Annotated in this window: 102 protein-coding genes and 2 pseudogenes (2 of these 104 running past the window's edge); 57 read left to right on the forward strand and 47 right to left on the reverse strand. The window is 74.7% G+C overall.

Features of this window, described 5'->3' with window-relative positions; translation table 11 throughout:
• From OG989_RS19965 to OG989_RS19985, 5 genes and pseudogenes are all read left to right on the forward strand, one after another.
• Nucleotides 1–226, forward strand: partial view of a type I polyketide synthase gene (locus OG989_RS19965; protein WP_327028052.1) — the end only. Its footprint begins 9,281 nt before the window's first position; 226 of the gene's 9,507 nt are visible here — the last part of the coding sequence; the start codon falls outside the window, past its left edge; its stop codon occupies nt 224–226.
• A gap of 25 nt (nt 227–251) precedes the next feature.
• Nucleotides 252–5,729: pseudogene (locus OG989_RS19970) on the forward strand (type I polyketide synthase); the annotation flags it as partial.
• Nucleotides 5,730–5,816: 87 nt separating this feature from the next.
• Nucleotides 5,817–6,869: an ABC transporter ATP-binding protein gene (locus OG989_RS19975; protein WP_327028054.1), complete on the forward strand. Its 1,053-nt coding sequence runs from the start codon at nt 5,817–5,819 to the stop codon at nt 6,867–6,869.
• Nucleotides 6,866–7,705, forward strand: a complete 840-nt coding sequence (locus OG989_RS19980) for an ABC transporter permease (protein WP_151452404.1) — start codon at nt 6,866–6,868, stop codon at nt 7,703–7,705. Before OG989_RS19975 ends, OG989_RS19980 begins: the two co-directional genes overlap by 4 nt.
• Nucleotides 7,706–8,188: 483 nt before the next feature.
• Nucleotides 8,189–9,595 carry a glycosyltransferase gene (locus OG989_RS19985; RefSeq protein ID WP_327028055.1) on the forward strand — a complete coding sequence of 469 codons (1,407 nt, stop codon included), beginning with the start codon at nt 8,189–8,191 and terminating at the stop codon, nt 9,593–9,595.
• Between the two features lie 67 nt (nt 9,596–9,662).
• Here OG989_RS19985 and OG989_RS19990 read toward each other — a convergent pair whose 3' ends face one another.
• Both OG989_RS19990 and OG989_RS19995 read right to left on the reverse strand, forming a co-directional pair.
• A complete protein-coding gene (locus OG989_RS19990) occupies nt 9,663–12,479 on the reverse strand; it encodes a helix-turn-helix transcriptional regulator (protein ID WP_327028056.1) in 2,817 nt (938 codons plus the stop codon).
• Nucleotides 12,480–13,260: 781 nt separating this feature from the next.
• Nucleotides 13,261–16,113: an AAA family ATPase gene (locus tag OG989_RS19995; protein ID WP_327028057.1), complete on the reverse strand. Its 2,853-nt coding sequence runs from the start codon at nt 16,111–16,113 to the stop codon at nt 13,261–13,263.
• Between the two features lie 1,394 nt (nt 16,114–17,507).
• On the opposite strand from OG989_RS19995, the gene OG989_RS20000 reads away from it, so the two are divergent.
• Nucleotides 17,508–18,887, forward strand: a complete 1,380-nt coding sequence (locus tag OG989_RS20000; protein WP_151452400.1) for an AMP-binding protein — start codon at nt 17,508–17,510, stop codon at nt 18,885–18,887.
• A gap of 45 nt (nt 18,888–18,932) precedes the next feature.
• Here OG989_RS20000 and OG989_RS20005 read toward each other — a convergent pair whose 3' ends face one another.
• Nucleotides 18,933–19,412, reverse strand: a complete 480-nt coding sequence (locus OG989_RS20005) for a cold-shock protein (protein ID WP_327028058.1) — start codon at nt 19,410–19,412, stop codon at nt 18,933–18,935.
• Nucleotides 19,413–19,585: 173 nt separating this feature from the next.
• On the opposite strand from OG989_RS20005, the gene OG989_RS20010 reads away from it, so the two are divergent.
• Entirely contained in the window at nt 19,586–20,248 is a 663-nt protein-coding gene (locus OG989_RS20010; protein ID WP_151452398.1) for a 4'-phosphopantetheinyl transferase family protein, read from the forward strand.
• Here the strand turns inward: OG989_RS20010 and OG989_RS20015 are convergent.
• A complete protein-coding gene (locus OG989_RS20015; RefSeq protein WP_327028059.1) occupies nt 20,245–21,654 on the reverse strand; it encodes an acyl-CoA synthetase in 1,410 nt (469 codons plus the stop codon). The genes OG989_RS20010 and OG989_RS20015 overlap by 4 nt on opposite strands.
• Nucleotides 21,655–21,890: 236 nt before the next feature.
• On the opposite strand from OG989_RS20015, the gene OG989_RS20020 reads away from it, so the two are divergent.
• The 5 genes from OG989_RS20020 (at nt 21,891) to OG989_RS20040 (ending at nt 25,419) form a co-directional block, all read left to right on the forward strand.
• The gene (locus tag OG989_RS20020) at nt 21,891–22,565 is read left to right on the forward strand and encodes an HAD-IA family hydrolase (RefSeq protein WP_327028060.1); all 675 of its coding nucleotides are present in this window, start codon (nt 21,891–21,893) and stop codon (nt 22,563–22,565) included.
• Between the two features lie 276 nt (nt 22,566–22,841).
• Entirely contained in the window at nt 22,842–23,783 is a 942-nt protein-coding gene (locus tag OG989_RS20025) for an ABC transporter ATP-binding protein (protein WP_151452395.1), read from the forward strand.
• On the forward strand, nt 23,780–24,517 hold the full coding sequence (locus tag OG989_RS20030; RefSeq protein WP_151452394.1) for an ABC transporter permease: 738 nt from the start codon (nt 23,780–23,782) through the stop codon (nt 24,515–24,517). Before OG989_RS20025 ends, OG989_RS20030 begins: the two co-directional genes overlap by 4 nt.
• A 254-nt stretch (nt 24,518–24,771) precedes the next feature.
• Nucleotides 24,772–25,017, forward strand: a complete 246-nt coding sequence (locus OG989_RS20035) for a DUF5988 family protein (protein WP_327028061.1) — start codon at nt 24,772–24,774, stop codon at nt 25,015–25,017.
• A 21-nt stretch (nt 25,018–25,038) separates the two neighbouring features.
• Nucleotides 25,039–25,419, forward strand: coding sequence for a VOC family protein (locus OG989_RS20040; protein ID WP_151452392.1), 381 nt, complete (start codon nt 25,039–25,041; stop codon nt 25,417–25,419).
• A gap of 32 nt (nt 25,420–25,451) precedes the next feature.
• On the opposite strand, the gene OG989_RS20045 is transcribed toward OG989_RS20040, so the two are convergent.
• From OG989_RS20045 to OG989_RS20075, 7 genes are all read right to left on the reverse strand, one after another.
• Nucleotides 25,452–27,176, reverse strand: coding sequence for a hypothetical protein (locus tag OG989_RS20045; protein ID WP_327028062.1), 1,725 nt, complete (start codon nt 27,174–27,176; stop codon nt 25,452–25,454).
• Nucleotides 27,177–27,182: 6 nt separating this feature from the next.
• On the reverse strand, nt 27,183–28,634 hold the full coding sequence (locus OG989_RS20050) for a VWA domain-containing protein (protein WP_327028063.1): 1,452 nt from the start codon (nt 28,632–28,634) through the stop codon (nt 27,183–27,185).
• 35 nt (nt 28,635–28,669) lie between these two features.
• Nucleotides 28,670–30,847, reverse strand: a complete 2,178-nt coding sequence (locus OG989_RS20055) for a serine/threonine-protein kinase (protein WP_327028064.1) — start codon at nt 30,845–30,847, stop codon at nt 28,670–28,672.
• Nucleotides 30,844–31,713 carry a hypothetical protein gene (locus OG989_RS20060; RefSeq protein WP_327028065.1) on the reverse strand — a complete coding sequence of 290 codons (870 nt, stop codon included), beginning with the start codon at nt 31,711–31,713 and terminating at the stop codon, nt 30,844–30,846. Before OG989_RS20060 ends, OG989_RS20055 begins: the two co-directional genes overlap by 4 nt.
• Nucleotides 31,714–31,727: 14 nt before the next feature.
• Complete coding sequence (locus OG989_RS20065; protein WP_151452387.1) at nt 31,728–32,810, reverse strand: transporter substrate-binding domain-containing protein; 1,083 nt, start codon at nt 32,808–32,810, stop codon at nt 31,728–31,730.
• A complete protein-coding gene (locus tag OG989_RS20070; protein WP_327028066.1) occupies nt 32,807–34,201 on the reverse strand; it encodes a hypothetical protein in 1,395 nt (464 codons plus the stop codon). Before OG989_RS20070 ends, OG989_RS20065 begins: the two co-directional genes overlap by 4 nt.
• Nucleotides 34,202–34,446: 245 nt before the next feature.
• The gene (locus OG989_RS20075) at nt 34,447–35,685 is read right to left on the reverse strand and encodes a PucR family transcriptional regulator (RefSeq protein ID WP_327028067.1); all 1,239 of its coding nucleotides are present in this window, start codon (nt 35,683–35,685) and stop codon (nt 34,447–34,449) included.
• Between the two features lie 84 nt (nt 35,686–35,769).
• Between OG989_RS20075 and OG989_RS20080 the strand changes: the two genes are divergently transcribed.
• From OG989_RS20080 to OG989_RS20090, 3 genes are all read left to right on the forward strand, one after another.
• Nucleotides 35,770–36,861 (forward strand): ferredoxin reductase, encoded by a 1,092-nt coding sequence (locus OG989_RS20080; protein WP_327028068.1) that lies wholly within the window; start codon nt 35,770–35,772, stop codon nt 36,859–36,861.
• Between the two features lie 14 nt (nt 36,862–36,875).
• Nucleotides 36,876–38,018, forward strand: a complete 1,143-nt coding sequence (locus OG989_RS20085) for a fatty acid desaturase family protein (protein ID WP_327028069.1) — start codon at nt 36,876–36,878, stop codon at nt 38,016–38,018.
• A 256-nt stretch (nt 38,019–38,274) separates the two neighbouring features.
• Nucleotides 38,275–39,447, forward strand: a complete 1,173-nt coding sequence (locus OG989_RS20090) for an alanine--tRNA ligase-related protein (protein ID WP_327028070.1) — start codon at nt 38,275–38,277, stop codon at nt 39,445–39,447.
• 271 nt (nt 39,448–39,718) lie between these two features.
• Here OG989_RS20090 and OG989_RS20095 read toward each other — a convergent pair whose 3' ends face one another.
• A complete protein-coding gene (locus OG989_RS20095; protein ID WP_327028071.1) occupies nt 39,719–41,299 on the reverse strand; it encodes a pectate lyase family protein in 1,581 nt (526 codons plus the stop codon).
• 494 nt (nt 41,300–41,793) lie between these two features.
• Here OG989_RS20095 and OG989_RS20100 point away from each other — a divergent pair, with 494 nt between their 5' ends.
• Both OG989_RS20100 and OG989_RS20105 read left to right on the forward strand, forming a co-directional pair.
• Nucleotides 41,794–43,608 carry an acyl-CoA dehydrogenase gene (locus OG989_RS20100; RefSeq protein ID WP_327028072.1) on the forward strand — a complete coding sequence of 605 codons (1,815 nt, stop codon included), beginning with the start codon at nt 41,794–41,796 and terminating at the stop codon, nt 43,606–43,608.
• A 140-nt stretch (nt 43,609–43,748) separates the two neighbouring features.
• Complete coding sequence (locus OG989_RS20105) at nt 43,749–44,114, forward strand: hypothetical protein (protein ID WP_151457840.1); 366 nt, start codon at nt 43,749–43,751, stop codon at nt 44,112–44,114.
• 148 nt (nt 44,115–44,262) lie between these two features.
• Here the strand turns inward: OG989_RS20105 and OG989_RS20110 are convergent, their stop codons facing one another.
• The 7 genes and pseudogenes from OG989_RS20110 to OG989_RS20140 all read right to left on the reverse strand — a co-directional run bounded on the left by OG989_RS20110 (nt 44,263) and on the right by OG989_RS20140 (nt 51,385).
• Nucleotides 44,263–45,957: a long-chain-fatty-acid--CoA ligase gene (locus OG989_RS20110; RefSeq protein ID WP_327028073.1), complete on the reverse strand. Its 1,695-nt coding sequence runs from the start codon at nt 45,955–45,957 to the stop codon at nt 44,263–44,265.
• Between the two features lie 130 nt (nt 45,958–46,087).
• Entirely contained in the window at nt 46,088–46,264 is a 177-nt protein-coding gene (locus OG989_RS20115) for a hypothetical protein (protein WP_327028074.1), read from the reverse strand.
• Nucleotides 46,265–46,871: 607 nt separating this feature from the next.
• A complete protein-coding gene (locus OG989_RS20120; protein ID WP_311410157.1) occupies nt 46,872–47,585 on the reverse strand; it encodes a spermidine synthase in 714 nt (237 codons plus the stop codon).
• Between the two features lie 392 nt (nt 47,586–47,977).
• Nucleotides 47,978–48,841: pseudogene (locus OG989_RS20125) on the reverse strand (sulfite exporter TauE/SafE family protein); the annotation flags it as partial.
• Nucleotides 48,838–49,440, reverse strand: a complete 603-nt coding sequence (locus tag OG989_RS20130) for a rhodanese-like domain-containing protein (protein ID WP_151454696.1) — start codon at nt 49,438–49,440, stop codon at nt 48,838–48,840. The gene OG989_RS20130 and the pseudogene OG989_RS20125, both read right to left, overlap by 4 nt.
• 135 nt (nt 49,441–49,575) lie before the next feature.
• Nucleotides 49,576–50,979 carry an MBL fold metallo-hydrolase gene (locus tag OG989_RS20135; protein WP_327028075.1) on the reverse strand — a complete coding sequence of 468 codons (1,404 nt, stop codon included), beginning with the start codon at nt 50,977–50,979 and terminating at the stop codon, nt 49,576–49,578.
• A 136-nt stretch (nt 50,980–51,115) separates the two neighbouring features.
• Nucleotides 51,116–51,385 carry a metal-sensitive transcriptional regulator gene (locus tag OG989_RS20140; RefSeq protein WP_151454694.1) on the reverse strand — a complete coding sequence of 90 codons (270 nt, stop codon included), beginning with the start codon at nt 51,383–51,385 and terminating at the stop codon, nt 51,116–51,118.
• Between the two features lie 216 nt (nt 51,386–51,601).
• Here OG989_RS20140 and eccB point away from each other — a divergent pair, with 216 nt between their 5' ends.
• Nucleotides 51,602–52,987, forward strand: a complete 1,386-nt coding sequence (eccB, locus tag OG989_RS20145; protein ID WP_327028076.1) for a type VII secretion protein EccB — start codon at nt 51,602–51,604, stop codon at nt 52,985–52,987.
• 179 nt (nt 52,988–53,166) lie between these two features.
• On the opposite strand, the gene OG989_RS20150 is transcribed toward eccB, so the two are convergent.
• The 5 genes from OG989_RS20150 to OG989_RS20170 form a co-directional block, all read right to left on the reverse strand.
• On the reverse strand, nt 53,167–53,772 hold the full coding sequence (locus OG989_RS20150) for a class I SAM-dependent methyltransferase (RefSeq protein WP_151454692.1): 606 nt from the start codon (nt 53,770–53,772) through the stop codon (nt 53,167–53,169).
• Between the two features lie 95 nt (nt 53,773–53,867).
• Nucleotides 53,868–54,467, reverse strand: a complete 600-nt coding sequence (locus OG989_RS20155; RefSeq protein ID WP_225852194.1) for a GNAT family N-acetyltransferase — start codon at nt 54,465–54,467, stop codon at nt 53,868–53,870.
• Between the two features lie 50 nt (nt 54,468–54,517).
• Nucleotides 54,518–55,384: a carbohydrate ABC transporter permease gene (locus OG989_RS20160; protein ID WP_327028077.1), complete on the reverse strand. Its 867-nt coding sequence runs from the start codon at nt 55,382–55,384 to the stop codon at nt 54,518–54,520.
• Nucleotides 55,384–56,346 carry a carbohydrate ABC transporter permease gene (locus OG989_RS20165; protein ID WP_151454691.1) on the reverse strand — a complete coding sequence of 321 codons (963 nt, stop codon included), beginning with the start codon at nt 56,344–56,346 and terminating at the stop codon, nt 55,384–55,386. The genes OG989_RS20160 and OG989_RS20165 overlap by 1 nt, the downstream gene beginning before the upstream one ends.
• Nucleotides 56,343–57,737, reverse strand: a complete 1,395-nt coding sequence (locus tag OG989_RS20170; RefSeq protein WP_327028078.1) for an ABC transporter substrate-binding protein — start codon at nt 57,735–57,737, stop codon at nt 56,343–56,345. Before OG989_RS20170 ends, OG989_RS20165 begins: the two co-directional genes overlap by 4 nt.
• Before the next feature lie 116 nt (nt 57,738–57,853).
• On the opposite strand from OG989_RS20170, the gene OG989_RS20175 reads away from it, so the two are divergent.
• From OG989_RS20175 to OG989_RS20200, 6 genes are all read left to right on the forward strand, one after another.
• On the forward strand, nt 57,854–58,894 hold the full coding sequence (locus OG989_RS20175) for a zinc-dependent alcohol dehydrogenase (protein ID WP_151454689.1): 1,041 nt from the start codon (nt 57,854–57,856) through the stop codon (nt 58,892–58,894).
• The gene (locus OG989_RS20180; RefSeq protein ID WP_151454688.1) at nt 58,891–59,709 is read left to right on the forward strand and encodes a sugar phosphate isomerase/epimerase family protein; all 819 of its coding nucleotides are present in this window, start codon (nt 58,891–58,893) and stop codon (nt 59,707–59,709) included. The genes OG989_RS20175 and OG989_RS20180 overlap by 4 nt, the downstream gene beginning before the upstream one ends.
• The gene (locus OG989_RS20185) at nt 59,706–61,070 is read left to right on the forward strand and encodes an MGH1-like glycoside hydrolase domain-containing protein (RefSeq protein ID WP_442791877.1); all 1,365 of its coding nucleotides are present in this window, start codon (nt 59,706–59,708) and stop codon (nt 61,068–61,070) included. The genes OG989_RS20180 and OG989_RS20185 overlap by 4 nt, the downstream gene beginning before the upstream one ends.
• Nucleotides 61,071–61,208: 138 nt before the next feature.
• On the forward strand, nt 61,209–61,598 hold the full coding sequence (locus OG989_RS20190) for a DUF2267 domain-containing protein (protein WP_151454687.1): 390 nt from the start codon (nt 61,209–61,211) through the stop codon (nt 61,596–61,598).
• Nucleotides 61,599–61,867: 269 nt separating this feature from the next.
• The gene (locus OG989_RS20195; protein WP_151454686.1) at nt 61,868–62,626 is read left to right on the forward strand and encodes a thioesterase II family protein; all 759 of its coding nucleotides are present in this window, start codon (nt 61,868–61,870) and stop codon (nt 62,624–62,626) included.
• 87 nt (nt 62,627–62,713) lie between these two features.
• The gene (locus OG989_RS20200; RefSeq protein WP_327028079.1) at nt 62,714–63,667 is read left to right on the forward strand and encodes a TauD/TfdA family dioxygenase; all 954 of its coding nucleotides are present in this window, start codon (nt 62,714–62,716) and stop codon (nt 63,665–63,667) included.
• Nucleotides 63,668–63,670: 3 nt separating this feature from the next.
• Here the strand turns inward: OG989_RS20200 and OG989_RS20205 are convergent, their stop codons facing one another.
• Together OG989_RS20205 and OG989_RS20210 are read right to left on the reverse strand one after the other, a co-directional pair.
• The gene (locus OG989_RS20205) at nt 63,671–64,927 is read right to left on the reverse strand and encodes a hypothetical protein (protein WP_327028080.1); all 1,257 of its coding nucleotides are present in this window, start codon (nt 64,925–64,927) and stop codon (nt 63,671–63,673) included.
• A 31-nt stretch (nt 64,928–64,958) separates the two neighbouring features.
• The gene (locus OG989_RS20210) at nt 64,959–65,549 is read right to left on the reverse strand and encodes a D-alanyl-D-alanine carboxypeptidase family protein (protein ID WP_327028081.1); all 591 of its coding nucleotides are present in this window, start codon (nt 65,547–65,549) and stop codon (nt 64,959–64,961) included.
• Nucleotides 65,550–66,022: 473 nt separating this feature from the next.
• On the opposite strand from OG989_RS20210, the gene OG989_RS20215 reads away from it, so the two are divergent.
• On the forward strand, nt 66,023–67,660 hold the full coding sequence (locus OG989_RS20215) for a BCCT family transporter (protein ID WP_327028082.1): 1,638 nt from the start codon (nt 66,023–66,025) through the stop codon (nt 67,658–67,660).
• Nucleotides 67,661–67,793: 133 nt separating this feature from the next.
• Nucleotides 67,794–68,372 (forward strand): AAA family ATPase, encoded by a 579-nt coding sequence (locus tag OG989_RS20220; RefSeq protein ID WP_327028083.1) that lies wholly within the window; start codon nt 67,794–67,796, stop codon nt 68,370–68,372.
• A gap of 10 nt (nt 68,373–68,382) precedes the next feature.
• Here the strand turns inward: OG989_RS20220 and OG989_RS20225 are convergent, their stop codons facing one another.
• Nucleotides 68,383–69,999: an ADP-ribosyltransferase domain-containing protein gene (locus OG989_RS20225; protein WP_327028084.1), complete on the reverse strand. Its 1,617-nt coding sequence runs from the start codon at nt 69,997–69,999 to the stop codon at nt 68,383–68,385.
• Nucleotides 70,000–70,226: 227 nt separating this feature from the next.
• Here OG989_RS20225 and OG989_RS20230 point away from each other — a divergent pair, with 227 nt between their 5' ends.
• On the forward strand, nt 70,227–70,913 hold the full coding sequence (locus tag OG989_RS20230; RefSeq protein WP_327028085.1) for a macro domain-containing protein: 687 nt from the start codon (nt 70,227–70,229) through the stop codon (nt 70,911–70,913).
• On the opposite strand, the gene prfH is transcribed toward OG989_RS20230, so the two are convergent.
• From prfH to OG989_RS20255, 5 genes are all read right to left on the reverse strand, one after another.
• A complete protein-coding gene (gene prfH / locus OG989_RS20235) occupies nt 70,902–71,591 on the reverse strand; it encodes a peptide chain release factor H (RefSeq protein WP_327028086.1) in 690 nt (229 codons plus the stop codon). The two genes, OG989_RS20230 and prfH, sit on opposite strands and share 12 nt — an antisense overlap.
• The gene (locus OG989_RS20240) at nt 71,588–72,763 is read right to left on the reverse strand and encodes an RNA ligase RtcB family protein (RefSeq protein ID WP_327028087.1); all 1,176 of its coding nucleotides are present in this window, start codon (nt 72,761–72,763) and stop codon (nt 71,588–71,590) included. The genes prfH and OG989_RS20240 overlap by 4 nt, the downstream gene beginning before the upstream one ends.
• Nucleotides 72,764–73,041: 278 nt before the next feature.
• Complete coding sequence (locus OG989_RS20245; protein ID WP_327028088.1) at nt 73,042–73,431, reverse strand: bleomycin resistance protein; 390 nt, start codon at nt 73,429–73,431, stop codon at nt 73,042–73,044.
• A gap of 25 nt (nt 73,432–73,456) precedes the next feature.
• Nucleotides 73,457–74,404 carry a class D beta-lactamase gene (gene blaOXA, locus OG989_RS20250; protein ID WP_327028089.1) on the reverse strand — a complete coding sequence of 316 codons (948 nt, stop codon included), beginning with the start codon at nt 74,402–74,404 and terminating at the stop codon, nt 73,457–73,459.
• An 80-nt stretch (nt 74,405–74,484) separates the two neighbouring features.
• Complete coding sequence (locus OG989_RS20255) at nt 74,485–75,090, reverse strand: DUF4291 domain-containing protein (RefSeq protein WP_327028090.1); 606 nt, start codon at nt 75,088–75,090, stop codon at nt 74,485–74,487.
• Between the two features lie 88 nt (nt 75,091–75,178).
• Here OG989_RS20255 and OG989_RS20260 point away from each other — a divergent pair, with 88 nt between their 5' ends.
• Nucleotides 75,179–75,661 (forward strand): type II toxin-antitoxin system PemK/MazF family toxin, encoded by a 483-nt coding sequence (locus tag OG989_RS20260; protein WP_151456394.1) that lies wholly within the window; start codon nt 75,179–75,181, stop codon nt 75,659–75,661.
• 4 nt (nt 75,662–75,665) lie between these two features.
• Here OG989_RS20260 and OG989_RS20265 read toward each other — a convergent pair whose 3' ends face one another.
• Entirely contained in the window at nt 75,666–76,316 is a 651-nt protein-coding gene (locus OG989_RS20265) for a flavodoxin family protein (protein WP_151456395.1), read from the reverse strand.
• 117 nt (nt 76,317–76,433) lie between these two features.
• Entirely contained in the window at nt 76,434–77,084 is a 651-nt protein-coding gene (locus OG989_RS20270; RefSeq protein WP_151456396.1) for a GGDEF domain-containing protein, read from the reverse strand.
• Nucleotides 77,085–77,344: 260 nt separating this feature from the next.
• Between OG989_RS20270 and OG989_RS20275 the strand changes: the two genes are divergently transcribed.
• From OG989_RS20275 to OG989_RS20300, 6 genes are all read left to right on the forward strand, one after another.
• The gene (locus OG989_RS20275; RefSeq protein ID WP_132240226.1) at nt 77,345–77,584 is read left to right on the forward strand and encodes a DUF397 domain-containing protein; all 240 of its coding nucleotides are present in this window, start codon (nt 77,345–77,347) and stop codon (nt 77,582–77,584) included.
• A gap of 135 nt (nt 77,585–77,719) precedes the next feature.
• Complete coding sequence (locus OG989_RS20280) at nt 77,720–78,601, forward strand: helix-turn-helix domain-containing protein (RefSeq protein ID WP_151456401.1); 882 nt, start codon at nt 77,720–77,722, stop codon at nt 78,599–78,601.
• 107 nt (nt 78,602–78,708) lie between these two features.
• Nucleotides 78,709–79,557, forward strand: a complete 849-nt coding sequence (locus tag OG989_RS20285) for an SAM-dependent methyltransferase (RefSeq protein ID WP_151456398.1) — start codon at nt 78,709–78,711, stop codon at nt 79,555–79,557.
• A gap of 280 nt (nt 79,558–79,837) precedes the next feature.
• Nucleotides 79,838–80,893, forward strand: coding sequence for a LacI family DNA-binding transcriptional regulator (locus OG989_RS20290; RefSeq protein ID WP_151456399.1), 1,056 nt, complete (start codon nt 79,838–79,840; stop codon nt 80,891–80,893).
• Nucleotides 80,894–80,895: 2 nt separating this feature from the next.
• Nucleotides 80,896–81,099: a hypothetical protein gene (locus OG989_RS20295; protein ID WP_327028091.1), complete on the forward strand. Its 204-nt coding sequence runs from the start codon at nt 80,896–80,898 to the stop codon at nt 81,097–81,099.
• A gap of 146 nt (nt 81,100–81,245) precedes the next feature.
• Nucleotides 81,246–82,799, forward strand: coding sequence for a protein kinase domain-containing protein (locus tag OG989_RS20300; RefSeq protein WP_327028092.1), 1,554 nt, complete (start codon nt 81,246–81,248; stop codon nt 82,797–82,799).
• 6 nt (nt 82,800–82,805) lie between these two features.
• Here OG989_RS20300 and OG989_RS20305 read toward each other — a convergent pair whose 3' ends face one another.
• Nucleotides 82,806–83,633 carry an MOSC domain-containing protein gene (locus OG989_RS20305; RefSeq protein WP_327028093.1) on the reverse strand — a complete coding sequence of 276 codons (828 nt, stop codon included), beginning with the start codon at nt 83,631–83,633 and terminating at the stop codon, nt 82,806–82,808.
• 175 nt (nt 83,634–83,808) lie between these two features.
• Here OG989_RS20305 and OG989_RS20310 point away from each other — a divergent pair, with 175 nt between their 5' ends.
• From OG989_RS20310 to OG989_RS20325, 4 genes are all read left to right on the forward strand, one after another.
• On the forward strand, nt 83,809–84,612 hold the full coding sequence (locus OG989_RS20310; protein WP_327028094.1) for a DedA family protein: 804 nt from the start codon (nt 83,809–83,811) through the stop codon (nt 84,610–84,612).
• A gap of 909 nt (nt 84,613–85,521) precedes the next feature.
• Nucleotides 85,522–86,115 carry a hypothetical protein gene (locus OG989_RS20315; protein WP_327028095.1) on the forward strand — a complete coding sequence of 198 codons (594 nt, stop codon included), beginning with the start codon at nt 85,522–85,524 and terminating at the stop codon, nt 86,113–86,115.
• Nucleotides 86,116–86,525: 410 nt separating this feature from the next.
• The gene (locus tag OG989_RS20320) at nt 86,526–87,497 is read left to right on the forward strand and encodes a pirin family protein (protein WP_327028096.1); all 972 of its coding nucleotides are present in this window, start codon (nt 86,526–86,528) and stop codon (nt 87,495–87,497) included.
• 42 nt (nt 87,498–87,539) lie between these two features.
• Complete coding sequence (locus tag OG989_RS20325) at nt 87,540–88,205, forward strand: hypothetical protein (RefSeq protein WP_327028097.1); 666 nt, start codon at nt 87,540–87,542, stop codon at nt 88,203–88,205.
• A 257-nt stretch (nt 88,206–88,462) separates the two neighbouring features.
• On the opposite strand, the gene OG989_RS20330 is transcribed toward OG989_RS20325, so the two are convergent.
• Nucleotides 88,463–89,116 carry a DUF1345 domain-containing protein gene (locus OG989_RS20330; protein ID WP_225852208.1) on the reverse strand — a complete coding sequence of 218 codons (654 nt, stop codon included), beginning with the start codon at nt 89,114–89,116 and terminating at the stop codon, nt 88,463–88,465.
• A 200-nt stretch (nt 89,117–89,316) separates the two neighbouring features.
• A complete protein-coding gene (locus OG989_RS20335; protein WP_151454787.1) occupies nt 89,317–89,589 on the reverse strand; it encodes a DUF2795 domain-containing protein in 273 nt (90 codons plus the stop codon).
• Between the two features lie 153 nt (nt 89,590–89,742).
• Here OG989_RS20335 and OG989_RS20340 point away from each other — a divergent pair, with 153 nt between their 5' ends.
• Complete coding sequence (locus tag OG989_RS20340) at nt 89,743–90,153, forward strand: DUF2267 domain-containing protein (RefSeq protein ID WP_151454788.1); 411 nt, start codon at nt 89,743–89,745, stop codon at nt 90,151–90,153.
• 85 nt (nt 90,154–90,238) lie between these two features.
• Here the strand turns inward: OG989_RS20340 and OG989_RS20345 are convergent, their stop codons facing one another.
• Nucleotides 90,239–91,405 carry a CaiB/BaiF CoA transferase family protein gene (locus tag OG989_RS20345; RefSeq protein ID WP_151454789.1) on the reverse strand — a complete coding sequence of 389 codons (1,167 nt, stop codon included), beginning with the start codon at nt 91,403–91,405 and terminating at the stop codon, nt 90,239–90,241.
• Between the two features lie 73 nt (nt 91,406–91,478).
• On the opposite strand from OG989_RS20345, the gene OG989_RS20350 reads away from it, so the two are divergent.
• From OG989_RS20350 to OG989_RS20385, 8 genes are all read left to right on the forward strand, one after another.
• Complete coding sequence (locus OG989_RS20350) at nt 91,479–92,657, forward strand: glycosyltransferase (protein ID WP_151454790.1); 1,179 nt, start codon at nt 91,479–91,481, stop codon at nt 92,655–92,657.
• Entirely contained in the window at nt 92,650–93,639 is a 990-nt protein-coding gene (locus OG989_RS20355; RefSeq protein WP_327028098.1) for a glycosyltransferase family 9 protein, read from the forward strand. Before OG989_RS20350 ends, OG989_RS20355 begins: the two co-directional genes overlap by 8 nt.
• 225 nt (nt 93,640–93,864) lie before the next feature.
• On the forward strand, nt 93,865–94,884 hold the full coding sequence (locus tag OG989_RS20360; protein WP_151454792.1) for a TerC/Alx family metal homeostasis membrane protein: 1,020 nt from the start codon (nt 93,865–93,867) through the stop codon (nt 94,882–94,884).
• A 79-nt stretch (nt 94,885–94,963) separates the two neighbouring features.
• Complete coding sequence (locus tag OG989_RS20365; protein WP_225852209.1) at nt 94,964–95,554, forward strand: sulfite oxidase-like oxidoreductase; 591 nt, start codon at nt 94,964–94,966, stop codon at nt 95,552–95,554.
• The gene (locus tag OG989_RS20370) at nt 95,551–96,285 is read left to right on the forward strand and encodes a ferredoxin reductase (protein ID WP_151454794.1); all 735 of its coding nucleotides are present in this window, start codon (nt 95,551–95,553) and stop codon (nt 96,283–96,285) included. The genes OG989_RS20365 and OG989_RS20370 overlap by 4 nt, the downstream gene beginning before the upstream one ends.
• 20 nt (nt 96,286–96,305) lie before the next feature.
• Nucleotides 96,306–96,599 carry a DUF6510 family protein gene (locus OG989_RS20375; protein WP_151454795.1) on the forward strand — a complete coding sequence of 98 codons (294 nt, stop codon included), beginning with the start codon at nt 96,306–96,308 and terminating at the stop codon, nt 96,597–96,599.
• A gap of 53 nt (nt 96,600–96,652) precedes the next feature.
• A complete protein-coding gene (locus tag OG989_RS20380; RefSeq protein ID WP_151454796.1) occupies nt 96,653–97,045 on the forward strand; it encodes a nuclear transport factor 2 family protein in 393 nt (130 codons plus the stop codon).
• A gap of 60 nt (nt 97,046–97,105) precedes the next feature.
• Entirely contained in the window at nt 97,106–97,639 is a 534-nt protein-coding gene (locus OG989_RS20385; RefSeq protein ID WP_151454797.1) for a GNAT family N-acetyltransferase, read from the forward strand.
• Between the two features lie 40 nt (nt 97,640–97,679).
• On the opposite strand, the gene OG989_RS20390 is transcribed toward OG989_RS20385, so the two are convergent.
• Entirely contained in the window at nt 97,680–97,841 is a 162-nt protein-coding gene (locus OG989_RS20390; protein ID WP_165947859.1) for a hypothetical protein, read from the reverse strand.
• Nucleotides 97,842–98,036: 195 nt separating this feature from the next.
• On the reverse strand, nt 98,037–99,122 hold the full coding sequence (locus OG989_RS20395; protein ID WP_151454798.1) for a hypothetical protein: 1,086 nt from the start codon (nt 99,120–99,122) through the stop codon (nt 98,037–98,039).
• 232 nt (nt 99,123–99,354) lie between these two features.
• On the opposite strand from OG989_RS20395, the gene OG989_RS20400 reads away from it, so the two are divergent.
• Nucleotides 99,355–101,508: an amylo-alpha-1,6-glucosidase gene (locus tag OG989_RS20400; RefSeq protein WP_151454799.1), complete on the forward strand. Its 2,154-nt coding sequence runs from the start codon at nt 99,355–99,357 to the stop codon at nt 101,506–101,508.
• Nucleotides 101,509–101,559: 51 nt separating this feature from the next.
• Nucleotides 101,560–102,861 (forward strand): NAD(P)/FAD-dependent oxidoreductase, encoded by a 1,302-nt coding sequence (locus OG989_RS20405; protein ID WP_151454800.1) that lies wholly within the window; start codon nt 101,560–101,562, stop codon nt 102,859–102,861.
• Between the two features lie 60 nt (nt 102,862–102,921).
• Here OG989_RS20405 and OG989_RS20410 read toward each other — a convergent pair whose 3' ends face one another.
• Nucleotides 102,922–103,716 (reverse strand): spermidine synthase, encoded by a 795-nt coding sequence (locus OG989_RS20410; RefSeq protein ID WP_327028099.1) that lies wholly within the window; start codon nt 103,714–103,716, stop codon nt 102,922–102,924.
• Between the two features lie 62 nt (nt 103,717–103,778).
• Nucleotides 103,779–104,759, reverse strand: coding sequence for a DUF2267 domain-containing protein (locus OG989_RS20415; RefSeq protein ID WP_327028100.1), 981 nt, complete (start codon nt 104,757–104,759; stop codon nt 103,779–103,781).
• Nucleotides 104,760–104,972: 213 nt separating this feature from the next.
• On the opposite strand from OG989_RS20415, the gene OG989_RS20420 reads away from it, so the two are divergent.
• Complete coding sequence (locus OG989_RS20420) at nt 104,973–105,287, forward strand: hypothetical protein (protein ID WP_151454803.1); 315 nt, start codon at nt 104,973–104,975, stop codon at nt 105,285–105,287.
• Nucleotides 105,288–105,361: 74 nt separating this feature from the next.
• Here the strand turns inward: OG989_RS20420 and OG989_RS20425 are convergent, their stop codons facing one another.
• Nucleotides 105,362–105,706 carry an STAS domain-containing protein gene (locus tag OG989_RS20425; protein ID WP_151454804.1) on the reverse strand — a complete coding sequence of 115 codons (345 nt, stop codon included), beginning with the start codon at nt 105,704–105,706 and terminating at the stop codon, nt 105,362–105,364.
• Between the two features lie 57 nt (nt 105,707–105,763).
• Entirely contained in the window at nt 105,764–106,108 is a 345-nt protein-coding gene (locus tag OG989_RS20430) for an STAS domain-containing protein (RefSeq protein WP_327031210.1), read from the reverse strand.
• 248 nt (nt 106,109–106,356) lie between these two features.
• On the opposite strand from OG989_RS20430, the gene OG989_RS20435 reads away from it, so the two are divergent.
• The 5 genes from OG989_RS20435 to OG989_RS20455 all read left to right on the forward strand — a co-directional run bounded on the left by OG989_RS20435 (nt 106,357) and on the right by OG989_RS20455 (nt 110,824).
• On the forward strand, nt 106,357–108,117 hold the full coding sequence (locus tag OG989_RS20435; RefSeq protein ID WP_327028101.1) for a PP2C family protein-serine/threonine phosphatase: 1,761 nt from the start codon (nt 106,357–106,359) through the stop codon (nt 108,115–108,117).
• The gene (locus tag OG989_RS20440) at nt 108,114–109,166 is read left to right on the forward strand and encodes a cobalamin B12-binding domain-containing protein (RefSeq protein ID WP_151454806.1); all 1,053 of its coding nucleotides are present in this window, start codon (nt 108,114–108,116) and stop codon (nt 109,164–109,166) included. The genes OG989_RS20435 and OG989_RS20440 overlap by 4 nt, the downstream gene beginning before the upstream one ends.
• Nucleotides 109,167–109,251: 85 nt before the next feature.
• Nucleotides 109,252–109,599, forward strand: a complete 348-nt coding sequence (locus OG989_RS20445) for an STAS domain-containing protein (protein ID WP_327028102.1) — start codon at nt 109,252–109,254, stop codon at nt 109,597–109,599.
• Between the two features lie 70 nt (nt 109,600–109,669).
• On the forward strand, nt 109,670–110,116 hold the full coding sequence (locus tag OG989_RS20450) for a response regulator (protein ID WP_151454808.1): 447 nt from the start codon (nt 109,670–109,672) through the stop codon (nt 110,114–110,116).
• A gap of 159 nt (nt 110,117–110,275) precedes the next feature.
• Nucleotides 110,276–110,824 carry an ATPase gene (locus OG989_RS20455; RefSeq protein ID WP_151454809.1) on the forward strand — a complete coding sequence of 183 codons (549 nt, stop codon included), beginning with the start codon at nt 110,276–110,278 and terminating at the stop codon, nt 110,822–110,824.
• 40 nt (nt 110,825–110,864) lie between these two features.
• Here OG989_RS20455 and OG989_RS20460 read toward each other — a convergent pair whose 3' ends face one another.
• The 3 genes from OG989_RS20460 to OG989_RS20470 form a co-directional block, all read right to left on the reverse strand.
• Nucleotides 110,865–111,713, reverse strand: a complete 849-nt coding sequence (locus tag OG989_RS20460; RefSeq protein WP_327028103.1) for a hypothetical protein — start codon at nt 111,711–111,713, stop codon at nt 110,865–110,867.
• A 365-nt stretch (nt 111,714–112,078) separates the two neighbouring features.
• Complete coding sequence (locus OG989_RS20465; RefSeq protein WP_089000686.1) at nt 112,079–112,507, reverse strand: OsmC family protein; 429 nt, start codon at nt 112,505–112,507, stop codon at nt 112,079–112,081.
• Nucleotides 112,508–112,644: 137 nt separating this feature from the next.
• Complete coding sequence (locus tag OG989_RS20470; protein ID WP_327028104.1) at nt 112,645–113,598, reverse strand: serine/threonine-protein kinase; 954 nt, start codon at nt 113,596–113,598, stop codon at nt 112,645–112,647.
• A gap of 172 nt (nt 113,599–113,770) precedes the next feature.
• Between OG989_RS20470 and OG989_RS20475 the strand changes: the two genes are divergently transcribed.
• On the forward strand, nt 113,771–114,004 hold the full coding sequence (locus OG989_RS20475; protein ID WP_327028105.1) for a hypothetical protein: 234 nt from the start codon (nt 113,771–113,773) through the stop codon (nt 114,002–114,004).
• 187 nt (nt 114,005–114,191) lie between these two features.
• Nucleotides 114,192–114,323: the start of a response regulator transcription factor gene (locus OG989_RS20480; protein WP_327028106.1), read on the forward strand. The gene runs 615 nt beyond the window's last position; the window shows 132 of its 747 coding nt (coding positions 1–132); the start codon lies at nt 114,192–114,194; its stop codon lies off the right edge, out of view.

Below are 114,323 nucleotides of genomic sequence, written 5' to 3' on the forward strand. Positions count from 1 at the left end.
GTTCGGCGACGACGGCGACGAGGAGTCGGTCCGCCGGGCCCTCGCCGCGATCCCGCTGGACGAGCTGCGGCGGACGGGTCTGCTCGACCAGCTGCTCCAGCTGGCCCGCACGAGCGCCGCTCCGCCGGCCGTGGCGCCCGCCGCCCCGGCCGCGCCCGAGGCGCAGATCCACGAACTCGACGTCGCGGGCCTGGTCCGGATGGCCCTGGAAGGCTCCGACTCGTGACCCGGCCGGCCCTGAGGAGCCCCCGATGAGTGTTTCACTGGACGAGGTCGTCGGCGCGCTGCGCGCGTCCCTGCTCGACAACCAGAAGCTCAAGCAGCAGAACCAGCAGCTCACCGCCGCGCTCAGCGAGCCGGTGGCGATCATCGGCATGAGCTGCCGGTTCCCCGGCGGCGTCGGGTCGCCGGAGCAGTTGTGGGACCTGGTGGCCGACGGCACCGACGCGATGTCGGCGTTCCCCGACGACCGGGGCTGGGACCTGGGGGCGCTCTACGACCCCGATCCCGACCCGGACAGCCGGGGCACGTCGTACGTGCGGGAGGGCGGGTTCCTCTACTCCGCCGGGAACTTCGACCCCGCCTTCTTCGGCATCAGTCCCCGCGAGGCCCTCGCGATGGACCCGCAGCAGCGGCTGCTGCTGGAGACCGCCTGGGAGGCGTTCGAGCGGGCCGGCATCGACCCGACCACGCTGCGCGGCGCACCCACCGGCGTGTACGCGGCGACCAGCAGCCAGGGCGACTACGCCGCGCTGCTCACCGGGGTCAGCGGCGGCGTCGAGGGCTACCTCGGCACCGGTAGCGCCGCCGCCGTGGCCAGCGGCCGGATCTCGTACGCCCTGGGACTGGAGGGGCCGGCGGTCACCGTGGACACCGCCTGCAGTTCGTCCCTGGTCGCGCTGCACCTCGCCTGCCAGGCGCTGCGGCTGGGCGAGTGCACCATGGCGCTGGTCGGCGGCGTGTCGGTGATGGCCACCCCGACCGTCTTCGTGGAGTTCTCCCGCCAGCGCGGCCTGTCCACCGACGGCCGGTGCAAGTCGTTCGCCGCCGCCGCCGACGGCACCGGCTGGTCCGAGGGGGCCGGCATGCTGCTGGTCGAGCGGCTCTCCGACGCCCGCCGCAACGGCCACCCGGTCCTCGCCGTGGTGCGCGGCAGCGCGGTCAACCAGGACGGGGCGAGCAGCGGGCTGACCGCCCCGAACGGCCCGTCCCAGCGGCGGGTGATCCGGCAGGCCCTGACCAACGCGGGGCTGACCGCCGACCAGGTGGACGTCGTCGAGGCGCACGGCACCGGCACGACGCTCGGCGACCCCATCGAGGCGCAGGCGTTGCTGGCCACGTACGGGAAGGACCGCCGCGCCGACCGGCCGTTGTGGCTGGGGTCGGTGAAGTCGAACATCGGGCACACCCAGGCCGCCGCCGGTGTGGCCGGGGTGATGAAGATGGTCCTGGCGATGCGGCACGGGGTGCTGCCGCCCACCCTGCACGTGGACGAGCCCACCCCGCACGTCGACTGGTCGGCGGGGGCGGTGTCCCTGCTGACCGGGGCGGAGCCCTGGCCGGAGACCGGGCAGCCGCGCCGGGCCGGGGTCTCCGCGTTCGGGATCAGCGGCACCAACGCGCACGTCATCATCGAGCAGGCCGCCGAAGCGGACACCGACGACACCCGGCCGGCCGGTACGCCCGCCCCGCCGACCCCCTGGATCGTCTCCGCCCGCTCCGCGCCGGCCCTGGCCGGGCAGGCCCGGCGGCTGCTGGACCACCTGGCCGACCACCCCGACCTGGCCCCGGCCGACGTGGCGTACTCGCTGGTCACCACCCGCGCGGCCCTGCCGCACCGGGCAGCGGTGATCGGCGAGGACCGCGACGCGCTGCTGGCCGGCCTGCGCGCGGTCGCCGAGGAGCGCAACACGTCCGGCGTGGTACGCGGCGTGGCCCGCCCGGCCGGCAAGGTCGCCTTCCTCTTCACCGGCCAGGGCGCCCAGCGCCTGGGCATGGGCGCCGAGCTGTGCCGCCGGTTCCCGGTGTTCGCCGCCGCCTTCGACGAGGTCGCTGGGGAACTGGACCGGCACCTGAGCCGGCCGCTGCGGGAGGTGGTCTTCGCCGATCCCGACTCGCCCGAGGCGGCGCTGCTGGACCGTACCGAGTTCACCCAGCCGGCACTGTTCGCCTACGAGGTCGCCGCCTACCGGCTGGTCACGGCGTGGGGGCTGCGCCCGCAGCACCTGCTCGGCCACTCGGTCGGCGAGCTGGCCGCGGCGCACGTCGCCGGCGTGCTGTCGCTGGTCGACGCCGCGGCCCTGGTGGTCGCCCGGGGTCGGCTGATGCAGCAGCTGCCGCCCGGCGGGGCGATGCTGGCGGTGCGGGCGTCGGAGGCCGACGTGACGCCGCTGCTCGACGAGCGGGTGTCGCTGGCCGCCGTGAACGGCCCCCGGTCGGTGGTGCTCTCCGGCGACGAGGAGGCCGTGCTCGCAGCCGGTGCGCGGCTGGCCGCCGAGGGCCGACGGTCCCGCCGGCTGCGGGTCAGCCACGCCTTCCACTCGGCCCGGATGGACGGCATGCTGGCCGACTTCCGGGTCGTCGCGGAGAAGGTCACCTGGCATCCGCCGACGCTGCCGGTCGTCTCCGACCGCACCGGCGAGCCGCTCACCGCCGCCCAGGCCACCGACCCGGGCTACTGGGTCGACCACGTCCGGGACACCGTCCGCTTCCACGAGGGCGTCGCCACCCTGGCCGCCGCCGGCGTGGGGACCTTCCTGGAGCTCGGCCCCGACGGCGCCCTGACCGCGCTGGCCCGCGAGTGCCTGCCCGACGTCGAGCCGGCGGCCTTCGTGCCGCTCGGCCGCCGGGACCAGCCCGAGCCGGCCAGCCTGCTCGCCGCGCTCGCCGCCGTCGACCTGCGCGGCGCCGGGGTGGACTGGCCGGCCCTCTTCGCCGGCAGCGACGCCATGCGCGTCGAGCTGCCCACCTACGCCTTCCACCACGAGCGGTACTGGCCGGATCCGCCCGCCGTCGACCTCCGTCAGCCCGCCGCGCCGAGCGACGACGAGGAGTTCTGGGCCGCCGTGACCCAGGACCGGCCGGCCGCGCTGGCCGCCGCGCTCGGCCTGGACGCCGACCGGCAGGAGGCGCTCGCCGAACTGCTGCCCGCCCTGGCGTCGTACCGGGACCGGCGGCGCCGCGGCTCCGCCCTGGACGGCCTGCGGTACCGCGCCGACTGGGTCCGCGTCGCCGCGCCCTCCGGCACCGCGACGACCGGCGGATGCCTGGTGGTGGCCGGGACGCGGACCGACGCCACGGGCGTGCTGGCCGCACTGCGCGCCGAGGGACTGGACCCGGTGCTCGTGACCGTGGGCGACGACCCGGACGAGATCGCCCGGGCCGTCGAGCACACCGGGGGCATCCCGTCGGTCGTGGTCTCGCTGCTGGCGGCGGGGGCCACGGGGACGGTCGCGCTGGCCGGGACGGCCGCGCTCGTCCGGGCCCTCGCCGGCGCCGGGGGCAGCGCGCCGGTGTGGACCGTGACCCGGGGCGCGGTGGCCGTCGACGCCGACGATGCCGCGCCCGGCGTCGCCGGCGCGTACCTCTGGGGCCTGGGTCGGGTGCTGGCGTTGGAACAGCCGCGCCTCTGGGGCGGGCTGGTCGACCTGCCCGCGGAGCCGGACGACGCCGCGCTCGCCGCGCTCGCCCGGCTCGTCGCGGCCGGCGGCGACGAGGACCAGCTGGCGGTGCGTTCCGGCGGGGTGTACGCGCGGCGGCTGTCGCGCGCCCCGGCCGGCACCGCCGCCGACGCGGACTGGCGGCCCCGGGGTGCGGTCCTGGTGCACGGGGCCGCGGCGGTGCGCACCCCGCACCTGCTGCGGTGGCTCGCCGACCGTGGCGCCACCCATCTCGTCCTCGCCGGTCCCGGGGCGCCCGCCGGGACGATCGGCCGGGACGTCGCGGTCACCGTCGTCGACGATCTCGACGGGCTGCCCGAGGCGCTGGACCGGCTGGCCGACGCCGGGACCGTGGTCCGCACCGTCCTGCACGTCGCCGACTCCGACGGGGCCGGCGAACCGGTCGCGGCGCTGGACCCGCGCGACCTGGCCGACGCCGTGGCCGCCCGTACCGCCGGGGTGGAGCTGCTCGACCGGGCCTGCGCCGGCCGGCCGATCGACGAGTTCGTGGTCTTCACCTCCACGGCCGCCGTCTGGGGCAGCGGGGGAGCGGCAGTCGCCGCCGCCGCCGGCGCCGGGCTGGAGGCGCTGGCCGCCGGCCGGCGCGCCGCCGGCCGCCCGGCCACCGTCGTCGCGTGGGTGCCCTGGGCCGACGAGGTCACCGACCCGGCACAGCTGCGCCGCCGGGGGGTCCGTCCGCTCCCCGCCGAACTGGCCGTGTCCGCGTTGCAGCAGGCCGTGGGCCGCGGCGACGACCAGCTCGCGGTCGCCGACCTCGACTGGCCGGCGTTCGTGCCGGCCTTCACCGCCGTACGGCCCGCACCGCTGCTGCGCGGCGTGCCCGAGGCGGCGGCAGCCGCGGACCGGGACGCCGGCCCCGGTGGCGAGGTGACCGATCCGGCCCGGGCCTTCCGGGACCGGCTGGCCGGCACCCCGGCCGGCGATCGGCACGGGATCCTGCTGGATCTGGTCCGCGCGCGCGTGGCCACGGTGCTCGGGCACGCTTCGCCCGGGGCGGTCGAGGCCGACCGGGACTTCCTGGAGCTCGGCTTCGACTCGCTGACCGCACTGGAGCTGCGCGACGCGCTGTGCCAGGAGACCGGGGCGGAGCTGTCGGCCACCCTGCTCTTCGACCATCCGACCCCTACGGCGCTCGCCCGCCACCTGCTCGGTCAGCTCGGCGGCGCGGACGCGGCCGGGGACGGCGCGGACGACGCCGGGGGACCCGCTGCGGAGAGTTCCGGCGGCGGACTGCTCGGCGGGCTGTTCAACCAGCCGAAGGCGCGCGAGGATCCCGCCGGGTACGCCGAGCTCCTGGTCAAGCTCGCGCAGTTCCGGCCCAGCTTCAGCGAGCCGGCGCAGCTCACCCGCCCGGCCGGCATCCTGCGGCTGGCCGAGGGCAGCGCCGCGGCGCAGCTGGTGTGCTGCTGCACCATGTCCCTGCTCTCCGGCGCACACGAGTACGCCCGGCTCGCCGCCGGCTTCCGGGGGGTGCGCAACGTCTGGGCCCTGCCCAACCCCGGGTTCGGCGTGGGCGAGGAGCTGCCCGCCGACCTCGACGCCCTGCTGCGGGTGCACGCCGACACGGTGCTGCGCGCCGTCGGCGCCGGCCCGTTCGTGCTGGCCGGTCACTCGGGTGGCGCGATGGTGGCCAACCTGCTCGCCGGCGAGCTGGAACGCCAGGGCCGCTCGCCGGACGCGGTGGTGCTGATGGACACCTACCCGGCGAACAGCGAGGTGCTCGGCGGGTGGGTGCCGCAGCTGCTCGACGGGATGATCGACCGGGAGACCGCGTACACGCCGATGGACGACTGGCGGACGACCGCGTGGGCCGGCTACCTGCCCCTGTTCCTGGACTGGCAGCCGTCCGAGATGGCGGCGCCGACCCTGCTGGTCCGGGCCAGCGAGCCGTTGGGGGAGTGGACGGGCGAGGAGGGCGGCTGGCGGTCCCGCTGGCCCTACCCGCACGAGGTGGCGGACGCGGCCGGTGACCACTTCAGCATGGTCGCCGACCGGGGGCCGGAACTCGCCGGCACGCTCCAGCGGTGGCTGGCCGCGCGGGGCCTGTGACCGTTCCCGCCCCTGGCGTGCCCCTAGCGCCCCCTATCGGCGCACACACATCTATCGAACCGACGTTGCAGGACGGAGCATGACGACGTGGACGAGGCAGTGGTGGTCACGGAGCTGGTCAAGCGGTACCAGCCCAACATGCCACCGGCGGTGGACGGGCTGAGTTTCTCCGTCGCCGCCGGTGAGGTCTTCGGCCTGCTCGGGCCGAACGGGGCGGGCAAGACGACGACGATCGGGGTGCTGACCACTCGGGTGCGGGCCACCTCGGGCCGGGCCCGGGTGTGTGGCGCGGACGTGATCGGCGCGCCCGCTGTCGCGCGGCAGTTGCTGGCGGTCGTACCGCAGCGGGTGAACCTGGACCGGGCGCTGACCGTCCGGCAGAACCTGCTGTTCCACGCGGCGTACCACCGCGTGCCCCGGGCGGAGCGCATCCGGCGGGCGGACGAGCTGCTGGACCAGATGGGGCTCAAGGACTTCGCGAACCACCGTACCGACTTTCTGTCCGGCGGCCTCGCCCAGCGCACGATGATCGCCCGCGCGCTGATGCACTCGCCCCGGGTGCTCTTCCTCGACGAGCCGTCCGCGGGCCTCGACCCGCAGTCCCGGCTCTTCGTGCACGACCGGATCGCCGAGCTGAAGCGGGCCGGAGTGACCGTGGTGGTCACCACGCACGACATGGACGAGGCGGAGAAGCTCTGCGACCGCGTCGGCATCGTCGACCACGGCAAGCTGCTCACCATGGACACCCCGTCCGCGCTGACCCGTACGCTGCCGGGCAGCAGCACCCTGACCCTCGTGGTGACCCCCGGCGCCCCCGCCGAGGAGGTGCGGGCCGCGCTCGACGCGATCCCGGACGTGGAGCAGGTGGAACACTTCAAGGTGGCCGCCCCGGCGCCCGTCGCCGCGCCGGCGTTCCCCGGCATGCCGGCGATGCCGGTGCCCGCGCCGGCCCCCGACGCGCCCGTCGACCCGGACGCCCCGCTCTCCTTCCGGGTCTACACCAGCGGCCAGCCGGCCAACGCCATCCCGATGGCGATGAAGATCCTCGCCGACCTGGGCTGCGAGGTTCGTGACCTGAACATCGGCCAGCCCAGCCTGGAAGATGTCTTCATCCACCTGACCGGAAGGGAACTTCGGTGAGCGTCGCCGCCCCCGCCCCCCCGTCCGCGCCCTCGACGGCCGCGGCGCCGCCGCCGGTGAGCGCGCTGGACCAGTTCGCCACGTTCCGCGCGGTGCTCTCGCGGGACCTGTTCGTCACCGGCCGGGAGCTGGTCGGCTTCCTGCTCCAGGTCTTCATCCAGCCGCTGTTCATGCTGCTGATCTTCGGCAAGGTGCTCAGCGACCTGGGCTACGCCAGCGACGACTTCTCCAACGTGCTGCTGCCCGGCGTCATCGCGCTGAACGCCTTCCTGATCGGGCTGGAGAACACCGCGCTGCCGATGATGATGGACTTCTCCTTCACCCGGGAGATCGAGGACCGCCTCCTGTCGCCCATGGCGATCCCGCTGGTGGCCCTGGAGAAGATCGTCTTCGGCGGCATCCGCGGCCTGATCGCCGGCGTGGTGCTGATCCCGGTCGGCATGCTCATGCTCGGTGTCACCTGGCCCTGGGCTGTCGTGCTCAAGGTGATCGGGGTGTTGGCGATCGGCGCGCTGGTCGGCGCGGCGGTCGGCCTCGCCTTCGGCACGCTGGTGCCGACGCAGCACATCCAGATCATGTTCACCGTGGTGATGACCCCGATCATGTTCACCGGCGCGACCCAGTTCCCGCTGCTCGGCCTGGACTCGCTGCGCTGGTACCAGGTGATCTGCTCGCTGAACCCGCTCACCTACATCAGCGAGGGGACCCGGTCGCTCGTCGGTCCGCCGGGGGTCGAGTCGCTGCCGCTCTGGCTGTGCATGTGCGTCCTCGCCGGGGTCTTCGTGGTGTTCTCGATGATCGGCATGCGTGGCTTCATGCGCCGCGCCATGGACTAGCTCGACAGGATCCGAACCGCCGATGGCCCGAGCCGCTCCTGCGGCCCGGGCCATCGGCGTCGGTGTCGCCGGTGACACCTCGGCCCGTCCCGCCCGCCGGATCGCGCGAGTCGAACCCAGCCGGCCGGGACGGGGCGTCCCGGTCGCCCCATTCCGTAGTCACCCGAATACACGCCATTTACCAGCGCAAATGCAGATCAGGTCACTCCATCGGGGAGGATGGAGAAAACAATTCACCTCTCCGCTGGGCGTCGCCAGGTCAGCCGTGGCAGGCTGTACGGACGGCGGCAGTTCACCCTTTCGGCTGTCTTGGAGTGGCAACCATCCCATCCGGGCTCCGCCGAACGTCGCCACACCGACGAACGTCGGTGCCGGCCCGGCCGCAGACCGAACGGCTCCACGAACAGCCACCGGTGCGGCGTACTCCAAGGGTCGGACGGCGCGGGTCGCCGCACAGGCGGGAAGGAGTGACGGACTGTGGACATGACCGGAAACGACCGTGGCCGGGCGGTACTCGTCGTCGCCTACAACAGCGCGGGGATGTTCAACCCGCTGCTCAGCATCGTGGGCGAGTTGAAGGCCCGGGGCGTCGGGAACGTCTGGTTCGCATCGACCGAGGATCGCCGGGGGGACGTCGAGGGACTGCGCGGGCCGGGCGAGGTCTCGTTCGTCTCGCTCGGCCCGGCCCGGCCGCAGTCGTCACCGGACACCTGGGACGACGCGACGTACCGGCTGCTGACCACCGGCGACCGGGCGACCAGCTTCGCCCGGTACCTCGACGTCAGCACCGACTACGACCACGTGCGGCAGCTCCACCGGCGCTGCCTCCAGGTCATCGACGAGGTCGGGCCGGTGGTGGCCGTGATCGACAGCCTCGCCAGCTGGGCGATGGACGCGGCGCAGACCCGGCAGCTGCCCTACGTGGTCAGCATCTCGCTGCCGCCGTCCAACTTCTTCCAGGAGCAGCTGCCGACGCGCTACCCCGCCCCGTTCTCGGGGCTGCCGGAGCGGATGACGCCCCGGCAGCAGGCGGCCAACGTCGGCTTCCGCAACCGGCTGGTGCGGGCACTGATGGAGCCGGAGCGGCTGCGGCGCAGCCTCGCGGCCGTGGCCGCCCGGAAGGCGGCCGGCATCCACAACCCGGAGATGCGCCCGGCCGGCTACGTCGAGGCCGCCGAGGCGCTCATGGCGTACACGGTCTTCGGCTTCGAGTACCCGTTCGCGACCGCCCCGGAGAAGCTGCGGATGCTCGGTCCCGTCGTGCCCCGGGAACTGCCGCCGGCCGACGGCGACGACGAGCTGACCCGATGGCTCGACGCGCACCCCTCGGTGGTCTACGTCGGCTTCGGCACCATCATGCGTCTGTCGCGCGGCCAGGTGGACGCGATCGTCGAGATCGCCGACCGGCTCGGGCCCGAGCACGCCGTGCTGTGGAAGGTGCCCGCGCGCCAGCAGCACCTCCTCCCGCCAGCGCAGCGGCTGCCGGGCAACCTGCGGGTGGAGGCGTGGGTGCCGTCGCAGCACCGGGTGCTGGCCCACCCGCACGTGCGGGTCTTCTTCAACCACGGCGCCGCCAACGCCATCCACGAGGCGGTCCACTTCGCCGTGCCGCAGCTGGTGATGCCGTTCTGGCTGGACTGCCCCGACGGGGCGGTACGCGCGGTCGACAGCGGGGTGGCCCTGGCCGTCGAGCGCGCCGACTCGCCGAACGTCGAGGACGTCCTCGCCAAGCTCGCGCGGCTGCTGGGCGAGGAGACGTTCCGGGCGCGGGCGCAGCTGTGGAGCCGGCGGATGCGGCAGGCCGGCGGGGTCACCGCCGCCGCCGACCTCGTGCTGGAACACCGCGACGAGGCGGCGGCCCGTCGTACCGTCGGGCTGGCCGTCGGCTGACCCTCCGGTCGCCGTACGCGTCGCAGGGGCGCGGTGGGACACCCCCACCGTGCCCCTGCGACGCCCGTCAGGACGCGGCGCCCTGGGTCTCGTCGGCCAGCGCCTCCGCGTACGCGACGAGCCGGGACGGCAGGTCCGTGCGCCGCTTGACGTCGAGCTTGCGGTAGACCCGGGTCAGGTGCTGCTCCACCGTGCTCACGGTGATGAAGAGCTTGCTGGAGATCTGCCGGTTGGTGTGCCCCTGGGCGGCCAGCGCGGCGACCCTGCGCTCGGCGTCGCTCAGCCCGTCGTCCGGCTCCTGCAACTCGGCGGCGGCCGGGTACGCCGGCAGCCCGCTGCCCGGCTCCCGGCGGATCAGCCGCTGGGCCAGCACCGATGCGCCGCAGTCCTGGGCGAGCTGGTAGGCCCGGCGGACGAGCAGTCGGGCGCGGGCGGAGTCCCCGGCACGTTGGAGCGTCTGGCCGGTGTCGCCGAGGGCCCGGACGAGTTCCAGCCGGTCGCCGCTGGACTGGAGCAGGTTGACCGCTTCGGAGAGCAGCTTGCGCCGGTGGTCCTGGGCGGCGGTGGTGGCGAGCAGCCGGAGCGTCCGGCCCCGGGTGCGGTCGTCGACCCCGTGCGGCACCCGCAGCTGCTCCTGGAGAAGCTGCGTGGCCTGCGTCTTGTTGCCGACGCTGAGCTGCACCCGGGCCAGCTCCAGCCGCCACGGCACCAGCCCGGCCGCGTCGATGCCCCAGGCGCGCATCAGCTCGCCGCACCGGCGCAGGTCGGTGGTGGCGGCGTGCGGCCGGCGTACGGCCAGGTGGTGCCGGGCCCGGGCGGCCAGGTAGTGCAGGCCCAGCGGGGTGCGGAACATGCCGGGCGGGACGGGGTGGGCGAGCCACCGTTCGGCCTCGGAGAACCGGCCCGACTCGGTCGCGCAGGCGACCAACGTGGCCAGGGGACCGGCGATGGCCACCCCCCAGGCCGCGGCGGGCATGTCCTCCAGGGCCGCCCGCGCGTGGTGCTCCGCGCCGGGCAGGTCGCCGACGCGCAACGCCGCCTCCGCCCGGACCGCCCGGATGACGGCCCGCCACACCGGGGCGTGCTGGGTCACCGGCCGGCCGAGCAGCACGTCCCCCCAGACCGTGGCCCGGTCGGACCGACCCGCCCAGAGCAGCGCCAGCAGGGGAGCGGTCAGCAGACCCAGCGCGCCGTCGTCCGTGTGGTGGCGCTGGAGAAGCTGCTCGGCGGTTGCCACGGTGTCGTTGTCCGCGGCCGGCGTCAGCGCGGTGCCGAGCACCGTGACCGCCTGGAGCAGCGGGCTGATCGTGGTCGGCGCGCTCGCCGCCCGGCTCCAGGTGCTCGGGGTCTCCCGCACGGTGGCCAGGTGCTCCGGGTGGGAGAGGGAGACCAGCAGCTGCATCATCCGCAGGCGACCGGCCGTGCCGGCCGAGCCGTGCTCCTCGTCCGTCGGGAAGGCGCTGACCGCCTCGGTGGCCTCGTCCACCCGGCCCTGCCAGAGCAGGTAGGGCACGGCGGACAGGCCCGCGTCGGTGGACCAACCGGCGGCCCGCGCCGTCTCCACCAGCTCGGTCAGCTGCCCGTTCACGGTCAACGGGTTGATCTGCCAGCGGGCGTTCACCAGCATCTCGGTGGTGGCGGTCCGCTGCTGCGCGTCCACCGGGGCGCGGGAGACCAGGCGCAGGCACGCGGCGGCCACGTCGGGCCGGCCCGACGCCAGCGCGTGGCCGGCGGCGTCCTGGAGCACCGGCACCACCCAGGGCGCGCTCGCCGAGCCGGCGGCCACCAGGTGCTCGGCGACCACGCTCGGCTCGGCGCCGTGGTCGTGCAGCACCTCGGCGGCACGCTGGTGCAGGCTCCGCCGTTCGTCGGCCGACATGTCGCCCAGGATCGACCGCAGGATGCGCGGGTGGCGCAGCTGGTCGCCCTCCATCAGGCCCGAGGTGCGCAGCACCCGTACCGCCGGGGCCGTCGACTCGGGCACCACGTCGAGGAGGTGGCCGAGCAGGTCGGTCGTCGCGGGCCGGTTGAGCACCGCCAGCGCCTGCGCCACCCGGCGCACGCCCGGCTCGTGCCGGTAGAGGCAACCGAGCACCGCCTGGTCGAACGCGTCGCCGACCGGCGGACCGTACTCGTCGTTCGTCTCCGCGCTGGCCCGTTCCTCGAGCAGCGCCCGGGTGAGCAGCGGATTGCCGCCGGTCATGCGGACGCAGCGTTCCGCCGTCCGTCGGGCGTCGGCGTTGTCGGCCTCGCCGCCGACCAGCCGGGCGACGGCGTCCACGGTCAGCGGCGGCAGGCCGATCCGGGAGAAGTGCGGCTGGCTGAGCAGCTCGGCGCGGAACAGCGGGTGCGGCGGGCGCAGCGTCGAGGCCTCCGCGAGCACGACCATGATCCGGGCGTGGCGCAGCCGGCGGGTCACGTAGAGCAGGCAGTGCAGCGAGGCCGGGTCCGCGTGGTGCACGTCGTCGACGGCGAGGACCAGGGGGCCGGCGGCGGTCAGGTCGAGCAGGGCGGCGAAGAGACCGTGCAGCAGGGGGGCCCAGGCCCGGTCACCGTCGGCCGCCTCAGCGCCGGGCTCGGGCAGCGGTACGGCGAAGGTGGCGTCCCGCATCAGCTTCTCGACCCGGGCCGCGGCCTCCGGCGTGAGCCGTGCACTGTGGAACAGCTGCCCGACCACTCCCAGGTGGAGCCCGCGCTCGGCCCGGGAGCCGGCGGCGCTCATCACCTGCCCGCCGGTGCCCGCCGCCCACTCGCTGAACGACTCCAGCAGGCTCGTCTTGCCGCTGCCCACGGCGCCGGTGACCAGCGCGACGTGTCCGCGCTGCTGGTCCTCACAAGCCCGGAACGCGTGCCGGAGACGGGTCGTCTGCTCCTCTTGCTGCACCAACACCAACGTGTCAGCCCTTCTCCTACGCGGCGCGGGACCGGGAACCCCGGTGTTGCCGACGCCGCCTCCCCCTTGCCGGACAGCCGCCCCTCCACCCGCGTCTTCCGGGTAGGGGTGGAGCGCACCGGGCCGCCGTGCCGGGTGGACCTGGAAATCTTTCGCCGGACCGGGGTTCTCGCCGTACGGTCCGGGTGCTCAGGGGAGTCTGGCACCGGCGTGGGTGTGCGACAACGGGCGCGAGACCCCATCGTTTCGCGCACAAACCTGCGGCCCTGAAACGCATTTAGGGGTTGCGCGAAGTGCCACGAAGGGGTGTCGGACTCGACCCGGCGGGGGAGATGGCGACACGGTGAGGGGCTGGTGTCGGGTGTGCGGCTTGATGGTGTCACATCGGGCTTCGCCACGCACGCCCGATAGCACGCTCAGTGCTGGGGTGTGGACACCCGGCGACGGTCGGCGCAGGTGGCGGCCCGAGCCCATCCTCCACAGTCGACCCCCAACGACCGGCGCGAGCCGGAGCGGACGGCGGCGAACGATGGCGGGCGGCGGAAGCCGGAGCGAACGGCGGCGGACGGCCGGCGACGGTCCACGCCGAAGGTGGCCGCGGGTGCCGCTCGACGTGGTCGTGCGGACCTCGCGCGACGGCAGTCGACGAACCGGTCCGTGGACAGGCCCAGGAGGCCACGGCCGGCGGTGAGCTGCGGCCGGGACGGTCGGCGGTGCAGGAATGGCGGCCGGGACGGTCGGCGGTGCAGGAGCGGCGGTCGGCCGGCGAAGGTCAGCGCGGCCGGGGCCCGGCGGGCCGGTGGCCCGGGTCGTCCCTGCCTCGCGGCGGTGGGTCCAGGACCGTCGCGCCGGGTCGGTTCATGCGCAGCCGGGCGGCCAGCTCGCTGCGCGAGTTGACGTCCAGCTTCCGGTAGATCCGGGTCAGCCGCTGCTCGATGGCGCTGACGGTCAGGAAGAGCTTTTCGGCGATCTCGCGGTTGGTGTGGCCCTGGGCGGCCAGGGTGGCCACATTGCACTCCGCGTCGGTCAGTCCCCGGACGACGGCCGTCGCGCCGGCGCCCTCGGCGCCGCCGCTCCTGGCGGAGAGGCCGGGCCGCAGCATCGGGATCCCGCACTCCTCGGCGAGGACCCGGGCCGACCGCGCCGCGACGCGGGCCTGCCGCCGGTCGCCGACCTGCTGGTAGGCCTGACCGAGGTCGGCCAGGTTGTGCGCGAGCTCCATCCGGTCACCGCACTGCCGCAGCAGTCGGACGGCGCTTCGCAGGTGCGGGATCCGGTCCGGCCCGTCCTCCGTGGCGGCCAGGACCCGCAGGGCGGCGGCCCGGTGCCGCACGTGCACGGGCCGCAGCCGGGCCAGCTCTTCGCGGACCAACCTGCCGGCCTGCTGGCGGCGGCCCATCCGGAGCAACGCCCGCGCCGACTCGGTCCGCCACGGGACGAGGCCCGAGAAGTCCAGCCGCCAGCGGTTCATCAGCTGCCCGCAGAGCTGGAAGTCGGCCAGGGCGGCCTCCGGGCTTCCCGCGGCGAGGGCGTGCATCCCGCGGGCCTGCAGGTAGTGCAGCCCGATCGGGGTCTCGAACATCGCCGGGGGCACCGGGACCTGGAGGGAGGCTGCCGCCGCGTCGAGCTGGTCCATGAAGGTGAGGGCCCGTACCCGGACGGCGAGCGGTATCCCGATCACCACTCCCCAGCCCTTCTGCGAGAGCTGACCGAGCGCCTCGTCGGCCAGCTTCTCGGCTCGGGGCAGGTCGCCGAGCCGTCCGGCGACGGCTGCCCGGAGGGCCGCGAGCGTCGCCGACGGGGTGGGGTAGCGCGGGGTGGCGGGGTTGCGGCCCAGCCGGTCGCACCAGTCGCCGGCCAGGTCCAGCCGGTCGGCGTAGATCATGGCGATGAGTGCGCAGACGGCGGTCCACATGTTCGGTTCGTCGTCCAGCCCGGTGGTCGACAGCGCCCGCTCGGCCTGCTCGACCGCGCTGGCGTCACCGCGGTGGAGCACGGCGGACAGCAGGGTGGCACCCTCGATCCCGCGCTTGACCTTGGCCAGCGTGAGCGGGTCCCGGGCGGCCACGGCGGGTGCGGGGCGGTCGACCATCACGCCGGGGTAGAGGGTCGACATCCAGCCCGTGGTGACGAGCAGTTCGGCGGCGGACCTCGGGTCGACGCTGTCCGCCCGTTCGCTCAGGTGGTTGACGAGATCGACGGCCTTGTCGATCTCGCCGTGCCAGAGCAGGTAGTGGATGGCGCCGGCGGCCTGCTGGCTGCCGAGGTGCCCGGCGCGGATGGCGCTGACGACGCCGACCAGGTGGGGGATCGCGGCCTGCGGGTCGAGACGCCACTCGGCGCGGGCCAGCGCGGAACGGATCCGCGCCCGCAGGCACTCGCCTGCGCAGCTCCGGTGCGCGCGGCGCAGGTAACGCAGCGCGGTCTCCATCTCGCCGTCGCGCAACGCCTGCTCGCCCGCGTCGAGCAGGGTCTGCGCCATCCAGGGCTCGGCCAGCTCGTCGATCCCGACCAGATGCGGCGCGATCCGAGCCGGGTCCGCGCCGTCGTCGTGCAGTAGGCAGGCCGCCTCCAGATGCAGCCGTGCGCGTTCCTCGGCGGTCATGCCGTCGATGACGGCCTGCCTCACCGCCGGATGGCGCAGCCCCTGCTCGGTGATCAGTCCCGCGCTGGTCGAGTCGTCGATCGCACCGAGCGCGGCCCGTGACCGTGCGTCGACGAGGTGGGGCAGCAGGTTGCCGTGCAGCGGCTCGCCGGTCACGGCCAGCACCCGGGCGGCGTTGAGCACCAGCTGGTCGCAGCGGTACAGGCAGCTCAGCACGGCCTCCCGGAACGACTCCCCGGCCACGGGACGGTCGGCGGGCCGGGGCGCGGCCGCCTGGTCCTCGGCGAGCGCCTGCACCAGCAGCGGGTTGCCGCCGCTGATCCGATGGCTCTCCTCGGCGATGGTCCGGGCGACCGGAACGCCGAGTCGCCGGGCGAGTAGTTGGAACGTCCCCTCGGCGGTGAGCAGCGGGAGCCGGATGCGCTGCAGCCGCGCGGGTTGCAGCAGCTCGGCGTGCACGTCGGGCCGCCACGGCCGGGTGCGCGGCGCCTCCGTCAGGATGATCAGCACGGGTAGCCCGGAGATCCGTCGGGCCACGTAGTCGAGGCAACGCAGCGACGGCACGTCGGCGTGGTGGATGTCGTCGACCGCGATGACCAGCGGCCCCTGCGCGGTCATCTCCAGCAGGGCCCCACCGATCGCGGCGGTGGCCAGGGCGGTGTCCTCGTGGTCCGTGTTCTCGGCGTCGGCCCAGGTGAGGGCGCCCGCGTCCAGCAGCCGCCCGAGGCGGGCCCAGAGGTCGGGGTTGCCGGCTCCACTCAACGGCGCCGCCCGCACGAGCTGCCGGACGACCTCCAGCGGGACGGAGCGTTCGGCGCGGGAGGCACTCGCGCCGAGGACACGTGCCCCGGAGTCGCAGGCCCGCCGGGCGAAGGTCTGCAACAGCGTGGTCTTGCCGGAGCCGACCGGGCCGGTCAGCACGGCGACGGTCCGGTTGGTCGGGGAGGCCTCGCTGCGGGACAGGTCCGTCAGCCGGCGTTCCAGCATGCTGAGCAGGCACGACCGCTCGGTCAGCTCCATCGACGCGGCCCCCGGAGGAGCGTGCGGTCCGCGGTCACCGGAGGGGCCGCCCGCCCTGCGCGCCCCTGGAGCTCGACGAAATCGGAGACCGGCAATTCTTGACCCATTCCATTATTAGCAAATATAGACGACCGTCGAGTATGGCCGGCGAACCATCGACCGACTTGACCGGCTGGCGACTCCGGGTCGCGCCCCCGCCAGCGTCGGTGATAATTCCCCAGCCTCTCCGGGTCGGCCTTCCCCCTATCGACCACCGTGATGGTGGGAGTATGGCAGTTCGGCAATTGGGCGGCAAGCCGAGGTTTGTAAAGGATGGGCAAACATCGGTTCTGTGTCGCGTCGGCCCGAGCGGGCCTTCGTGCGTACGTCGACAGCGGAAAGTCGCCGGGTGATCCCGTAACGTGACAGCATGCCGCCGTGGCCCATTGGGCGCGCCTTTTCCGGCCCACTCGGCGATTGGCGGACGCGTTCTTGCGTGCTAGGCGTCCGGTGCGTGTCCGGGTGGTCACCGCGACGGCGCTCCCGTCGTCGACCCGTCGGCGGCTGAAGCCGCCCTCCCGTCGGCGGCGGTTCCGCACCGGGTGGGCCGGAAACCCTCGACGTCATCCCGGGTAAGCGCAGCTCAACTCAGTGTCAACATGGCCGGCGGGCGGCCCGGTGGCAATGGTCGCGGTGCGGCCCGGCGTGGGAGCGCTGACGGTCGGAAGGGGGCTGGGGGTGCCTGCCGGCCCGCCGGCCCGGACCGGCGACGAGCCGCTCCCGGGTGCGGGCGGGCGGCTCGACAATTGTTAAAGGTTCCCGATTGTTGCGGCGTGCGACATCGCCTGCCCGAAGTGCGACTGCGGGCCGCCGGGTCGCCCGGGGATCGGGACTCGACGCGCGCCGCCGATGCGCCACCAGATTCGGACCTTTGGGAAATTCACCGATTATGTTGTTAAAAAAGAATTATGCGCCCAGGGGCCTGCCGGAGGGCGCCGGTGTCGCTGCGTGGCCGACGGAATGCGGTCGGACAAGTGTAACCGACATCAATGTCCCGGCGACTCATTACTGCTGATCGACAATTTTCCGTCAAAAGCCGACTCCAATGTCCGCCCCTGTCGGCGAGTGGCCGTCCATCCATAGTGTCGGCCGCAGGAAAGGGCGGTCCGGCCCGCCGCTGTCGAAAACCGGACGAGATCCTGTCCTACCTGGCCTGTCGCCCCCGCAGGGGACCCGGTCCGGGCAGCTAGGGGTTGTGCCGGGCCGATAGCCCGGCCTAATTTCGGGGCACCCGTTTCCACCATCGGGATAGTCGGATATGGGGCCCTGCCCCGTGACCTGAAGGGTTCTGTGGCCGTCGTGATGTTCCACCTGCTGCCGCGACTCGTTGCCGCCCTCCGCAGGGGATAGCGCAGATGACACTGCTGCCGGCGCTGCGGGGATTCGGCGCGGACCGGGCCGATGCGGTCACGGTGGCCGGCGGCACGCTCTCCAGCGAGGCCCTGCTCGGCTGCGTCACCGCGGTCGCCGACCGGATCAGGGGCGCGGGCGCGGTCGCCGTCGACGGCACACCGACCCTGGAGACGGTGGTGGGAATGCTCGGCGCCGTCCACGCGGGCGTACCGCTCGTACCACTGCCCCCCGACGCGGACGAGTGCGAACGGGGCCGCATCCTGCGTCAGTCCGGGGCGACGGTGCTCCTCGGCCGCAACCGGTCCGACACCCACCGGCTGCCCACCGTCCCGGTCGACCTGCGGGAGCGCTCCTCGACACCGCACCCCGAGCCGACGCCGGGCACCGACGCGGTCATCCTCTACACCGGTGGCGCCGGCGGGCCATCACGCGGGGTACGCATCTCGCGTCGCGCCATCGCCGCCGACCTCGACCTGCTGGCCGACGCGTGGCGGTGGAGCGAGGAGGACGTCGTGGTCCAGGGCGCGCCGCTGTTCCGGGCGTACGGCCTGGTCGTCGGCCTGCTCGGCGCGTTGCGGGTCGGCAGCCGCTTCGTCCACCTCGACCGCAACGCCGCCGCCGGACCGGTCGGCACCATGTACCTGGGGTTGCCCGAGCAGTGGGCGAAGATCGCGCTGAACGCCCGGTGGGCCCGGTCACTGTCGGCGGCGCGGATCCTGATCTCCGCGGACGCCCCACTGGCCTGCGCCGTGGCCGAACGCCTCCGGCTGCTCACCTCGCACACGCCGGTCCAGGCGTACGGCACCACCGAGACGCTGATCGCGCTGACCGGGCGGGCCGACGACCACCCGGTCGCCGGTGCCGTCGGCACCCCCCTGCCCGGGGTGGAGACCCGGGTGCTGGACCGCGAGGCCCGACCGGTGCCGGCCGACGGCGAGTCGGTCGGCGAGTTGAGCATCTGCGGGCCGACGCTGTTCAGCGGCTACGTCGAGGGCGGGCGGGGCCATGCCGCCGGTCACTGGCACGCCACCGGCGACCTGGCCACCGTGGCCGCCGACGGCTCGTACCGGATCATCGGTCGGCGCGGGCTCGACGTGCTGCACTGCCGGGGCCGGCGAATGCACGCCGGGCAGATCGAGGAGGCGTTGCTGAGCCATCCCGGCGTCCGGGAGGCCGCCGTCGTCGGCACGCCGCACGACGCGCTCGGCGAGCAGGTCACCGCGTACGTCGTCGCCGAGGGGTTGACCGCGCAGGTGCTCATCGACCACGTCGGCCGGTACCTCTCCGCGGGTCAACGGCCCCGGCGGGTGCACTTCGTGGACGAGCTGCCGCGCAGCGCGCTCGGCCGGATCAGGAAGTCCCTGCTGATCGCCGCCGGTTGAGCCGACCGGGCCGGGGGCGGCGGTCCACCGACGTCCGCCCCGCCGTCAGCCCTCCACCCAGCCGTGCCGTCGCGCCAGGTCGAGCATCCGGGCACGCACCGCCACGATCTGCGCCCCGGTCAGGTCCGACACGGAGGTGACCAGCGCCTCGGTGGTCTCCGTGCAGAAGGCCCGCTCGGAGAGCACGTCGCACAGGCCCTCGTCGTCCTCCGCACCGCCCGTGGCCGGCCCGCCGTCCCTGCTGCGCCCGCCGGTGAACGCCACGCCGGCCCGGGAGGGCGCCGCGGTGCCGGCCGCCGCGTTGCGCTCCGCGCCCACGGCAGCGCCCACCACCCGCACCAGCACGGCCTTGGGGCCGCGGTCGGTCCCCACCGCCTCGTACTCCACCGGGACACCGGGCGTCAGCGCCCACTTGTCGCCGTCCAGCATGTTCGCGTGCACGAACACGTCGTCGCTGCCGTCGTCCGGGGCGATGAACCCGTAGCCCCGCACCTCGTCGAACCGCACCACCTTGCCAGTGAGCATCGCTTTCCCGCATCCATCCGACCAAAATCCGCGTGCCCCGCCCATGGAACCGGGGCCCGCCCCCAGACTGGCAGCCGCCCGCGCGGCCCGGCACCCGTACCCGACCCCTATGGTGCACCGTACCGTCGGTGCCGGCGCGGCGCGGCTCGCCGCAGCGCCTAGCATCGGCGGACGTGATCGAGCAGATCCTGCCCCCCGCCGTGGCGGTGGCCGAGGCCTTCACGGACCCCGCCGACCTGACCCTGTTCCCCGAGGAAGAGGCGCTGGTGGCCCGGTCGGTGGAGAAGCGTCGCCGGGAGTTCACCACCGTGCGGCACTGCGCCCGCACGGCCCTCGGCGAGCTGGGCCTCGCGCCGGTGCCGATCGTCTCCGGCGCCCGCGGCGCCCCGGTCTGGCCGGCCGGCGTGGTCGGCAGCATGACGCACTGCGACGGCTACCGGGCGGCGGTCCTCGGCCGTACGACCGCGTTCGCCACCCTCGGCGTGGACGCCGAGCCGCACGCGCCGCTGCCCGACGGGGTGCTCGACGCGATCGCGCTGCCGGCCGAGCTGGCGCGCACCGCCACGCTGGGCGCGGCCCGCCCCGCCGTCTGCTGGGACCGCCTGCTGTTCAGCGCGAAGGAGTCGGTGTACAAGGCGTGGTTCCCGCTCACCGGCCGGTGGCTGGACTTCTCGGAGGCGGACATCGTGATCGATCCGGCCGGCACCTTCGAGGCCCGGCTGCTGGTGCCCGGCCCGGTCCTCGGCGGGATCCCGGTGACGACCTTCGCCGGCAGGTTCCTGGTCGAGCGGGGACTGGTCGCCACCGCGATCAGCATCCCGGCCGTCCGCTCCTAGTCCGCCGTCAGCCTGGTCTTCTGCACCTTGCCGAGGGCGTTGCGGGGCAGCGCGTCGACCAGGCGTACCTCGCGTGGCCGTTTGTGCGCCGACAGGTGCCGGGCCACGAATTCGATCAGTTCGGCCCCATCCACCCCGTCGCCCACCACGTACGCGGTGACCTGCTGGCCGAGGTCGGGGTGCGGGGTGCCCACCACGGCGGCCTCGCGGACCCCCGGGTGCGCCAGCAGGGCGTCCTCCACCTCGCCGGCGCCGATCCGGTAGCCGCCGCTCTTGATCAGGTCGGTGGACGCCCGCCCGACGATCCGGTGCCAGCCGTCCGGGTCGACGGTGGCGACGTCCCCGGTGCGGAACCAGCCGTCCGGGGTGCGGCTCGCCGCGTCGGCGTCCGGACGGTTCAGGTAGCCGTCGAACAGGGTGGGGCCGTCGACCTGGAGCTCGCCCATCGCCACCCCGTCGGCGGGGAGCGTGGCGCCGTTCTCGTCGACCAGCCGCGTACGCACCCCGGGCAGCGGCAGCCCGACGGTGCCCGGCCGGCGCGGACCGTCCGCCCGGGCGCTCACCGTGATCAGGGTCTCGGTCATCCCGTACCGCTCGACGGGCCGGTGCCCGGTGAGGGTGGCGAGGTCCGCGAAGACCGCCGCCGGCAGCGCCGCGCTGCCCGAGACGAGCAGGCGCGCCGGACGCAGTGCCCGTGCCGCGTCCGGGTCGGCGGCGATCCGGGACCACACGGTCGGCACGCCGAAGTACACCGAGCCCTTGGCGGCGGCGTACCGTTCGGGTCGCGGCCGGCCCACGTGGTGCAGCCGGCCACCCAGCCGCAGCGGCCCGAGCACGCCGAGCACCAGCCCGTGCACGTGGAACAGCGGCAGGCCGTGCACCAGCAGGTCGTCCGGCGTCCACGCCCAGGCGTCGGCCAGCCCGTCCAGGCAGGCGGCGATGGCACGGCGGGAGATCACGGCGCCCTTCGGGGCGCCGGTGGTGCCGCTGGTGTAGAGGATCACCGCGGTGCTGGCCGGGTCCGGCTCGGGGTGGACGGTGTCCGAGCGCCGGCTCAGGTCGACGGGCACGACGGCCCGGCCCGCGCCCTCGGCGGTGCGCTCCGCGCCGGTCGGGACCAGCAGCGCCGTCGCCTGCGAGTCGCGCAGGATGTGGTCGCGCTCCATCGGCCCGGCGTCCGGCGGGACCGGCACGACCGCCGCTCCGGCGGTGAGGGCGCCGACCACCCCGACCACTGTCTCCAGGGTCGCGGTGGCCTCGATGGCGACCCGGTCGACGCCGTGCAGCTCGTCGGCCACCGCCGCGGCCAGGCGACGCAGCTCCACCCAGGACACCGCGCGGTCGTCGACGCGGATGGCGTCCGGACGCTCGTCGGTGCCTCCCGCGAGCCAGCTCAGCAGCGGCATGGTGCGACCCCTCTCCAGCGGCTCGGGCCCGGGCCGGTCCGGCCGGGCGTGCCGCGGCGGCCGGACGGCGGCACCCGGGACGCCGGTAGGGTCGGTGGGGCGCCGGCGGATCCAGGTGGGCGCGGTGCGCCGCGCCGGCGGGCCCGGAACGACGGTCCTGACCGTAGTCGGGGGCACCCCGGCCTGCCACCCCTACCGGGCGGCGCGCCGGGTCGGACGGGCGGGAGGTGACGTCGGTGGTCGCGGACGCGACGGCGTGGACGGCGGTGCCGGGCGGTGTCCGGGCCGTGGTGCTCGACCTCGACGGGGTGCTGGTCGACAGCCTCGCCGTGGCCAGGGAGGCGTTCGCCCTGGCGTACGCCGAGGTGGTCGGCGACGGCGTCGCCCCGGTCGAGGAGTACTGCCGCCACCCGGGCCGATATCTGCCGGAGGTGCTGGAGCTGATGGGCCTGCCGGCGACGCTGGCCGGACCGTTCGTGCGGGAGAGCAACCGCCTCGCGCACCGGGTCGCCCCCGTCGACGGGGCGCCGGAGCTGCTCCGCACCCTGCGCCGGCGGGGGATCGGGCTGGCCGTGGCCACCGGCCGCAGCGGGGTCCGCGCCCGCGATCTGCTCGGCCGGCTCGGTCTGCTCCCGCTGGTCGACCACGTGGTGGGCTCGGACGAGGTGCCCCGGCCGAAGCCCGCTCCGGACATCGTGCGGCGGGCGCTGCGCCTGCTCGGGGCCCGCCCCGGGGAGGCGCTGATGGTCGGCGACGCCCCCAGCGACCTGGCCAGCGCGCGGGCGGCCGGGGTGCTGGCGGTGGCCGCGCTGTGGGGCGAGTCCGACGCGGAGACCCTGCGCGCCGCCGGCCCGGACGTCGTCCTGACCCGACTCGACGAGCTGCTGCCGTTCTGCCCGGCCCGCCGGTGACCGACCCGCGTGGACGGACACCTGCGGTGACCGGCCGGCACCCCTGCCCCCGCGCCACGTTCGCGGTCGGCACCCCTGTCCCGGGCCGATTCCCGGTTCGATACCCCCGATTTGTCAGCCGATCAGTTGATCGGCGCATCGGTTGGCCGGATGATGTCGGGCGTCGGTCGGCCGGCTCCGGCCGACCCGGCCCGTTCCCGCAAGCCGACGCCGCGATCAGCCGAGGGGTCCCGCCCTTCTCGACGGCAACCCGCACGTGAAGGAGGACCACCCCCAATGCCGGTCATCGAAGTCGATCATCTGCAGAAACGGTACGGCGAGAAGATCGCGGTCGACGACGTCTCCTTCACCGTGGAACAGGGCGAGATCTTCGGCGTGCTCGGCCCGAACGGGGCCGGCAAGACCACCACGGTCGAGTGCGTGCAGGGGTTGCGTCGTCCCGACGGCGGCACCATCCGGGTGCTCGGGCTCGACCCGATCCGCGACCGCACCGAGGTGCGGCAGCGCGTCGGCGCCCAGCTCCAGGAGAGCCAGCTGCCGGACAAGGTGCGGGTGTGGGAGGCGCTGGACCTGTACCGGTCCTTCTACCGCAACCGGGCCGACATCGACGAGCTGTTGACCGACCTCGGCCTGGCCGAGCAGCGCAACACCTACTTCCAGAAGCTCTCCGGCGGGCAGAAGCAGCGGTTGTCGGTGGCTCTGGCACTGGTCGGCAGGCCGGAGGTCGCCATCCTCGACGAGCTGACCACCGGCCTCGACCCGCAGGGCCGCCGGGACACCTGGGACCTGGTCGAGCGGATTCGCGACCGGGGCGTCACCGTCGTGCTGGTCACCCACTTCATGGAGGAGGCGCAACGCCTCTGCGACCGGCTCGCGATCATCGACAAGGGGCGGGTGGTGGCCATCGACAGCCCCGCCGGCCTGCTGACCCGGGTCGGCAGCGAGCACCGGGTGCACTTCCGTCCCGCCGAGCCGGTCGAGGACGCCCTGCTGCTCGCGGCGCCCGACGTGACGGGGGTGTCCCGTTACCGCGACGAGGTGACGGTGACCGGCACGAAGGACGTGCTCCAGTCGGTCATGTCCGTGCTCAACGGGCGCGGGATCCGCTACGACGGGCTGCGGGTCGAGCAGCCCACCCTCGACGACGCGTTCGTCTCCCTCACCGGCCGTTCGGGCCGGACCGCCGCGCAGTCCCCGACCGACGGGAGGTCGTCGTGAGCGCCCTGTCCAAGCTGATCGCCGTCGAGACGAAGCTGTTCCTGCGGGAACCGGTGTCGTTGTTCTTCGTGTTCGCCCTGCCGATCGGCCTGATGCTCGTCTTCGGGTTGCCGCAGCGCGCCGGCACGGCCGCCGACACCGGCCAGCACGCCGAGCAGACCTTCCTGCCGTCCCTGGCGCTTGCCCTCACCATCGGCATGCTCGCGCTCTTCACCCTGCCGATGGCGCTCGGCATCTACCGGGAACGCCGGGTGCTGCGCCGCCTGGCGACCACTCCGGTGCAGCCCGCCCTCCTGCTGGTGGCGCAGGTGGTGGTCAACCTCGTGATGGGCGTCCTCGGCGCGGTGGTCACCGCGATCGCCGTACGGTTCCTGCTGGACCAGCCGGCGCCGGCCAACGTTCCCGGGTTCGTGCTGGCCTTCCTGCTCGGGGTGGCGTGCCTCTTCGCCGTCGGTCTGCTGATCGCGGCGCTGGCGCCGTCCGCCCGGGCGGCGCAGTCGATCGGCCCCGCGCTGTTCTTCCCGCTGCTCTTCCTGGCGGGCGCCTGGCTGCCCCGCGACCGGATGCCGAGCGCGCTGGCCGCCATCGCCGACTACTCGCCGCTGGGCGCCACGGTGGACACCCTCGGTGCGGCGTGGGCGGGCGCCAACCCGGAGCTGCCGCAGCTGATCGCCCTGGCGGTGACGGCCGTGGTCGGCTCCGCGGCGGCCACCCGGTTCTTCCGCTGGGAGTGATCCTCCGCACCCGCGTGGCCGGTGCGGGGGACGTCGTCGCTGCCCAGGGCCGTTCCTAGGGGTGACCTAAGGGTGTCCGCCGAATGTGATCTGGATTACGTTCGGAGCAGAACGGGCGCCCGGTCACCGGACAAGGACGTTCGACCGCGAAGCGTCCGTTCACCCGGCAACGGGTGTCGTCAGGCCTGTGTGGACGTGTCTGCCGCCGTGCGGCGGCTCGTCCGAGGTGTGCGGAATGCGACGGAGGTCGTGCCATGAAGGACGTTTCGCAAGCTGATCCGGTCACCCGGGACGCAGTCGGCGTCATCGACGTCGTCCTGGAGGGCGGTCCGGTCGATCTGCCGACCGACCTGCGCAGCCGCCAGGTGGCGCGGGTGGAGGAGAAGATCAAGGTCCTGCACTACGGCGGGTACGAGCACTTCGAACGGGGCGCCACCCCGCCGGCGGTCGACCTTCCGGTGGTCTTCCGCTGGACCGGTCGGACCCGGATCGCCGAGTAGGGGAAGGGCGGCACCAGTCACATGAGGGCACAGAACCACCGGCCGGGTCCCCACCTGACGGTCAGCGACACGAACGAGGCCATCGCCTTCTACACGGATGTCTTCGACGCCGTCGCGATCGTACGGGAGTGTCTGCTCGACGGGCACGTCCTGCACGCGGAACTGGCCGTCGGCGGCCACCGCCTGACCGTCAGCGAGTGGTACGAGGCGGGCGCGCCGTCGGCGGTGGAGAGCCGCGACGACGTGCTGACCATCGAGCGGACCGACCCCGAGTCGGTGCTGCGGCGGGCGGTGGCCGCCGGTGCCCGCGTCGAGACGCCGGCGGATCCGTCGCGCCAGGTGACGCTGCGCGATCCCGCCGGCCTGTGCTGGACCGTCGTCGGCCCGCAGCGGGCGGCGTAGGCGAACACCCGCGACGCCCACCGCTGCGTCGGTCATCGCACCGCGCGGGAGCGGTGGGCGTTGCGGGTGCGCAGGGCGAAGAAGAGCGCCGCCGCCCGGCGGACCTCACCCGACCGCCGGGGATCCGCGGCGATCTCGTGCAGCAGGTCCCGGTCGGCGCGGTCCGCCGCCAGCGTCGTCAGCAGCGAGAAGCACTCCCGGGCGGCGTCCCGGCCGCCGGGACCGTCCGCGCCGCCGGACCAGTGGGTGAGCAGAGCCGCCAGCACGTCCGCCCGGAACGCCGGCGCGCCAGCGGCGGCCGTGCCCCGGCCGGCGAGCAGGTGACCCGCGGCGATCGCCCCGACCGGCTCGGTCAGCCGGGCGCGCAGGAAGGCCGGCGTGACGGCGGCCCGGCTGATCGCCTGCAACGCGACGAACCGCGCCGAGCCGGTGTTCATCAGCGTCACCCACTCGTCCGGCCGCCAGTCGCGGGCGAGCGGCCCGGCCGCCAGGTACTCCACCAGGCTGGGCCAGACCGAGGCCAGGGCGTGGCGGTCGGCCCGGAAGAGGTCGGTGGCGAGCAGGATCTGCCGTACCCGCGCGGGCCAGTCGGGCAGCACCGTCGCCGGGACAGCCGGGGCGTGGGCCGCCGACCAGTCGACGACCGCCGCCACCGGGTCGGCGCCAGCGACGGCGGCGGTCGCCGCCACCTCGACGAGGTCGGTGTGCCGGGTGTCCAGCCAGGCGGCGACCGCCTCGCCGTCGGGCGGGCGGTGCCGCAGCGCCGCGCAGGCGGCGTCGAGGCTGGCCCGGCCGCCGCGCAGCAGGGCGCGGACGAACTCGTCGAGCAGGGCGGCCGGGCCCGCCGGTGTGGCCGCCTCCGCCTGCCCGCCCTCCCAGACCAGCACCGCGACGGTGGCGGTGAGCGGGTTGTGCACCGGCCCGGTGATGCGCTGGGCGTGGGTCCAGTCCAGGAACCTGCGGGCCGTGCCGGCGTCGGGGAACCAGCGGGCCGCCAGCAGCGCCACGTCCGCGTCGGTGAAGTGCGCCAGGTGGTACGCCGGATAACCGTCGCCCAGCACGGCCAGCTCGTCCTCCGCCAGGTGCCGCGTGGTCACCATGACCCGCCAGGGCCTCGACAGGCCGGCCGGGCCGGGGGAGCGGGCCAGCTCCGCGAGGCGGTTCAGGACGACGGCCCGTTCGTCCGGGTCGGCCACTGCGTCGAGCGCGTCGACGCAGACCAGCCACCGCCGGCCGGGGGCGGGGGCCTGTTCGACGTCGAGCGGGGCGCCGTCGCGCGGGTACGCCTCGGCGAGCGCCGCGGACAGCGGCTGGCGCACCAGGGCGGCGGCCGGCAGGCTCACCAGCACCGGCCCGGGCGGGCAGCGCCGTCGCCGCCCGCGCCCGGCGAGCCACCGCTGCGCCGAGCGGGCGCTCTCGTAGCGCACGAGCGCCGTCTTCCCGCTGCCCGGCTCCCCGATCAGCAGCACGTTGCCGGCGCCGGTGAGCAGGTCCGCCACGTCGACGCCGTCGCCGGACGCGGCGAGCCGTGGCACCGCGCGGCGCGGCACGTACACCTCGGACAGCGGCTTGACGTAGCCGCCGAAGCGGTGCGGGTGGACGATGCCGGCGTCGGCCTCGCCGCGCCAGACCGGGCGCAGCGCGGCCCACCAGCCGCGCCGGCCCCGGGAGTGGCGGCGGACGGCGACGACCGCGGTGACGAGCGCCAGCGTGCCGCTGACGACGCTGGCGACCTTGTCCGAGACGTCCAGGTCCATCGGCGGTCAGGACCGGCCCGCGCCCGGCCGGTCCGCCGACAGGTGGTGGGTGCCGCATCCCTGGCAGTACGCGCCGGTCTGCTCCTCGCGGCAGTGCCGCCACGGCGCGGGCGGTCCGGCCGGCGCGACCCGCTGCGCCGGCGGCTCCTGCGGTCCCCACCGGGACGTGTGGTGCGCCACGACCAGGGAGGACTGCGTGAGTCGGACGTCGACGTCGGGCTTGAGGCGGACCCGGCCGTCGGCGGCGTCCAGGACGTCCACGACGCGGGCGAGCAGGGCGACGTCGTCGTCGCGGCCCGTGGCGTGGGCGAGCGCCACCGCGCGCCCGAGCTGCTCCTCCGCCTCGACGACCCGGCCCGCCCGGGCGGCGGCCAGCCCCCGCTGGACCGCCGCCGCGTAGTCCTGCTGGCGGGTGTAGTACGCGACGCTCTCGTTGATCTCCGAGTACCGCAGTGCGTCCTCGGTCCACTCCACGTCGAGTGGCACCTCGACCGGCGTGGTGGCCGCGCCCGCGTGGACGCTCAACCAGCCGATGCGCCGGCTCACCCCGGGCGCCATCGCGTCGACCTCCAGGGCGACGTGGTAGTCCCGCTGGTCGTGCGGGCTCCACGCGCCGACCGGGTAGTCGGTGCCCAGCTCGCCGGCCGGCTCGCCGCGCCCGCTCAGGTCGGCCAGCGCCGGGTGCACCTGCTTGACGAAGCGGACCCGGGCCAGTCCGGTGGTGCGCACCCGGAGCCGGACGTCGGGGACCCGCCGGGACATCGCGCGGGTCAGCACCGCCCGGAAGTCGTCGGCGAGCCCCGTGAGGTCCTCGACCGGCACGACGGGGTTGGCGCCCAACGCCTCCGCGATGCCAAGCAGTTCCGCCGCGTCCCAGTCGTGCACGCCGTCGGCGGAGCCGATGGCGCGGCAGTCGACGGTGAACCGGCCGACGCAGTCGTCCACCGCTGCCCGCAGGTCGGCGGGGAGCTGGGACTCGTTGCGTCCGTCGGTGAGCAGGATGACGTGCCCGATCGCGTCCGGTCGTGTGGCCAGCAGGTGGCGGGCCAGCAGCAGCCACGTGCCGATGGCGGTGCCGCCGTGCGGCGTCACGTGCCGCAACGCGTTGCGGGCGGCGGCCCGGGTGGTCTCGTCGGCGACCGCCAGCCGCCGGTCGCCCGGGTAGACCATCGTGGCGCGGGCGGTGCCGGCCACCACAGCGAACGCGACCCCGTCGGGCAGGGCGTCGATGGCCGCGGCGGTGGCCCGCCGGGCGGCGCGCATCTTGGCCTGGGGCGCGCCCATCGAGCCTGAGGAGTCGAGCAGGATCACCTCCGCGAGGTCGTCGTGCCGGACGTCGGCATGGACGGGTTCCTCGCCCCGGACGGTGGCGACCACGTCGAGGACCGCCCCGTCGGCGGAGACGCACTCGGTGTGGTGCGCGCGCAGCCGCAGCGGCAGATCGTTGGCGGGGGACACGGGTGACCTCTTTCCGTCGGGGCCGGCGGCCGGGATCACCACCACGTCACCGGCCGGTACGCGTTGGCCAGCTCGACGAGCGCGATTCGCTCGCGCCGGTCGGCGGTGCGCCGGGCGCGGGAGCGGCAGCGGCGCTCGAAGGCGCGACGGAGGGCGTCCTCGTCGAGCCGGTGACCGAACAGCCGCCGGCCGCCGTGGCGCTCCTCGGTCAGGTCGCAGTGCAGCGCGATCCGCAGGATGTGCGCCTCCACCTCCTCGCGTTCGCCGAACGGGGGCAGCTTGTCGACGATCGCGGCGGCGTCGAGCGCCGTGTCGAGCCGGTGCCCGTCGTCCGGCGCGTCGAGCAGGATGCGCACCGCACAGGTCACCGCCGCCGTCGAGGCGCGGGAGGACTCCGGCACCCGCAGCAGGGCGTCCGCCGCGCTGCGCGCGTCCGCCGTCGCCAGCAGGCAGCGGGCCAGCCCGAACGCCGCGCCCACCACGCCCGGGTCGGCGCCCCACACCCCCTGGTAGTGGTCGGCCGCCGTGCGCGGGTCACCGTCGAGTTCGCAGGCCACCGCGTACGCGAGCCGCGTGGACACCTCGCCGGGCAGCCAGCCGTAGACCTGCGCGAACCAGCGCCGGGCGGTGCCGGCGTCCCGCCCCACCAGGGCCACCAGGGCGCGGTGCCACCACAGCGCCCAGTCCCGCGACTCCTCGGGGAAGTCGGCGAGCAGCGGGCCGGCCTCGTCCACCCGCCCGGTGGCGAGGTGGGCCCGGACGGCGCGGTAGGTCACCTGCGCGGTCTGCTCCGGGGCGGTCCGCAACAGCTCGATGAGCTCGGCCGGGTCGGCGGCGCCGAGCGAGGCGAGGAACCCGGCGGCCGGGTCGGCGCCGTCGACCAGGGGTACGGGCAGGCCGAGCATGATCTCCACGACGTCCAGGGCGTCGCGGTCGGTGTGCAGGGCGAAGGCGCACGCGGACGGGCTGAACAGGGTGGACCGGGTCGGCCGGGGCACGCCGTCGGCCGCCGAGCTGACCTGCCGTCGTACGCCCCGGACCTGTTCGCGCATCTCGGCGGCGGCGGCGAACCGGTCCTCCGGCGCGGCGGCGGTGGCCCGGGCGAGCAGCCGCAGGAACGGGTCGAGCCGCGCGGGCACGGGCAGCCGCAGCACGTCCTGCCCTGGCGGGATCCGGGTCACCTCGGTGGACCGGGGCACCAGGGTCAGCGCGGCGAGGGTCCGGCCGACGGTGTAGAGGTCCGACCGCACGCTCGGGCCGGCGGGCCCCAGCCGCTCCACCTCCGGAGCGGTGTAGCCCGCGGTGCCCCACGCCGGGCTCACCGTGTTGTCGATGCGGCGGGCCGCGCCGAAGTCGACCAGCTTGATCGGGTCGTTGGTGCCCTGGCCGCCGACCCGCATCACGTTCTCGGGCTTCAGGTCGCAGTAGAGCCAACCCTGGTCGTGCAGGTACTCGAAGGCGTCGAGGATCTGCACGGCGTATCCCAGCGCCTGCGCCACGTCCACGGCGGTGGAACCGCCGCCCGGGCCGGCCGCGCTGCGGGCCTCCTCCAGGGTGCCGCCGTTGACGTACTCCATCACCAGGTAGCCGGCGTCCCGGTCGGACTCGGGCCGCAGCGCGTGGGTGATGGTGACGATCCTCGGGTGGTTCAGCGCGATCAGCGCCTGCCGCTCGGCGACGAACGCCGCGATGGCCTCCCGGTCCTCCGGGTTGCGTTGCCCCTTCAGCACCCGCCAGGCGCCGTCCATGTCCTCGTCCCGGGCGAGGAACACCCAGCCGACGCCGCCGTTGCCGAGACAGCCCTCGATCCGGTACCGCCCGGCGCGCAGGTCGCCGTCGGCCAGGGGCGGGGTGAAGGAGTACCGGGTGCCGCAGTCGGGGCAGAAGCCGGCTACCCGGGGCAGCCGGGGACCGCGGTGGCGGGGGCAGCTCGTGTTGCCGCAGTAGCGGGAGTGCTCGGGCACGACCGCCTGCGACACCACCGCCGTCAGGGGGTCGTGCGGCCGGGCGGTCGGCAGCACGGCCGGTCGCTCCCAGGGCCGGGACGTCGTACGCAGCGGCCGTGGGCCGACCTCCGCAGCCGGTACCGGCCCGCCGGCGGCTGCGGACCCGGCGCCGGCCCCGACGCACTCGTGCCCCCAGAGCCGGCAGAACCCGTCCTGGTCGACGGTGCCGGGGCAGTTGCGTTCCGCGCAGCCGCGGCTCGCCGTCATCGCGTACCCCCGTTCACGGCCTGCTGGTAGGCCCGCACCGCGCGGCTCGCGGCGGTCACGGTGAAGGCGTCGGGGCGCAGCGCGGCCAGCGCCTCCCGGTAGGCCAGCTCGACCCGCGGGTGCTCGGCCCGGCCCTCGTCGGCGGCCTTCTGCCGGTACGCCTCCAGCCGGCCGGTCAGCTCCACGTGGCAGCCCCGGCGCAGCCGGCGCCGCGCGGTGTCGGTCCGCTCGACCGCGCGGTCGACGGCGGCCCGCAGCGAGCCGTCGTCGCGTTCCGGCTGGACGTCCCCCCGCCACCACTGGCCACGGCCCGCCGCCTCGGCGGCGGTGAGCCGGTCCAGCAGCCCGTCGAGCGCGAGCGCCGCCAGGGGATCCGTCCCGTCGCCCAGCCCCTCGCCGGCGGCCTCCGTCGCGAGCTGCCGGAGCCGCTCGACCGAGGAGCGCAGCCGCTGCGCCCGGACCGCCAGTCGGTCCCGGCCGTACGCGTCGACGATCCGGCGGATCCGGGCCACGTGCTCGCGGGCCGCGACCAGGATCTCCTGGACGTCCATCGCCTGCACCTGCACCGGCTCGCCGGTGGCGGCGGTGAACCGGACCTCGCACGGGCCGGTCAGCAGCCGGGCCAGGGCCTCCTCGCCCGCGTCCGTCGACCGGTCGATCCCGTCGAGGTCGTCGACCAGCCGGTCGAGGGCCAGCGACAGGCAGCCGAGCCGGTGCAGTAGGTCCCGGGCCTTCTGCGCGGGCGCGGCGGCCGGGCCGTCGGGCTGCCGGAAGGCGTCCGTGACCAGCTGCTGCACGTCGAGCAGGTGCTCGCAGACCCAGGCGTGCGCGGCCAGGGTGGCGTCGAGGCGTTCCCGCACGGCCATCCGCCCACCGTCCATCAGTCGGCCGGCCGGGGGGTGGCCGGCGCGGGGTCGGGGGGCGGCCACCCGGTGGTGACCGGCCCGGGCGAGGGCATGCCCCGGTCCCGGTGGCCGGCGAGCCACCGGTCGTGGGCCTGCTGCCACACCACCGCCGTACGCGGCTGCGCCAGCACGTGGTTGACGAACGCGACCAGCTCCCGGCCGTCGGTCAGGCGGAACGCGAAGGCGTGCGGCTCGTCGGTGAACCAGGTGCATTCCTCGTCCCGGTGCTGGTCACAGGACCGCCTCTCCGGCCGGGGCGCCTCGGTCACCAACGTCGTGTCCGGGGCCATCCGGGCGAAGCCCAGCAGGATGTTGTCGTCGGTGCTGACCCCGTCGACCTGCTTCTGACGCAGCATGACCAGGCAGTCGACCGGGTGCGGGGCGTGCACCGGGACCGGCCGCAGGCCGCCCGCGGTGCGGTAGCCGGCGATCATCGCCAGCGAGGTGGTGTCCGTGGCGGCGCAGACCCGCCGGCCGCCGAGCTGTTCCATGCCCGCGAACTCGGGCGTGCCGTCGGCGTTCCTGCGGACCAGCACCGTCTGCCCGGAGTCGAGGTAGTCGTTGGAGAACAGCACCCGCCGGGCCCGCTCGCAGGACGCGGTCAGCGACGTGGCGACGACGTCGATCTCCCCCTTGTCGAGCATGGCGAAGGCGCCCTGGCCGGGCGGCACGGCCTTGAAGGTCAGCCGGTTGCGCGGGTCGTCGGCCGGCCAGAGGGCGCGGGCCACCGCCAGCATCAGCTCGATGTTGAAACCCTCGAACCGCTGGGTGCTGGCGTCCCAGTGGCTCATGGTGGCGTCGGACGGGTCCACGCCGGCGACCAGTTCGCCCCTGTCGAGGATCTGGCGCGGGGGCGTCGGGTCGGGCGGGAGGCTGCGGCGTACCGGGCAGACCCCGCCGGTCGCGTCGGTGGTCGGCGTCGTGGCCACCCCCGGTGGCCGCGCGGGGGGCGCGGGTGCGGGTGCCGCCGGCGCGGCGCACCCGGCCAGCGCCGCCAGGAGCGCGAGCGACGCGGCCCGGCGCCGGGGCCGCGTCGGGGTCCGCCGGGGTGTGGTCACTGGTACTCCAGGTGGCGCTGGCGCAGCCCGGCCACCACACCGGCGGCGGCGAGCAGGGTGACCCAGGCGGCTGGGCCGCCCAGGTGGTGGCGTGCCTCGGGCAGCCCGTCGACCATCCGGGTGACCTCCTCGTTGCGGGTGGTCAGTTCGGTCAGCAGGTGGCCCTCCGCCGCGACGAACGCCCGGCCCGCCGATCCCTCGGCGAGCACGGTGTCGACCGCGTCGCGGAACGCGTCGGGCGTCTTGATCTGCCGGGCCGGCCAGACGTCCCGCGCCAGGGCGGTGCAGTCGATCCGGTCCTTCGGTGGTTCCCGCCCCCCGGCGGGCTCGAGGCAGAGGTCCCGGCTGTCGAAGTCCGCCTTGTGCCCGGCCGGATCGACGCTCGCGCCGAGCCCCAGGTAGACATCGGCCCGGCCGGCCAGCAGGGCGCCGAGCCGCTGCTGGGTGGCGCTCTGCGCGTCGATCGCCCGTTCCAGTTCCGGAAACCCCCGGTCGGCGTCCGGCCAGTGCCACCACGAGGAGACCAGCATGGCCAGCACGGCCGTGGTGGCCACCGAGGCCAGCAGCAGACCAGCGTTCAGCCGGCGCCGGGTCCGCCGGCGCAGCCACACCTGCACCACCACCAGGGCGGCGAGGGCGCCCAGCGGCACCAGCACGGACGCGGCCAGCCAGGGCCGGGCGTCGGCGCGGGCGTCGAGCAGGAGCCTGGTGTCGTAGTTCCACAGGCCCTGGGCCGCGGTGAGCAGCTCGGTGGACATGTAGTGCGACGCCTCCCGCGCGTAGGCCGAGGCGAGCACCGCGCGGGCCGCCGGGCTGCCCGTCCCGGCCTGCTCCGCCGTCCCGGCCGGCGGGCAGGGCTGCCGGTTGCCCGTGGCCGTCGCGGAGAGCGGACCGGCGACCCGCAGGGCGGCGCACACCACGTCGCGGTAGACCTTCAACCGGGCGGCGATGGTCGCCAGCCGGGTGAGGCGGTCCGGGTCGCCGACGGCGTTGCCCATCGAGTCGGTCAGCGTGCGCTCCACCTCGTGGACGGACGCGTCGTAGGCGGCCACCAGCGGGGCCCGTCGGTCCTCGGCCGGCGGCAGCAGGAAGACGGCGCTGGCGGCGACGTCCGCGTCGGCGAGGCCCTGGTAGATCTGCCGGGCGGTCGTGCTGGTGCCCACGGCGGTCGCCGCGGACCGCTCGCCCAGCGTGGTGGCCGACGCCCGGGACTGCAGGGCGACGGCGGCGGTGGCGGCCAGCGCGGCGACCAGTACGGCGCCGCTGAGCACGATCAGCGCCGGGGTCGTCCGGAGCGCGTCGCGGAGCCGGCCGGTGCCGACGGAGCGGGTCGGCCCGCTGGCCGGGGCGGGCCGGTCGGCCCCGGGCTCGTCCCCCGTGTGCGACGCCATGCCCGTCCTCCCGCTCGCCGGGGCCTCCGGCGGCCTCCTGGCGGAAGGCGTCGCGGTACCGGAGGCGGCCCCGTCCGCCCCGCCGGGCGGTCACCCGGGTGGCCTGCGGCGGAGTCCGATAGCAGGTGGGTGATCGCGGGCGGGGGAGGACCAGGGTGGCACCGCGGCTGCACGGGTGGCACGCGTTTGTCCGGTATCTGACCTGAGCGTCACCGGTCAGCCGCGCAGGGGAGCGGCCGGTCCGGTCAGGGGGCTGGGTCGTCGGCCTCGGCCCGGGGTGGGAAGGCCAGGGCGAGGGTGAGGTCGAGGACGGTCGCCGGGTCGGTCAGGCGCTCGCCGTACAGCTCGCGGAGCTTGCCCATCCGGTAGCGGACGGTCTGCGCGTGCACGAAGAGGTCGGCGGCCACGTCGTCGCGCCGGCCCTGGTGCAGCAGCCAGGAGCGCAGGGTCTCGGCGAGCCGGTCGGCGGTGCCGGGCGGCAGCGACGCGAGCGGCGCCAGGACCCGGGCGCGCAGGTCGGCGAGCCCTTCCGGGTCGGTGCTCAGCACCAGCTCGGCCAGGTGCTCCTCGGTGTCCAGCGCCGGCCCGTCGTCGGCCGGGCGCAGGCCGAGCGACAGGGCCCGGACCGCCCGCTGGTAGGAGGAGGCGACCAGGGCCCAGGGCCGGGCGGGGCCGAGCAGGGCGCGGCGGCCGTGCAGCACCCGGGCGAGCTGCCGCCGCCGCTCCCCGTGCGTGTCGGGCACCAGCAGCACCGCCAGGTCCTCGCCCGCCCCGCCCGCCGGGAGGTCGTCGCCGCTCTCCAGGGTGTGCGGGTGCAGCCGGGCGAGCGCCGCGCGGAGGTTGGCCCGGGGCAGCAGGACGACGGTGAGGGTCTGCGGCGGCGGCCAGTCGGCCCGCTCGGCGCTGCGCAGCAGCGCCTCCTCGGGCTCCCCGGCGAGCAGCCGCTGGGTGAGCCGCTCCAGGTTGCGTCGCCGGGCCCGGCCGGCGCTGGCCAGCTCGTCGGCGTGCCCGGCCACACTGGCGGCGGAGAGCTCGTCGATGTACGCGAACATCAGCTCGGCGAACTCGGCGACGGTGGCGGCGGACGACCCGCCCTGCACGGTGGTGGTGGACATCTCCCGCCAGGAGACGCGGGCGCCGACGCGGTACGCGGCGAGCAGGGCGTCCATGCTCCGGCCGGAGCGCGCCTCGCCGCTGCCGAGGGCGTACGCGGCCTCCAGCGCGCCGACCAGCGGGGTGCTCGGGTCGCCGCCGTGGGAACGGCCGATGAGCTGGAGGAACGTGCCGAGCGCGATCTGCACCGCAGTCTCGATCTTCTCGCGCATCTGACCGGTCAGGGCGCCGGAGTAGCTGGGCACCTCGGCGGTGATGGCGGTCACCGTGCGCTCGGCGAGCAGGGGCAGCCGGTCGTGCAGCGCGCCGGCCACCCGGACGTCCAACTCGAGGCGGGCCGCGCGCCGCGTGGCCTCCGAGCGTTCGGACACGTTTGTTCCCTCCGCACAAAAAGCCTCGTCCGGTTCACCTTCGCAGGTCAAGATTTTATGCCATTCTGCCGCGACCATCGAATCATGACCACCACCGTCCCGAACCCCTCCGGGAAGGCGGCCCTGCGGGGCCGGATCCTTCGGCTGGCCGCGTCGGTCACCACCCCGCTGCTGCCCGACGACTACCTCGACCTGGTCGCCCCGCTGCGCTCCGGCGCCGACCTGCGCGGCCGGATCCTCGCCGTGCGTCCCGAGACCGCCGACGCGGCGACGCTGGTGATCCGGCCCGGCCGCGACTGGCGCGGGCACACCCCCGGGCAGTACGTCCGCCTCGGCGTCGACGTCGACGGCGTACGCCAGTGGCGGGCCTACTCGGTCACCTCGCCCCCCGCGCGCCGGGGCGGGCCGATCTCGGTCACCGTGAAGGCCATCCCCGACGGGGTCGTCAGCAACCATCTCGTCCGGCGGACCCGGCCCGGGACGCTGGTCCAGCTCGACCAGGCCCAGGGCGACTTCGTGCTGCCGGGCCGGCCGCCGGCCCGGGTGCTCTTCGTGACCGCGGGCAGCGGCGTCACCCCCGTGATGGGGATGCTGCGCGCCGGCGTGGCGGGCGACGCCGACGTCGTCGTGGTGCACTCGGCGCCGACCCCCGCCGACGTGATCTTCGGCGCCGAGCTGCGGGACCTGGCCGCGCGGGGCGCGATCCGGCTGGTGGAGCGGCACACCGACACCGACGGGCTGCTCACCGTGGCCGACCTCGACCGCCTCGTGCCCGACCACCTCGACCGGGAGACCTGGGCCTGCGGCCCGCTCGGCCTGCTCGACGCCCTCGAGGAGCACTGGACGGCCGGGGGGCGCGGCGACCGGCTGCACACCGAGCGGTTCCGGCCGACCGTCATCTCGCCCGGCGAGGGCGGCACCGTCACCTTCGCCCGCTCGGGCGTCACCGTCGACGCCGACGGCGCCACCCCGCTGCTCGACGCCGGCGAGAACGCCGGGGTGCTGATGCCCTCGGGCTGCCGGATGGGCATCTGCTTCGGCTGCGTCCTGCCGCTGCGCCAGGGCGCGGTCCGGGACCTGCGCAACGGGGAACTGACCACGGCGGTGCCCGGCGACGGCGTCCGCATCCAGACCTGCGTGTCGGCGGCGGCCGGCCCCTGCGACATCGACCACTGACCGGAGTACCTGACGTGACCGTGATCCAGAACAAGCCCGACAACCCGATCGCCCACCTCACCGCCGAGGACATCGAGACCATCGGCAGGGAACTCGACGCGATCCGCGCCCGGGTGGTCGCCGACCGGGGCGAGCGGGACGCCGCGTACATCCGCCGGGTCATCTCGACGCAGCGCAAGCTGGAACTGGGCAGCCGGGTCGTGCTGCTGTTCTCCCTCTTCCCGCCCGCCTGGATCGTGGGCACGGCCGGCCTGACCGCGGCCAAGATCCTGGAGAACATGGAGGTCGGCCACAACGTCCTGCACGGCCAGTGGGACTGGATGCGCGACCCGAAGATCCACTCCACCACCTGGGAGTGGGACCACGTCTCGCCCGCCGACCAGTGGAAGCACTCGCACAACGAGCTGCACCACACGTACACGAACGTCCTCGGCAAGGACAACGACCTCGGCTACGGCATCATGCGCGTCGACGAGGACCAGCGGTGGCACCCGTTCCACCTGGGGCAGCCGCTGTGGAACTTCATCAACGCCTGCTTCTTCGAGTACGGCATCGCCGCGTACGACCTGGAGCTGGGGCGCAACCTGCGCAAGGGCCGGCACAAGAAGCCGGAGTTCCGGGCCCGGGCCCGCGCGGTGGGCCGCAAGATCCGCCGGCAGGTGCTCAAGGACTACGTGCTGCACCCGCTGCTGTCCGGGCCCTCGTTCCTGCACACGCTGGCCGCCACCTTCACCGCCAACCTCCTGCGCAACCTGTGGAGCCACTCGGTGATCATGTGCGGGCACTTCCCGGAGGGCGTGGAGACCTTCTCCCGGCGCTCGATCGAGGGCGAGACCCGCGGCGAGTGGTACCTGCGCCAGATGCTCGGCTCGGCCAACATCAGCGGCAGCCGGCTGATGCACATCATGACCGGCAACCTGTCGTTCCAGATCGAGCACCACCTCTTCCCGGACCTGCCCAGCAACCGCTACCAGGAGATCGCCCCCGAGGTGCGGGCCCTGTTCGACCGCTACGGGCTGAAGTACACCACCGGCTCGCTGCCCCGGCAGGTCTTCTCCGCGTGGAAGAAGGTCGTCCGGCTGTCGCTGCCGAACCGGAAGGCGCCCCGCCGGGTCGACGACCGCCCCGCGCCGGCGCTCGCCACGTCCGGCGTCTGACCCGCCCCCGACGCCGCCGCCCGCCGCGAAACGCGCTGGGCGGCGGCGCGGCGTCCCCGTACAGTCGGGGCATGGAGATCAGGCATTTCTTCGCCGCCGCGGCCGCGCGAGCTTCGCGCTCGTCGGTCGCCGCCGCCTGACCTCACCATCACCCGCCGGCGACCGGAAACGGTCCGCCGGCTTTCTCGTTCCCGTCGGCCCGCCGGTCCCCGGCGGCGGACCCTTTCCGGTCGTCCCACCCGGAAAGGCCACCACCATGACGTACGACCCGATCAGCCGCACCTTCCTCGACTTCTTCCGCGAGCGCGGCCACGAACTCGTGCCCGACGGCTCCCTGATCCCGCCGCCGGGCGACCCGGTGCTCTTCACCACCTCCGGGATGCACCCCCTGACCCCCTACCTGGAGGGTCGGCCCCACCCGCTGGGCCGGCGGCTGGTGAACGTGCAGCGCTGCCTGCGCACCACCGACCTGGACGAGGTGGGCGACTCCACCCACCTGACCCTGTTCCGGATGCTGGGCTCCTGGTCGCTCGGCGACTACGACCTGCCCCGCAGCGTGCGGTGGGGCTACGAGCTGCTGCGCGACGGCTTCGGCGTGCCGCACGACCGGATGCACGTGACGGTCTTCGGCGGCGACGACCGGGTCGGCCCGGACGAGCCCTCGCTGCGCACGTGGGGTGAGCTGGGTGTGCCCGTGGAGCTGACCGGGGAGGAGAACTGGTGGTCCAACGGCCCGACCGGGCCGTGCGGGCCCGACACCGAGATCTTCGTCTGGACCGGCGACGGCCCGCCCCACGGCACCCCCGGCACCGACGAGCGGTGGATGGAGGTCTGGAACCACGTGGGGATGCGCTACCACCGGCACCCCGACGGCCGACTGACGCCGCTGCGCCAGCCCAACGTGGACACCGGGATGGGCCTCGAACGGCTGGAGATGGTGCTGCGCGGGCACCGCTCGGTCCACGAGGGCGAGGGCCTCGTGCCGTGGGTGCGCGACGTGTCCGACGTGTGGGGCCTGCGCGACACGTCGCTGCGCCTCGTCGGCGACCACCTGCGCACGGGCGTGGCGATGGTCGGCGACGGCGTACGGCCCTCGAACACCGGCCGCGGCTACGTGCTGCGCCGGCTGTTGCGCCGGACGCTCACCACGCTGTGGCGCGACGACGCGTCCAGGACCCTGTCCGACCTGCCGACCGGGCCGGTACGGCACACCCTCGACGGGTTCCGCCAGTCCGTCGGCGTGGCCGAGGTGCGGGACGTGTTCTCCGTCGAGGAACGGCGGTTCCGGGAGCTGCTGCGACGCGGGCGGCCGGTGGTCTCCCGGCGCCGGTCCCGGGGACCGCTGACCGGGGCGGACTACCGCGATCTGCACGACACCCACGGGCTGCCGCGCGACCTCGTCGACAATCTGCTCGCCGAGGTGGCCTGACCTCCTCGCCCGTTGCCCGTCGCCCGTTGCCCGTCGCCCGTTGCCCGGGGGACAGGTGGCGGCGGCGCTCGCCGCGCCGACGCCGGAGGGGTCGCCGCTGCCGTCCGGGCCCGGACCGCCGCTGCCACCCGGGGAACCGGGCCGCCGCTGCCGTCCGTGCCCGGGCCGCCGCTGCCGTCCGTGCCCGGGCCGCCGCTGCCGTCCGGGGACTGGGTCGCCGCTGCCGTCCGGGCCCGGGTCGCCGGTCCCGGACGGCAGCGGGAGCTGGCAACTAGCTGGCGTAGGTCTCGAACTCGGCGACCTTCGGCGCGCCGCTCGAACCGGTGATCCTGAAGGTGATCTTGGTCAGGGACGTCGCGGTGAAGGTGATGACGCCCGCCCCGCTGCCGGAGGCCAGGACGGCGCCGGTGCCGTTGTTGACGAGCTGCCAGGACCCGATGCTGCCCTGGGTGCCCGACGGCTCACGGATGACGACCCGGGCGACCCTGGTGGCGGAACCCCACTTGATCGAGATGTCGCCGGTCGCGCCCGACGGCGACCAGTGGGTGCTCAGGCTGCCGTCGCGCACGTTGCCGTAGCTCGTGCCGTCGGCCTTGCTGGAGCCGTCGGAGCCGGCGCCGATGCTGAGGTTGCTCCCGCTGGGCGGGTTCGTCGGCCCAGGGGTGGGGCTGCTGGTCGGCCCGGGCGTCGGGCTGGTGGTCGGCCCCGGGGTGGGGGTGGTCGGCGTCGGTGCCGGCGTCTGCGGCGAGCAGCTGCCGTTCGACTCCCGCAGGCCGGTGTTGGCGCCCGCCGTCTGGCGGACGACGTCCGGCACGCAGGCGGCCCCGTCCAGGCTGTAGGAGTACGGGATGCTGACGCTGGTGTTGGACACCGGGTTCGGGCCGGCCGGGTTGTGGTCGCCGCTGCGGCTGGACCAGGTCACGTTGTCGAAGACGTTGCCGGCGACCTGCCAGTAGCCGGCCTCGCTGGTGTAGAAGGTGCCCAGGACGTCCTTGGAGTTCCGGAAGTAGTTGTTCTCCACCTTGGCCCTGGCCCCGGCCCGCGAGTTGATGCCGGACTCGTGGAGGCTCACGTAGTGGTTGTTGTAGATGTGCGCGATGCCGCCGCGCAGCAGGGGCGTACGGGAGTCGATGTTCTCGTACAGGTTGTGGTGGAACGTGACGAAGCCGTTCGAGCGGTCGCTCTCGCTGGACCCGATGAGGCCGCCACGGCCGGAGTTGCGCAGGATGCTGTACGACAGCGTCACGTACTGGACGTTGTCCTTCATGTCGAAGAGGCCGTCGTACCCCTCCGACTCCCCGCCCGAGGCCTCCAGGGTGGCGTGGTCGACCCAGACGTTGCGGACGGTGCTCTCCATGCCGATGGCGTCACCGCCGTTGGACGTGGGCGAGCCCGACTTCTTGACGTTCCGGACCGTCACGTTCCGGATGATGATGTTGCTGGAGTCGCGGATGTGGATGCCCAACTGGTCGAAGACGGCTCCGCTGCCGACCCCGATGATCGTCACGTTGCTGATCTGCTTGAGCTCGATCACGCCGGCGGCGGTGTTGCAGCTGTCGCCCGACACCTTGGCGGTGTTGCCGTGGTTGATGGTCCCCTGCACCTCGATGATGATCGGGGTGCTGCTGCTGGCCCGGGTGCACAGGGCCGTGTGGATCCCGGTGCCCGTGCTGACCCGTACCGTCTGCCCGCCCGCGCCGCCGGTCGTGCCGCCGTTCTGGGTCGCATAGCCGGTGGCGGCACCGGCGGCTGCCGACGCCTGCTGCATCGGCAGGACCGCCACGCCGAGCGCGGCCCCGACGGCTGTCGTGGCCAGTGCCACCTGGAGTCGCAGTGCGACTGGTCGTCTCATCCTTGCCTCACCTTCGTATGAAATGCCGGGTGTTGCTGCCACATGCCGTGGTCCGGCCGGCGGGGCCGTCGAGGCTGCCGCCGTGCCGCCGGCCGCCGGACGGGTCGCTCGTCGACCCGGCTGTGGGGGTGTTTCTTCTCGATGTGGAGCGGGTCGGCGGTTCCGCCCGGCCTCGACCGTCGAGGTCGTCGGCCGCGAGGCCGCCGTGATCGTGCTCCGCCCGTTCCGCCTGTCGTGATGCCGTCGCCCGTGCCCGGAAAGCGCTTTCCAGCGAGGATAGGGACCTGTCTATCGATATGGCAAGAACCTGTCCGGATTGCGGTGTTATGCCCTGCTCCGCCCATCACGACAGCCGCCGTCCGCGCCGCCGCCGGTAGCGAGGGCATGGGCGTCGGGTGATGCGGTGGCCGGCCGGATCAGACAGGATGACCTGCGCGAGGGCATCGCCGGGCCGCGCCGCGGCCGACGGCCCGCCCGTCGACGGAAGGAGACCCGTGTCCACCCTGCTCTCCCGTCGCGACCTGCGCTTCCTGCTGCACGACTGGCTGGACGTGACCCGGCTGACCGAGCGGCACCGCTACGCCGAGCACTCCAGGGAGACCTTCGACGCCGTGCTGGAGCTCGCCGAGCGGGTCGCGGTCGAGCGGTTCGCCCCGCACAACCGGGCAGCCGACCTCGCCGAGCCCACCTTCGACGGCCGCCGGGTGCACACCATCGCGCAGGTCAAGGAGGCTCTCGACGTCTTCGCCGAGACCGGGCTGCTGGGCGCCGGCATGGACGCGTCCGTCGGCGGCATGCAACTGCCGCACGTCGTACGGGCCGCCTGCTTCGCCTGGCTCCAGGCCGCCAACGCCGGCACCTCGGCGTACCCGTTACTGACCCTCGGCAACGCCAACCTGCTGCTGGCGCATGGCAGCCCCGAGCAGATCGACACCTGGGTCCGCCCGATGGTGCAGGGGCGCTTCTTCGGCACGATGTGCCTGTCCGAGCCGCAGGCCGGCAGCTCGCTGGCCGACATCACCACCCGCGCCGAGCCGCAGGACGACGGGACGTACCGGCTGCACGGCACCAAGATGTGGATCTCCGGCGGCGACCACGAGCTGTCGGAGAACATCGTCCACCTGGTGCTCGCCCGGATCCCCGGCGGCCCGCCCGGGGTCAAGGGGATCTCGCTGTTCATCGTCCCGAAGGTGCTGCTGGGCGACGACGGCGCGCTCGGCCCCCGCAACGACGTCGTGCTGGTCGGCCTCAACCACAAGATGGGCTACCGGGGCACCACCAACACGCTGCTCAACTTCGGCGAGGGCGTGCACCGGCCCGGCGGGCGCCCCGGCGCGGTCGGCTACCTGGTCGGCGAGCCGCACCAGGGCCTGGCGCAGATGTTCCACATGATGAACGAGGCGCGCGTCGGGGTGGGTGCCGGCGCCACCGCCCTCGGCTACACCGGCTACCTCAAGTCCCTCGCGTACGCCCGCCAGCGGCCACAGGGCCGACCGCTGGCCGACAAGGACCCGGCCACGCCGCAGGTGCCCATCGTCGCCCACCCGGACGTGCGCCGGATGCTGCTGGCGCAGAAGAGCTACGTGGAGGGCGCCCTGGCGCTCGTCCTGTACTGCGGTCGGTTGCTCGACGAGGAGAAGACCGCGCCGGACGCGGCGGACCGGGAGCGGGCGCGGCTGCTGCTGGACGTGCTCACCCCGATCGCGAAGAGCTGGCCGTCGCAGTGGTGCCTGGCCGCCAACGACCTGGCCATCCAGGTGCACGGCGGCTCCGGCTACACCCGCGACTACGACGTCGAGCAGCACTGGCGCGACAACCGGCTCAACCCGATCCACGAGGGCACCCACGGCATCCAGGCGCTGGACCTGCTGGGGCGCAAGGTCACCATGCGCGACGGGGCCGGGCTGGCGCTGCTGGTGGAGACGGTCCGGGCCACGACCAGCCGCGCGTGGAAGGCCGGGGGCGAGGCCGCCGAGCTGGCCGCCCCGCTCGGCGGCGCCCTCGACCGGGTCGCCCTGGTCACCCGGCGACTGTGGAGCACCGGCGATCCGGAGGTGGCGCTGGCCAACGCCATCGTCTACCTGGAGGCGGTCGGCCACGTGGTGATCGCGTGGATGTGGCTGGAGCAGCTTCTCGTCGTCGAGGCAGCCGGCGGTCCCGGTGACGGCCCGGACGCCGACCTGCACGCCGGCAAGCGGCAGGCCGCCCGGTACTTCTTCCGGCACGAGCTGCCCCGCACCGGGCCGCAGTTCGACCTGCTGGACAGCCTCGACCGGACCACGCTGGAGATGCGCGACGACTGGTTCTGACCCGCCCTCGCCGGTCCCGCCGCCCCCGGCCGGTCCCGCCGGTCCCGCCGCCCCCGCAGGCAGCGCTGTCCCACCGGCCCCCGCCGGGAGCGCGGTCCCGCCGGGTTGGTCGGTGCGCGGCCCGCCTATCCTTGCCAGCCATGAACCCCGGTGACGTGACCGTTCCGCCGCCCGCAGACGGAGCCGAGGAACGGCTGGAGACCCTGCGGCGCTGGTGGCGGCTGCCGGCTCCCGCGCGACGCGAGGTCCGGCTGCTCAGCCGCTCCGGTCGGCACCACCCGGACCGGGAGATCGCCTGGGTGGCCTGGCGGTGGGCGCAGGTCGTGCTGCCGCCGGGAGCGCCGGAGCCGGGCCGGGCCCGCAACATGCTCAGCGCGGCCGGCTTCTGGGCGCTGATCCTGCTGGATCTGGTCACCGGCGTCGATCCGACGGACCCGCCCGAGCCACGGTGGCTCGACCGCCGCCGGGCCCGGCGCGTCCTGCGGGCCGGCCCACCCGTCGCCTGACCGCCCGGCAGCCGGGGCGACCGTGCCGCCCGACGGGGTGCCGGCCGGCGGGTTGCCGGCCGCCCGCCCCGATCCGCACCACCCGCGGCTGCACCGCCCGGCCCACGACACCGCCTCACCCACCACCGGAGCGCCGGGCCCGGCGGTCTCAGCCGTCGGCGAGCAGCCGGTCGCGGACCTCGCGGCGCAGGACCTTGCCGATCTGGGAGCGGGGCAGGTCCTTGACGACGACCACGCGGCGGGGCACCTTGTACCCGGCCAGGTGCCGCCGGCACGCCGCTCGCAGGCTGGCTTCGTCAGGCGGCTCGGCGCCCTCGTCCAGGACGACCGCCCCCACCACCTCCTCGCCGCCGTGCTCGCCGGGCAGGCCGACCACCGCGGCGTCGCGGACGCCGGGAACGCGGCGCAGCGCGTCCTCCACCTCCGACGGGTAGACGTTGAACCCGCCGGTGATGATCAGCTCCTTGATCCGGTCGACCACGCGGACGAAGCCGTCGGCGTCGGCCACCACGACGTCCCCGGTGCGCAGCCAGCCGTCGGGCAGCAGCGCCGCCGCCGTCTCCGCCGGGCGGTTCCAGTAGCCGGCGAACACCTGCGGCCCCCGGATCAGCAGCTCGCCCGCCTCACCCGGGGAGCGGTCGCGCGACGGGTCCTCGGGGTCGACGATGCGGATGTCGGTGGACGGGAACGGCACGCCGACCGTGCCCGGCCGGCGGGCGGGGGAGACGGGGTTGCCGAGCGCGACGGGGGAGGTCTCGGTCATGCCGTAGCCCTCGACGAGCAGCCCGCCGGTGACCGACTCCCACAGCTCGACCGTCGCCGGGGGCAGCGCCATGGCGCCGGAGATGGCGTACCGGGCCGAGGAGAGGTCGATCCCGCGTTCCCGGGCGGTCGTGGCGAGCTTCTCGTAGATCGGCGGGACGGCGGGCAGGAAGGTCGGCGGCCGGCGACGCACCGCCGCCAGCGTCTGGTCCAGGTCGAAGCGGGGGAACAGCACCAGCGTGGCGCCGATGCCCACCGAGAAGGTGAGGCAGAGCGTCAGCCCGTACGCGTGGAACAGCGGCAGCACCGCGTACACCGTCTCCTCGCCGTCGCGCAGGCCCGGCACCCAGGCGCGGCCCTGCGCCGCGTTGGTCCGCAGGTTGCGGTGGCTCAGGATGGCGCCCTTCGGCGTGCCGGTGGTGCCGCCCGTGTACTGCAACAGCGCCGTGTCGTCCGGCCCGGGGGCGGGATGCGCGGCGTCGAGGGGGGTGGCCGCGGCCACCAGCCCTTCCCAGGACAGCGCACCGGGCGCGGGCCCGGTCATCGCCGCGCGGGTGGCCCGCGCCCGGGCCAGCGGCAGCCGCAGCGCCCAGCGCTTGCGCCGGGGCAGGGCCCGGGTGAGGTCCACCGCGACCACGGTCTCGACGGCCGTCGCGCCCGCGCTGTCGCGGACGAGAGGGGCCACCTTGTCCCAGACCACCGCGACCCGGGCTCCGTGGTCGGCGAGTTGCCGGGTGAGCTCCTGCGCGGTGTAGAGCGGGTTGTGCTCGACCACCACCGCGCCGAGCCGCAGCACGGCGTAGAAGGCGACCACGTGCTGCGGGCAGTTCGGTAGCACCAGCGCCACCCGGTCGCCCCGGCCGACGCCGAGCCGGCGCAATGCCTCGGCCCCCCGGCTTACCTGGTCGTGCAGGTCGGCGTAAGTGGTGGTGGCGCCGAAGAAGTCCAGGGCGATCCGGGGACCGAAGCGGCGGGCGGCGTCGCGCAGCAGGTCGACCAGCGACTCGTCGGAGGGCGCGACGGTCGCCGGCACGCCCGGGGCGTAGCTGCGCAGCCAGGGCCGCTCGGCACTCAGGTCCATGTCTCTCCTCCGCCCGCGCCGGACCGCTTCCTACTTAACGGTAACCTACGGTCTCGTAGGTAGCGGTCGGGGTCCCCGGGCGGCACCGGTCGCGGGCATGCTGCTGTGCCTCGGCCTCGGGCAGGCGACGTCAGCGGTGCCCCGCGGAATGGCGCACCGCCCGCCGGCCCTTGACCACCCCCAGGACGACGACCGCGACCAGCGCCACCACACCGATGATCACCAGCCAGCGGACCGCCTCCAGCAGCAGCCCGAGCAGGATGAGCGCGCCGGCGACGACGCCGACGGCCCAGAGCATGGCTCGCATGTCCACCTCCCGTGACTCCGGCCGCACGGCGCGGCCTGGCCGTCTGCCTTCCCGGCCCGCACCCGGCCATGCCGCCACGACCGGCGAAGTCCTCGCGCGGCACGCCGGTGGCGCACACTTTCGCTGACCTCACCGTCGTGGTCCGGGCCGCCGCGTCGGCCAGCACCGCGTCCAGCGCCGCCCGGAAGCCGGCGGTACGGGAGTACGCCGCGCACGCCCGCAGGGCCGCGACGCTCCGCCGACCTCCTCCGCGCCGGAGGGCCGCGACGCTCCGCCGACATCCTCCGCGCCGGAGGGCCGCGGCGGTCCGCCGACCATCCGGCTACCTGGCTCGTCGGTGCCGGCGGACGTGTGTCGGCCGGCCGCTCCGCCGCTGGTCGACAGGATGGATCTTGGACAGTTGTCGTCCTCAGGTAACGACAACTGTCCAAGATCACGAATGGATGTGGCGGTGCGGACGGGAAGCGTCCGTCCCGATCAGGCGCGGCGTCCGCTGTTCAGGTCGGTGTACCTCGCCCTGTGGGGCGGCGGGCCGTCCCGTTTCCGCGGCTCTCGTCCAGGAGGCGCAGCGTTCCGGCGTCGCCCGCCGGGGTGTCCGGTGACCGCGTCAGCGCTGGGCGACGTAGACGGTGTTGGCCGACTGCCCGCCGGTCAGCGGGTTGGCGAACGGGACGACGTGCGCCCGCGCGGTGCGGAACACCTCGGCGAGGACGGCCTCGAAGTCGGCATCGGGCGGATCGTCCGACCAGAGGGCGAACACCCCGTCCGGGTGCAGGTGGGCGGCGAGCCGGCGCAGGCCGTCGGGGGTGTAGAAGGGGGCGTGGCCGGGGTGCAGCACGTTGCGCGGCGAGTGGTCCACGTCGAGCAGCACGGCGTGGAACCGCCGCCCCGGCTCCCGCGGGTCGAAGCCGGTGCCGTCGGCCACCGCGGCGAAGAAGTCGGCCCGCACGAACCGGGTACGCGGGTCGGCGGCCAGCCCGGCGGCGAAGGGCAGCAGCCCCCGGCGGTGCCAGTCGATGACGTCCTCGATCGCCTCCACCACCAGCAGCGAGCCGACCCGGTCGTCGGAGAGCGCGGTGCGGGCGGTGTAGCCGAGGCCGAGGCCGCCGACGACCACGTCGAGCCCCTGCCCGGACAGGGGAGCCAGGCCCAGCCGGGCCAGCTCGATCTCCGCGACGGGAAAGAGGCTGGACATCAGGTACTCGTCGTCGAGCTTGACCTCGTACACCTCGACGTCGAGCGACGGGTCGCGGCGCCGGCGCAGGCTGATGAGGCCGATCGGGGTCTCCCGCCAGGCCAGTTCCTCGAATCGCACGCCCACGGGCCCGGATGCTACCCGCCGCCGCCCCGGGCCCCGGCGGCCGGCATGCGCATTCCTCCCGCCCGGCCGGGTATGCCCACCCGTCGAAGGCCACCCGACCGGGGGCCGGGCAGGGGGCGCGCGGTGGCGGACATGCTGGCCGGACGGCTGCACCTGACGGAACGGGCGCTGCGGATGGAGTCGGTGCCGGTGCCCGAGCCGCAGAACGGTCAAGTGCGCGTCAGGGTCGAGGCGGCGGAGGTCTGCCTGTCGGACGTGCAATTCCGCTACGTCCGGTCGGGCCGGTCCCGATGGTCGGGTGGGCTCTGACGGGCGGGCCGGTCCCGATGGTCGGGTGGGCTCTGACGGTCGGGCCGGTCCCGCCGGTCGGGTGGGCTCCGATGGTCGGGCCGGTCCCGCCGGTCGGGTCGGCCGAAGCGGCGGCGCCGCACGACCGCGACCGCCGTAGCCGCCGCCACCGCCACCAGGGCGACGGTCCACAGCAGGGGGTCCGTCCGCAGGTGTGCGGGCAGTTGCCCGGCCAGGACGAACACGCCCATCGCCGCCACGAACCAGCCGAACGTCCGGCGCAGCACGTCCTCGCGGACGCGTCCGGCCAGTCGGCCGCCGGCCAGGCTGCCGAGCACGGCCGCGGAGGTGACGGCGGTGGCCAGGCCCGGGTCGATGTCGACGGTGGACAGGTAGCCGGCCAGCCCGGCGAACGACTTCATCGCGATGACCACGAGCGAGGTGCCGACCGCGACCGGCATCGGCAGGCCGCCCAGCAGCGCGAGGGCCGGCACCACCAGGAACCCGCCGCCCGCGCCGACCAGCCCGGTGACCAGTCCGACCACGACGCCGTCGAGGAGCACCCGCGCCACGGGCAGCTCACGCCGCTGCCGCCCGGGGCCGTCGTGTCGGCCCCGCAGCATGGCCGTCGCGGTGGCGATCATCATGACGGCGAAGCCGGCGAGCAGGACGGCGGGCGGGACGAACGCGGCGAGGCGTCCGCCGCCGTACGCGCCGGCCATGCCCGCGGCCCCGAAGAGCAGGCCGGTGCGCCACCGGACCCGGCCGGCCCGGGCGTGCGGCAGCGCGCCGACGGCACTGGTCACCCCGACGACGAGCAGTGAGGTGGCGATCGCCTCGCGGGCCGGCAGGTCCGCCACGTAGACCAGTAGCGGCACGGCGAGGATGGACCCGCCGCCGCCGAGCAGGCCGAGGCTCGTCCCGATGAGGACGGCCAGCCCGACGGTCAGCGCGAGGCTGCCGGTCACGGCAGGGGCCGGGGCGTCGGGTGGTCTCCGAGCCGACCGACGACGGTCTCCACGTCGCAGCTCGCGCCGCGGTTGTAGGGGAGCCTGCCGAGCAGCATGCCCATCGCGCAGGTGTCGGTGACGGCGGCGAAGGTGAGGCCGGCGCCGATGAGGCCGGCGACCCACTTCAGGCCGGGTACGAACACCGAACCGAGGACGCTGAGCAGGACGATCGAGCCGGCGACGAGGCGGACCTGCCGCTCCAGCTCCCAGCGGGGCGTGCCCCGTCGGACCGGTCCCCGGGCGGCCTGCCACGCGGTCATCCCGCCGTCGAGGATCCTGAGGTCGGGCAGCCCGACGCCCGCGAGAGCCTGCCCGGCCCGGGTGGCGCGGGCCCCGGAGCGGCAGATGAGCACCACCGTCTCGTCGAGGTGCCGCCGCAGCTCCTCGCGGTGCTCCCTGAGCACGTCGAGCGGCACGTTGTGGGCGCCGGGGACGTGGGCCGTCCCGAACTCCGCGGGGGTGCGCACGTCCAGCATGCGCGGAGCGCGGCCGGAGTCGATCAGCTCGCGCAGCGTGGCGGCGTCGAGGGTGGGCAGGGCGCTCGGTGAGGTGGTCATCGCTCCTCGTTCAGGGGTCGATCGCCCGTGGAAGGGCAGGGTGAGCCGGACCGGCGCCGCTCGGCGGCGGGCGCGCGTCGCCGCGCGGACGACCGGTGGCGTACGCAGGGGGCGGGGTCGGCGGTGCGGGGTCGGTCAGGCGTCGCCGGGGCTCATGGCGACTCCGGCGGCTCCGGCCCGGCCGAACTTGTCGTCGATCACGACGACCTCGCGGCCCGCGTTGGCCAGCAGGGACGCGGCGACCGTGGCCCGGTACCCGGAGCCGCAGTGCACCCAGACGGTGCCGGCGGGCACCTCGGCGAGGCGCCCGGGCAGGTCGGGCAGGGGGATGTGCACGGCGCCCTCGACGTGACCGGCGGTCCACTCGTTGGTCATCCGGACGTCGAGCACCACGTCCGGGGTGGGCAGCCCCGCCGGGGTGTCACCGGCCCGGGCGGCGGCCAGCGCGGGAAAGTCGGCCATCCGCAGCTCGCGGAGCTGTCCCGGCCCGGTGGTCCACCGGTCGGGGTCGCCGGTGGCCTGGGCGGCCGGCCGGTCGATGCCGATGCGGACCAGTTCGCGCTGGGCGTCGGCGACCTGCTCCTCGGTCTCCGCCAGCAGGGTGAGCGGCGCGCCCCAGTCGATGAGCCAGCCGAGCCAGGTCGACATCGGGCCGTCGAGTCCGAGGGCGACCGTGCCCGCCAGGTGCGACGTGGCGTACGCCTTGCGGTGGCGCAGGTCGACGACCCACTGGCCGGCGGCGATCCGCTCCCACAGCTCGGCGGCGTCGGCCCTGGCGACCGGGGTGAGGTCCACCGGCGCCGGGCCGGCGAGGTTCGCCACCCCCATGTGGGCGTAGTACGCCGGGTAGGCGTCGAGCCCGGCGAGGGTCTCGGTGACGAACTCGTCGGCGGCGAGTCGCAGCACGGGGTTCGCCCGCTTCTCCCGGCCGATTGTCGACTCGGGCGCGTCGGCCTGGCTGGCGGAGCAGAAGCTGCCGAAGCCGTGGGTGGGCCACACCTCGGCGCCGTCGGGCAGTAGGTCGGCCAGGCGCCGGGCCGAGGCGTGCTGGTGGTGGGCGAGTTCGTGGGCGTGCTCCCCGCCGAGCAGGTCGGTGCGCCCGGTGGTGCCGAAGAGCAGCGAGCCGCCGGTGAAGACGCCGACCGGGCGCCAGCCGGAGTCGTCGGCCTCGTCGAGCACGTACGACAGGTGGTGGAACGTGTGTCCCGGCGTGGCGAGCACCCGCAGCCGCAGCGCGCCGGAGACGGGCACGGTGTCGCCGTCGGCCACCGGCGTCCGGTCGAAGTCGACCTCGTCGTCCGCGGCGACGAGGTAGCGGGCGCCGGTCAGCCGGGCCAGCTCCAGGCCGCCGGAGACGTAGTCGTTGTGGATGTGGGTCTCCACCACGTGGGTGACGCGTACGCCCTTCTCGCCCGCGAGGTACAGGATCCGGTCGATGTCGCGCTGCGGGTCGACCACGATCGCCACCGTGCCGTCGGAGGCCAGGTAGCTGCGGTCGCCGAGCGAGGACGTCGCGATGACGGACACCTCAACTGCCATTGCCGTGCTCCTTGTGGGATAAAATACCCCGGGGGGTATGCGGCGGACACACGTCGGGGGTGTTGACGTGTGCAATCTGTCTACCCGCACACGGCACTGTCACGCAACGTGTGCGGTGCGTTTCTTCCGGTGGTGGTCAGGCGAGGGCGAGGAAGAGCTTCTCCAGCTCCTCCTCGGTCATCTCCGGGGAGTCGCCCCGCTCGCGGGCGGCGGTGCAGTGGCGCATGCCGGAGGCGATGATCTTGAAGCCGGCCCGGTCGATCGCCTTCGACACCGCCGCGAGCTGGGTCAGCGCCTCGCGGCAGTCCTGGCCGGTCTCCATCATCTCGATGACCGCGTTGAGCTGGCCCCGGGCCCGCTTCAGGCGGGTCAGGGCGTCGCTCGTCATCTCGGGTCGCAGCTTCACCGCGCGCCTCCTCGCTCTCTCCCGGCATACCCCCGGGGGTACCCGTACGTGCCCATGCTATCCCCTGAAGCGAGAGGCGTACGCGTCCGCGCGGTGATCCTGGTCGCTCCGGCGGGGCCCAGGCACCGGGAATCCCGGCGCCGCCGCGACGCAGGGTCCTCGGGGCATCGACGCAACGCTTATCCTGTGCCCCGACCGCCCATCGGAAGGGACGCGATGCCGTCGCGGCAGGACCAGCTGCACTCGTACCAGTTCACCGTCCAGCGGGCCGTCGCCGCCCTGGTGATGCGGGAGACCGACCCGGCGCAGTCGCCGTTCCGACGGCTCGCCGGCGCCGGCCTGGCCAGCGTGCTGGTCGCGGCCATCGGCCTGGGCGGCTTCGCCCTCTACGGCCTCTTCACCGGGGGCGGCAGCACGTGGCGCGACCCGGGCGCGGTGATCGTGGAGAAGGAGTCCGGGGCCCGGTTCGTCTACCGGGAGGAGAAGCTGCACCCGGTGCTCAACTACGCCTCGGCCCTGCTGATCATCGGTGCCGAGCGGCCGAAGACGGTGCTCGTCTCCCGTCGCGCCATCGACGGGGTGCCGCGCGGGCTGCCGCTGGGCATCGCCGACGCCCCCGACTCGCTGCCCGCCAGGGGCCGGCTCTCCACCGCGCCGTGGACGGTCTGCTCCGCCGCCGGCGAGGCCGACCGGACGACGCCCCGCTCCGCGCTGCTGATCGGCGTGACCGCCGGTGGCGGCCGGGCCCTCGGCGAGGACGCGCTGCTGCTGCGCCACCCCGACGGCGGGCTGCACCTCGTCTGGCACCAGCGCCGTTACCTGGTTCGTGACACCAACCGGGTGCTGGCCGCCCTGGCGGCCACCCGGGCCCGGGCGGTCCCGGCGGCCCCGGCCCTGCTCAACAGCCTGCCTGCCGGCGTCGACCTCGCCCCGCTCGCCCTGCCGGCCGAGGGGGAGCGCTCCGCGCGGGTGTCCGGGGCGCGGATCGGCGACGTCTACCTGGTGCGCAACTCCGGGGGTGGCCGGCAGTACGCCGTCGCGCTGCGGGACGGCCTGGCCGGCATCACCGAGTTGCAGGCTGGCCTGCTGCTGGCCCGCACCGGCCAGGGCGAGCCGGAGCCGATCACGCTCGGGCGGTTCGCGGCGCTGCCCAAGCTGCCCGACCTGGCCCCGACGGGGCCCACGGCACCGCCGACCGCGCCGCCCCGGCTGGCCGCCTCCGACGGGGCGGGGCTCTGCGCCCGGGTGGGCGACGACGGTGGCGTCACGGAGGTCCGGCTCGGCGTACGGCTGCCCGACCTCGCCGCCGCGCCGCGCACCGTCCCGGCGGCCGGGGGTGGGGTGCGCGCCGACCACGTCGTGGTGGAGCCGGGCCGTGGCGCGGTGGTCGAGGCGGTCGCGGCGCCCGGTGCGACCGGCGGCGCGGTCTCCGTGGTCACCGACCTGGGCCGACGCTACGTCCTTGCCGGCGGCGAGGTGCTGGGCACGCTCGGCTACCGCGACGTGCGGCCGGTGCGGCTGCCGGCCAGCCTGGTCGCCCTGGTGCCCGCCGGCGCCACGCTCGACCCGGCAGCCGCGCGGGTCGTCGCCGCCCCCGCCTGAGCGCGCCGCCGGCTGGGCCGGTGCCAGTGCCGGAGCCGCGCCGCCGGCTGGGCCGGTGCCGTGCCTCTGCCGGAGTCGCGCCGCCGGCTGGTCCGGCACCGTGCCCCCCCGCCGGAGCCGCGCCGCGACCTCGGGTGGCCTCGGCGAGGGCGAACCGGTCGGGCTCGGCCGGGCGGGGCTCAGTCGGCGGGGCGGCGCAGCACGGTGACGGCGAAGTCGGCGTCGTCGCGCCACGGACGCAGGTCCCAGGTGGCGAAGCGGTGCTCCAGCCGCAGGCCGGCGGCCACCGCGTCGGCGTCGAAGCCGGTCAGCGGGTAGCCCCGGTCGGTGCCGAAGCCGACCGCCAGCACGCCGTCGGGGCGCAGGTGGGCGGCGACGCGGCGCAGCACCTCCCGCTCGGTGCCGGGGGCGACGAAGGCCAGCACGTTCCCGGCCACGACCGCCGCGTCGAACGGCTCCGGCTCGCCGGCCGCCGCCAGGTCCAGCTCGGCCAGGTCGGCGACCAGCCAGCGCGGGCCCGGGTGGTCGGTGCGGGCGGCCTCCACCAGCGCCGGGTCGGCGTCCACCCCGATCACGGTGTGGCCCCGGGCGGCCAGCGCCGCGCCCACCCGGCCGGTGCCGCAGCCGGCGTCGAGGATCCGGGACCCGGGTGCGACCAGCGCGTCCAGCAGGCGGGCCTCGCCGGCCAGGTCGGCCCCCTCGGCGGCCAGCCGGCGGAACCGGTCGATGTACCACTGCGAGTGCTCCGGACCGGTCTCGGTCTCCCAACGGGTCGGGTTTGCCATGCCGCCACCGTAGCCGGGTCCCCGGTGCTCCCCGGGGGGCGGGGCGGACGGGGCGATGCCCCGCCGGTGCCGTGGGCCGGGGAAACCGTGGCCGCTCAGGCCGGCGGGACGTCGCCGCCCGGGCCTCCCACCGGCGAGCCGGCAGCGCCGGCCGACGGATCGACGACCCAGTGGTTGGTGCGGAAGAGGCGGCCGGCGAACTCCGTCTGCTCCTCGCCGACGAGGGCGAAGCCGACCGACCGGCAGATCGCGTTCGACGCGGCGTTGGTCGTGGCGGGGAAGGCGTGGACGAGGCCCCACCGGCCGTCCGCCCGGGCCAGGGCGAGCACGGCGCGGACGGCTCTGCCCGCCAGGCCCCTGCCCTGGAACTCCGGCACGACCATCCAGCCGATCTCGGAGACGCCCCCGTGGGAGTACAGCGTCACCGTCCCCGCCACCTGCGCGGAGTCGCCGGTAATGATCATCTTGATCCAGGCGCTACCGTCCCGGACGGTCTCGAGGTCACGCCGGAGCTGGGCGGGCACGCGCTCACGCGGCTGCGGGCCGCCCAGCTCCGCCATCACGGCCGGATCGCAGCGCATCCGCACGTACGCGTCGAGGTCGCCCGGCTCCACGTCGCGCAGCCGCATCCCGACCGCGGGCGGGGCAGCCGTGGGCGCGTCGTCGTCGGGGACCGCGCCGGGGGAGGCATCCACCCGGCCCATCCTCGGTCAGCGCCCACCGCGCGGCAACCCCGCCCGCCGCCTCAGCCCTTCTCCGCCCCGCTGGTGAGCCCCTCGGTGAGCAGGCGCTCGCTGGCGAAGAAGAGGATCACGATGGGCAGGGTGAGGATCACCGAGCCGGCCATCAGGACCGTCTTGGGCACCTCGACGCCGTCCGCGAGCTGCGCCAGCCCCAGCGACACCGTCCACCGGTGCGGCTTGTCGACCAGGAACAGCAGGGCGAAGAGGAACTCGTTCCAGGCGATCATGAAGTCGTACAGGGCGACGGCCATGATGGACGGCGCCGCCAGGGGGAGGCTAACCCGGCGGATGATGCCGAGCCGCCCGGCGCCGTCGATGGCGGCCGACTCCTCCAGGCTGACCGGGATCGTCTCGAAGTAGTTGCGCAGCATGTAGACCGAGACCGGCAGGGTCTGCGAGATGTAGACCAGCACCAGGCCGAGCAGCGAGCCGCGCAGCCCGGCCCGGGTGAAGACCACGAAGAGCGGGATGGCGATGACGATCGACGGGAACAGGTAGACCGCCAGGAAGAGGAAGTCGACCTGCCGCCGGCCGAAGAACCGCAGCCGGGCGACCGCGTACGCGCCGGGGACCGCCACGGCCAGCGTCAGCAGCGTCGCCGCGACGGCGACCAGGCCGCTGTTGCGCATGAAGGTCAGGAATCCCTGGCCGCCGTCGTCGACGGCCTTCACCACCTCGGCGTACGTGTCGAAGGTCAGCTCGCCCAGCCCCACGACCAGCGAGCCGGGGTCGAGCAGCAGCCGCTCGATGGGGCGCACCGAGAGCACCAGCATGTAGTAGAAGGGAAAGACGGTGACCAGCAGGAACGCGGCGATCACCAGCCGGCGCAGCCAGCGCAGGCCCACCGTCTCGATCCGGTCCCGGTCCATCAGCCGTCCCTCCGTCCGCCGAAGAAGCGCAGGTACACCACCACGAACACGATGAGCACCACGGCGAGCACGACCGCCTGCGCCGCCGCCGCGCCGATGTCCGTACGCGCGGTCAGGAACTCGTAGACCCGGACGCTGACCACCTCGGTGCCGGCGGCCCCGCCGGTGAGCAGGTAGACGTCGTCGAACTTGTTGAACGTCATGATGAAGCGCAGCACCCCCAGCAGGCCGATCACCGGCAGCAGCTGCGGCAGCAGGATGTGCCGGAACCGCTGGGTGGGCGTGGCCCCGTCGACCCGGGCCGCCTCCTCCAGTTCGCCCGGCACCGCTTGGAGCCGGGCGAGCAGGAACAGGAACGCGAAGGGGAAGTAGCGCCACGCCTCGAAGGCGACGACCGTGGCCAGGGCCGTCGACTCCTGGGACAGGAACGGCACCGGGGTGTCCCAGCCGAGGAACCGCCGGCCCCAGTCGTTGACGATGCCGAGCTGGGGGTCGAGCATCACCTGCCAGACGAAGGTGACCGCGACCACCGGCGCCACGTACGGCAGCAGCATCGACGCGCGCACCAGGGTGCGACCCCGGAACGGCCGGCGGACGACCAGCGCCGCCACCAGGCCGAGCACGATCGAGCCGGCGGTGCTGGCCACGGCGTAGACCAGTGTGGTCCACAGCGTGTCGGCGAAGCCGGGGGTGTTCAGCACCCGCTCGACGTTGTCCATCGTGAACTCGCCGAACAGCCCGGTACGCCGCAGCGTCGCCAGGCGTACCCGCTGGAAGGCCAACACGACGGTCCAGACGATGGGGATGCCGATCACGGCGACCACGACGAGCAGGGTCGGGGCGACCAGCGCGAGCCCGGCGCGGGACTCGCGGCGGCGCAGGGTCAGTGGTCTGCGGCGGCGGGCCGGGGCCGGCCGCTCCCGGGCGGGGGAGCGGCCGGTGTCCGGTGGGGCGGTGGTCAATTGACGCCCGCCTTGATCGCCTCCACGTCCTTCTTCGCCCGTCCGGCGGCCGCTGCGGCGTCGGTCTTGCCGGCGACCACGTCGTTCAGGGCCTTGGGCACCGGCAGCTCGCCGAGGATCGCGCCGACGAGCTTGCCCTGGCCCTGGGTGAGCCCCCACCGCTGGAAGGTGTCGGGGCTGCGGCGCAGGCTGGCGAGCACCTCCTCGCCGTAGACCTCGGCGAGCGGCTTCCTGGTGTCGACGCCGGCCTGGCTGGTGTTCCAGGCGGTGAGGAACTTCTCCGGCTCCTGCGGCGTGCCCTTGCGGACGGGGAAGCGCCCCTCGGGGGACATGCCGAACCAGCGCGGGTAGCCGTCGCCGAGCATGTGCTCCACGAAGGACCTCGCCGGGTCGGCGGCGGCGCCGTCGAGCACGGCCCAGGAGCTGATCTCGCCGTACTGGGCGGGTTCGGCGCCGTTCGGGCCCTTGATCGCGGTGACGAAGCCGCTGTTCTTCGCGAGGAACGCCGGGTCGGCCTGGCACTGCGGGCAGGTCGGCCTGGCGTCGTCGCGCAGGCCGGCCAGCTCGTCGAGGATGAACGGCGACCAGACCAGCATGGCCGCCTTGCCGGCGAAGTAGGTGGCCCGGGTGGTGTCGACGTCCTGCGCGCCCCTGACCGAGCTGGTGCGCATCAGGTCGCCGTAGAACCGGAACGCCTCGACGCACTCCGGGGAGTCCAGCTTCACGGCCCCGGAGTCGTCGGTGAGCTGGCAGTTGTTGGCGAGCGCGAGGTGTTCGAAGGTCTGCTGGGTGAACACGTCGCCGGGGGCGGTGGCGGCGGTGACGCCCGCGACGCCGCCGGTGTTGAGCCTCGTCGCGGCGGCGGCGATCCTCTCGTACGTGTCGGGGGCGGGCAGCCCGGCGGCGGCGAACAGGTCCTTGCGGTAGACGAGCAACTGCCCCCAGCCGTCGCTGGGCACGGCGAGCTGCGTGCCGTCGTCCGCGGTCAGCTCCAGGGCCCGCGGCGAGAAGGTCTGCCTGCCGAGCTTCTCGACGACCTCCGCGTTCGCCGAGGAGTGCAGCAGTTCGTTGCCGGCGAGGGTGCGCACGCCGGCGAGCGACACCGAACCGACCACGTCGGGCAGTTCGCCGGCGGCGGCGCTGGTGGCGATCAGGGCGGGGAACTGGTCCTCGTTCACGGTGACCAGGTCGACGGCGATGCCGGTGCTGGCGGTGAAGTCCGCGATGATCGCCTTGGTGGCGGTGACCCGGTCGGCCACGTCCTCCAAGCTCCACACGGTGATCTTCCTGCTGTTGTTGTCGGATTCTTCGTCGCCGCAGCCCAGCAGACCGGCCCCGGTGACTGCCATGATCAGGGTGGCGGCGAGTATCCGCATCGGAGGTGCTGACATCGGTGGCACTCCTCTCGAAGGGTATACAAGGGATTCAACCCCTTCGATTGATCAATTACAAGACATATGCCGATTTATTGCCTACGATGGAGCCCAGTGCTACCGGGATGTGACTCATGGTCAACTGGGTTGTCTCACTCGCCGGGCCCCGACGGATCAGCCTCGAGCCCTGCCCCCCGGATCCGCTCGGCCCCGGTCGGGTCCGCGTCCGCACCTGCTACTCCGGCATCTCGGCCGGCACGGAGCTCACCCTCTACCGGGGCAGCAACCCCCGGCTGAGCAAGGACTGGGACGACGTCAGCCGGATGTTCGTGCCCCGGCAGACCGCGGTGCCGTACCCGCTGGTGGGCTTCGGCTACGAGGAGGTCGGCGAGATCATCGAGGTCGCGCCCGACGTGGCCGACCGGCGCGCCGGGCAGGTCGTCTGGGGCATCTGGGGGCACCGCGCCGAGGCCGTCGTGCCCGCCGACACGGTGCACCCGCTGCCCGCCGGGCTGGATCCCCTCGCGGCGGTCTTCGCCCGCCCGGGGGCGATCGCCCTCACCGCCGTGCTCGCCGGCGACCTGCACCTGGGCGACTGGGTCGCGGTCTTCGGCCAAGGCGTCATCGGGCTGCTCGCCACCCGGCTCGCCGCCCTCTCCGGCGCACGCGTGGTCGCCGTCGACCGGGTGCCCGCCCGGCTGGCGCACGCCGGCCGACTCGGCGCCCGGATCGTCGTCGACGCGGGTGCCGAGTCCGCCGCGGCCGTGCTGCGCCGGGCCACCGGCGGCCGGGGCGCGGACGTCTGCCTGGAACTGTCCGGGGCGTACCCGGCGCTGCACGAGGCGATCCGCTCCACCGCTCACGCCGGTCGCGTCGTGGCCGCCGGCTTCTACCAGGGACAGGCCGACGGGCTCGGCCTGGGTGAGGAGTTCCACCACAACCGGATCCAGCTGGTGGCGGCCCAGGTCTCCGGGCCGACCCCGGCGCCCGGCATGGCCGGCCGGTGGACCGGGGCCCGCGTCGCACACACCTTCATGGACCTGGTGGCCGAGGGCAGCGTCGACCCGCTGCCGCTCGTGAGCCACGTCGTCGACGCGAGCGCGGTGGCCGACGCGCTGGCGCTGCTCGACCGCGGTGACGCGGACGCCCTCCAAGTGGTGCTGAGGTTCCCATGACGATTCCCCTGGCCTGCCAGGAGCAGCTCCTGCCGGGCACCGACCTGATCCAGAAGTACGCGCTCGCCACCGCGCTCGGCTACGACGCGATCGAGCTGCGCGGCTCCGGCGACCTCGGCCTCGCCCGCCGGCTGCCCGAGCTGCGCCGGGCCCGCGCCGCCGGGGTGGTCATGCCCACCGTCTGCGTGGAGATGGACCACTTCATCGGCGACTTCGACCCCGAGCGCTCCCGCGACGCCGTACGCAACCTGCGCTCCCAGCTCTCCGTGATGGCCGAGCTCGGCGGTGTCGGCGCGATGACCCCGGCCGCGTGGGGGATGTTCTCCCGGCGGCTGCCGCCGTTCGAGCCGCCCCGCCCACCCGCCGCCGACCGGCAGGTGCTCGTCGACGCCCTGGGCGAGCTGGGGGAGCACGCCCGCGCCGAGGGGGTCACCCTCTTCCTGGAACCGCTCAACCGGTACGAGGACCACATGGTCAACCGGCTCGCCGACGCGGTCGCCCTCTGCGCGGCCGTCGGGCTGCCCACGGTGCGGGTGGTGGCGGACACCTTCCACATGAACATCGAGGAGGACGACGTGCACCGGGCGCTGCGCGCCGCCGCCCCGTACCTCGGGCACGTGCAGGTCAGCGACTCCAACCGCCACCAGCCCGGCGCCGGGCACCTCGACTGGCCGGCGCTGCTCCGCACCCTGCTGGAGCTCGACTACCGGGGCTGGCTGGCGCTGGAGTGCCGGCTGCGCGGCGACCCCGTACGCGCCCTGCACCAGGCCGCCGCCGTGCTGCGTCACGCCCAACCCCGGCAGGCGGCGGCGTGAGCACCGGGACCGCCGGCGGCCCGCCCACCGCCGTCGACGCCGGCGCCCACGACCGGGGGGCCCTGCGCCGCCTCGCCGTCGCCACCCTCGACGCCAACTGGGAACACGACCACACGGTGCCCTCGCGCACCCTCTACCCGCACCAGTGGAGCTGGGACTCGGCATTCATCGCGATCGGCTGGTCCCACGTCCGCCCCGAGCGCGCCTGGTGCGAGCTGGCCAGCCTGTTCCGCGCCCAGTGGGTCGACGGGCGGGTGCCGCACATCGTGTTCAACCCGGCCCTGCGGGTCGGCTCGTACTTCCCCGGGCCGGAGTTCTGGGAGTCGGGGCTCGCCGAGGGCGCCCCGGCGGCCGCCACCTCCGGGCTGATCCAGCCGCCCGTGCACGCGCCCGCCGCCTGGCTCGCGTACCGGCGGTGCCCCTCGGAGCAGGCGCGGGCCGCGCTGCGCCGGCTCTATCCCCGGCTGGTGGCCCAGCAGCGCTACCTCGCGACCCGCCGGGACGTCGGCGGGGGCGGGCTGGCCTGCATCGTCCACCCGTGGGAGTCCGGGCTGGACAACAGCCCCGCCTGGGACGCGCCGATGGCGGCGGTGCCCGCCGACGCGGCCGTCATGCGCGCGTACCGCCGGCACGACACCGCGCACGCCGACGCCGCGCACCGGCCCACGGACCTCGACTACGCGCGCTACGTCGCGATCGTGGCGTCCTACCGCGAGCGCCGCTACCGCGACGACGACCTCGCCGGCCGGCACCCGTTCCTGGTGGAGTGTCCGCTGGTCAACGCCGCCATGGGCGCCGCCGAGCACGCCCTCGCCCGGATCGCGCCGCTGGTCGGCGCCGACCCCGGCCCGCACCGGGAGCGCGCCGCGCGGATCACCGAGGCCCTGGTGCGCCGGCTGTACGAGCCGACGACGGGCACCTTCCACCCTCGGGACCTGCGCGCCGACCGCCTCGTGCCGGCCCGGACGGTGCTCGGGCTGGCCCCGCTGGTCCTGCCCGACCTGCCCGCGCGGCAGGTGTCGGCGCTGGTCGCCGAGGCCTGCTCGCCGCGCTTCGGGCTGGCCGCCCGGATGGACCGGCCGCTGCCCAGCCACGACCGCACCGCGCCGGACTTCGAGCCGCTGCGCTACTGGCGCGGGCCGAGCTGGATGAACGTCAACTGGCTGGTGCGCCGGGGGCTGCTGCGCCACGGCCGTCCGGACCTGGCGGCCGGCCTGCGCGACTCGATGATCGAGCTGGTGGCCCGCTCCGGCTGCCACGAGTACTTCCACCCGGACACCGGGGCTGGGCTGGGCTCACCGGCGTTCGGCTGGACGGCCGCGCTGCTGCTCGACGTCCTCGCCGACGACCCGGCCGGCTGATACCGGCCGGGTCGTCCCCGGTCAGCCGGCGGGTACAACGTCCGTCGACCGCCCCGCGCCCGGGTCGGCCGGACGGCGGGGTCGTTTACCGGTGCCGGGCGCGGGTAAGCGTGGGGCCGCTGACGACAGGAGGCTGCCGTGCGGTTCCCCCTCTTCGTCGACGCGGTGTCGCGCCGCGCCGGACTACCCACCGCCCAGGCCGCCACGATCGCCCGCGCCGTGTTGCAGACCATGGTGGAACGGATGAGCGGCGGTACGGCCGGTTACCTCCCCGACGAACTCGACGGCTACCTCGCGGGCCCCGGTGCCGGCGACGGCCCGCCCGGCGCGCCCGGTCCGGCGGACTTCGTGCGTCGGGTGGGGGAGCGGGCCGGGACGGACGAGGCCACCGCCCGGGCGGGAACCGGTGCCGTCTTCGCCACCCTGCGGGAGGCGGTCACCGTCGACGAGTTCCGCGACATGGTGGCCCGGCTGCCCCGGGACTTCGACGGCATGACCCAACCGATCCCCCGACCCGACGACGCCTGACCGGCCACCCGCCACCGCCCACGCACCGTCGCGGCGGCCCGCCACGCGGATCCTTGCGGGCGGGCGTCGAGCCTTATGCTGCTTCCGACCCGAAGGTATAGGCAGATCATGAGGCCCCTCCCGGAGCATGGTGGTCGGCCCGATCGCGGTCGGCCCGCCGATGCCTCGGAGGGCGCCGCACCCCGGGTCGCTCCGGCGCGCCGGAGCGACCCACCACCCGTTCCGGCGCCAGCGGCACCGGAACGGCCCCTCCCGACGAAAGGCGCGCGGTGACCTGGTTCCTCTCCGCCGGCGGCTGGCACCCGGCGCCGGTCCAACTCTTCTGCCTGCCCTACGCGGGCGGGGGCGCGACCGTCTACCGGCGCTGGCAGGACGAGCTCGGCCCCGACGTCGAGGTGCTGCCGGTGCAACTGCCCGGCCGCGAGAACCGGATCAGCGAGAACCCGGTGTTCAAGGTCGTCGACGTCGCGCACGCCATCGCCGAGCGGGCCCGTGGCCCGTACGCGATCTACGGCCACTCGATGGGCGGCCGGGTCGCCTTCGAGGTCGTCCGCGAGCTGCGCCGCGCCGGGCGTCCGCTGCCGCTGCGGCTCTACGTCGGCGGCGCCCGCGCCCCGCACGTCAGCGCGCCCAGCCACTTCGACGGGCTGTCCCGGGTGGACGACGACGAACTGCTGCGTCGCCTGGCGGCCGGCGGCGGACTGCCGGCGGGGCTGCTGGACTACCCGGAGCTGGTCGAGCTGCTGCTGCCCCTGCTGCGCGCCGACCTCGCCCGGGTGGACGACTACCGCTACACCCCCGAGGAGCCGCTGCCGATGCCGATCGTGGCGTTCAGCGGGCGCGGCGACGACACCGTCTACCGGGAGCACAGCGCCGGCTGGCGGGAGCACACCGCCGCCGGCTTCACCCTGCACGAGATCGACGGCGGGCACTTCTTCCTCAACGAGCGGCTGCCCGACCTGCTCGCCGTGATCCGGGCGGACCTCACCGCCGCCCGCACCGACGCGGCCACCCGCCACCACGGGTGAGCCGCCCCGCCACGGCCGCCCTCCGGGCCGCCATCCCGCTGTTCCGCGGCAGCCCGCGGCGACGGCGGCGACGACAGGAGCGAGAGCATGAGTGATCGGATCGCCACGCTGCCGATCGTCGTCGAGAACGACGGCCGCGAGCTGACCGAGCTGATCGCCGCCCGCCGCGCGGAGCTGCGGGCGGACCTGGTCGAGCACGGCGGGCTGCTGTTCCGCGGGTTCGACGTCGGCGGCGTCGAGGGCTTCGACCGGGCGGTGCGGGCGCTCTCCGGCGAGCCGCTGGTCTACACCGAGCGTTCGTCGCCCCGGCACGCCATCGCCGGCCGGGTCTACACCTCGACCGACTACCCGCCGAACGAGGAGATCTTCCTGCACAACGAGAACTCGTACCAGGCCCGCTGGCCGTTGACGCTGTTCTTCTACTGCATCACCGCGCCGCAGACGCGCGGCGCCACCCCGCTGGCCGACGTCCGCCGGGTGTACGCCGAGATCGATCCGACGGTACGCGAGGAGTTCGTCCGCCGCCGCTGGATGCTGGTGCGCAACTTCCACGGTGACTTCGGCACTCCGTGGCAGCACGTCTTCGGCACCGACGACCGGGCCGAGGTCGAGGCGTACGCGGCGGCGAACCGGATCGAGCTGGAGTGGCGGGGCGGCGGCGGGCTGCGTACCCGCGCGGTGCGCGACGTCGTGCACCACCGGCCCGGATCGGACACCCCGCGCTGGTTCAACCACGCCACGTTCTTCCACGTGAGCACCCTCGCCAAGGACCTCCAGGAGGGGCTGCTGGCCATGTTCGGCACCGACGGGCTGCCGGCCAACACGTACTACGGCGACGGCGGCGAGATACCCGCCGACGTCATGGACCACCTGCGGGCCGCGTACCGGGCGGCCAGCGTCCGCTTCGACTACCGGCGCGACGACGTGCTGGTCGTGGACAACATGACCGCCGCGCACGGCCGGGAGCCGTTCACCGGCCCTCGCAAGATCGCCGTCGCGATGGCCGAGCCGCACGACCCCGTGGCGGCCGACGGCAGGTGACGCCTACCGGTCGGCGACGTCGGTCTCCGGCAGCTCCTCCGGGTTCGCGACCCAGGCGGAGAAGACCGGCAGGCCGTGCCACGGGCCGGTCGTGCCGCCGGCCCGGCTGTCGGTGGCGACCGCGACCACGGCGTACGGGTGGCCGAAGCGCAACTCGGCCACCCGGGCCACCCCCTCCGGCGGAAGGCTCTCGAGCATGGCGAATCCGGTGACGGCGGCCGCCTCGAAGCCGTACCGGCCGTAGCGGGCCATGGCGGCCTGTGCCGCCTCGAACTTCAGCCCCGGGGCGCCCAGCAGTTCGCCGAAGACCTCCGCGACGGCGGGGAAGCCCGACCCGGGGGCGGCCAGCTCGTGCCGGCTCCTGGCCGACCAGCACGGCAGTACGGCCGTGAGCCGCTCCTCCCGGCCGTCCGGCGCGTTCGTGCGGGTCGGCTCCTCACGCACGGTCCAGATCGGGCCGTCGCCCAGCGGGACGTCGAACAGGGAACGCCGATCCGCCGGAAGGCGGTCCGGCGGAGTGGTGGCGACCGCCGCCGCCACCTCGTGGGCGGCGGCGAGGACGTCCCCGGCCGGCACCTCGGGCGCCGCCGCGACCGAGACCACCGACAGCCCGGCCGTGCCCTCGGCGGTCCGCGCCGGCTTGGCGGTGGCGGCGTGGGCGGCCACGGTGCCGGCCCGCACGGTGTCGGTGATCCAGCACTGGTGGCCGTACTCGGGGCTGCGCAGCACCCGGCGCAGCCGGCCGGTCCAGGAACTGCCCGGCCCGAGCGCGCCCGCCGGCGCCACCTCGAACGGGTCCTCCCAGGAGATCCGGGTGGCCAGGGCGCTGGCCAGGACGAGCAGCACCTGCGGCGTCACCGTCAGCGGGAACTTCCTGATCAGGTCGAGGGTGTGGGTCCGGGCCCACGCGTCGAGGGCGTCCTGTTCCGGCACCGGTCCGGTGGCGGTCGACGCGGGCAGGGTCGCCCGCCATCCGTCGAGCCCGGTCGTCTCGATCCCGGGTCGGTGCCAGAACGCGGTCGCCGAGGGCACCAGGGGGTGTGGCGCGGCCACCAGGGCGTGGGCCGCCCGCGCGGCGGTCTCCGCGTCGGTGCCGAGCGTCTCCTCCAGGGCGGTGCGGGTCGGGCCGGTGGCGGCCGGTGCGGCGAGCGCCAGCAGCAGCCACGCGCCGAGCGGGGAGGCGACGTGGTGCCCGTCGCCGATCACGGCGTGCAGGCGGTCGGCGTAGCGGGCCAGGGGGGTACGGATGTCGGTGGTCACCGCTTCACTGTGCCCGCTCGGCGGGCCGCCGTCACCTCCTGTCGGTCAGCCGCACCAGCCGCGACGGCCGGGCGGGGACCACGGTCGGGGGCGTCGAGGCACCCGGGTGGGGCAGCCGCTCGGGGCGACGACCGGGTCGGTACTCGAAGTGCCACCACTCGTTGTCGTACACCCGGTGCAGATGGTGGCGCGCGCCGTACGTCTCCAACCAGCGCGCGCCCTCGGCGGGCCGTACGTCGAGGGCCGTGCCCGCGACGTGCCGCGACTCGTGCGGTGGGAGTACCCGCAGCCGGGCTGCCTCCGGGGACCCGGCGCACCGGACCGCCTCGGCGAACAGGCGTGCCTGCTCCTCGGCGGTCCGGTGCCCGGACGTGAGCCCGATCAACTCACCGTCGCGCCAGAGGGCCTGCGCCCGGGCGGCCTCGAAGGCCGCGCGCGTGGCGGGCGTCAGGCCGGTCAGGTCCTCGGCCGGAAATCGCGTCGCCAGTGCCCACTGGCAGGCCACATGCTTCGCCCGGCCGCGCGCGACGACGAACGCCACCGGCAGGAGCCCCACCGCGAGAGTCAGCGTGACGGCCTGGTACACGCGATCGCGGCGCCGGGCGGACCGGGCCGCGCTCATGATGTTCGTCTGCCGGGCCAGGCGGACGACGACGGACCTGATCCGTGGCCCGGCCGGCGCCCGCCGTCGACCGGGAGGCCGTCGCCTCGTCGATGCCCCTGACCCGTGGCACTCCACGTCATCGACCGGAATCATGGAGTCAGAATTCCGCAACCGTCACGCGCCGGCCTGAGTACGACTACTCAGCGCGTGGTCGCGGGTCGGTCGGTTTTGTCACCGGACTGTCATGAGACCGCAGGGTCACCTCCAACATCGACGCCGAGAGTGATCGCCGGTCGTCGCCGACGTCCGTGGCGGCCGAGCCCCGGCCGACCCGTACGCCCGCCGGAACGACGTCGGCACCGGCGGCGACAACTTTCCGAGTTCCCGGGCCCCGGACGGGGCGCGGGACAACCCGACATGCGGGCCGACCGGCGCGCGCGGAGCCGGGAACGCGGCCCGCGGACCGGGCAGCCCACGGAGGTCCACAGACCATGACCGTGTCCGCGACAGGTCCGGCAACCGACGACAACACCCCGCCGGGCGACGCACCACCTGAGCCTGGCCGCCCGGCGCAGGGCATCGACCGGACGGTGCTGGGCGTCGCCGCCGCGGTGACCGTTCTCTTCGTCGCGTGGGGCATCGTCGCCACCGACAACCTCGCCTCGGTCACCGACACCGCGCTCGACTGGGTGGTCCGGTCGTTCGGCTGGGTCTTCGTGCTGGCCAGCACCGGCTTCGTGGTGCTGTCGGTCTGGCTGGCGCTCAGCCGGTACGGCCGGATCAAGCTCGGCCGCGACGACGACGAGCCCGAGTTCTCCACCGTCTCCTGGGTGGCGATGATGTTCAGCGCCGGCATGGGCATCGGCCTGATGTTCTGGGGCGCCGCCGAGCCGCTGTCGCACCTGGCGACCCCGCCGCGTGGCCTCAACGAACCGAACTCCCCGCAGGCCGCGCGGGTGGCCATGGAGTACTCCTTCTTCCACTGGGCGCTGCACCCGTGGGCGATCTACGCCGTGGTGGGCCTCGCGCTGGCCTACTTCACCTTCCGCAAGGGTCGGCGCGGCCTGATCAGCAGCGCCTTCTTCCCGCTCATCGGGGAGCGCGCCAACCGGGGACCCGGCCGGGCCATCGACATCTTCGCGATCTTCGCGACGCTGTTCGGGTCGGCCGTCTCCCTCGGGCTGGGCGCCCTGCAGATCAACAGCGGCCTGACGAACCTGTGGGACGTGCCGAAGTCCACCCCACTGGCGATCGGCATCATCGCGGTGCTCACCGTGGCGTTCGTGGTCTCCGCCGTCACGGGCGTCAAGCGGGGCATCCAGTTCCTGTCGAACACCAACATGGTGCTCGCGGTGGCGCTGATGTTCTTCCTGCTCGTGGTGGGCCCGACGGTCTTCGTCCTCAACACGCTCACCGCGTCGACCGGCGGTTACCTCTACGACCTCATCCCGATGAGCTTCCGCACCGGCGCCTTCGGCGGCGAGCAGTGGATGGCGGGCTGGACCATCTTCTACTGGGCGTGGTGGATCTCCTGGACCCCGTTCGTCGGCGCCTTCATCGCCCGCATCTCCAAGGGCCGCACCATCCGCCAGTTCGTCCTCGGTGTGGTGGCCATCCCGAGCCTCGTCAGCTTCGTCTGGTTCTCGGTGTTCGGCGGTACGGCCATCAACCTGCAACTCAACGGCACCGACCTGTCGGCCGCGGTGAAGGAGAGCCCGGAGGCGGCGCTCTTCGCGGTCCTGCGGGAGTTCCCGTTCTTCACCGTCACCGCGATCCTGGTCATGGTGCTGGTGGCGCTCTTCTTCGTCAGCGGCGCCGACGCCGCCTCGGTGGTGATGGGCACGCTCTCCTCGCGCGGCAGCCTGGAGCCGAAGGCCTGGCTCGTCTCCATGTGGGGCGTGCTGACCGGCCTGGTGGCCGCGGTGCTGCTGCTCGCCGGCGGACTGTCCGCCCTGCAGTCGCTGACCATCCTCGCCGCGCTGCCGTTCCTGTTCGTCATGGTCGGCATGGTCGTCGGCCTGCTCCGCGAGCTGCGGCGCGAGCCGGACAGCGCCACGATGGCCCCGGAACTGCGGGCCCTCGTGTCCGCCGGCACGTCACCGGCCGCCACGAGGCCCGAGTCCTCCTGACCCCGGCGCGTGCGGCGTGGGCCGTCCCTCCGAACCCGGGGGCGGCCCACGCCGCACGTGGGCTCCGTACCATCGTGGACGTCCGTACGGGCGGCGCCTCCCGGCGGCGCCGGGCCGAGCGAGGAGGCGTGTCGTGACCCAGGCCCAGCCGGCTGCCGCGCGGGCGCCGCGCCTGATCGTGCTCAACGGGCCACCCGGCTGCGGCAAGTCGACGCTGGCCCGCAGGTACGTCGAGGACCACCCCCTCGCGCTCGACCTCGACATCGACCGGATCCGTGACCTCATCGGGCGGTGGCGTGATCATGCCGGTCCCGCCGGTCTCCTCGCCCGCGCCGTCACGCTGGCGGCGGCCCGGGCGCACCTGGCCGGCCGCCACGACGTGATCATTCCGCAGTTCCTCGGCCGTCCCGAGTTCATCGAACAGGCCGAGCGCGTGGCGTACGACACCGGCGCCCGGTTCCACGAGATCGTCCTGCTCGACGGCAAGGAGAACGCGCTGTGGCGGTTCGCCGAACGCAGCCGTACCTCCACGGATCCGGCGCATCTCGACGCCCAGCGCCTGCTCGACCGGCATGGCGGGACCACCGAGCTGGCGGCGATGTACGACCGGCTGCTCGCCGTCGTCGCCGCCCGGCCCGGGACGAGCGTGGTGCGCAGCGAGCACGGCAGGGAGGACGAGGCCTACCGCCAACTCCTCGCCTGCCTCAGCTAGCCGCCGTCGCTCACGCCACCATGCGCTCCTCGGCCAGCTCTGTCAGCCGGACGGTGCACAGTCCGTTGCGCTCCGCCTTCACGTCGGTCACCGTGAGCTGCGTGCCGGGGGCCAGGATGACCTCCTCCTCGCCGGTGAAGGCGGAGAACCGCCGGATGCCCACGGCCCGCACGGGCAGCACCTCGAAGAGCGTCCGCTTGCCGCGACCGCCGAGGAACGCCTGGGCCACGCCGAGCTTCGACGTGCACGACGAGACGCCCCACCACGTCACGGTCTGCCCGAGCGGGTACTGCGCCCGCAGATCCAGCGACACCCCGCGCCACAGCGGCTCCGTGCGGGCCGGGAGCCGTGACACGGCCGAGAACAGCAGCCGAAGGTACGGCAGGTACGGGACGATCCGGCCACGGTCCGGGTGGCGCAGCGTGGCGTTGATCTGCCGGTAGAAGGCCGACTCGCAGGTGTAGAGGTAGAGGGCTGCGACCTCGTCGGCGGAGAGGGCGTCGGCCCCGCCGTCGACCTGCTTCTCGCCGAACCGGTGTGACTGCTCGACGTGCCAGTCGAGCCCGGGCAGCAGCGCGGCCACCGGGGCGACGGCCGCACGGAAGTCCATCAGCGGGGTGGCGGACACGCCGGTGATCGCGGGAAGGGCCAGCCCCTCGTCCTTGACGCTGGCGAGCCGCTCGAGGTAGAGCTTGTGCAACTCCATGGTGGAGGCGATGAACGCCCCCATGCGTTCGGCCGTGCCCGTGTCGGTGCCGCCCGCGTGCGCCGCCGATCCGCTCCATCCCTTGCGGGGCAGCCAGTCGATCTCGTCGGCGCCCAGCGTCCTGAGCGCCTCGTTGACGTCGGCGAAGTGGTTCCCGTCGCAGAAGATGTCGCCCTGCGCCGCCGGATTGGGGTGGTCGAGGTGGCGGACCTCCACGCCCGGGTACTTCTTCTCGAGCCGCTGCACCACCCGCTTGAGGCTGCGCGCGTGCGCGCCCCACCACGCGAACACCACGCCCCGGTCCTCCTCGTCGGCGTGCTGCTTGGCCTTCAGGATCTCCTCGACCAGGGCCTCGACGACCGGCCGCCAGAACGCGGTGTGCCGGTCGGTGGCCATCGCCCCGTCGCCGCTGGCGGTGAGCGCCGCGTTCAACAGCAGCACGCCCTGGGTGAGCATCGCCTGGAACCACTCCGGTGGCTGCACCGTGTCGTGCTCGCGCAGCAGGGCACGGATGTCGGCGATCGGCGTCTTCTTGGCGATGCCGTGCTTCCACATCGCCGCCGCCTTGATGATGCAGCGGATGGTGACGACCCTGCCGAACTGGCTGTCGTTCCAGTCGTGGAAGGTGTTGTCGAACATGGCGATGCCGGTGGCGCTCTCGCTGCGCGGGTAGGGGTTCTGCCCGAAGACGACGACCTTCCACTTGTGCGGCGGGTGGGGCTTGAGCGCCTGGAAGGTCAGTTCCCGCACGGGCACGACCATCGGGCTGCGGCCCGGGCCGATGAAGGTGGCGGCGCCCGGCTGCGCCTCGATGACCGGCTTGACCAGCGGCAGCCACGGCTCGCCGCCGCCGGTGAACAGGTCGGCGAGGGCCAGCGGGTCGTTCGGGTCGGGCGGGGTGGGGGCGGTGGTGTCGCTCATCGCGGGCTCCCGGAGTGGCGGGCCGTGCCGGTCCGACGGCACGGGTGATCGAGGTGGGGGCATTCTGCCGCCAGCGGGCGACAGTTACGGCGCCGGCGACCGGCGCGGCCCCCAGCGCCGGCGGTTCGGGTGCCGGGCGCCGTGTGTGGCGCGACGCGGACGGTTGTCGGTGGGCGGCGATAGCGTGCTCCACGTCGGAGACAACCTCTTCCCCACCGGAGTGAACCATGACCCTCGACCGCGAGAAGCCGCTGCTCAGGGTGGTGCTGACGGACGTCAACGCGAATGTGGTGCAGGCGTGGCGTGCGGCGTTCGCCGACACCCCCGAGGTCGAGATCCACAAGGGGTCGATCCTCACCCGGCAGGCCGACGCCTGGGTCAGCCCGACCAACTCGCGGGGGCGGATGGACGGCGGCGTCGACGCGGTCGTCAAGCGGCACCTCGGGGCGGGGATCCAACTGCGCGTCCAACGGGCGATCCGCGACCAGTTCGGCGCGGCGATGCCGGTGGGCAGCGCCGTCTGCGTGCCGTCGGGGGCCACCAACCCCAGGTTCCTGATCTCGACCCCGACCATGGAGCAGTCGGCGCAGGACGTCAGCGAGACGCTGAACGTGGCGCTGGCCTGCGCCGCCGCGTTCCAGGCCATCCACACGCAGAACGAGAGGGAGCCGGGCAGCATCGCGTCGGTGGCGCTGGTCGGCATGGGCGCGGCGACCGGCCGGGTGCCGGCGCGGGTCTGCGCCAACCTGATGTGGACCGGCTACACGCTGTTCAACGACTACCACTTCCGCGACTACGACGACCTGCGGAGGACCATCCGCACGCAGCTCGACGACATCGACAGCCGCCCGGAGGAGGAGCGTGTGCGGGTGACGGTGCCGACGGTGGCCGGCGCCCGCCGTTCACGGGGCTGAGGCGTCCCGGCGGCGGGGCGAGCGCCCGCGGCGTGCCCGCTGCGGTGGGCCCGCCTCCCGCCCCGACGGTTCCGGGCGTTCGACGCGGGTGGGGTCGCCGCGGACGAGTTCGTCGTGGATGCGCCATCGGGCCGTGTCGGCGGCGCGCTCGGCGGTCTGGTCGTCGCGTGCGATCCGCTGTCGCAGCAGCTGGATGGCGAGGCGCCGGTTGAGGCTGAAGTGCCGTTCGGTGTCGACCACCACGACGATGCCCGACGGGCGGTGGGTCGCCCGCACCGCCGTGCTGACCTTGTTCCGGTGCTGGCCGCCGGGGCCGCCGGTACGGCAGGCCACGATGTCGACGTCCGCCTCCGCGAACGCCGTGGTCGGGCTGTCGAGCTGGCACGGTCGGGCGACGACGTACCAGTTCTTCCGGCCGGTGCTCGCCCGGTAGGGGCTGGGGGCCTGCCAGCACAGGGTGCCGGTCCACGAGGCGGCGAACGCCTCGGCGTCGTCGCCGGAGATCCGGATCAGTGCCGACCGGTAGGTGTCGGGCCGTTCGCCGGGCACGGTGCGGACCCGGTGGGTCGTCAGGCCCCGCCGGGCGGCCTCGGTCTCCAGGCGGTGCAGCAGCCGGGCCAGCGCCCAGGCGCACTCCTGCGGGCCGCGCCCGGCGGACACGAGCAGGTGCAGGCTCATCGCCGGCCCCGCTTGCGGCGGTCGTCGCCGCGGTCGGACCGGGTGGTGGACCCGGCGTCGGGCGTCTTGTAGGTGACCAGGGGGACCGTGGTGGCCACGGGCGTGGCCAGGTCGTGGTCGACGAGATCCGTGATCACGCGTTCGATGCGCTTGTAGGCCGTGGGCGCCTCCTCGAAGAGCAGTTGGCGGTCGCCGCACACCACCAGCGACCCCACCGGGGTGCGCCGCAGTTCCTCGACGGTGTGCTTGGCCCGGCTGCGCCGCAGGGCGTCGGCGCGGGACATCTTGCGGCCCGCGCCGTGCGCCACCGAGTGGTTGGCGTCCGGGCCGGCGTGGGCGGCCACGAGGTAGGAGGCGGTGCCCCGGGTGCCGGCGACGAGCACGTCGCGGCCGTCGCCCGGCGCCGCGCCCTTGCGGTGCAGGTAGACCCCGTCGTGGACCTCCACCAGGTTGTGGCACTGGTCGACGACGGGCTCGGTGGGCTCGGCCCCCAGGGCGTGGGCGACCCGGGCGGCCAGCAGCCGCCGGTTGAGCGAGCCCCACCGTACGGCGTCGTCGTGCGCCGCCAGGTAGGCGGCGGGATCAGGGGCGGGGCCCGCGCCGTGGGCCTCGGTGTGCACCCGCAGGATCCGCTCGCCCAGCCCCCGGGAGCCGGTGTGGACGATGAGCACGAGGTCGCCCGCGTCGAGCCCGAGCCGGCTCGCGTGGCCCGGCTCGAAGACCGTGTCGACGCGCGCCAGCTCGACGAAGTGGTTGCCGCGACCGACCGTCCCGAGCCCGTCGACGTGGCCGGCGGGAATGTCGCCCGCCACGACGGCCCAGGCGGGGTCGTCGGCGTCCCGCCCGGGGTCGAGGGGGCGGTCGAGGTCGGGGAACCGGGCGGCGAGCCGCTCCGGCACGGCACGTTTGAGCCGGATGGGGAACACGGCGATGCCGCAGCCGATGTCGGAGCCCACCAGGAACGGGTACAGCACGGTCGACGCCATGGCGGCGCCGATGGGGGCACCCTTGCCCGGGTGCAGGTCCGGCATGGCGGCGACGTGGATCATGCCGGGAAGGGCGGCCACCTGCTGGCACTGCGTCAGGGCCTCGGACTCGATCCAGCTCGTGGGGGAGGCGAACACGGTGACGGTGGCGGGGGCGGACTGCGGCGGGGACTGGTGCGGAGACAAGGACGCTCGCTTCTCGCTAAGACGGCATGGACGCGCGGCACCACGACACCGGTCGGTGCCGCGCGCTTCGGCGATGGGGATGCTGCCCGTCAGAACGTCATGGACGACACTGTTGCGGAGCCGACCGGGTGCGGCAACCGACTTTCCGCCGCGCCGGCGACCTGTTCGACGCCCTGCCAGGGGTTCCGCCTCATGGCCGTGGGTCGTCGCCGCCGGCCCCGCTGCGCCGTCGGCTGTGGCCGGCGTCGGCGCGGTGCGGGCCTGCCGCCGGACCGTTCTCAGTCGGGGACGCTTCCCGCCCGGTCGAGATGGCGGAAGAGGTGCAGCAGGTGGCCGTCCGGGTCCGCGATGGTGAACTGCCGGTATCCCCACTCGGTGTCTCGCGGCGGTTCGACGACGGTCACGTTCCGCCGGGCGTACGCGGCGTGCAGCGCGTCGGGATCCGTGACCATGACGAAGCACTCCGCCGGGGTGAACGCGCCCGGACTTCGCCGCAGGTAGATGTTGACCTCGGCGACCTCGCCCCGGAACACCGAGGCGAACTCCTCGCCCATCCGGCCGCCGAGGGTGAAGCCCAGCGTGTCGACGTAGCAGCGGACCGACGCCGACACGTCGCGCACGGGCAGCGTCGGAATGATCTTGTGGAATTCGGTGTCGGCGTCGGCCATCAGGGCTCCTCCGGTGGGCGGACGGTCAGGGGGCGGGCAGGGCGCCGAGGCGGTGCAGCAGCTGCCGGCCCAGCGGCAGGCGCTTGTCGGCGTCGCCGTCCGTGTGGACGTCCACGTTGAGTGCGAAGCAATACAGCTGGTCGCCGCGCTCGACCCAGCCGACCCACCATCCCGTGCCCGGGTCGGTGGCGTCCGTCCAGCCGGTCTTGCCGTGGAGGGCGTACTCGGCGGTGCGCTCCAGGCGCAGGATGTCCCGGACGGTGGCCTGGTGCCCCCGGCCGGCCGGCAGCTCGCCCCGGACCAGCCGGGCCAGCCACCGCGCCTGCTCGTCGGCCGAGATCTCCAGCGGCCCGTCCAACCAGAACCGGTCCACGGCCGGCCCGACCTGGCCGTTGCCGTAGCCGAGCCGGTGCAGCCACTCCCGCTCCCGGTCCGGCCCGATGCGTCGGGCCAGCTCCTGGAACACCGGCACGTTGGAGACCCGGACCGCGTCGCGCAGCCCCATGTCCCGCTCCCAGGCGGCGACGCGCTGCGGCCGACCGCCGTAGGGGACCTTCTCCCGCTCGTCGCGCACCACGCCGGTCTCCAGCGCGATCAGGCTGTGCGCGATCTTGAACGTCGAGCCGGGGACGAAGCGCCGCTCGGCCCGCGCCCGGTCGACCATGACGACGCGCCCGGCCGTCACGTCGTACATCACGAAGGTGCCCCGGAGACCGGCCTGCCGGAACAGGCCCGCCAGGTCGTCGCGGACCTCGACCGCCGGCACGGTCGGCGTGGGGGACGGACCCGTCGCGGCGGTGGCGGACGCGGCGCCGGCCGGCGGCGGCTGCGGACGCCCGCTGCCGGTGCAACCGGTCGCGCCGGCCAGCAGGAGCAGGACGACGACCGCGGTGCCCGCGACCCGCCGCCGGGCGCCCGCGCGGACCGCCGTCGGTCGCGCGGGCAGGGACCGCGTCCGTGACTCGAAGACCACCGCCACCGCCTCTGTCCGTGCCGGCGCAGACGCCCCAGTCAAGCACGTCCCGGGGGTACGGCATCGCCCCGTCGGTCGGCTCACGGCTCCGCCGTCGCGCCGATCACGGCGGCCACGTCGGGCGGCAGCGGGTAGGGGCGCTCCGGGGGCAGCAGCGCCCCGGCGGCGGTGTCGTCGCTGGCGTCGAGCGCCGCGCGCACCGCGTGGGCGGTCGGGGTCACGTCGGTGAGACCGACCAGCCACTCGTCGACGTACCGGCGCACCGCCTCGCCGCCGAGCCCCACCTGTAGGGACCGGTGCGGCAGCGGGGCCAGGCGCAGCGACCGTTCCGGGTCCCACTGCACCCGCACCGGGCTGGCCCGCAGCCGTCGCGACCAGTCCTCCCGGTCCTGGTGGCGGTCGCGCTCGAAGCTGCTCAGGCACGAGTTGGTCAGCGCCCACTCGAAGCCGGCGCGGGTGATCTCGACGGCCAGCACCCGCTCCTGCCCGGGCTTCGTGCCCCAGCCGCAGCGGTACATCATCCAGCGGAACGACGGCTTGATCCAGGTCATCCGTTCCCGCTTGAACGGCGGCACGAAGCGGCCGGCGGCCAGCGCCGGGCGGGCGATCTCCGGCGGGTACGCCTGGTACACGGTCACGGTGTCGGCGGTGAAGCGGGCGCGAACCTGGTGGACGGGGACCTGCATGGCGCCGATCCTGGCCGATCGTCCGGGCCCGGTCCATCGGATTGTCCCGCCCGGGCCGGCGGCCCCGGTGGGGGATAGGCTGCCGGTCGTGGCAGGTCTTCTCAGGAGTGTGGCGGCCCGTATCGGCGGGGTGATCCCGTCGCCGCGCCGGCCCGGGCCGGGCCCGGCGCAGGTCGCCCGCCCCCGCCAGGTCGCGGCGTTGCAGCGTCGGCAGTTGGCGTACGCCCCGGAGCTCGACGGGCACGCCGATCCGGGCGAGATCGTCTGGACCTGGGTGCAGTACGAGGACGACCCGCGTCAGGGCAAGGACCGCCCCGTGCTGGTGGTGGGCCGGCACAGCCGGACGCTGTTCGGGCTGATGCTGTCCAGTCAGAGCGAGCGGGACGGGCAGCGGCACTGGCTGGCGCTCGGTCCGGGCGAGTGGGACCGGGACAACCGGCCGAGCTGGGTGCGGCTGGACCGGGTGCTGACCATGCGGGAGGACGGCATCCGCCGGGAGGGCGCCGTGTTGGACCGGGCCCGTTTCGACCGGGTCGGGCAGGCCCTGCGCGCCGGCTACGGCTGGCGCTGACCCGTCAGGCCGGCTCGCGGCTCGGGCCGATCCCGGCGTCGCGGGTGTCCGGCGGCGGGTACGGCTGCTCGGCCAGCAGCCGGGCCAGGTGCGCGCTGTTGAGCGCCAACGCCTTGGTGGTGCGTCCCGTGGTCTCGGGCTTGGGCCGGGCGTCGATGTAGTCCACCTTGTGCAGCGCCTCGCCGACCCAGTAGGTGGCGCCCGCCGCGGGGCAGGTGAAGCCGACCTCGTTGAGGGCCTGCTGGACCTCGCCGATGGTGTGGTGCGCGCCGTCCTCGTTGCCGACGACCGCGACCCCGCCCACCTTGCCGTAGGTGAGCAGCCGGCCCTCGGCGTCGGTCTCGGAGAGTTCGGCGTCGAGCCGTTCGAGGACCATCTTGCACACGGCGGACGGCTGACCGAGCCAGATCGGCGTGGCGATGACGAGGATCTGCGCGGCCATCAGCCTGGACCGGATGACCGGCCAGCCGTCGCCGTCGCCCTCGTCGGTGGAGACGCCGAAGCGCACGTCGTGGTCGACGACCCGGATCAGGTCGCCCGCCACGCCCTGGTCGGCGAGGGCGTCGAGCACCTCGCGCCCGAGCACCTCGGCGCTCGACGGGGCGGGGGACCGCTTGAGGGTGCAGTTCAGGACCAGGGCCCGGATGCTCGTCACGGTGTTCCTCCCTCGGCCGGTGCGCGCTGACCCTGCCGGCATACCCGGCAACCGGCGCGAGACACGTCGAAACGCGTCGTGTCCCGACCGGCGGTCCGCTGGCGTGGGCCTGCGGGCTCAGCACTCCGCCAGGTGGGCGCTGTCGACGAGTTGCCGGGGCGGGCGGGCCACTCCGAGGCTCTTGGCCCGGTACATGGCGGCGTCGGCCCGGTCGAGTGCCTCGGTGAGCTGCGCGGGCCCGGTGACGGGGGCGAGCCCGACGGAGGCGGTCACCCGGACGCTGAGCCCGCCCAGCGGGATCGGCGCGGCGAGGCTGTCGCAGAGCCGCCGGGTGGCGTGCTCGATCCACCGCCGGTCGATCGTGGGGCTGGCCAGCAGCCCGGCGAACTCGTCGCCGCCGAGCCGGGCGACCAGGTTGTCTCCGGCGAAGGCGGCGAGCCGTTGGGCGACGCTGACCAGCACCTGGTCGCCGGCGGCGTGGCCGTAGCTGTCGTTGATCTGCTTGAAGTCGTCGAGGTCGAGCACCACGGCGATCAGCGGCTGCCCGGCCGCGTCGGTGAGCAGCGTGGCGGCCAGGCGGTAGAACGCGCGGCGGTTGGGCAGGCCCGTCAGGGGGTCGTGGCTGGCGGCGTGCCGCTCGGCGGCGAGCTCGGCCTGGAGGTGCCTGATCTCGACCTCGGCCTGGATCGCGCGGCGCCGCAGCTGCCAGGAGGTGACGAGTGCCCCGGCGGCACAGATGCCGGACGCGATGGTCAACGGATCCGGCACGAGACCTCCCATCAGCACGTTGCCGCCGGCCCCCGCGCGCGGCGGTCCGCGCCCGCGTGTCGGGCCCCGTCCGTCCTGGTGGCAGCCCCAGGTCGGTGACTCAGAGTGAACAGATGGGCACTGTCCACGTGCGTTATCATGCTCGCTGTCCGGTGCAGATGCAATAGCAGATGCACGTGCAGGAAGCCCTTCGTCGATATCGTGCCCCCTCATCAGGCACCGCTGCCCGGCATCGCGGGGCTCGCGAGAGAAAGACGTCCATGCAGCAGCCTCCGAACGGCGTTCCCACCACCCAGCTGCCCCCGCTCGCCTGGCAGAAGAGCCGCCGGAGCAATCCCAGCGGCAACTGCGTCGAGCTGGCCGAACTGCCCGGCGGCGCCGGCATCGCCCTGCGCAACTCCCGGCACCCGGAGGGGCCGGCGTTGATCTACACGGTGGACGAGATCGCCGCCTTCGTGCTCGGCGCGCGCGACGGGGACTTCGACAACCTGATCGCCTGACCGCGCCCCGGCGACCGGGGCGAATTGTCCGCACCGAAGAAGTTCACCTCACTCACGGTTCATGGCATGCTTACCCGTCGGCCGCGCTAGGGCATCTGGTCGGCACGAACCGGCATGTGGAGGTCGGCTGTGACGATGGGTCCCGCCGAGGGCGGTCCGGGGACCGGCCCGACCGTGCTGCGCATGCTGCTCGGCGCCCAACTGCGCCGGCTGCGCGAGTCCAGCGGGGTGACCCGGGAGGGCGCCGGCTGGGAGATCCGCGCCTCCGAGTCGAAGATCAGCCGGATGGAGCTGGGCCGGGTCGGCTTCAAGGAACGCGACGTCGCGGACCTGCTCACCCTCTACGGCGTCACCGCGTCCGAGGAGCGGGAGGCGCTGCTCAAGCTCGCCCGCGACGCCAACAGCCCGGGCTGGTGGCACCGTTACGGCGACGTGCTGCCGAACTGGTTCCAGTCGTACCTCGGGCTGGAGGCGGCCGCCGCGCTCATCCGCAGCTACGAGGTCCAGTTCGTCCCCGGCCTGCTCCAGACCCGGGAGTACGCCCGGGCGGTGGTGCTGCTCGGGCACGGTCGGGCCGCACCGGCGGAGATCGAGCGTCGGGTCGCACTGCGCATGCAGCGCCAGCGGTTGCTGCACCGCGAGAACCCGCCGCAGCTCTGGGCGGTGGTGGACGAGGCCGCGCTGCGCCGGCCGATCGGCGGCCCGCGGGTGATGCGCGAGCAGGTGGCGGCGTTGATCGAGGCCACCAAGTCGCCGAACATCCGGCTCCAGGTCATCCCGTTCGCCGCCGGTGGGCACGCCGCCGCGGGCGGGGCCTTCACCATCCTGCGCTTCGGTGACCGGGAACTACCCGACATCGTCTACATCGAACAGCTCACCAGCGCGCTCTACCTCGACAAGCGCGACGACCTCGACTACTACGCGGTCGCGATGGAACGGCTCTGCGTGGAGGCCGAGCCGCCGGAGCGTACGCCGGAGATCCTCGGCGCGATCCTGGACGACCTCTACCCGGGGTGACCCCGGCGGGGCCTCGCCCGGACAGCGGTGCGGCTACCATGGTCGCCGACCGGCGACAGTGGACGGACGCCCCCGGTCGCGGGTGGCGCAGAGTCGTGGAGGCTGCCTTGACCACCGATGCCCCGGGTACGACGACCGGCCCCGCGCACCCGAGCGACCGCATCGACACCTCGGTGGCCCACCCCGCCCGCCGGTACAACTACTGGCTCGGCGGCAAGGACAACTTCCAGGCCGACCGGGACTCCGGCGACATGGTGGCGGCGTCCTTCCCGACCATCCGCACCGCCGCGCTGGAGAACCGCCGTTTCCTCCAGCGGGCCGTGCGGCACCTCGCCCGGGAGGAGGGCATCCGCCAGTTCCTCGACATCGGCACCGGCATTCCGACCGCCGACAACACCCACGAGGTCGCGCAGGCGATCGCCCCCGAGTCGCGGGTGGTCTACGTCGACAACGACCCGATCGTGCTCGCGCACGCCCGGGCGCTGCTGACCAGCTCGCCCGAGGGCGCCACCGCCTACATCGACGCCGACCTGCGCGACCCGGAGCGGATCCTGCGCCACCCCGACCTGCTGCGCACCATCGACCTGTCCCGGCCGGTCGCCCTGATGCTGGTCGCGATCCTGCACTTCGTCGGCGACGACGACGACCCGTACGCCGTGGTCACACGGCTGCTCGACGCGCTGCCGCCGGGCAGCTACCTGGCGGCCTCGCACGCCACCCACGACTACCTCCCCCCGCACGTGGCGCAGGAGGCGAAGGCGGCGGCCCGGGGCGGCAGCCCGCACGGCCTGATCAATCTGCGTACCCGGGCCGAGTTCACCCGGTTCTTCGACGGGCTGGAGCTGTTGGAGCCCGGCGTCACGTCGGTCGCCGAGTGGCGTGCCGAGGACGCGCCGCAGCCCCGCCCGGCGGCGGCCGAGGTCAGCATGTACGGCGCGGTGGCCCGCAAGGGCTGACCGCACATCTGCGCGCCCGCCGGCCCGGACCACCACGGTCCGGGCCGGCGCTGCTACTGCGCGGGGTCACCCTCGACGTCGCCCTGCGCTGCCGCGCGGAGTCGCACTCGACGTCGCCCCGCGCCCGGCGTCACCGTGGCCGGGCGGCGTGGTGGGCCGCGTCGGTGTTCCTGTCGCGCGCGGTCCCGAGCCGGATCGCCGCCTGTGGCGTTGACGAGGGCGGCCCGCTCCGCCTAGTCTCTGTATCGATCCAGTCTGAATCGATGCAGAGAGGGGCGCGGTGAAGCCGACCCTGCAAGCAGTCGCGGACGCCGTCGGCGTGTCCCGCAGCACCGTCTCCAACGCCTACAGCCGACCCGACCAGCTCTCCGCCGCCCTGCGCCAGCGGATCCTGGACGCCGCCCGGCAGCTCGGCTACCCCGGCCCCAACCCCACCGCCCGGTCGCTGCGGCGCGGGTACGTGGGCGCCATCGGAGTGCTCTTCGAGTCGCGGCTGTCGTACGCCTTCACCGACCCCTTCGCGGTCCGCTTCCTGGCCGGCGTCGCCGAGGCGGCCGAGCGGCACGGCACCAGCCTGCTGCTCGTGCCGCTGCCGCCCGACGAGCCCGCCGCGCGGCGGGCCGTGGAGAACGCCGCCGTCGACGGCTTCTGCGTCTACTGCGTCGGCGACGAGGGCTGGGTCGTCGACGTGCTCCGCGAGCGCGGCCTGCCCGTCGTCACGACCGCCCCCCGCGACGACGCCGGCCCCGACGACCGCTACGTCGGCATCGACGAGCGGGCCGCCGCCCGGGCCGTCGCCGCCCACGTGGCGGGGCTCGGGCACCGGCGGGTCGCCCTGCTCGGCGACGCCGTGCGCCCCGGCGCGGCGCCGGGCGAACTGCGCCTCGCCGACGTGGCCGACGTCGCCCACCCGACGACCCGGGCGCGGCTGGCCGGGTTCGCCGACGCCTTCGCCGAGGTCGGCGTCGCCTGGTCCGAGCTGACCGTGCTCGCCGCCACCGACAACAGCCGGTCGGCGGGCGCCACGGCCGTCGCCGCCGCCCTCGCCGCTCCCGAACCGCCCACGGCGGTACTGGCCTGCGCGGACGTGCTCGCCCTCGGCGTCCTCGACGCGCTCGCCGAGGCCGGCCGGCCGCCCGTGTCGGTCACCGGCTTCGACGACATCGCCGAGGCCGCCACCGCCGGCCTCACCACCGTGCGGCAACCAGCCGAGGAGAAGGGGCGCATCGCCGCCCGGCTCCTGCTCGACCCGCCCGCCGACCCGGCGGCCGGCCACGTCCTGCTACCCACCGCACTCGTCGTCCGGTCCTCCACCGGACCCGTCCCAGGGAGCTGACCATGGAACAGCCCACCGGCTTCGTCCTCGCCGTCGACGCGGTGACCCGACACGTCAACTCCGCCCGGCCGGACGCCCCCGTCCGCCCGGAGCGGCCCCGCGTCGCGCGACTCGCACCCACCCGGCTGGCCGCCGCCGGCGTCCTGCGCCGGCTCGCCGACCGCATCCAGCCGCCGTCGGTCGCCGCCGCGCCGCGCTGCTCCTGACCGCCGCTGCGGGCCGGTCGCCCGCCGCAGCCGCTGCTCCTGACCATCGGTGCGGGCCGGTCGTCGCCGCCCGAACCGCGACGAGCGGCCCGCAACCGGGCACCGCGCTGGTGGCCGACCCCGCCGGCAGGGCAGACTGAACGGCTATGTCGCCGTTCTCGCCCACCCTGCGGTTGCACGACCGCTACGTCCTGCGCGAGCGCATCGGCCTCGGCGGGATGTCCGAGGTGTGGCGCGCCGACGACGAGGTGCTGCACCGGCCCGTCGCCGTCAAGGCCCTCACCCGGGAGTTCGCCACCGACCCGCAACTGCGGGCCACCATCCAGCGCGAGGCCCGCGCCGCCGCGCGGCTGACCCACCCGCACGTCACCCAGGTGTACGACTACGGCGAGGCGGCCCTGGACGGCGGCATCGTCGTCCCGTACCTGGTGATGGAGCTGGTGCAGGGGCGCAACCTCGCCGACCGGCTCGCCGCCGGGCCGCTGCCCTGGCCGGAGGCGGTGCGGATGGCCGGCCAGATCGCCGCGGCGCTCGCCGCCGCCCACCGCATCGGCGTGGTGCACCGCGACGTCAAGCCCGGCAACGTGATGCTCACCGAGACCGGCGCCAAGGTGCTCGACTTCGGCATCGCCGCGCTCGCCGGGCCGCACCACCCGCGGGCGGGACAGACCGGCGAACTGCTGATGGGCACGCCCGCGTACTTCGCCCCGGAGCGGATGCGGCCCGGGCCGCCGAACCCGGCCAGCGACGTCTACGCCCTCGGCGCGCTGCTCTACCGCACCCTCACCGGCCGGGCCCCACTGCCCGTGCAGACCTGGGAGGACGCGCTGGAGGTGCACGCCGGGCACCCGCCGGTGCCGCCCCCGCAGGTCCCCGGGCTGCCGCCCGACATCGCCGAGCTGACCCTGGCCTGCCTGGCCACCGATCCGGCGCGCCGGCCGGGCGCGGCCCAGCTCGCCACCCGCTTCGCCGCGGGGGCGTCGGCCCACCCGCCCGCGGCCGTCCTGCCGGCCCCGTCCGCTGGCGCATCGTCCGGGACTGCCCCTTCGTCGGCAGGCGCCGAGCACCCGCCGACCCTGATCGACCGCTCACCGCCGTCCCCAAACCCTACCGGCCGCGCGGGGGTGCCGTACCCCGCCCCGCCGGGCGGGCGCCACCCCGTGGCCGCCCGCACCGGCCGTCCCGCCCCGGCCGGCGGCGCGGGGACCACGCGCAACAGGCCCGTCACCGTGCTGGTCGCCGTCGGCGTCGCGCTGCTCGTCGGGCTCGTCGGCGCGCTCGTCATCGGCGACGGCGGAAGCCCGCCACCGGCGGCGGCCCCCGTCACCGGCACACCGGCCGGCAAGCCGACCTCGGCCAGGCCGACGCCGCCGCCCAGGACCTCCGCCCCGCCGCCGGTGACCGCGCGGCCCGACCCGGTCGGCCTGCCGCAGTTCGTCGCCGAGTTCGCCGCGGTGCTCGCCTGGGCGCAGGCCCGCGGCGAGATCGACCGCAAGACGGTCGAGGGGCTGCGGGACAAGCTCGCGGACCTGAGCCGGGGCAAGGAGAAGGACCGGGCCAAGCGGGTCGAGAAGCTGCGGGAGCGCCTCGCCGAGGCGGCCGAGGAAGGGCAGCTCCCGCCCGACACGGCGGCCCGACTCGACGCCCTGCTCGACCGGATCGACACGCCGTCGCCGGACGACGACGAGGACGACGACTGAACCGGCTCAGCCGACCTCGACCGCGGACCCCTGCTCCACCCGGCCACCCCGCACCACCTGCGCGTACGCGCCCACGCACGGCTGCGCGCCGAGCTGCGGCAGCGGCGCGACCCGGTTGAGGCGGGCCGGGACACGCAACGCCTCGGCCTGCCGGGGGAGCGACCCGTGCGCCAGGGTCGGCACCGCACACCGCGGGGTCGGGGCGAGTACCCGCAGCACCAGCTCGGGACCGACCCGCAGCTCGCCACCGACCCAGTCGTTCTCGGCGAAGCCGTCCACGTCGACGTCGAGCACGAGGTTGGGCCGGTAGCGGACCGCCTCGACGGTGCCGCCCGGAAGCTCGGCGGCCACCCGGGCCAGGGTGGCCGTCGTGACCAGGTGCACCGGGGCGAAGTCGAAGAAGGTCCCCGGCGCCGCCGCCCCGAGCGGGTTGGCGTCGACCGGCACCTCGGCGGCCAGACCGGCCGCCAGCACCGCGTCCGGGTCGGCCCGGTCCAGGAGCGCCCCGGCGGGCGGCCGGTCGATCAGCGTCACCGGGACGCCGAGCACCCGGGACAGCACGTCGTCGACGCCGGGGTCCACGCTGGACAGGACCCGCCCGTCGGGCAGCGTGATCCGTACCTCATCGGGTGCGGCGCCGGCCGCGCGGAGCGTGAGCAGGTCGCGCCAGAGCCGGGGATGCTTCGCGCTGGCCACCCGCCCGGTGTCCCGGTGCCGCAGGGCCAGCCGTCGGTCGCCCGCCACACCCGCCGGGCCGACGTCGGCGGCGGGCAGCCGCTCACCCAGCATCGACTTCACCGGGTAACGCCACAGCTGCGCCAGCCGGCCGGTCATCCTGCCGCCGCCCCGGCGCGGGGCACCGCGACCCGGACCGGGGCCCCGCCGGCGGTCGTGATGCACGTCGTCACGGGGCCACCCTAGTGCGAACCCCCGCGGCTGTGGACGGTCCGTGGGACGCAAGGGCCGGCCCATTGGCGGACTCCCAGGATCGGTTCGTAGCGTGTGGGCCATGATTCGTACCGCGCACGCCCTGCTCGCCTCCGGCACCGCCCCCGAAAAGGCCGCGCCGCCGGAGGACGGACTGGTCGGCTTCGTCATCGGCCTGGTCGAGCGGCTCGGCGGCCCCGGCGCGGGTCTGGCCGTCGCCCTGGAGAACCTCTTCCCACCGATCCCCAGCGAGGTGATCCTGCCGCTGGCCGGCTTCGTCGCCGGCCAGGGCCGGATGAGCGTGGTCAGTGCGATCTTCTGGACCACCCTCGGCTCGCTGCTCGGCGCCCTCGCCCTGTACTGGATCGGCGCCGCGCTGGGCCGGGATCGGATCCGGGCGATCGCGCAGCGGCTGCCGCTGATCAAGCTCAGCGACGTGGACCGCACCGAGGAGTGGTTCCTGCGGCACGGGGTGAAGGCCGTCTTCTTCGGCCGGATGATCCCGATCTTCCGCAGCCTGATCTCCATCCCGGCCGGTGTGGAGCGGATGCCGGTGCTGACCTTCGCGGTCTACACGACGCTCGGCAGCCTGATCTGGAACACCACCTTCGTGATGGCCGGCTACCTGCTCGGCGACAACTGGCACCTCGTCGAGGGGTACGCCGGCGTGCTGCAGAAGGTGGTCATCGTCGCCAGCGTGGCGGCCGCCGGCTGGTTCGTGGTCTCCCGGATCATCCGCGCGCGGCGCGGCGCGCCGGCCGTCGATCCCGTCCCGCCCGTCGACCCCGCCCCGCTGCCCCACGCGCCGGACCCGACGGGGCGGGGCACGATCTACCGCAGCGCGTACTCGGACGGGCAGGCGCCCGACCGCGACCTGTCTCGCTGAGCCGGTGGCGCGGCCACGGCGGGCGCCACCACGCCCGCCGGGTCCCCGCCGCGGTGGCCCTCGGGATCCGGCGCCGCCGCCGAGGCGCACTGCACAGTCGGCGCGGGCACCCCGCCCCGATCCCGATCGGCCCCGGGACGCGGAAGTCCACCCGCGGGCTTGATCCCTGCGCCGGGGCACGGCGGCCACACCCGGGCGGGGCCCACTCTCGCGTCCGTCCGCCGGCTCCTACCGGAGATCTTGGTAGAAAACGGCCCCTCCAAGGGCCGTATTTCTACCAAGATCTCCACCCGGTGACCCGATAACCCGATGACCCGGTGGCCCGTTACTCGTGGAGCCCGTGGAGCCCGTGGAGCCCGTGGAGCCCGTGGAGCCCGTGGAGCCCGTGGAGCCCGTGGAGCCCGTGGAGCCCGTGGAGCCCGTGGACCTGTCTGTGGCCGGTGTCCGATTTCGTGTGGCTGTCCGGTGGGGGTTGGGTCGGTGGGTCGTCGGTGGGTGGCGTGTGAGTGTGACCGGGGGCATCGTGGGTGCGGAATCGTGGCGGGGGCGGGGTCGTTACACCCTGCGTACGACCGAGCAAGACCCACGCCGCCGAGGTCACGCCGCCCCGATGGGTTGGCGGGCCCGGGGCCCCCGGAATGATGGCGGGCCGCCGGTGGTTACACACGGTCCGGCCGACGTGAGGGCGTCCCCCCGCCCCGCGCAACAGCCCGGCCCCCTTTCGCCCCGCACGGGTCGGACATCCGGCCGGCACGGCCGATCTGATCTTTCCTCCGGCTGAATGTCGGAGATCCTCTCCAGGCTTCGCTGGAGATCCCTTTGAGTTCGCATGAGCGCCGACGGTGCTTGCATCCGCGTGAAGCCGATCCCCCTCGGTGTGGGTGCCAACCCCCGAATGGAGCGTTTCTGATGAACACGATCATTCGTAAGAGCGTTCTCGGTGTTGCTGGTCTCGCGTTCGCCGGTGGCGTGTTCGCCGGTCCCGCGACCGCGCAGGCGGTCCCGTCGGTGGAGTCGACGCCGGTGGCAGTTGCCGTGCAGGCCGACAAGCCGTCGGTCGACAAGGCCAAGCTGATCCCGCACGGTGTGCAGGGCGCCCAGTCGCACGTTGACCTGTCCGACGAGCAGGTAGACAACGTCAAGGCCATCATCGCGGCCACGAAGAAGGCCGGCATGGACGAACGGGCCGCCGTGGTCTCCATCGCCACCGCACTGCAGGAGTCGAAGTTGGAGAACCTGGGTCATCTGGGTGACCGCAACGACCACGACTCGCAGGGCCTGTTCCAGCAGCGCCCGTCCTCGGGTTGGGGCACGGTGGAGCAGATCACCGACCCGGAGTACTCGACGATGGCGTTCCTGAAGGGTCTGAAGCAGGTCGACGGGTGGCAGGACATGCCGCTGACGAAGGCCGCGCAGACGGTGCAGGTGTCGGCGTACCCGGACCATTACGCCCAGTGGGAGCAGCAGGCCGCTGACCTGGTGGCCGAGCACTGGAACAGCTGACAGCAGTAGCCGAATCGCCGCTGGCCGGCACCCCCAACCGGGGGTGCCGGCCAGACGCATGTCCCCAGATCCCCCGGGCCTCACCCGCCGGAGCCCGCCGGGCGGCGCCCACCGGAGCCCTCGGGCCTCACCCACCAGCCCCGGGCCTCACCCACCGGAGTTCGCCCAGGCGACGCCCACGGAGTTCCGGACATCGCCTACCACGGCGTTCGCCACGCGACGCCCACTGGGGAGTTCGCCGGGCGACGCCAACCGGAAGCCCCGGGCCCCACCCGAGTTCGCCAGGGCGACGCCCACCGGAGTTTCGGGCGTCGCGAACCGGAAGCGCCCCGACCGAGCCGGAGGTCGGAGCCGGCTGAGCGGTGGGGAGGCCGACGGGTTCGTGGCCTGTCCGGGCGTACAGTCGGGCGGTGGAGCGTACCGAGAAGATGCCTGCGGAGACCCGACCACCTGGCGTGGCGACCGTCGATCCCGGCAGCGTCCTGCTGCCGGGCCACGACGTGCCGCTGGGGCGCTACACGACCGTTCGACGGCTGCTACCGCAGCGGCAGCGGCGGATGATCGGCGCCTGGTGCTTCGTGGACCACTTCGGCCCGGACGACGTGGCCGAGCGGCCAGGCATGGAGGTGCCGCCGCATCCGCACACCGGCCTGCAGACCGTGACCTGGCTGCTCGACGGGGAGATCCTGCACCGCGACAGCCTGGGCAACGTCCAACCGATCCGCCCCGGCCAGCTCAACGTGATGACCTCGGGGCACGGCATCGCGCATTCGGAGCGGTCGCCCGAGCGGCATCCGCCGCTGATGCACGGTGTGCAGCTCTGGGTGGCGCTGCCGGACCCGGCCCGCGCCGGGGCCGCCGACTTCGCCCACCACGCCGACCTGCCGCGCTGGCGCGACGGTGAACTGGACGTCGCCCTGCTGGTCGGCGAGCTCGCGGGCGAGCGGTCCCCGGCTCTGACGTACACCCCGCTGCTGGGCGCGCAGGTGGAGCTGCACGGATCCGCGCCGGCCACGCTGCCGCTGCGGCCCGACTTCGAGTACGGGCTGCTGGCCATGTCCGGCACCGCCGAGGTCGACGGGGTGCCGTTGACCCCGGGGGCGCTGCTCTACCTGGGCACCGGCCGGGAACGGCTCACCCTGACGGGCGCGCCGGGGAGCCGGCTGCTGCTGCTCGGCGGGGCCCCGTTCGAGGAGCCGCTGGTGATGTGGTGGAACTTCGTCGGCCGCTCGCACGAGGAGGTGGCCGCCGCGCGGGAGGACTGGATGGCCGGGCGTCGTTTCGGCGTCGTCGCCGACGATCCCGCCCCGCCGTTGCCCGCCCCGGCGCTGCCGACCACCCGCCTCAAGGCGCGCGACCGCAGCGGCGGGCTGCACGGCTGAGGCAGGCAGGCGTGGCCGGGCGCGGCGCGGGTAGTCGCCGGCATGCCGACCACATCCACTACCCGTGTCGAGGACAGGAAACGCCTGGTACGCCGGCTTGCCGGCACTGGGCGCGGCTTCGCCGAGCAGTACGGCTTCCGGGTCGTCAACAACCCGTCGAGCCTGTTCCAGGTGCTCTGTCTCGCCGTGCTGCTGGCCCGCCGGGGTGACTTCCGGCGGGCCGTGGACAGCGCGCACGCCCTGCCCGCCGCGGGCTGGGACAGCGCCGCCCGACTGGCCCGGTCCCTGCACGGCGACCGGGTACGCGTGCTTCGCGACAGCGGCCAGCGCGGTGACGTCGACGCGCTCGCTGACACGCTCGGCGATCTGGCGCGCGCCGTGGTGGAGCGCTACCGGGGCGACCTGCGCCGCCTGCGCGCGGTGGCCCACCACGACCCGGCCCGGGAGCGGGAACTGCTCACCGAACTGCCCGGGGTGGACGCCACGGTGGTCGACCTGTTCCTGCGCGAGGCCCAGGCGCTGTGGCGTGAGGTGGCGCCGGTGGCCGACCGGAGGGCGCTCGTCGCGGCCCGCCGGCTGGGACTGGGCCGCTCCGCCGACGACCTGGCGGGCCTGGCCGGCAGCGGGGAGTCCGAGCGCCTGGCCTGGCTGGTCGGGGCGTTGGCCCGGGTGGACCTGGAGAAGCGGTACGCGGAATTGGCCGCCTGACGCGGTGGTGGGCTGGCCCACACTTCCTTCGTAATCGTCCGAACGGGTGATGTTTCATCGTATGATGGTCGCGGCACTGATGCCCGCCCGGTTCGGGCGTGCATCGACCGCCTGGTGGTCGCGGCCCGGTTCGGGCCCGACCGGCCACCGGACAGGTTCTGTGTGGCGCCCCGGTCGCGGTTCGCGACGGGGGCGCCCGCCTGTCCGGCAACTCCCGCCCTCCGCCGGGCGTCGGCCCACTCCACGCGGATGCCGGCTCATCTCGCCAGGCCGGCCAGCAGGTTCACCGTGACCGCGATGATGAACGCCCCGAACAGGTACGACACCATCGAGTGCCGCAGGACCGTCCGGCGCATCTCGTTGCTGGTCAGAGCTGTGTCGGAGACCTGGAAGGTCATTCCGACGGTGAACGCCAGGTAGGCGAAGTCCGAGTAGCGGGGCGGCTCCGACTGGTTGAAGTCGATCCCACCGTCGGGCCCCGTGTAGTAGATCCGCGCGTACCGGGCGGCGAACACCGTGTGCACCACCAGCCAGGACAGCAGTACGCTCAGCACGGCCAGCCCGCCGTAGACGTCGCGGGCGGGCGTGGCGGGCGCCCCGTGCGCGCTGGTCACCACGACGCCGACGGCCAGCAGGCTGGCCAGGCAGGCGGCGAGCAGCAGCGCGTCACGCGCCGCCCGGTTCGGGTCCTCGTGCACGGCCAGTCGGGCCGTCCCCCGCGCGTCCATCGGCCACAGCCGGTGCCAGACCAGCACCAGCCAGCTCAACGCCGCGGCGTCCCAGCCGGCCAGCGGCGCCAGCGCCGGCGTGACGGCCAGCGCGGTGAGCCCGCCGGCCACCAGGCCGATCGCGCCCATCACGGTGAGCTGGAGCGCGGCCGGGGTGTGCCCGACCGGCCCGCGCGTCGTCATCCGTCACCGGCACGGGCCCGCTCGGCGCGGGCGCCATGCTCCGGCCCGAACGTGCCCAGTGTGGACGTGCCCGGCGTGCCCGGCCCAACCGTGCTCGACCTGGACGTGCCCGACCCGGACGTGCCCGGTGCGCCCGGCGTGGACGTGCCCGGCTCGGACGTGCCCGGCCCGGGCGCGTCGTCGGCCCGCGACAGCAAGGGTCAGATGCCGCGCAGGTGCTGCGACACGCGCTGGTGCCGCTTGTCCCGGGCCTGCGCCGCCCGCTGCGCGGAGCTCACCTCCGGGGCCGCCTCGATGCCCGCGGAACGGGCCACCTCGTTGCCGTTGGCGTAGTCGACCGGCGGCAGGGCCCGCAACGCGCGCAGCACGTCCGGCGGGGCGCCCTCCCGTTCGGCCTCGCGTACCACGTCGTCCTTCTCGGCCGGGTAGTCCAGGCTCGACAGGTACTGCAGCACGTCGGCGTAACTCGCCATGGTGTCGGCTCCTCCGGGGCATCGATCCGGTCACGACCGGCGGCGGTTACCCGCCCGGCGGGCCGTCACGCGCCGTGCCGCGCGGAAATCCCGTCGTTTCCCGGCCGCGCCGGCGGGTACGCGCAGGCCCCGACGCAGCCTGAAGGAGCCCGGATGAACTACGACACCTTCGTCGACCAGGTCGCCCAGCGCACCCGTACCTCCTCGGAGCAGGCGGTGACGCTGACCCGGGCGACGCTGGAGACCCTCGCCGAGCGGCTGACCGGCGGGGAGGTGCTGGACCTGGCGGCCCAGCTGCCCAAGCCGTTGCAGCTCGTGTTGAAGCCGAGGCCGGGTACCGAGTCGGCGGAGCGGTTCGGCGCGGCCGAGTTCGTCGCCCGCGTCGCCGTACGGGCCGGGGTGACCGAGCCGGCGGCGCGCGACGCCGCCCGGGCGGTCTTCGTCACCCTGCGCGAGGCGATCAGCGGCGGCGAGTTCGACGACGTGGTGATGCAGCTCCCGCGCGACTTCCGGGACATGGTCGAGCCCGCGATGGCGCCGGGCGCCACCCTGCGTCGCCCCTGACCCTGCCGCCCGCCCGGCGACGCCGGCCGGACTTCCACCCGGTGCTGCCGGCGCACGGTGCCGCCCGCCGCGGTGGTGCGCCGCCTCAGGCGACGGCGCCGGCGGCGCGCAGGGCGGCGACCCGCTCCGGGGCGAAGCCCGCCCCGGCCAGCAGTTCGTCGGTGTGCTCGCCCGGCTGGGGCGGGGGGCGGCGCAGCGCGGTGGGAGTGCCCGAGAAGCGGGGCGCCGGTGCCGGCTGGGTGACCCCGTCCCGCTGGACGAAGGTGCCCCGCGCGGCCAGGTGCGGGTGCTCCGGCGCCTCCCGCCAGTCCAGCACCGGCGCCACGCAGGCGTCCGAGGAGCCCAGCAGCGCCGTCCACTCGTCCCTGGTCCGGGTGCGGAACACCCGCGCCCACGACCGGCGCAGCGCCGGCCAGTTCGCCGGGTCGGTGCGGTCCAGCGCCTCGTCCGGGGCCAGCGGGAAGCCGGTGCGCCGGACGAGCTCGTCGTAGAACCGTGGCTCCAGTGCGCCGACCGCCAGATGCCGGCCGTCGGCGCACTCGTAGGTGTCGTAGAAGGGAGCGCCGCCGTCGAGCAGGTTCACCCCGCGCGCGTCCTGCCACATGCCGAGCCGGCGCAGCGCGTGGATCTGGGTGCTGAGCACCGCCACGCCGTCGACGATGGCCGCGTCGACCACCTGGCCCCGCGCGCCGCCGCGCACCGCGTACAGGGCGGAGACCAGGCCGAGGGCGAGCATCATCCCGCCGCCGCCGAAGTCGCCGAGCAGGTTCAACGGCGGCACCGGGCGCTCGCCGGCCCGGCCGATCCCGTGCAGCGCGCCCGTCAACGCGAGGTAGTCGATGTCGTGCCCCGCGTACGGCGCCGCCGGGCCGTCCTGTCCCCAGCCGGTCATCCGGCCGTAGACCAGCCGGGGATTCGCCGCGAGGCAGTCCGCCGGGCCGACCCCGAGGCGCTCGGTGACCCCCGGGCGGAACCCCTCGATGAGCGCGTCGGCGTCGGCGACCAGGGCCAGCACCACCTCCCGCCCGCCGGGGGACTTCAGGTCGACCCCGATCGAGCGGCGTCCCCGGTTGAGCAGGTCCGGGTGCGGGGTGCCGAAGGCGTCCGGGTCGACGTCCGTGGCCCGGTCCACCCGGACCACGTCCGCGCCCAGGTCGGCCAGCATCATCGCGGCGAACGGGCCGGGACCGATGCCGGCCAGCTCGATCACCCGTACGCCGGCCAGCGGGCCGGCCGGGACGTCCTCGGTCATCGGCACACCATAGGCGAGGCGCGTTTGCGTCGTAAGGGGCCGGGAACCCGCCCGCCGAGAAGCGGGAGGTGGCGTGGTCGACGACCGGATCAGGGTGGCCATGCTGCACGGTCCCGGTCGGCCCGACGCCGACGGCGTCAGCGACTACGTGACGCACCTGGTCGAGGCGCTCGACGGCGTCGGTGTCGAGGTGACCCCGGTGCCGGTGCGCCCCGACGCCGACCGGGAACGCTGGCGGGCCGCCACCGCCCGGGCCGCCCGCCGGGTCCGCGAGCTGGCCCCCGACGTGGTGCACGTGCAGTTCGCCCCGTCGGCGTACCGGTTCTCGGGTCAGCCTGGACTGCTGCCGTGGCGGCTGCCCCGGCGGGCGCCGCTGGTCACCACCCTGCACGAGTACGGCTGGTGGGCCTGCCCCGGCTGGCTGCCGACCCGGCTCTGGTCGGCGCTGGAGCGGGCCCGCTGCTGGGACCGGGAGTCCGGCCGACTGGTGCCGGCCAGCGCGGCCGTGATCGTCACGAATCCCGGCCACGGCGACGTGGTCCACGCGCGTACCGGCCGGCGGGCCACGCACATCCCGATCGCGCCGAACGTCGTCGACCGCGTCGGCGCGTCCACCGCGGGGCTGCGCCTGCGGGCGGAGCTGGGCCTGCCGGAGGGCGCGCCGCTGCTGGCCTTCTTCGGTTTCGTGCACCCGGTGAAGGGACTGCGGTACCTGATCGAGGCGCTGCCGGAGCTGCGTCGCGACCATCCGGACCTGCGGCTGCTGGTGGTCGGCGGGTTCACCTCGCAGGCGCTGCCCGAGCGGGAGGCGCGCGCGTTCCGCGCCGAGCTGACCGGGCTGGCCCACCGATGCGGGGTGGTCGACGCGGTGACGTTCACCGGGCACCTGCCCGCCGACCGGGTCTCCGCCGCGCTGCACGCCGCCGACGTGGCGGTGCTGCCGTTCACCACGGGGGTGAGCACGAAGAGCGGCGCCCTGCTCGCCGCGCTCGCGCACGGCGTGCCGACCGCGGTGACGCAGTCAGACGCAGGCGACGACGGGCCGCACCGCAGCGGCGCGGTGGCGGTGATCGGCGCGCGCCGGGACAGTGCCGCGATCGCGCGTACCGTCGGCAGGCTGCTCGCCGATCCGGTGCTGCGCCGCCGGCTCGCCGAGCGCGGGCGGGCCTTCGCCGCCGCGTACTCCTGGCCGAGGGTGGCCGCCGCGCACCGTGACCTCTACGCGCGGACCCTGGGGCGCGCGGATGTCTGACCGGTACGCGGACATCCTGGTCGTCGACCTGCTCGGCGGGATCGGCGACCTGCTGATGCTGCTGCCGGCGGTGCACGGCCTGGCCCGCCGCAATCCCGGCGCGCGGCTGCGGCTGCTCACCCACGAGCCCGGGGCGGACCTGGTGCGCGCCGACCCGGCGGTCGCGGAGGTGCGCACCCCCCGGCACGGCCGGCCGGGCGCCGAGCGGGAGGCGGTCGTCGAGGCGCTCGCGGCCTGCCGGCCGGACCTGGCGGTCGCCACCACCCGCTCCGACGGCATCCCCGACCTGCTCGAGGCGGGCGCCGGGCGGGCCGTGACGAACCTGTGGCGCGCTCCGCCGCCGGAGCAGCCGGTCGGCGACCGCTACCTGGAGATCCTCTGCGCCGAAGGGCTGCTCGGCGCGGCCGACCGGGCGGCCCGGCCCCGGGTCCACCTGGGCGACGAGGCCCGGCGCGCGGGGGAGCGGGCCGTGGCCCGGCTGGTGGGGGAGCCCCTCGCGCCGCCGGTGGTGCTCGTCACCGACGCCGGGATGGCGGTCAAGCGCTGGCCGGACCGGCGCTGGCGGGGGCTGGCCCGCGCCCTGACCCGGCGCGGACACCCGGTGCTCACCGTCGGCCCGGTCGACCGCGTCGCGCCGGTCGGGGTGCCGCTGCCCCGAGCCGACCTGCCCACCCTCGCCGGGCAGCTCGCGGCCGTGGGTCGGCGCGGCGGGGTGGTGGTCGGGCCGGACACCGGGCCGGTGCGTCTCGCCGCCGCGACCGGCGCCGCGACGGTGGCGCTGTTCGGCCCCACCGACGCCCGGCGGTACGGGATGGGCGGCACCGACCTGCAGGGCCTGCCCGGCTGCGGGTACCGGCGCCCCACCGCCATCACCGAACAGCCCTGCTGGTGGGACGCGCGCTGCCCGCTCGACGCGGCCGGCCCGGCGTGCATGGCCGACCTCGACGTGGCGGCCGTGCTCGCCGCCGTCACCGCCCGCTGAGCTGGGACGAAAGCCCCTCGAGGCCCCAGATCACGCCTTGCGCGCGTGATCTGGCGTGCCGCGTTTGCCGAGCCCACGGGCCTGCCCTAACCTTGTCGCGACGAGGGGAGTACTTCCCACGAGCCATCCCGGTCAGTACGGCGTGCCCGGAGCACGCCTCGGGTGGCTGCCCACGAAAGTGGGTGAAGGAGACCTCGAACATGACAGGGTGTTCGAGGAGGCTCCATGTCCGATTTGCCATATCTTGCTGCCACCGATCTCCAGTCGGTGGGCACCCCCACGCTGTGGGGCGTCACCATCGCCGCCGTGATCGCACTGCTGGTGCTGGACTTCCTGGTCACCCGGAAGCCGCACGAGGTGTCGATGCGGGAGGCGCTGGGCTGGTCCGCCTTCTACATCGCCCTGCCGCTGGCCTTCGGCGCCTGGATCTGGGCCCGCTTCGGCTCCAACCAGGGCGTGGAGTACCTCACCGGTTACCTGGTGGAGAAGTCCCTCTCGGTCGACAACCTGTTCGTCTTCATGCTGCTGCTGGCCGCGTTCGCGGTGCCGGCCGAGCTGGCCCAGCGGGCCCTGCTCTACGGCATCACCGGCGCGCTCCTGCTGCGCGCGGTGTTCATCGCCATCGGCGCGGCGGCTCTGCAGACCCTGGACTTCGCCTTCCTGCTCTTCGCGATCATCCTGCTGCTCACGGCGGCGAAGCTGCTGCGCGACGCCGTCACCGGGCACGAGCAGGAAGTCGACATCAGCAAGATGCGTTCGGTGCGGCTGCTGCGCAAGTTCATGCCGGTCACCGAGGACTACCACGGCCCGAAGATGGTCGTGCGCCTCTCCGGCCGGCGTACGCTCACCCCGTTCGCCCTCGTGGTGACGGCGCTGCTCGCCACGGACATCGTCTTCGCCGTCGACTCGGTGCCCGCCGTCTACGGCATCACCGAGGACCCGTACCTGGTCTTCGCGACCAACGCGTTCGCCCTGCTGGGGCTGCGGGCGCTCTACTTCGTGCTGCACGCCGCGCTCAGCCGGCTGGTGCACCTCAGCTACGGCCTGGCGATCATCCTGGCGTTCATCGGCGTCAAGCTCGGCCTGCACTGGGCGCACGGCATCTGGAAGGGTGTGCCGGAGATCCCGACCCTCGCCTCCCTGGGCGTCATCATCGGCGTCCTGGTGATCGTCACCCTCACCAGCCTGCGGGCCACCAGCAAGGCCGGCCGGGGCGAGAAGGAAATCGTGGTCGAACGGAACTGAGGCGTCACCCGTCGCGGTGCGGATCCGCCGACCGCGCCTCGCCACCCACCCCGGGTGGTACGACTGACGGGTGGGAATCGTGTCACCGGGCTTCCAGGGCCGGCCCCGCTCCGCGGAGCCGGCCCTGCCGCCGGGGCAGTACCTGACGCAGGACTTCCCGGTGCTCTCCGCCGGCCCGACGCCGAGGGTGCCGCTGGAGACCTGGGAGTTCGTCATCTCCACCGAGTCCGGCGCCGAGTTCCGCTGGAGCTGGGACGAGCTGATGGCGCTGCCGCAGGAGACCCCGGCGGTCGACATCCACTGCGTCACCCGCTGGTCGAAGCGGGACACCGACTGGCAGGGGGTCTCCCTCGACACCCTGCTGGAGGGCATCGACACCGACGCCCGCTACGCGCAGGCCCACTCGTACGGCGGCTACACCACGAACCTGCCGCTGGCCGACCTGCGCGGCGGGCGGGCCTGGATCGCGCACCGCTACGACGGCGGCCCGCTGCCGGCCGAGCACGGCGGCCCGGCCCGGCTGCTCGTGCCGCACCTGTACTTCTGGAAATCCGCCAAGTGGGTGCGCGGCATCCGGCTCACCACGGAGGACCAGCCCGGATTCTGGGAGACCGCCGGCTACCACGACTACGGGGACCCGTGGCGTGAGCAGCGGTACCAGGGCGATTGACCGCCCCGCTGCGCTGGCGGGTGGCCCGGCTGTGCGAGCGCCGGGTCGAGACGCCCACCGCGCACACACTGGTGCTGGAGGCGCCCGGCTGGCCGGGGCACCTGCCCGGGCAGCACGTCGACGTGCGGCTGACCGCCTCCGACGGCTACCAGGCGGCGCGGTCGTACTCGCTGGCCGGTCCGGCCGAGGCCGACCGGATCACGCTGACCGTGCAGCGGGTGCCCGACGGCGAGGTGTCGCCGTACCTGATCGACGTCTACGCCGAGGGCGACCCGGTGGAGGTGCGCGGCCCGGTCGGTGGCTGGTTCGTCTGGCGCCCGGAGGAGACCGCCCCGGTGCTGCTGGTGGCCGGCGGATCGGGCGTCGTGCCGCTGATGGCGATGGTGCGCGCCCGCCGCGCCGCCGGCAGCCGGGTGCCGTTCCGGCTGCTCTACTCGGTGCGCACCCCGGCCGACGTGTTCTACGCCGACGAGCTGCGCCGCAGGGTCCGGGACGACCTGGGCCTGGACGTCGCGTACGTGTACACCCGCGAGGCGCCGCAGGACTGGCGGGGCGAGCCGCACCGGATCGGGCTGGCCGACGTGAACAGCCACGGCTGGCCGCCCGAGTTGGAGCCGCTCTGCTACGTCTGCGGGCCGACCGGTTTCGTGGAGACGGTGGCGGACCTGCTCGTCGGGCTCGGCCACCAGAGCCGGCGGGTCAAGACCGAACGGTTCGGCCCCACCGGCTGAGCGTCGAGGAGGAACGCCCGATGACCGACACGTCGTACCTGGACGGCAACATGCTCGACGGCCCGCTGCGGGAGCTGTTCGCCGTCGACCTGAGCACCGCCGCCGGGCGGTGCGAGCACTGCCGCATGCTGGGCCCGTTGGCCGGCCTGCGGGTCTACCCGCACGCCCCCGGCCTCGTCGGCCGCTGCCCGAACTGCGCCGAGGTGATGCTGCGGCTGGTCCGCTCGCCCGGGCACGCCTGGCTGGACCTGCGCGGGGCCACCTTCCTGCGGGTGCCGATGCCGCCGGAGCACCCGTACCCGGGTCCGCTGTGACGGCGGGGGAGGGCGACGCGGCAGCGGCGGCCGGATCGGACGGGGGACCGGCGGTGGGCGAGGACCTGCGGGCGCGGTCGGCGTCGGAGGTGTTCGACGACCACCTGCGGCTGGCCGCCGAGCACCGCTTCGCCGAGGACCTGGCGCGCAACGTGTCGCCGTCGTGCGTGGTCCTGGAACGGCGCGGCGTGTTCCGGGGGCACGCGGGCGTCGGGGAGCTGGCGCGCCTGCTGGAGGAGGAGCTGCCCGGCGCCCGCTACGTGTACACGAACCGGATGGTCGAGGGCCGGGTGGCGTTCCTGGAGTGGACGGCGCGGATCGAGGGCGTACGGGTCTGCGACGGGGCGGACTCGTTCCTCATCGAAGAGGGCTGGATCGTCGCCCAGACCATCCACTACACGCTGGAGCGGGTTGACGACGGGGTGGACCAGCAGGCCGGTCCGTGAGGGCCGGGGCGCCCGCGACCCGCTGGACAAGGGCGGCGCGCACGGCGACAGTGGTCTGCCGTGAGGTATCTGCGTACATCGGGTCCGGCTGCCATCCGTCGGCCCCGGCCGGCCGACGAGGCCGAGTTCGTCGCGGCGGCCCGGCGCAGCCGTGACCTGCACCATCCCTGGCTCGCCGCCCCCGACGACCCGGCGCGGTACGCCGCGTACCTGCGCAAGATCCGCCGTCGGGACCACGCCGGGTACCTGATCTGCGACCGGGACAGCGGGGCGATCGCCGGCTACGTGAACATCAGCGGGATCCTCATGGGCGCGTTGCGCGGCGGCTACCTCGGCTACGCCGCCTTCCTGCCCCACAGCGGAACCGGACACGCCTCCGCCGGCATCGGCCTGGTGGTCCGGCACGCCTTCGACACGCTCGGCCTGCACCGATTGGAGGCGAACATCCAGCCGGGCAACGAGCCGTCCCGCCGGGTGGCCCGCAAGCTCGGTTTCCGGCTGGAGGGTTACTCGCCGGACTACCTGTTCATCGACGGGGCGTGGCGCGATCACGAACGGTGGGCGATCACCGCCCCGTGTCCCGCCGGCGAATAGGCCGGTGGCGACCCGTCACGACCGCCACCGGCCACCCGGGTCAGCGCCCGGGCCGGCGTGCCTCGGGCCGCTGGCCGTCGAGGCGCACGAACCGCCCCTGCTTGTGCTCGACGCGCCGGCGCTGCCGGGCCGTGAGCTGCGGGCGACCGCTCTGCCGCAGGTAGATCGGCTGCCGCCGGTCGTTCGACATCGGTGTGCTCATGGCGCTGTCCTCCCGTCGCTCGGTGGCGGTGGAGCACCACCGTGCCGCCGGGGCGGGTGAGGTGAACCCACCCGCCCCGGGTGATCCGGCGCGGCCCATTCGGCCACGGTCGCGTCGACGCGAAAGATCGCCGTGGTCGCGTCGGACGCGCGATGGCCGCGGTCGCGTCGGACGGCGGGAGGCGGCCGTGTCGCGTCAGACGCGGGAGGTGAAGGTCGCCAGGAACCGGTGCGGGGTGACCACCCCGGCGTTGTCGAAGCAGATCACGTCCACCTCGACGTCGAGCGCGGTCGACCAGGGCTGGGTCAGGTGGCAGTAGTTCGAACCGACCCCCTGCGCCACCACCTGGACGTGCGTCTCCGCGACTCCGAGCTGCGGGAACTTCGCCAGGTAGCGGCCGGCCGGGGCGATCGCCGCGACGGTGTTGGCGCCGACGCCGAGCACCGAGTTGTCGTTGGTCGGCCCGCCCACCGCGGTGCCCAGGTAGCCGAAGCGCGACGGCGGGGCGAGCGAGCCGATCACCGGCCGCCGACGGTGGTAGGACAGGGCGAAGTCGGTGGCCGCCGGCGCGCCCGCCTGGTCGAAGCAGGACACGTTCGCGGCCACGTCGACGCCTGAGAAGGACCAGCTGCCGATCTTGCAGCGGCGCGGTGCCGCGTTCGGCTGGACCGCGGTGACCTGCACGTCGCCGGCCAGCGCGCCGGCGAGCCCGACGCCCGGCAGCTTCACCGCCCACTGGCCGACGCCCAGTGGTCCGATGCCGTTCGCCGCCCCCGTCGAGTTGTACGACTGGACGAGCGCGCCGCCGGCCTGTTGGACGTACGCGTGGGCGGTGCCCGGCGGCAGCACGCCGCTGCTGGTGGTCCACAGGACGGTGAACGGGGTGTCGTCGCGGTCCCCGCCCGGCTTGTGGCACTGCACGTCGACGATCTGGTCGGGGCCGGAGGAGAACCAGCGGACGACCTCGCAGTAGTGGCCGGTGCGGTTGACCGGGGTCACGTGCGGCACCCCCCGGGCGCCGGCGCCGATCTGCGGGAAGCGCACCTGGAACCGGCCCGGGGCGAGCTTGCCCCCCTGCGCCCAGGCGGCGGGGAAGGCGGTCTTCCAACTGCCCCACTGCCGGGTGGTGTCGAGCACCGTCCAGGCCGGCACGGTCGGGTCCTTGACGTAGGCGAAGCCCCACAGGTCGGCGGTGGCCGCCACGGCCGGGCCGGCCGGCGCGAGTGCGCCGGCGGCCAGCACGGCGGCCAGCGCGGCGGCGGCGAGCGAACGGAGTCGCATCTTTCCTCCTGATGACGACGGTCGGGTCGGCAAGCAGCGTGCGCCGAGACCGGGGCCGTCACTGTCGGCAACCGCACAGTCGCGTGTCGTAAGTCCGCCGCTGTCGGCACCCGGCCTGGGGCCCGTCGGCCGAGGGCCGTGGTTCCGCACGGCGTCCCCCCGTGAACGGTTCCGCGCCGGTTCATCCGGAGCGGGTGATGACGGACAGTAGCGGTCTTCCTACGGTGGAGGCATGGCTGTCGTTCGTCCGACCCCCGCCGACCCCACACCCGGCCTGCGGGCCGCCGCCGGGCAGAGCGGCGACCAGCGGGCCATGCCGCCCGAGCTGGGCCCGGACTCCATCGCGGTGCTCAGCGGCCCGACCTTCATGTACTCCGACCCCTGCGGGGACGTGCCGCCGGGCAGCATCGGCGGTTTGGTGCACCTGGACACCCGGCTGCTCAGCGGCTGGGTGCTCACCGTCAACGGCGAGCAGCTGCTGGTGCTGCGCGCCGAGACCGTCGACCACTACTCGGCCCAGTACGTGCTGACCAACCCGGCCCAGTCCGGCCTGCCACCGGACAGCCTGGGCATGCGGCGGCTGCGGTACGTCGGCGACGGCTTCCACGAGCGGGTGGAGATGGTGTCCTTCCGGCCGGAACCGGTCCGGTTGGAGCTGCGGCTGGCCGTGGGCGTCGACTTCGCCGACCTGTTCGAGGTCAAGTCGGGGGTTCGGGACCGCTCCGCGGAGATCACCCGCAGCCACGCGCAGGACGGCTCGGAACTGTGCTTCACGTACGCCCGGGGAGATTTCGCCGCCGAGACCCGGGTCTGCTGCTCCCGGCCGGCGGACCGCGTCGAGGGCGACGACCTCGTCTGGGACATCACCCTGCACAGACGGGAGGAGTGGTACGTCGACCTGCACGTGCCGCTGCCACCGGGAATGGGGGTGGTGGAGCCGGTCCGGGGCGACATCGCCGACGTGTTCCACCGCCGCGCCGACGACCCGGTGCGCCGCTGGGCCCTCGGGCGGGCGGTGCTGCGCAGCGACAACCAGGCGCTGGCGCGGACGCTTGCGCAGACCCGCGACGACCTGGCGGCGCTGCGCCTCGACCTGGAGGTCAAGGGGCAGCGCATCATGCTCCCCGGCGCCGGCCTGCCCTGGTTCCTCTCCGTCTTCGGCCGCGACACCCTCATCACCGCGTACCAGACGCTGGTCGCGGGCCCGGCCCTGGCGAAGGGCGCGCTGCTCGCGCTGGCCCGGTTGCAGGGCGACACGTGCGACGACTTCACCGACGAGGAGCCCGGCAAGATCCTGCACGAGGTGCGCAGCGGCGAGCTGACCAGGACGGGAGTGAAGCCGTACGGGCCGTACTACGGCTCTGCCGACGCCACCCAGCTCTGGCTGGTCCTGCTGTCGGAGTACTGGCGGTGGACCGGCGACGACGAGACCGTGCGCTTCCTGCGTGACAACGCGCTCGCCGCGCTGCACTGGATCGACCGGTACGGCGACCGCGACGACGACGGATACGTCGAGTACGCGACGCGCTCCCCGGAAGGGCTGGGCAACCAGTGCTGGCGCGACTCCCCGGACGGCGTCTGCTTCGCCGACGGCCGCATCCCGGTGCTGCCGATCGCCACCAGCGACCTGCAGGGCTACACCTACGACGCGAAGCTGCGCCTGGCCGAGCTGGCCGACGGGCCGCTCGCCGACCCCGACCTGGCCCGCCGGCTGCGCGCCGACGCCGAGGCGCTGTACGAGCGCTTCAACCGCGACTTCTGGATCGACGCCCGGGGCGGCTTCTACGCGGTCGGGTTGGACGGCGACAAGAACCCGATCGACTCGAAGACCTCCAACATGGGGCACCTGCTGTGGAGCGGGATCGTGCCGCCGGAGCGGGCCGGCGCGGTGGTGCGGCAGCTGATGGGCGAGGACATGTTCTCCGGTTGGGGGATCCGCACGCTCTCCTGGGACGACCGGCTCTACAACGCCCTCGGCTACCACCTGGGCACCGTCTGGCCGCACGACAACTCGCTGGCGGCGCTCGGCATGGCCCGCTACGGCTACCGGGCGGAGGCGAACCGGGTGAGCCTCGCCCTGCTCGAGGCGGCCGAGCAGTTCGGTCACCGGCTGCCGGAGGCGATGAGCGGGTTCCCCCGGGAGCGGCTGCTCTTCGCGATCCCGTACCCGACCGCGTGCAGCCCGCAGGCGTGGGCGGCCGGCGCGCCGCTGGCCTTCGTCCGGGCGATGCTCAACCTGAACCCGGTGGATGGCCGGCTGGTCCTCGACCCCGACATCCCGCACGAGATCGGGCGGATCGCCGCCGAGCGGGTGCGGGCGTTCGGACGCTGCTGGGAGGTGGAGGCGGTCGGGCAGACCGGGCACGTCCGGCTGGCGGAGTGCTGAGTCGTCCGACCCGCCACGTTTGCCCCGCCCAGGGGTGGGAACGGGGCGGCAATGACGAAACCTCGTGTGGTGATCGTGGGGGCCGGGTTCGCCGGTTACCACGCGGCGAAGACGTTGAGCCGGCTGGCCCGGGGCCGGGCCGAGATCGTGGTGCTGAACTCCACCGACTACTTCCTCTACCTGCCGCTGCTGCCCGAGGTGGCCGCCGGCGTGGTCGAGCCCCGACGGATCTCCGTGCCGCTGACCGGGACGCTCGACGGGGTGCGGGTGCTCATCGGCGAGGCCGACCACGTGGACCTCCAGAACCGCTGGGTCGGCTTCACCCAGCCGGAGGGGGACCGCAACCGGATCGCGTACGACCGGCTGGTGCTGGCCGTCGGCAGCGTCAACAAGCTGCTGCCGATCCCCGGTGTGACCGAGTACGCCCACGGCTTCCGTGGCCTGCCCGAGGCCCTCTACCTGCACGACCACGTGATCCGGCAGATCGAGCTGGCCGAGCAGACCGACGACCCGGCCGAGCAGCAGGCGCGCGCCACGTTCGTGGTCGTCGGCGCCGGCTACACCGGGACCGAGGTGGCCGCGCACGGCCAACTCTTCACCGACGAGTTGGTCTCCCAGCGCCCCCGACTCAAGATCCGCCCGAAGTGGATGCTGCTCGACGTCGCGCCCCGGGTGCTGCCGGAGCTGGACCAGCGGATGTCGGAGACCGCCGACCGCGTGCTGCGCCGTCGGGGCGTGGACGTGCGGATGGGCACGTCGGTGGCTGTGGCGACCGCCGACGGGGTGACGCTCACCGACGGCGACTACGTGCCCACCTGCACCCTGGTCTGGTGCGTCGGCGTGCGTCCCGACCCGTTCGTCGCCGAGCTGGGACTGCGCACCGAGCGGGGCCGGCTGGTCGTCGACGAGTACCTCAGCGTCCCCGGCTTCCCGGAGGTGTACGCCTGCGGCGACGCGGCCGCCGTGCCGGACCTGGCCCGCCCGGGGCAGATCTGCACCATGACGGCGCAGCACGCGCAGCGGCAGGGCAAGCTGGCCGCGCACAACATCGCCGCCTCCTACGGGCAGGGGCGACGCAGGCCGTACAAGCACCACGACCTGGGCTGGGTGGTCGACCTGGGCGGCAAGGACGCGGCGGCGAACCCGTTGAAGGTGTCGCTGTCCGGGCTGCCCGCCAAGGCGGTCACCCGCGGCTACCACCTGCTGGCGATGCCGGGCAACCGGATCCGGGTGGGCGCCGACTGGATGCTCGACGCCGCGCTGCCGCGCCCGGCCGTGCAGCTCGGCCTGGTCCCGGCCAACGCCGTGCCGCTGGAGAGCTCCTCGCCTGAGGTGGCCGTCCGGGCGCGCTGACCGCCGCCCGGTGCGCTCGCGGCCGACCGCCGACAGGTTCCGCTCCCTGGGCGGGTCGCCTCAGCGCGGGGCGAGGGCGGCGTCCGTGGCGGGACGGGCGCCGGCGACGAACGCGTCCAGGGTCGCCCCGTGCAGCACCCCGCCGGGCACCGGATCCCGTGCGGCCCGGGCGGACAGCCGGGCCACCGGCAGCCGCCCGGGGCGCAGCGCGGCGGCGAACACCAGGTTGCCGTACCGCCGCCCGCGCAGCATCCGGCGGTCGGCGACCAGGCAGACGTCGGCGAAGACCGCCCGCAGGGTGGCCGCCTGGACCCGGGCGAAGACCAGCGGCGGCAGGTCGGTCACGTTGACGAGGAGTACGCCGTCGGGGCGCAGCGTCCGGGCCACCTCGGTGACGAACTCGACGCTGCGCACGTGGGCGGGCATCCGCGCCGCCCGGTAGATGTCGGCGAGCACCAGGTCGTAGCCGGCCGCGGGCGCCCGGGTCACCGCGTCCCGGGCGTCGGCCACCCGCACGTCGACGCCGACGGGTGGCGCGGGCAGGTCCCGCGCCACCAGGTCGACCACGGCCGGATCGCGTTCCACGACCAGTTGCGGCGAGCCGGGCCGGGTGGCGGCCACGTAGCGGGGCAGGGTCAGCGCGCCGCCGCCCAGGTGCAGCACGGCCAGCGGCCGGCCGGGCGGCGCCGCCAGGTCGGCCACGGCGGCCATCCGCCGCACGTACTCGAAATGCAGGTGCCGGGGATCGGCCACGTCCACGTAGGACTGCTCCACGCCGGCGGCGAGGAGCGTACGCCCGGTGGGGCGGGCCGGGTCGACGACCAGCTCCAGCCGGGGCGCGTCGGAGGGGTCCACCCCGGCAGGCTAGCCGAGCCGGGGCGGGCCGGCGGGTGGACGTCCGCCGGCCCGTACGCCGGTCAGCCGGTCGCCATCCCGGCGCCCGCCTCGTCGATCGCGTCGTCGACGGCGTGGGCGAGGTCCACGTCCATCGCGGTCACCGCGCCGGCCTGCCGGGACCGTACGGTCAGTATGGCGGTGCCCGGGTCGGGGCGACCGATGCGCGGGCCGCGACCGGTCTCCTGGCGCAGCCGGTCGATCCGGTCCAGCACCCGGTCCAGGTTGTCCGCCGGCAGCTCCAGCGTGCGGGACAGCGCCTCGCCGTCGCCGGACCAGTAGGGCAGCGCGCCGAGTGCCTTCCGCAGGTCGGTGTCGCTCAGCGGGGGCGTCGCGCTGACCGCGCCGACCACCCCGCCACCGACGGACGGCGGCTCCAGCAGGTCACGCAGGCCGTCCGGCACGTGCAGCGACTCGATCAGGTCGCCGTCGTGGTCGGCCAGCGCCGCCACGGTCGCCTCCGCCTGGTAGCGGGCCTGCTCCGGGGTACGGCCGCTGATCCGGCCCACCTCGGCCAGGAAGCCGGGCAGGTCCGGGCGTCGCCTGATGCCGTCCACGGGAAGGACGTCGTGCAGCTTCGTCGGCACCGCTGCCAGCAGCCGCCGGCGTTCCGCCTCGCCGAGGGCGAAGGCCAGGACCAGCACGGTCGACTCGACGCCCACCTTGGCGGTCCGGAAGTCGGTACCGGTACGGCGGACGACGTCGTCGACCAGCGCGTGGTAGCCCAGCGGGGTCCCCTCCGGCGCACCCGAGCCCCGGTCGGGCAGGGGGCGGGGGGACTCCGGGACGCCCGCCGCCGGCGGCGCCGGCCCACCCCGCGTGCTGTCCGGCTTGTGGCGGCTGCCGGCCGGCGGCGGACCGGCGCGCTTGCCCTGCTCCAGGTGGGTGAGCTGCTTGGAGGCGCTCAGGCTGGCCCCCGTCTCGCTGGCCTGCATGCCGCGCTCCCGGGCCTGGCGGGCCAGCGCGCGGCGACGTTGGTTGTCGCCCTCCATCTGCTTGCGCATGGTGACACCTCGCTTCCGCTGGTGTTTCCTCGCTTCCGCCGGTCGCCTTCCCGCCGGCGCCGGCACCGAAACGGACGCCGACGGCCGGGCCGGCGATGCCCGGATGGGCGGCGGGACAGCTTCATCCGGCGGGGGTGAGGGGCGGTCACCCGGCGGGAGCCGACGATCGCAGCGGACCGGAGAACTTCCGAGAACGCGGAAGGACAGGTCGTGATGAAGAGGATCGTCGAGATCGTTCCCGCCCGACCCGGCTGGTACGCCCGCTGGCGCCTCTCGCCCGAGGACACCCGCTGCTACCCCGTGAGCCTGTGGGCGCTGCTGGAGGAGGGCGACGGCTCGGGGCGTGAGGTGGTCGGGGTGGACTGCATCGGGCAGTGGCCCGGGGCGGACGACAACGAGGCGGGTGGGGTGTTCGTCCGCTATCTCTTCCAGACTCCCGATTCCGGGCCGCCGGAGGACGCCGAGCCGCCGACGACGGGGCAGCGGCGGACCACCGGACCCCGGCTGCAACCACTCACCGCACCCTGAGCCTCACTCCGGCCCCCGGCCCCTGGTCCCAGGGTCGGGGGCCACCCCTCGCCCCGCGCGGAGCCCGGCCGGCCTCAGCCCGCCCGGCGGGTGGCGCCGTCGGTGCCGTGTTCCACCGCGAGCAGCTCGGTCAGGCCGGTGCGGTCGAGCAACTGCTGGAGCTGGGAACCGACCCCGGTGAGCCGGACCGCGCCCGTGCCGTCGTGATGGGCGGTCAGGAACGCGCTGAGCCCGGACGAGTCGCACAGGCTGACCGCGCTCAGGTCGAACAGGAGCTCCTGGTAGCCGTCCCGGCGCAGCTCGGCGGTGGCGGCGACGAGCTCCGGGGCGGTGTCGAAGTCCAGCTCACCGGACAGCCGGAGCCGGGCGCGCCCGGCGTCGAGCCGGGTCACCTCGATGGTCAACAGCTGAGCGGCCATGCGCCCATGTTCCCAGTCGCGGGCCCGGGTGCAAAGCGGGGGGCCGGGCGGAGCGCGTCAGGCGGTGCTGGCGGCGCCCTCCGCCGCCGTCAGGCTCTCGCCGAGCGGCCGAGCGAGCAGGCCCGTGACGCCCGTCATGTCGAGGATCGTCGCCAGGAACCGGGGCACGGCGCACAGCCGGAGGGCGGTGCCGCACTGCTGCCCCTCGCGCCACGCGTGCACGATCACCCCCAGGCCGGTGCTGTCGATGAAGAGCAGGCCGGTGAAGTCGAGGACGAGGGCCGGCGGAGCATCGGCGAGCATCCGGTCGACCTCGGCGCGCAGCGGCCCGGCGGTGGTGTAGGCGAGGTCGCCCTCGACCCGGATGACCGGTGCGGCGGGATCCGACCGGTCGACGGTCATGCTCAACGGAGTCGCCTCGGGTTGGCTCCGACGGGACAGCACGCTCACGCCCTTTCGCAGGCCGCCGAGGGGCGGGGATGCAGGGATCGTAACAACGCGCCGCAGGTCCCGCCGGGCACCGAGCGGCGACCGCACGACGGGCGTCGGGTGGCGTTCGCGGCACACGGGCGTAGGGTGGGTGCGAGAGATCTGACCACCTGTGCTGCCTCCCGGTGGTACGGGTTTCGACAAGGAGTGGGGCTCAGCCGGTGACTGCTGCGGACGTCCGGGACTCAGATCCCGGCGACGGGCGGGTCCCCACACCGAGTGCCGCACAGGCCACGGCGTGGTCCGCCGGCGCCCCGGCACGCCCGGCCTCCGCGCTCCCCGCACTGGCGGCCGACCGGGAGCACGCGGCACCCGACTGGTCCGAGGTCGTCGAGCACTTCCGCGAGGGTCTCGTCGTCTGCGACGCGCGAGGCGTCGTCCGGCACGTCAGCCCGGTGGCCGAGCGGCTGCTGCCCGAGGTCACCCCGGGCGAACTGCTTGCGGCGGCCAACCTTCCAGGGCTGACCGCCGACGGCGAGTTCACCCACCGCGGCCGCCGGCTGCGCGCGCGCCGGGTGCCGCTGTCGGCCGCCCGCTGCTGCTGGTACGTCGAGGACGTCACCGAGAGCGTCACCCGCGCCGACGCCCTGCTCGCCGAGCGGGCCCGCTCGGCGTTCCTGGCGGTAGTCGGCGAGAAGCTCGGCAATCCCCTGCACCCGGACCGGGCCGCCGCGGCGGTGGTCCGCCTCGCCGTGCCGACGCTGGCCGAGGTGGCGGTGCTGGTGCTGGCACCCCGTTCCGGTCGGGCGCGCTGGTGGCGGGCCGCCCGCAGCGACGACGACGCCCCGGTGGTGGACAGCGGCATCCTGCCCGCCGTCGACCTGCCCGCGGCGATCACCGAGGGGCTGGACGGCGGGGAACCGCACACCCTCGACTGGCTGGCGGAGCAGGCCGCGGAGGCCGGCTGGCTGCCCGGGCTGACCGCGGCGGAGGCCTGCGTCCGGGTGGTGCCGCTGCCCGGTCGCGACGCCCCGGCCGGCGTGCTGCTGGTCGCGCGGCGCGTCGAGCGCTGGTACGACGAGGCCGACGTGGACCTGGCCCGTGCCTTCGCGGCCCGGGCGGGGGCGGCGCTGACCACGGCGCTGCTCTACCGCGACCAGGCCGAGGTCGCCGACACGCTCCAGGCGAGCCTGGTGCCGGTGGAGCCGGCCGAGGCGACCGGGGTGCAGTGGGGCACCGCCTACCGGCCGGCCCAGGCCGGGTTGCGCATCGGTGGCGACTTCTACGGCTCGCACCGGCTGGCCGACGGCGGCTCCGTGTTCTTCCTGGGCGACGTCTCCGGCAAGGGTGTCGAGGCGGCGGTCTTCACCGGCCAGCTGCGTCAGTGCCTCCAGGCGCTGCACCGGGTCGAGTCGCAGCCGGGGCGCCTGCTGAAGCTGCTCAACGACGCGCTGCTGGAGACCAGCCAGGCGCAGGGGCAGGGGCGTTTCGCGACGATGGTGCTGGGAGTGGTCCGCGCGCACCGCGAGGGCGGCCTGACCCTGACCCTGGCCGGCGGTGGTCATCTGCCGCCGCTGGTGCTGCGCGGCTCCGGCGAGGTCGAGCCGGTCCCGCTGTCGGGCATGCTGGTCGGCGTGGTGCCCGATCCCCGGATCGGGGAGGTGACCGTCCGGCTGGAGCCGGGCGAGACCTGCCTGCTCTACAGCGACGGGGTGACCGAGGCGCGCGGGGGCCGCCGCGGCAACGAGCAGTTCGGCACGGAGCGGCTGGTGCACGCGGTCACCGGCTGCCAGCGGATGCCCGCGCCCGCCCTGGCCGAGCGCGTCGAGCAGGTGACCTGCGACTGGTTGGCCCACGGCGACCACGACGACATCGCCGTGCTCGCGCTGCGCGCGACCGGTCCGGGCGGGCGTACGCCCAGGCACCTGCACGCGGTGCCCGACGCGAGCGGCACCGCCGAGACGAGGGGGACCCGACCGTGACCGCCGCCCCGACCGCCGACGCCACCCCGGCAGGCGTCTGGCCCGGATACCTGGACTGCCTCCAGGAGGCGGACGAGTACGCGGCCATCGAGGTGGCCACCGGCCTGCTCGAGGCCGGCGTGCCCGCCGAGCGCGTCCTGCTCGACCTGGTCGCCCCGGCGCAGGCCGAGGTGGGGGAGCGGTGGGCACGCAACGAGTGGAGCGTCGCCCAGGAGCACGCCGCGACGCACATCAGCGAGCGGGTGGTGGCGGCGGTGGCCGCGTACGCGAACCCGCGCCCGACGCGGGGCCGGGTGGTGGTGGCCTGCATGGACGGCGAGTGGCACGCCCTGCCGCCCCGGCTGGTCGCCGAGGTGCTGCGGCTGCGGGGCTGGCAGGTCACCTTCCTCGGCGCGAGCGTCCCCGCCCCGCACCTGGTGTCGTACCTGCACCGGCACGACGCCCACGCGGTCGCGTTGGCCTGTGCGCTGCCGATGCGCCTGCCGCACGCGCACCGCATGATCGAGGCGTGCCGGCGCGTGGACGTCCCCGTGGTGGTGGGGGGCCGGGGGTTCGGCGCGGACGGCCGCTGGGCCCGGCGGCTCGGCGTTGCCTGGGCGCCTGACGCCCCGACCGCCGCGAACCTGGTCGCCGACGAGCGCGCGCTGCGCCGCGTCCCGCCGGCGGAGTTGAGCCACCTGGCCGACGACGAGTACACCAGCCTGCTCAAGCGGCGCGGCGAGCTGATCGACGGCGCGCTGGCGGACCTGCGGGAACACGACCCGGGGACGCGTGACTACACGCCCAGCCAGCTGGACTCCACCGTCAGCGACCTGGGCTACATCGTGGACTTCCTGGCCGCCGCGCTCTACGTCGACGACGGCTCGCTGTTCACCGAGTTCGTCGACTGGCTGGTCGAGATCCTCACCAGTCGGGGTGTGCCGGCCCCCGCCCTGGGGTCGACTCTGGAACACTACGGGCGGGTCCTGCGCGACTTTCCCCGGGCCGCGCGGTTCCTCGGGGCGGCGCGGTCGTCCCTGGCCAGGGCGGGTGACTCCGGGGCGCGATGAGCGCCGGTGCGGCCGTGTCGGGTGCCCCTGCTTATACTTGCCACACTGCAAGCATCCGCCTGCGGTCAAGCGAGGGGGTCCAGGGGTGACGTTCACGGTCACGTACGCCGACCGCGACGGCGGGGCGGCACGCCTGCGGTTGGCCGGCGAACTCGACCTGAGCACCGCGCCCGAGCTCAACGCGGCCATCGACCGGCTGGTCGACGCCGGCGAGCGCCGCCTGCTGGTGGACCTGACGGAGCTCACCTTCTGCGACTCCACGGGGATCGCCGCCTTCGTCCGGGGCGACAACCGGGTCGCCGCCGACGGCGGGTGGCTGCGGGTCACCGGCGCCACCGGTCGGGTCGACCGCGTGCTCCAGGTGACAGGGCTGGCCGAGGTGCTGAGACACGAGTCCGGCAGGGCCGACCCGACCGCGCGGTCCGCCGGCTGATGGGCTAGATTTCCCCGCCGGCACAGAGCGCCTCGCGATTCTCCGTTCCACCGACCCGAAGCAGGTAGTGATGGGTGCAGACACCCCGAGTCCGGTTCGCATCCTGGTGGTGGACGACGACCCGGGCGACGTGTTGATGATCGAGGAGGCCCTCGCGGACTCCGACGTCGAGAAGGTCATCGACGTCGTCAGCGACGGCCAGGAGGCGATGGAGTTCCTGCGCCGCGAGGGGCGGCACACCGACGCCCGGCGGCCGGACGTCATCCTGCTCGACCTGAACATGCCCAGGATGGACGGGCGTCAGGTGCTCGGCGAGGTCAAGGGCGACGAGGACCTGCGTACGATCCCGATCGTCGTGCTGACCACCTCCAACGCCGACACGGACATCGTGGGCAGCTACACGCTCCAGGCCAACGCCTACGTCACCAAGCCGATCGACCTGGACGACTTCAACGACGTGGTGCGCCGGATCGACGAGTTCTTCGGCCGGGTGGTCGTGCTCCCGAAGCGCTCCTGAGCGCCCCCGGGCGGTCGGCCCCGCCGGGTCGCGGCGACGCGCCCGGCCTTGCGGGCGTCCGCATGGTGAACATTTTTCCCGAAGCCCCTCCGCTGCCGCCCCCAGCGCCGAGGATCCAGGGTGGGGAAGGAAACCACCGGCTGCCTGGGGGGCGACAGTATGAGGTTCTGCGTCGTGGAGACCGGCTACGACCAGCGGCAGGTCGATTCCTGCCTGGACGAGATCGGCGTCCGGCTGGCCCGGCTCGCCGCCCGGGCGGAGGGCGCCGCGAGGGCCGGTCGCGAGTGGGACGAGATCCGTGACGAGGCGACGGCGCTGCGCGGCCTGCTCGAACGGCTGGACCTCGGCGACGCGGACCCGGCCCGGCGCGGCGCCGACGACGCCGATCGCGAGGCGGTCGACCTGCTGACCCGGGCGCGGGTCGAGCTCGACGCGGCCCGGGAGGAGGCCCGGCAGGTGCGCGAGCGCGTCTACGCCGAGGCCGTGCAGGCCCGCCGGGACTTCGAGGAGGCGCTGTACGCCCGGCGCAGGCGCGAGGCCCGCGTGGACCGGATCCTCGACGGGCTGACCGTCGAACCGGTCCCGGCGGACACTCCGACCGCCGCGGCCGGGATGCCCGGCAGCGGGGTGCCGGCGACCAGGATCGCCGCCCGGGGCGGCGCGGACGCGTCCAGCGAGCCGCCGGGCGGCCGCGCCGGGATCCGCTGACCCTCGCCGGCCAGGGACCGGCGTGGCCAGCCGGCCGCCGTCAGGTCAGCGCGGCGACGACCGTGGTGGCCAGGCCCTCGTGCTGGGCGTACGCGTCGGGGAAGGCCGAGACCTGCACGGCCTGGGCGGCGCCGGCCACGCTCATCTGCTGCCAGCCCGGAACCTCCCGCAGCGCCTCGTAGAAGGCCCGCGCGGCGTACGACGGGCGCATCAGTTCGCGTACGGTGCCCCAGCCGCTGCTCGGGCGCTGCTGGAACAGGCCCACGGAGTCGTGGTCGGAGCCGCTGCCCTGGTGCGGGTACCGGCTGGACTCCGGAAGCACGTCGCTGGCGAGGTTGTAGAGCCGGCTCTCCTGCATCGCGGTCGCCACGGCCACCACCATGGCGCGGCGGGGCATCTTCAGCTCGGCGCCCACGTCGACGATGATCTTGGCGTTGTCCATCTGCGCCTGGGTGAGTCCGGCGACCGGGCGCGGGCGGGGTGGCGGGGCCGGCTTACGCGGGGCCTTGCGGGTGGCCGAGGGGGTCGGCTTCGGCGTCGGGCTGGGGCTGAGCGAGGGCGAGGGCGAAGGCGAGACGGCCCGGTCCAGGGACCGCGAAGCGCGGTCGTCGTCGACGGCCCGCTCGGCCAGCGCCTCGGCCACGGGTTCCCGCGCGGCGTCGGCGTCCTCGCGCGTGCCGGCGAACGCGGCCACGCCGAGGCAGCAGGTCACGCCGGTGGCGAGCGCGACCCGGACGGGGGTCGAGGCGAGCAGGGCCCGGCCGCGGCGACGCTGCCGTTCCGCAGCGCGATGACGGCCGGTCGTCCGTTCGGTCGAGGCGGGGTCGTCCGAGCGGGTGGCCGGTCGATCCTGGGTCAGCTTCTGGTCGAGAGGGTCGTCGGGGTGCACCCGCCGAGGCTAGAAAGGCGAGCGCGTCTTGCCATCGGCCTGGTTGGTGGCATGCGCCACAATTTGCGCCGATCTGCGGGCCGATTACCCCCGACGGCTCATCAAAGCCGCCAATCGCTCTTGTCGACTCTTTCGCATATATCCGATTAGGGGTTGATAATCGGGTGGAGAATCGATCGCGGGCTCCGGCGCCGGGCTGGCGTCGGGCCTCCACCGAACGGTGGAGGCCGCCGTGGGTCACCCGACCGACCGCCCGTCGGCCCCCGAGGTGACGGCGCAGGCCGTGCCGGCGGCGGTGGTGCAGGTCGGACCGGCGGCGGTGGTGTCGGAGCTGTCCCGCGCCGCAGGGCCCGCCGACGGGTCGGTCAGTGCCGGCCGTTCTCCGCCGGGGTGACGGTGAGCCGGTGCCGGCTGCCGTCGCCGCTGGAGAAGGGCCACAACCGGTCCGCGTGCTCCACCAGCTCGGCCAGCTGTTGCCGGCTCAGCCCCGCCGACGAGATGGAGGCGTGCACGTCGGCCCGGTACCGGCCGTCGTCGTCGCGCCCGAGCTTCGCCTCCGCGCGTACCTGCACGGTGTGCGCCTCGTCGGTGATCTCGCCCGCCGCCTCCACCGCCGCGTGGTGCAGGCAGGACGCGAAGGCGGCGGCGAGCAGTTGCTCCGGGGTCAGCCCCGAGCAGTGCGGCGCCAGTGGGGACGCCAGGGCCGTGGACAGGCTCCCGTCGTCGGTGCGTACGTGGCCGCCCTCGGCGGTCGCGGTGGCCGTCTCGTTCAGCCAGGAGCTCGATTCCGGCATCGCGTTCCTCCCGTCGCTCACCCGCCCGGCTACCCGGCCCCCGGACGGTGAAACGCGGGCGACCGGTGGGCGACCCGAAGGACGCCGGACGGAAGCGGCCCCCACGACGCCGGCCTGGTCGGGCCGCGGAAGGAGGCTCAGCCGGCCTGGGTGGACCAGTCGGGTACGGGAGCCGCCTCGGTCGCCTCGGCCGCCGCCCGCTCGGTCCACGGCGACATCGACCCGACGCGCTGTCGCGGCGCCGTGGGCTGCTGTAGCGGCACGTACACGCGGGCGTCCACCGCCTCCGCCAGCAGCAGGGCCGCCATCAGGCTGGACGGCCGGTCGGCCGGGTCGTCGGCCAGGCAGCTCGCGCACAGGTCGGCCACCTCCGGCGGCAGCCCCTCGATCTCCGGCAGCGGCAGCGGCGGTTGCCGCAGGCGCGCGCCGAGCAGCTGGGTCGGAGTCGTGGTGCCCGCCTGGTACGGCAGCCGCCCGGTCAGGCAGTAGTAGAGCAGGACGCCGAGGGCGTACATGTCGGCGGCGGGTGTGACGGGTGCCCGTTCCAGCTGCTCCGGCGCGAGGTAGGCGGGCGTGCCGACCACCATCCCCTCCGGTGACCGGTCCGGAGTGCCGGACGGGGTGGCGATGCCGAAGTCGAGCACCTTCACGCCGGCCGGGGTCAGGATCACGTTCGCCGGCTTGACGTCGCGGTGCACGATGCCGTGCGCGTGCGCCGCGGCCAGCGCGGCGCTCACCTCGGCGCAGACCCGTACGGCGATGCGCCAGTCCAGCGGTCCGGCCCGCAGGTGCGCGGCCAGCGTCTCGCCCTCGGCCAATTCCATGACGATGTAGGGCACCTGGCCCTCGGGGCCCGTCCCGCAGGTGCCGAAGTCGTGCACGGAGGCCACGTTCGGGTGCACCAGCCGGGCGGCGGAGCGGGCCTCCGCGCGGATGCGCTCCACAGAGGTGTCCTGGCCCTCCTGCCCCGGGGACATCACCTTCACCGCGACCGGCCGGTCCAGCACCGCGTCGTGGGCCCGCCAGACCTCCGACATGCCGCCGATGCCGATGCGCTGTTCGAGCCGGTATCGCCCGTCCAGCGTTCTCATCGACCGCTCCCTGCTCTTCCTGGCCCGTCCCTCGACAGGTCCCCAGGGCAGCGGTACCCGAGCTCCGATCAGGGCAAACCGCTGCCGGATCCGGGCGGGGCCGCTCACTGCTGCGGTAGCTTGCGAGCCAGGGCCGCTGTCGGGGCGGCACTGCGGGAAGGCGGGCGCGCGGATGAGCGAGGTGACCGTACGCTTCGTCGGCGGCCCGGCCCACGACCTGGTCCGGGCGGTGCCCGCCGAGCCGGACGGCTCCCCGCCGGCGCACTGGATCCTGCGGCACCCCGACGGCGCCGGGCCGGCCACGGCCGGCGGACCGGACCACCTCTACCAGCGCGAGCAGCCCACCGGCGGCGGCACCTGGACGATGCGCTTCGTGCACACCTACCCGGTGGGCATGACCGAGTGAGCTCGCCCGTCGCCCGTCGCCCGTCGGGCGGGGCGGCCAGCGGGCGTGGCCGGGCCACCACGGCGACGACGACCACCGCCACGTCCCGGGCGCCCGGCGGCCCGGCGGTGGACGGGTCGGCCGGCACACAGCGGGGGCACAGGTGGCGCACAAGCCGGGCACAGCGGCCCGGCGCACGATGGGGGCCATGGTGACGGACGGGCAGGTCGGGGCGGGCCGGGTCGAGCTGCGCCGCCCCGACGGGGAGCCGGTGCGGGTGCTGGTGGTCGACGACGAGTCGACCCTGGCCGACCTGCTGTCGATGGCGTTGCGCTACGAG

It is taken from the genome of Micromonospora sp. NBC_01740, assembly GCF_035920365.1.
In the GTDB taxonomy this organism is placed as follows: domain Bacteria; phylum Actinomycetota; class Actinomycetes; order Mycobacteriales; family Micromonosporaceae; genus Micromonospora; species Micromonospora reichwaldensis.

Coding starts and splice junctions, on each gene's coding strand:
- OG989_RS19985 (WP_327028055.1), top strand. CDS start 8,189: ATGACCGGAAACGACCGTGGCCGGGCGGTACTCGTCGTCGCCTACAAC.
- OG989_RS19995 (WP_327028057.1), bottom strand. CDS start 16,113: ATGGAGCTGACCGAGCGGTCGTGCCTGCTCAGCATGCTGGAACGCCGG.
- OG989_RS20000 (WP_151452400.1), top strand. CDS start 17,508: ATGACACTGCTGCCGGCGCTGCGGGGATTCGGCGCGGACCGGGCCGAT.
- OG989_RS20005 (WP_327028058.1), bottom strand. CDS start 19,412: ATGCTCACTGGCAAGGTGGTGCGGTTCGACGAGGTGCGGGGCTACGGG.
- OG989_RS20015 (WP_327028059.1), bottom strand. CDS start 21,654: ATGCCGCTGCTGAGCTGGCTCGCGGGAGGCACCGACGAGCGTCCGGAC.
- OG989_RS20025 (WP_151452395.1), top strand. CDS start 22,842: ATGCCGGTCATCGAAGTCGATCATCTGCAGAAACGGTACGGCGAGAAG.
- OG989_RS20035 (WP_327028061.1), top strand. CDS start 24,772: ATGAAGGACGTTTCGCAAGCTGATCCGGTCACCCGGGACGCAGTCGGC.
- OG989_RS20040 (WP_151452392.1), top strand. CDS start 25,039: ATGAGGGCACAGAACCACCGGCCGGGTCCCCACCTGACGGTCAGCGAC.
- OG989_RS20045 (WP_327028062.1), bottom strand. CDS start 27,176: ATGGACCTGGACGTCTCGGACAAGGTCGCCAGCGTCGTCAGCGGCACG.
- OG989_RS20055 (WP_327028064.1), bottom strand. CDS start 30,847: ATGACGGCGAGCCGCGGCTGCGCGGAACGCAACTGCCCCGGCACCGTC.
- OG989_RS20060 (WP_327028065.1), bottom strand. CDS start 31,713: ATGGCCGTGCGGGAACGCCTCGACGCCACCCTGGCCGCGCACGCCTGG.
- OG989_RS20070 (WP_327028066.1), bottom strand. CDS start 34,201: ATGGCGTCGCACACGGGGGACGAGCCCGGGGCCGACCGGCCCGCCCCG.
- OG989_RS20080 (WP_327028068.1), top strand. CDS start 35,770: ATGACCACCACCGTCCCGAACCCCTCCGGGAAGGCGGCCCTGCGGGGC.
- OG989_RS20090 (WP_327028070.1), top strand. CDS start 38,275: ATGACGTACGACCCGATCAGCCGCACCTTCCTCGACTTCTTCCGCGAG.
- OG989_RS20095 (WP_327028071.1), bottom strand. CDS start 41,299: ATGAGACGACCAGTCGCACTGCGACTCCAGGTGGCACTGGCCACGACA.
- OG989_RS20105 (WP_151457840.1), top strand. CDS start 43,749: ATGAACCCCGGTGACGTGACCGTTCCGCCGCCCGCAGACGGAGCCGAG.
- OG989_RS20110 (WP_327028073.1), bottom strand. CDS start 45,957: ATGGACCTGAGTGCCGAGCGGCCCTGGCTGCGCAGCTACGCCCCGGGC.
- OG989_RS20115 (WP_327028074.1), bottom strand. CDS start 46,264: ATGCGAGCCATGCTCTGGGCCGTCGGCGTCGTCGCCGGCGCGCTCATC.
- OG989_RS20130 (WP_151454696.1), bottom strand. CDS start 49,440: ATGACCACCTCACCGAGCGCCCTGCCCACCCTCGACGCCGCCACGCTG.
- OG989_RS20135 (WP_327028075.1), bottom strand. CDS start 50,979: ATGGCAGTTGAGGTGTCCGTCATCGCGACGTCCTCGCTCGGCGACCGC.
- eccB (WP_327028076.1), top strand. CDS start 51,602: ATGCCGTCGCGGCAGGACCAGCTGCACTCGTACCAGTTCACCGTCCAG.
- OG989_RS20150 (WP_151454692.1), bottom strand. CDS start 53,772: ATGGCAAACCCGACCCGTTGGGAGACCGAGACCGGTCCGGAGCACTCG.
- OG989_RS20160 (WP_327028077.1), bottom strand. CDS start 55,384: ATGGACCGGGACCGGATCGAGACGGTGGGCCTGCGCTGGCTGCGCCGG.
- OG989_RS20170 (WP_327028078.1), bottom strand. CDS start 57,737: ATGTCAGCACCTCCGATGCGGATACTCGCCGCCACCCTGATCATGGCA.
- OG989_RS20175 (WP_151454689.1), top strand. CDS start 57,854: ATGGTCAACTGGGTTGTCTCACTCGCCGGGCCCCGACGGATCAGCCTC.
- OG989_RS20180 (WP_151454688.1), top strand. CDS start 58,891: ATGACGATTCCCCTGGCCTGCCAGGAGCAGCTCCTGCCGGGCACCGAC.
- OG989_RS20200 (WP_327028079.1), top strand. CDS start 62,714: ATGAGTGATCGGATCGCCACGCTGCCGATCGTCGTCGAGAACGACGGC.
- OG989_RS20210 (WP_327028081.1), bottom strand. CDS start 65,549: ATGAGCGCGGCCCGGTCCGCCCGGCGCCGCGATCGCGTGTACCAGGCC.
- OG989_RS20215 (WP_327028082.1), top strand. CDS start 66,023: ATGACCGTGTCCGCGACAGGTCCGGCAACCGACGACAACACCCCGCCG.
- OG989_RS20225 (WP_327028084.1), bottom strand. CDS start 69,999: ATGAGCGACACCACCGCCCCCACCCCGCCCGACCCGAACGACCCGCTG.
- OG989_RS20230 (WP_327028085.1), top strand. CDS start 70,227: ATGACCCTCGACCGCGAGAAGCCGCTGCTCAGGGTGGTGCTGACGGAC.
- prfH (WP_327028086.1), bottom strand. CDS start 71,591: ATGAGCCTGCACCTGCTCGTGTCCGCCGGGCGCGGCCCGCAGGAGTGC.
- OG989_RS20245 (WP_327028088.1), bottom strand. CDS start 73,431: ATGGCCGACGCCGACACCGAATTCCACAAGATCATTCCGACGCTGCCC.
- OG989_RS20255 (WP_327028090.1), bottom strand. CDS start 75,090: ATGCAGGTCCCCGTCCACCAGGTTCGCGCCCGCTTCACCGCCGACACC.
- OG989_RS20275 (WP_132240226.1), top strand. CDS start 77,345: ATGCAGCAGCCTCCGAACGGCGTTCCCACCACCCAGCTGCCCCCGCTC.
- OG989_RS20280 (WP_151456401.1), top strand. CDS start 77,720: ATGGGTCCCGCCGAGGGCGGTCCGGGGACCGGCCCGACCGTGCTGCGC.
- OG989_RS20295 (WP_327028091.1), top strand. CDS start 80,896: ATGGAACAGCCCACCGGCTTCGTCCTCGCCGTCGACGCGGTGACCCGA.
- OG989_RS20300 (WP_327028092.1), top strand. CDS start 81,246: ATGTCGCCGTTCTCGCCCACCCTGCGGTTGCACGACCGCTACGTCCTG.
- OG989_RS20305 (WP_327028093.1), bottom strand. CDS start 83,633: ATGACCGGCCGGCTGGCGCAGCTGTGGCGTTACCCGGTGAAGTCGATG.
- OG989_RS20310 (WP_327028094.1), top strand. CDS start 83,809: ATGATTCGTACCGCGCACGCCCTGCTCGCCTCCGGCACCGCCCCCGAA.
- OG989_RS20315 (WP_327028095.1), top strand. CDS start 85,522: ATGAACACGATCATTCGTAAGAGCGTTCTCGGTGTTGCTGGTCTCGCG.
- OG989_RS20325 (WP_327028097.1), top strand. CDS start 87,540: ATGCCGACCACATCCACTACCCGTGTCGAGGACAGGAAACGCCTGGTA.
- OG989_RS20330 (WP_225852208.1), bottom strand. CDS start 89,116: ATGACGACGCGCGGGCCGGTCGGGCACACCCCGGCCGCGCTCCAGCTC.
- OG989_RS20335 (WP_151454787.1), bottom strand. CDS start 89,589: ATGGCGAGTTACGCCGACGTGCTGCAGTACCTGTCGAGCCTGGACTAC.
- OG989_RS20340 (WP_151454788.1), top strand. CDS start 89,743: ATGAACTACGACACCTTCGTCGACCAGGTCGCCCAGCGCACCCGTACC.
- OG989_RS20345 (WP_151454789.1), bottom strand. CDS start 91,405: ATGACCGAGGACGTCCCGGCCGGCCCGCTGGCCGGCGTACGGGTGATC.
- OG989_RS20355 (WP_327028098.1), top strand. CDS start 92,650: ATGTCTGACCGGTACGCGGACATCCTGGTCGTCGACCTGCTCGGCGGG.
- OG989_RS20360 (WP_151454792.1), top strand. CDS start 93,865: ATGTCCGATTTGCCATATCTTGCTGCCACCGATCTCCAGTCGGTGGGC.
- OG989_RS20375 (WP_151454795.1), top strand. CDS start 96,306: ATGACCGACACGTCGTACCTGGACGGCAACATGCTCGACGGCCCGCTG.
- OG989_RS20390 (WP_165947859.1), bottom strand. CDS start 97,841: ATGAGCACACCGATGTCGAACGACCGGCGGCAGCCGATCTACCTGCGG.
- OG989_RS20395 (WP_151454798.1), bottom strand. CDS start 99,122: ATGCGACTCCGTTCGCTCGCCGCCGCCGCGCTGGCCGCCGTGCTGGCC.
- OG989_RS20400 (WP_151454799.1), top strand. CDS start 99,355: ATGGCTGTCGTTCGTCCGACCCCCGCCGACCCCACACCCGGCCTGCGG.
- OG989_RS20405 (WP_151454800.1), top strand. CDS start 101,560: ATGACGAAACCTCGTGTGGTGATCGTGGGGGCCGGGTTCGCCGGTTAC.
- OG989_RS20415 (WP_327028100.1), bottom strand. CDS start 104,759: ATGCGCAAGCAGATGGAGGGCGACAACCAACGTCGCCGCGCGCTGGCC.
- OG989_RS20420 (WP_151454803.1), top strand. CDS start 104,973: ATGAAGAGGATCGTCGAGATCGTTCCCGCCCGACCCGGCTGGTACGCC.
- OG989_RS20425 (WP_151454804.1), bottom strand. CDS start 105,706: ATGGCCGCTCAGCTGTTGACCATCGAGGTGACCCGGCTCGACGCCGGG.
- OG989_RS20430 (WP_327031210.1), bottom strand. CDS start 106,108: ATGACCGTCGACCGGTCGGATCCCGCCGCACCGGTCATCCGGGTCGAG.
- OG989_RS20450 (WP_151454808.1), top strand. CDS start 109,670: ATGGGTGCAGACACCCCGAGTCCGGTTCGCATCCTGGTGGTGGACGAC.
- OG989_RS20455 (WP_151454809.1), top strand. CDS start 110,276: ATGAGGTTCTGCGTCGTGGAGACCGGCTACGACCAGCGGCAGGTCGAT.
- OG989_RS20465 (WP_089000686.1), bottom strand. CDS start 112,507: ATGCCGGAATCGAGCTCCTGGCTGAACGAGACGGCCACCGCGACCGCC.
- OG989_RS20470 (WP_327028104.1), bottom strand. CDS start 113,598: ATGAGAACGCTGGACGGGCGATACCGGCTCGAACAGCGCATCGGCATC.
- OG989_RS20475 (WP_327028105.1), top strand. CDS start 113,771: ATGAGCGAGGTGACCGTACGCTTCGTCGGCGGCCCGGCCCACGACCTG.